Annotated in this window: 102 protein-coding genes, 1 tRNA gene and 1 riboswitch (2 of these 104 cut by a window edge); of the genes, 50 read left to right on the top strand and 53 right to left on the bottom strand. The window is 58.8% G+C overall.

Annotated features, from left to right (window positions below; all coding sequences use genetic code 11):
- A protein-coding gene (gyrB, locus tag AC0TNJ_RS14770) for a DNA topoisomerase (ATP-hydrolyzing) subunit B (protein ID WP_473771506.1) crosses the window boundary here: on the bottom strand, nt 1-839 show its 5' portion. It extends 1,603 nt beyond the left edge of the window; the window shows 839 of its 2,442 coding nt (coding positions 1-839); it begins with the start codon at nt 837-839; its stop codon lies beyond the left edge, outside the window.
- A 302-nt stretch (nt 840-1,141) separates the two neighbouring features.
- On the opposite strand from gyrB, the gene AC0TNJ_RS14775 reads away from it, so the two are divergent.
- Nucleotides 1,142-2,518 (top strand): cytochrome P450, encoded by a 1,377-nt coding sequence (locus AC0TNJ_RS14775; RefSeq protein ID WP_473771507.1) that lies wholly within the window; start codon nt 1,142-1,144, stop codon nt 2,516-2,518.
- Here AC0TNJ_RS14775 and fghA read toward each other — a convergent pair whose 3' ends face one another.
- From fghA to AC0TNJ_RS14805, 6 genes are read right to left on the bottom strand one after another with little or no spacing between them, the layout of a single operon-like run.
- A complete protein-coding gene (gene fghA / locus AC0TNJ_RS14780) occupies nt 2,519-3,355 on the bottom strand; it encodes an S-formylglutathione hydrolase (protein WP_473771508.1) in 837 nt (278 codons plus the stop codon).
- A 20-nt stretch (nt 3,356-3,375) separates the two neighbouring features.
- A complete protein-coding gene (locus AC0TNJ_RS14785; RefSeq protein WP_473771509.1) occupies nt 3,376-4,032 on the bottom strand; it encodes a DUF1345 domain-containing protein in 657 nt (218 codons plus the stop codon).
- Entirely contained in the window at nt 4,032-4,505 is a 474-nt protein-coding gene (locus AC0TNJ_RS14790; protein ID WP_473771510.1) for a GNAT family N-acetyltransferase, read from the bottom strand. Before AC0TNJ_RS14790 ends, AC0TNJ_RS14785 begins: the two co-directional genes overlap by 1 nt.
- Entirely contained in the window at nt 4,505-5,617 is a 1,113-nt protein-coding gene (locus AC0TNJ_RS14795) for an S-(hydroxymethyl)glutathione dehydrogenase/class III alcohol dehydrogenase (protein WP_122003039.1), read from the bottom strand. The genes AC0TNJ_RS14790 and AC0TNJ_RS14795 overlap by 1 nt, the downstream gene beginning before the upstream one ends.
- A gap of 34 nt (nt 5,618-5,651) precedes the next feature.
- On the bottom strand, nt 5,652-5,939 hold the full coding sequence (locus AC0TNJ_RS14800; protein WP_122003040.1) for a metal/formaldehyde-sensitive transcriptional repressor: 288 nt from the start codon (nt 5,937-5,939) through the stop codon (nt 5,652-5,654).
- 46 nt (nt 5,940-5,985) lie between these two features.
- Nucleotides 5,986-6,429, bottom strand: a complete 444-nt coding sequence (locus tag AC0TNJ_RS14805) for an acetyltransferase (protein WP_473771511.1) — start codon at nt 6,427-6,429, stop codon at nt 5,986-5,988.
- Nucleotides 6,430-6,485: 56 nt separating this feature from the next.
- Here AC0TNJ_RS14805 and hrpB point away from each other — a divergent pair, with 56 nt between their 5' ends.
- The 3 genes from hrpB (at nt 6,486) to regA (ending at nt 11,192) form a co-directional block, all read left to right on the top strand.
- A complete protein-coding gene (gene hrpB / locus AC0TNJ_RS14810) occupies nt 6,486-8,942 on the top strand; it encodes an ATP-dependent helicase HrpB (RefSeq protein WP_473771512.1) in 2,457 nt (818 codons plus the stop codon).
- Nucleotides 8,943-9,139: 197 nt separating this feature from the next.
- Nucleotides 9,140-10,432 carry an ActS/PrrB/RegB family redox-sensitive histidine kinase gene (locus AC0TNJ_RS14815; RefSeq protein ID WP_122003043.1) on the top strand — a complete coding sequence of 431 codons (1,293 nt, stop codon included), beginning with the start codon at nt 9,140-9,142 and terminating at the stop codon, nt 10,430-10,432.
- 196 nt (nt 10,433-10,628) lie between these two features.
- On the top strand, nt 10,629-11,192 hold the full coding sequence (gene regA, locus AC0TNJ_RS14820; protein WP_122003044.1) for a global response regulator transcription factor RegA: 564 nt from the start codon (nt 10,629-10,631) through the stop codon (nt 11,190-11,192).
- Nucleotides 11,193-11,198: 6 nt separating this feature from the next.
- Here regA and AC0TNJ_RS14825 read toward each other — a convergent pair whose 3' ends face one another.
- A complete protein-coding gene (locus AC0TNJ_RS14825) occupies nt 11,199-11,693 on the bottom strand; it encodes an MmcB family DNA repair protein (RefSeq protein WP_122003045.1) in 495 nt (164 codons plus the stop codon).
- A gap of 237 nt (nt 11,694-11,930) precedes the next feature.
- On the opposite strand from AC0TNJ_RS14825, the gene AC0TNJ_RS14830 reads away from it, so the two are divergent.
- Nucleotides 11,931-12,551, top strand: a complete 621-nt coding sequence (locus tag AC0TNJ_RS14830) for a L,D-transpeptidase (RefSeq protein WP_122003046.1) — start codon at nt 11,931-11,933, stop codon at nt 12,549-12,551.
- Between the two features lie 54 nt (nt 12,552-12,605).
- Here AC0TNJ_RS14830 and AC0TNJ_RS14835 read toward each other — a convergent pair whose 3' ends face one another.
- The 6 genes from AC0TNJ_RS14835 to AC0TNJ_RS14860 all read right to left on the bottom strand — a co-directional run bounded on the left by AC0TNJ_RS14835 (nt 12,606) and on the right by AC0TNJ_RS14860 (nt 21,859).
- Nucleotides 12,606-13,178, bottom strand: a complete 573-nt coding sequence (locus AC0TNJ_RS14835) for a NifU family protein (protein WP_122003047.1) — start codon at nt 13,176-13,178, stop codon at nt 12,606-12,608.
- 110 nt (nt 13,179-13,288) lie between these two features.
- A complete protein-coding gene (locus AC0TNJ_RS14840; RefSeq protein WP_122003048.1) occupies nt 13,289-13,777 on the bottom strand; it encodes a universal stress protein in 489 nt (162 codons plus the stop codon).
- An 88-nt stretch (nt 13,778-13,865) separates the two neighbouring features.
- Nucleotides 13,866-14,933 (bottom strand): tryptophan--tRNA ligase, encoded by a 1,068-nt coding sequence (trpS, locus tag AC0TNJ_RS14845; protein ID WP_473771513.1) that lies wholly within the window; start codon nt 14,931-14,933, stop codon nt 13,866-13,868.
- A gap of 94 nt (nt 14,934-15,027) precedes the next feature.
- Nucleotides 15,028-16,617: a murein biosynthesis integral membrane protein MurJ gene (gene murJ, locus AC0TNJ_RS14850; protein WP_473771514.1), complete on the bottom strand. Its 1,590-nt coding sequence runs from the start codon at nt 16,615-16,617 to the stop codon at nt 15,028-15,030.
- 12 nt (nt 16,618-16,629) lie between these two features.
- The gene (locus tag AC0TNJ_RS14855) at nt 16,630-19,434 is read right to left on the bottom strand and encodes a [protein-PII] uridylyltransferase (protein WP_473771515.1); all 2,805 of its coding nucleotides are present in this window, start codon (nt 19,432-19,434) and stop codon (nt 16,630-16,632) included.
- A gap of 130 nt (nt 19,435-19,564) precedes the next feature.
- Nucleotides 19,565-21,859, bottom strand: coding sequence for an NADP-dependent malic enzyme (locus AC0TNJ_RS14860; protein WP_122003052.1), 2,295 nt, complete (start codon nt 21,857-21,859; stop codon nt 19,565-19,567).
- A 155-nt stretch (nt 21,860-22,014) separates the two neighbouring features.
- Between AC0TNJ_RS14860 and mutS the strand changes: the two genes are divergently transcribed.
- Nucleotides 22,015-24,744, top strand: coding sequence for a DNA mismatch repair protein MutS (mutS, locus tag AC0TNJ_RS14865; RefSeq protein WP_473771516.1), 2,730 nt, complete (start codon nt 22,015-22,017; stop codon nt 24,742-24,744).
- Nucleotides 24,745-24,907: 163 nt separating this feature from the next.
- Here mutS and olsB read toward each other — a convergent pair whose 3' ends face one another.
- The 7 genes from olsB to sppA all read right to left on the bottom strand — a co-directional run bounded on the left by olsB (nt 24,908) and on the right by sppA (nt 30,362).
- On the bottom strand, nt 24,908-25,801 hold the full coding sequence (gene olsB / locus AC0TNJ_RS14870; protein WP_473768913.1) for a l-ornithine N(alpha)-acyltransferase: 894 nt from the start codon (nt 25,799-25,801) through the stop codon (nt 24,908-24,910).
- A 287-nt stretch (nt 25,802-26,088) separates the two neighbouring features.
- A complete protein-coding gene (gene lspA, locus AC0TNJ_RS14875) occupies nt 26,089-26,571 on the bottom strand; it encodes a signal peptidase II (protein WP_473768912.1) in 483 nt (160 codons plus the stop codon).
- A gap of 2 nt (nt 26,572-26,573) precedes the next feature.
- The gene (locus AC0TNJ_RS14880) at nt 26,574-27,434 is read right to left on the bottom strand and encodes a TrmH family RNA methyltransferase (RefSeq protein WP_122003055.1); all 861 of its coding nucleotides are present in this window, start codon (nt 27,432-27,434) and stop codon (nt 26,574-26,576) included.
- Nucleotides 27,431-28,555 (bottom strand): RsmD family RNA methyltransferase, encoded by a 1,125-nt coding sequence (locus AC0TNJ_RS14885; protein WP_473771517.1) that lies wholly within the window; start codon nt 28,553-28,555, stop codon nt 27,431-27,433. The genes AC0TNJ_RS14880 and AC0TNJ_RS14885 overlap by 4 nt, the downstream gene beginning before the upstream one ends.
- Before the next feature lie 146 nt (nt 28,556-28,701).
- Complete coding sequence (locus AC0TNJ_RS14890) at nt 28,702-29,025, bottom strand: LapA family protein (protein ID WP_122003057.1); 324 nt, start codon at nt 29,023-29,025, stop codon at nt 28,702-28,704.
- Nucleotides 29,026-29,033: 8 nt separating this feature from the next.
- A complete protein-coding gene (locus tag AC0TNJ_RS14895) occupies nt 29,034-29,318 on the bottom strand; it encodes an integration host factor subunit beta (RefSeq protein ID WP_004687882.1) in 285 nt (94 codons plus the stop codon).
- 72 nt (nt 29,319-29,390) lie between these two features.
- Nucleotides 29,391-30,362: a signal peptide peptidase SppA gene (sppA, locus tag AC0TNJ_RS14900; RefSeq protein WP_473771518.1), complete on the bottom strand. Its 972-nt coding sequence runs from the start codon at nt 30,360-30,362 to the stop codon at nt 29,391-29,393.
- 478 nt (nt 30,363-30,840) lie between these two features.
- On the opposite strand from sppA, the gene lptC reads away from it, so the two are divergent.
- The 6 genes from lptC (at nt 30,841) to ptsN (ending at nt 37,086) form a co-directional block, all read left to right on the top strand.
- Nucleotides 30,841-31,554, top strand: coding sequence for an LPS export ABC transporter periplasmic protein LptC (gene lptC / locus AC0TNJ_RS14905; protein WP_473768909.1), 714 nt, complete (start codon nt 30,841-30,843; stop codon nt 31,552-31,554).
- A 278-nt stretch (nt 31,555-31,832) separates the two neighbouring features.
- Complete coding sequence (locus tag AC0TNJ_RS14910; protein ID WP_122003060.1) at nt 31,833-32,483, top strand: LptA/OstA family protein; 651 nt, start codon at nt 31,833-31,835, stop codon at nt 32,481-32,483.
- Nucleotides 32,484-32,494: 11 nt separating this feature from the next.
- Nucleotides 32,495-33,334, top strand: coding sequence for an LPS export ABC transporter ATP-binding protein (lptB, locus tag AC0TNJ_RS14915; RefSeq protein ID WP_122003061.1), 840 nt, complete (start codon nt 32,495-32,497; stop codon nt 33,332-33,334).
- A 249-nt stretch (nt 33,335-33,583) separates the two neighbouring features.
- Nucleotides 33,584-35,125, top strand: a complete 1,542-nt coding sequence (gene rpoN / locus AC0TNJ_RS14920) for an RNA polymerase factor sigma-54 (RefSeq protein WP_473771519.1) — start codon at nt 33,584-33,586, stop codon at nt 35,123-35,125.
- A gap of 803 nt (nt 35,126-35,928) precedes the next feature.
- Nucleotides 35,929-36,522, top strand: a complete 594-nt coding sequence (gene hpf, locus AC0TNJ_RS14925) for a ribosome hibernation-promoting factor, HPF/YfiA family (protein WP_105540902.1) — start codon at nt 35,929-35,931, stop codon at nt 36,520-36,522.
- A gap of 99 nt (nt 36,523-36,621) precedes the next feature.
- Complete coding sequence (ptsN, locus tag AC0TNJ_RS14930; RefSeq protein WP_006465889.1) at nt 36,622-37,086, top strand: PTS IIA-like nitrogen regulatory protein PtsN; 465 nt, start codon at nt 36,622-36,624, stop codon at nt 37,084-37,086.
- Between the two features lie 248 nt (nt 37,087-37,334).
- Here the strand turns inward: ptsN and AC0TNJ_RS14935 are convergent, their stop codons facing one another.
- The 3 genes from AC0TNJ_RS14935 to AC0TNJ_RS14945 all read right to left on the bottom strand — a co-directional run bounded on the left by AC0TNJ_RS14935 (nt 37,335) and on the right by AC0TNJ_RS14945 (nt 38,855).
- Nucleotides 37,335-37,580, bottom strand: coding sequence for a BQ00720 family protein (locus AC0TNJ_RS14935; protein WP_010658006.1), 246 nt, complete (start codon nt 37,578-37,580; stop codon nt 37,335-37,337).
- 103 nt (nt 37,581-37,683) lie between these two features.
- Nucleotides 37,684-38,106 (bottom strand): Hsp20 family protein, encoded by a 423-nt coding sequence (locus AC0TNJ_RS14940; RefSeq protein ID WP_006470903.1) that lies wholly within the window; start codon nt 38,104-38,106, stop codon nt 37,684-37,686.
- Nucleotides 38,107-38,357: 251 nt separating this feature from the next.
- Nucleotides 38,358-38,855, bottom strand: a complete 498-nt coding sequence (locus tag AC0TNJ_RS14945; protein WP_473771520.1) for a DUF2244 domain-containing protein — start codon at nt 38,853-38,855, stop codon at nt 38,358-38,360.
- 87 nt (nt 38,856-38,942) lie between these two features.
- On the opposite strand from AC0TNJ_RS14945, the gene nth reads away from it, so the two are divergent.
- Nucleotides 38,943-39,692: an endonuclease III gene (gene nth, locus AC0TNJ_RS14950; RefSeq protein ID WP_473768905.1), complete on the top strand. Its 750-nt coding sequence runs from the start codon at nt 38,943-38,945 to the stop codon at nt 39,690-39,692.
- Here the strand turns inward: nth and AC0TNJ_RS14955 are convergent.
- Nucleotides 39,667-40,395, bottom strand: a complete 729-nt coding sequence (locus AC0TNJ_RS14955) for a sulfate transporter family protein (RefSeq protein ID WP_473771521.1) — start codon at nt 40,393-40,395, stop codon at nt 39,667-39,669. The two genes, nth and AC0TNJ_RS14955, sit on opposite strands and share 26 nt — an antisense overlap.
- A gap of 230 nt (nt 40,396-40,625) precedes the next feature.
- Here AC0TNJ_RS14955 and AC0TNJ_RS14960 point away from each other — a divergent pair, with 230 nt between their 5' ends.
- The gene (locus AC0TNJ_RS14960; RefSeq protein ID WP_473771522.1) at nt 40,626-41,621 is read left to right on the top strand and encodes an adenosine kinase; all 996 of its coding nucleotides are present in this window, start codon (nt 40,626-40,628) and stop codon (nt 41,619-41,621) included.
- Nucleotides 41,622-41,623: 2 nt separating this feature from the next.
- Here AC0TNJ_RS14960 and AC0TNJ_RS14965 read toward each other — a convergent pair whose 3' ends face one another.
- The 3 genes from AC0TNJ_RS14965 to hrcA form a co-directional block, all read right to left on the bottom strand.
- Entirely contained in the window at nt 41,624-42,280 is a 657-nt protein-coding gene (locus AC0TNJ_RS14965) for a trimeric intracellular cation channel family protein (RefSeq protein WP_122003067.1), read from the bottom strand.
- A 257-nt stretch (nt 42,281-42,537) separates the two neighbouring features.
- Nucleotides 42,538-43,230: a nucleotide exchange factor GrpE gene (gene grpE / locus AC0TNJ_RS14970; RefSeq protein ID WP_122003133.1), complete on the bottom strand. Its 693-nt coding sequence runs from the start codon at nt 43,228-43,230 to the stop codon at nt 42,538-42,540.
- A 106-nt stretch (nt 43,231-43,336) separates the two neighbouring features.
- Complete coding sequence (gene hrcA / locus AC0TNJ_RS14975) at nt 43,337-44,407, bottom strand: heat-inducible transcriptional repressor HrcA (protein ID WP_122003068.1); 1,071 nt, start codon at nt 44,405-44,407, stop codon at nt 43,337-43,339.
- 189 nt (nt 44,408-44,596) lie between these two features.
- Here hrcA and rph point away from each other — a divergent pair, with 189 nt between their 5' ends.
- The 12 genes from rph to AC0TNJ_RS15035 all read left to right on the top strand — a co-directional run bounded on the left by rph (nt 44,597) and on the right by AC0TNJ_RS15035 (nt 54,383).
- Nucleotides 44,597-45,313, top strand: a complete 717-nt coding sequence (gene rph, locus AC0TNJ_RS14980; protein WP_122003069.1) for a ribonuclease PH — start codon at nt 44,597-44,599, stop codon at nt 45,311-45,313.
- Nucleotides 45,314-45,397: 84 nt separating this feature from the next.
- A complete protein-coding gene (locus tag AC0TNJ_RS14985; RefSeq protein WP_473771523.1) occupies nt 45,398-45,808 on the top strand; it encodes a VOC family protein in 411 nt (136 codons plus the stop codon).
- A gap of 61 nt (nt 45,809-45,869) precedes the next feature.
- On the top strand, nt 45,870-46,532 hold the full coding sequence (gene rdgB / locus AC0TNJ_RS14990; protein ID WP_473771524.1) for an RdgB/HAM1 family non-canonical purine NTP pyrophosphatase: 663 nt from the start codon (nt 45,870-45,872) through the stop codon (nt 46,530-46,532).
- Entirely contained in the window at nt 46,529-47,743 is a 1,215-nt protein-coding gene (hemW, locus tag AC0TNJ_RS14995; protein ID WP_473771525.1) for a radical SAM family heme chaperone HemW, read from the top strand. Before rdgB ends, hemW begins: the two co-directional genes overlap by 4 nt.
- Before the next feature lie 10 nt (nt 47,744-47,753).
- Entirely contained in the window at nt 47,754-48,665 is a 912-nt protein-coding gene (rsmI, locus tag AC0TNJ_RS15000) for a 16S rRNA (cytidine(1402)-2'-O)-methyltransferase (RefSeq protein WP_473768901.1), read from the top strand.
- Entirely contained in the window at nt 48,662-49,042 is a 381-nt protein-coding gene (locus tag AC0TNJ_RS15005; RefSeq protein WP_473768900.1) for a YraN family protein, read from the top strand. The genes rsmI and AC0TNJ_RS15005 overlap by 4 nt, the downstream gene beginning before the upstream one ends.
- A gap of 170 nt (nt 49,043-49,212) precedes the next feature.
- Nucleotides 49,213-50,649, top strand: coding sequence for a siroheme synthase CysG (cysG, locus tag AC0TNJ_RS15010; RefSeq protein WP_473771526.1), 1,437 nt, complete (start codon nt 49,213-49,215; stop codon nt 50,647-50,649).
- Between the two features lie 38 nt (nt 50,650-50,687).
- Entirely contained in the window at nt 50,688-51,005 is a 318-nt protein-coding gene (locus AC0TNJ_RS15015; RefSeq protein ID WP_473771527.1) for a DUF2849 domain-containing protein, read from the top strand.
- A gap of 75 nt (nt 51,006-51,080) precedes the next feature.
- Nucleotides 51,081-52,751, top strand: coding sequence for a nitrite/sulfite reductase (locus tag AC0TNJ_RS15020; RefSeq protein ID WP_122003076.1), 1,671 nt, complete (start codon nt 51,081-51,083; stop codon nt 52,749-52,751).
- Nucleotides 52,726-53,490, top strand: coding sequence for a phosphoadenylyl-sulfate reductase (locus AC0TNJ_RS15025; protein WP_473768898.1), 765 nt, complete (start codon nt 52,726-52,728; stop codon nt 53,488-53,490). The genes AC0TNJ_RS15020 and AC0TNJ_RS15025 overlap by 26 nt, the downstream gene beginning before the upstream one ends.
- A complete protein-coding gene (locus tag AC0TNJ_RS15030; RefSeq protein WP_473768897.1) occupies nt 53,487-54,011 on the top strand; it encodes a DUF934 domain-containing protein in 525 nt (174 codons plus the stop codon). The genes AC0TNJ_RS15025 and AC0TNJ_RS15030 overlap by 4 nt, the downstream gene beginning before the upstream one ends.
- A 78-nt stretch (nt 54,012-54,089) precedes the next feature.
- Nucleotides 54,090-54,383, top strand: coding sequence for a Dabb family protein (locus AC0TNJ_RS15035; RefSeq protein ID WP_122003079.1), 294 nt, complete (start codon nt 54,090-54,092; stop codon nt 54,381-54,383).
- Here AC0TNJ_RS15035 and AC0TNJ_RS15040 read toward each other — a convergent pair whose 3' ends face one another.
- Nucleotides 54,384-54,962: a methylated-DNA--[protein]-cysteine S-methyltransferase gene (locus tag AC0TNJ_RS15040; RefSeq protein ID WP_122003080.1), complete on the bottom strand. Its 579-nt coding sequence runs from the start codon at nt 54,960-54,962 to the stop codon at nt 54,384-54,386.
- 232 nt (nt 54,963-55,194) lie between these two features.
- Here AC0TNJ_RS15040 and AC0TNJ_RS15045 point away from each other — a divergent pair, with 232 nt between their 5' ends.
- Nucleotides 55,195-55,440 carry a hypothetical protein gene (locus tag AC0TNJ_RS15045; protein WP_010658028.1) on the top strand — a complete coding sequence of 82 codons (246 nt, stop codon included), beginning with the start codon at nt 55,195-55,197 and terminating at the stop codon, nt 55,438-55,440.
- A gap of 54 nt (nt 55,441-55,494) precedes the next feature.
- Here AC0TNJ_RS15045 and AC0TNJ_RS15050 read toward each other — a convergent pair whose 3' ends face one another.
- Entirely contained in the window at nt 55,495-55,914 is a 420-nt protein-coding gene (locus AC0TNJ_RS15050; RefSeq protein ID WP_473771528.1) for a BA14K family protein, read from the bottom strand.
- 323 nt (nt 55,915-56,237) lie between these two features.
- Here AC0TNJ_RS15050 and metH point away from each other — a divergent pair, with 323 nt between their 5' ends.
- The 7 genes from metH (at nt 56,238) to AC0TNJ_RS15085 (ending at nt 66,944) form a co-directional block, all read left to right on the top strand.
- Entirely contained in the window at nt 56,238-60,032 is a 3,795-nt protein-coding gene (metH, locus tag AC0TNJ_RS15055; protein WP_473771529.1) for a methionine synthase, read from the top strand.
- Nucleotides 60,033-60,525: 493 nt separating this feature from the next.
- Nucleotides 60,526-61,233, top strand: coding sequence for a LuxR family transcriptional regulator (locus tag AC0TNJ_RS15060; RefSeq protein WP_122003083.1), 708 nt, complete (start codon nt 60,526-60,528; stop codon nt 61,231-61,233).
- A 115-nt stretch (nt 61,234-61,348) separates the two neighbouring features.
- A complete protein-coding gene (locus AC0TNJ_RS15065; protein WP_473771530.1) occupies nt 61,349-62,734 on the top strand; it encodes an aspartate aminotransferase family protein in 1,386 nt (461 codons plus the stop codon).
- Nucleotides 62,735-63,054: 320 nt separating this feature from the next.
- Complete coding sequence (gene cysD, locus AC0TNJ_RS15070) at nt 63,055-63,975, top strand: sulfate adenylyltransferase subunit CysD (RefSeq protein ID WP_473768892.1); 921 nt, start codon at nt 63,055-63,057, stop codon at nt 63,973-63,975.
- Nucleotides 63,975-65,909 carry a sulfate adenylyltransferase subunit CysN gene (gene cysN, locus AC0TNJ_RS15075; RefSeq protein WP_473771531.1) on the top strand — a complete coding sequence of 645 codons (1,935 nt, stop codon included), beginning with the start codon at nt 63,975-63,977 and terminating at the stop codon, nt 65,907-65,909. The genes cysD and cysN overlap by 1 nt, the downstream gene beginning before the upstream one ends.
- A 3-nt stretch (nt 65,910-65,912) precedes the next feature.
- Nucleotides 65,913-66,758: a 3'(2'),5'-bisphosphate nucleotidase CysQ gene (gene cysQ, locus AC0TNJ_RS15080; RefSeq protein ID WP_473771532.1), complete on the top strand. Its 846-nt coding sequence runs from the start codon at nt 65,913-65,915 to the stop codon at nt 66,756-66,758.
- Nucleotides 66,759-66,867: 109 nt separating this feature from the next.
- Nucleotides 66,868-66,944 (top strand) — tRNA-Pro (locus AC0TNJ_RS15085).
- 20 nt (nt 66,945-66,964) lie between these two features.
- Here the strand turns inward: AC0TNJ_RS15085 and AC0TNJ_RS15090 are convergent.
- Entirely contained in the window at nt 66,965-67,726 is a 762-nt protein-coding gene (locus tag AC0TNJ_RS15090) for a Crp/Fnr family transcriptional regulator (protein ID WP_473768889.1), read from the bottom strand.
- A 458-nt stretch (nt 67,727-68,184) separates the two neighbouring features.
- Here AC0TNJ_RS15090 and AC0TNJ_RS15095 point away from each other — a divergent pair, with 458 nt between their 5' ends.
- The 5 genes from AC0TNJ_RS15095 to adh all read left to right on the top strand — a co-directional run bounded on the left by AC0TNJ_RS15095 (nt 68,185) and on the right by adh (nt 74,285).
- Nucleotides 68,185-68,907 (top strand): LuxR C-terminal-related transcriptional regulator, encoded by a 723-nt coding sequence (locus tag AC0TNJ_RS15095; protein ID WP_473771533.1) that lies wholly within the window; start codon nt 68,185-68,187, stop codon nt 68,905-68,907.
- Nucleotides 68,908-69,164: 257 nt separating this feature from the next.
- Entirely contained in the window at nt 69,165-69,956 is a 792-nt protein-coding gene (locus AC0TNJ_RS15100) for a DeoR/GlpR family DNA-binding transcription regulator (protein ID WP_473771534.1), read from the top strand.
- A gap of 82 nt (nt 69,957-70,038) precedes the next feature.
- Nucleotides 70,039-71,550, top strand: a complete 1,512-nt coding sequence (gene glpD / locus AC0TNJ_RS15105) for a glycerol-3-phosphate dehydrogenase (RefSeq protein WP_473771535.1) — start codon at nt 70,039-70,041, stop codon at nt 71,548-71,550.
- A gap of 94 nt (nt 71,551-71,644) precedes the next feature.
- Nucleotides 71,645-72,616, top strand: a complete 972-nt coding sequence (locus AC0TNJ_RS15110) for a GAF domain-containing protein (protein ID WP_473771536.1) — start codon at nt 71,645-71,647, stop codon at nt 72,614-72,616.
- A gap of 151 nt (nt 72,617-72,767) precedes the next feature.
- Nucleotides 72,768-74,285, top strand: coding sequence for an aldehyde dehydrogenase (gene adh, locus AC0TNJ_RS15115; RefSeq protein WP_122003093.1), 1,518 nt, complete (start codon nt 72,768-72,770; stop codon nt 74,283-74,285).
- A gap of 298 nt (nt 74,286-74,583) precedes the next feature.
- On the opposite strand, the gene AC0TNJ_RS15120 is transcribed toward adh, so the two are convergent.
- A complete protein-coding gene (locus AC0TNJ_RS15120; protein WP_473771537.1) occupies nt 74,584-75,429 on the bottom strand; it encodes a heme-binding protein in 846 nt (281 codons plus the stop codon).
- Nucleotides 75,430-75,552: 123 nt separating this feature from the next.
- On the opposite strand from AC0TNJ_RS15120, the gene AC0TNJ_RS15125 reads away from it, so the two are divergent.
- The gene (locus AC0TNJ_RS15125) at nt 75,553-75,942 is read left to right on the top strand and encodes a DUF779 domain-containing protein (protein ID WP_473771538.1); all 390 of its coding nucleotides are present in this window, start codon (nt 75,553-75,555) and stop codon (nt 75,940-75,942) included.
- Between the two features lie 121 nt (nt 75,943-76,063).
- Entirely contained in the window at nt 76,064-77,086 is a 1,023-nt protein-coding gene (locus AC0TNJ_RS15130) for a LacI family DNA-binding transcriptional regulator (protein ID WP_473771539.1), read from the top strand.
- Here the strand turns inward: AC0TNJ_RS15130 and AC0TNJ_RS15135 are convergent.
- Together AC0TNJ_RS15135 and AC0TNJ_RS15140 are read right to left on the bottom strand one after the other, a co-directional pair.
- Complete coding sequence (locus tag AC0TNJ_RS15135) at nt 77,083-78,993, bottom strand: LTA synthase family protein (RefSeq protein ID WP_473771540.1); 1,911 nt, start codon at nt 78,991-78,993, stop codon at nt 77,083-77,085. The genes AC0TNJ_RS15130 and AC0TNJ_RS15135 overlap by 4 nt on opposite strands.
- Before the next feature lie 258 nt (nt 78,994-79,251).
- Nucleotides 79,252-81,057: an ABC transporter ATP-binding protein gene (locus AC0TNJ_RS15140; RefSeq protein ID WP_473771541.1), complete on the bottom strand. Its 1,806-nt coding sequence runs from the start codon at nt 81,055-81,057 to the stop codon at nt 79,252-79,254.
- A gap of 524 nt (nt 81,058-81,581) precedes the next feature.
- On the opposite strand from AC0TNJ_RS15140, the gene AC0TNJ_RS15145 reads away from it, so the two are divergent.
- Nucleotides 81,582-83,015 (top strand): aldehyde dehydrogenase family protein, encoded by a 1,434-nt coding sequence (locus tag AC0TNJ_RS15145; RefSeq protein ID WP_473771542.1) that lies wholly within the window; start codon nt 81,582-81,584, stop codon nt 83,013-83,015.
- A gap of 86 nt (nt 83,016-83,101) precedes the next feature.
- Here the strand turns inward: AC0TNJ_RS15145 and AC0TNJ_RS15150 are convergent, their stop codons facing one another.
- From AC0TNJ_RS15150 to thiD, 8 genes are read right to left on the bottom strand one after another with little or no spacing between them, the layout of a single operon-like run.
- Nucleotides 83,102-83,875, bottom strand: a complete 774-nt coding sequence (locus tag AC0TNJ_RS15150) for an ABC transporter permease (protein ID WP_473771543.1) — start codon at nt 83,873-83,875, stop codon at nt 83,102-83,104.
- Complete coding sequence (gene tenA / locus AC0TNJ_RS15155; RefSeq protein ID WP_473771544.1) at nt 83,872-84,567, bottom strand: thiaminase II; 696 nt, start codon at nt 84,565-84,567, stop codon at nt 83,872-83,874. Before tenA ends, AC0TNJ_RS15150 begins: the two co-directional genes overlap by 4 nt.
- Nucleotides 84,564-85,544 (bottom strand): ABC transporter substrate-binding protein, encoded by a 981-nt coding sequence (locus AC0TNJ_RS15160; protein ID WP_473771545.1) that lies wholly within the window; start codon nt 85,542-85,544, stop codon nt 84,564-84,566. The genes tenA and AC0TNJ_RS15160 overlap by 4 nt, the downstream gene beginning before the upstream one ends.
- A gap of 15 nt (nt 85,545-85,559) precedes the next feature.
- The gene (locus AC0TNJ_RS15165) at nt 85,560-86,168 is read right to left on the bottom strand and encodes a thiamine phosphate synthase (RefSeq protein WP_122003103.1); all 609 of its coding nucleotides are present in this window, start codon (nt 86,166-86,168) and stop codon (nt 85,560-85,562) included.
- Complete coding sequence (locus AC0TNJ_RS15170; RefSeq protein WP_473771546.1) at nt 86,168-86,938, bottom strand: thiazole synthase; 771 nt, start codon at nt 86,936-86,938, stop codon at nt 86,168-86,170. Before AC0TNJ_RS15170 ends, AC0TNJ_RS15165 begins: the two co-directional genes overlap by 1 nt.
- A 1-nt stretch (nt 86,939) precedes the next feature.
- Complete coding sequence (thiS, locus tag AC0TNJ_RS15175) at nt 86,940-87,137, bottom strand: sulfur carrier protein ThiS (protein WP_122003105.1); 198 nt, start codon at nt 87,135-87,137, stop codon at nt 86,940-86,942.
- Entirely contained in the window at nt 87,134-88,126 is a 993-nt protein-coding gene (locus AC0TNJ_RS15180) for an FAD-dependent oxidoreductase (protein WP_473771547.1), read from the bottom strand. The genes thiS and AC0TNJ_RS15180 overlap by 4 nt, the downstream gene beginning before the upstream one ends.
- Nucleotides 88,126-89,001, bottom strand: coding sequence for a bifunctional hydroxymethylpyrimidine kinase/phosphomethylpyrimidine kinase (gene thiD / locus AC0TNJ_RS15185; protein WP_473771625.1), 876 nt, complete (start codon nt 88,999-89,001; stop codon nt 88,126-88,128). The genes AC0TNJ_RS15180 and thiD overlap by 1 nt, the downstream gene beginning before the upstream one ends.
- A gap of 86 nt (nt 89,002-89,087) precedes the next feature.
- A riboswitch (TPP riboswitch) is annotated at nt 89,088-89,244 on the bottom strand.
- A gap of 234 nt (nt 89,245-89,478) precedes the next feature.
- Between thiD and AC0TNJ_RS15190 the strand changes: the two genes are divergently transcribed.
- Nucleotides 89,479-91,602, top strand: coding sequence for a bifunctional diguanylate cyclase/phosphodiesterase (locus AC0TNJ_RS15190; RefSeq protein ID WP_122000726.1), 2,124 nt, complete (start codon nt 89,479-89,481; stop codon nt 91,600-91,602).
- A 145-nt stretch (nt 91,603-91,747) separates the two neighbouring features.
- Complete coding sequence (locus AC0TNJ_RS15195) at nt 91,748-94,231, top strand: heavy metal translocating P-type ATPase (protein WP_473771548.1); 2,484 nt, start codon at nt 91,748-91,750, stop codon at nt 94,229-94,231.
- Between the two features lie 100 nt (nt 94,232-94,331).
- On the opposite strand, the gene AC0TNJ_RS15200 is transcribed toward AC0TNJ_RS15195, so the two are convergent.
- From AC0TNJ_RS15200 to AC0TNJ_RS15220, 5 genes are all read right to left on the bottom strand, one after another.
- The gene (locus AC0TNJ_RS15200) at nt 94,332-95,618 is read right to left on the bottom strand and encodes a D-tagatose-bisphosphate aldolase, class II, non-catalytic subunit (RefSeq protein WP_473771549.1); all 1,287 of its coding nucleotides are present in this window, start codon (nt 95,616-95,618) and stop codon (nt 94,332-94,334) included.
- Nucleotides 95,615-96,562, bottom strand: coding sequence for a tagatose kinase (locus tag AC0TNJ_RS15205; protein ID WP_473771550.1), 948 nt, complete (start codon nt 96,560-96,562; stop codon nt 95,615-95,617). Before AC0TNJ_RS15205 ends, AC0TNJ_RS15200 begins: the two co-directional genes overlap by 4 nt.
- Nucleotides 96,563-96,576: 14 nt before the next feature.
- Nucleotides 96,577-97,569: an ABC transporter permease subunit gene (locus tag AC0TNJ_RS15210; protein WP_162997281.1), complete on the bottom strand. Its 993-nt coding sequence runs from the start codon at nt 97,567-97,569 to the stop codon at nt 96,577-96,579.
- The gene (locus AC0TNJ_RS15215; protein WP_473771551.1) at nt 97,566-99,125 is read right to left on the bottom strand and encodes a sugar ABC transporter ATP-binding protein; all 1,560 of its coding nucleotides are present in this window, start codon (nt 99,123-99,125) and stop codon (nt 97,566-97,568) included. The genes AC0TNJ_RS15210 and AC0TNJ_RS15215 overlap by 4 nt, the downstream gene beginning before the upstream one ends.
- A 150-nt stretch (nt 99,126-99,275) precedes the next feature.
- Nucleotides 99,276-100,178: a substrate-binding domain-containing protein gene (locus AC0TNJ_RS15220; RefSeq protein ID WP_025089726.1), complete on the bottom strand. Its 903-nt coding sequence runs from the start codon at nt 100,176-100,178 to the stop codon at nt 99,276-99,278.
- Nucleotides 100,179-100,553: 375 nt separating this feature from the next.
- On the opposite strand from AC0TNJ_RS15220, the gene AC0TNJ_RS15225 reads away from it, so the two are divergent.
- Together AC0TNJ_RS15225 and AC0TNJ_RS15230 are read left to right on the top strand one after the other, a co-directional pair.
- On the top strand, nt 100,554-101,585 hold the full coding sequence (locus tag AC0TNJ_RS15225; RefSeq protein ID WP_122000721.1) for a LacI family DNA-binding transcriptional regulator: 1,032 nt from the start codon (nt 100,554-100,556) through the stop codon (nt 101,583-101,585).
- Nucleotides 101,586-101,987: 402 nt separating this feature from the next.
- The gene (locus AC0TNJ_RS15230; RefSeq protein ID WP_473771552.1) at nt 101,988-104,297 is read left to right on the top strand and encodes a glucose/quinate/shikimate family membrane-bound PQQ-dependent dehydrogenase; all 2,310 of its coding nucleotides are present in this window, start codon (nt 101,988-101,990) and stop codon (nt 104,295-104,297) included.
- A 40-nt stretch (nt 104,298-104,337) separates the two neighbouring features.
- Here the strand turns inward: AC0TNJ_RS15230 and cueR are convergent, their stop codons facing one another.
- The 6 genes from cueR to AC0TNJ_RS15260 all read right to left on the bottom strand — a co-directional run bounded on the left by cueR (nt 104,338) and on the right by AC0TNJ_RS15260 (nt 110,086).
- Nucleotides 104,338-104,787, bottom strand: coding sequence for a Cu(I)-responsive transcriptional regulator (cueR, locus tag AC0TNJ_RS15235; RefSeq protein ID WP_473771553.1), 450 nt, complete (start codon nt 104,785-104,787; stop codon nt 104,338-104,340).
- An 87-nt stretch (nt 104,788-104,874) separates the two neighbouring features.
- Nucleotides 104,875-105,621, bottom strand: coding sequence for an ABC transporter permease (locus AC0TNJ_RS15240; RefSeq protein ID WP_473771554.1), 747 nt, complete (start codon nt 105,619-105,621; stop codon nt 104,875-104,877).
- On the bottom strand, nt 105,618-106,556 hold the full coding sequence (locus AC0TNJ_RS15245) for an ABC transporter ATP-binding protein (protein ID WP_122000717.1): 939 nt from the start codon (nt 106,554-106,556) through the stop codon (nt 105,618-105,620). The genes AC0TNJ_RS15240 and AC0TNJ_RS15245 overlap by 4 nt, the downstream gene beginning before the upstream one ends.
- The gene (locus AC0TNJ_RS15250; RefSeq protein ID WP_473771555.1) at nt 106,553-107,749 is read right to left on the bottom strand and encodes an ABC transporter permease; all 1,197 of its coding nucleotides are present in this window, start codon (nt 107,747-107,749) and stop codon (nt 106,553-106,555) included. Before AC0TNJ_RS15250 ends, AC0TNJ_RS15245 begins: the two co-directional genes overlap by 4 nt.
- Nucleotides 107,750-107,762: 13 nt before the next feature.
- Nucleotides 107,763-108,692: a glycine betaine ABC transporter substrate-binding protein OsmF gene (gene osmF / locus AC0TNJ_RS15255; protein WP_473771556.1), complete on the bottom strand. Its 930-nt coding sequence runs from the start codon at nt 108,690-108,692 to the stop codon at nt 107,763-107,765.
- 128 nt (nt 108,693-108,820) lie between these two features.
- Entirely contained in the window at nt 108,821-110,086 is a 1,266-nt protein-coding gene (locus AC0TNJ_RS15260; protein ID WP_473771557.1) for a Glu/Leu/Phe/Val family dehydrogenase, read from the bottom strand.
- A 329-nt stretch (nt 110,087-110,415) separates the two neighbouring features.
- On the opposite strand from AC0TNJ_RS15260, the gene AC0TNJ_RS15265 reads away from it, so the two are divergent.
- The 4 genes from AC0TNJ_RS15265 to AC0TNJ_RS15280 form a co-directional block, all read left to right on the top strand.
- Complete coding sequence (locus tag AC0TNJ_RS15265) at nt 110,416-111,669, top strand: sarcosine oxidase subunit beta family protein (RefSeq protein WP_006465958.1); 1,254 nt, start codon at nt 110,416-110,418, stop codon at nt 111,667-111,669.
- Between the two features lie 70 nt (nt 111,670-111,739).
- Nucleotides 111,740-112,045 carry a sarcosine oxidase subunit delta gene (locus tag AC0TNJ_RS15270; protein WP_025089722.1) on the top strand — a complete coding sequence of 102 codons (306 nt, stop codon included), beginning with the start codon at nt 111,740-111,742 and terminating at the stop codon, nt 112,043-112,045.
- Nucleotides 112,045-115,050: a sarcosine oxidase subunit alpha gene (locus AC0TNJ_RS15275; protein WP_473771558.1), complete on the top strand. Its 3,006-nt coding sequence runs from the start codon at nt 112,045-112,047 to the stop codon at nt 115,048-115,050. The genes AC0TNJ_RS15270 and AC0TNJ_RS15275 overlap by 1 nt, the downstream gene beginning before the upstream one ends.
- A gap of 10 nt (nt 115,051-115,060) precedes the next feature.
- Nucleotides 115,061-115,343, top strand: the 5' portion of a protein-coding gene (locus AC0TNJ_RS15280; RefSeq protein WP_473771559.1) for a sarcosine oxidase subunit gamma. 272 nt of this gene lie beyond the right edge of the window; 283 of the gene's 555 nt are visible here — the first part of the coding sequence; its start codon is at nt 115,061-115,063; its stop codon lies off the right edge, out of view.

Raw genomic sequence — 115,343 nt, forward strand, 5'->3', positions numbered from 1 at the left:
CACAGCACCTTTTCGTGGTAGGAATCGTTCCACCACATGGCGACTTCCACCGTCATGCCGTCTTTTTCATTGCGGATATAGATCGGCTCTTCCAGAAGCGACTTCTTGCTCTGGTCGATATATTTCACGAATTCGATCAGGCCGCCGTCATAGTGCAGCTCATGTTCCTTGACGTCGGCATGGCGGCGGTCGGCAAGCTTGATGCGGACGCCGGAATTGAGGAAGGCAAGCTCACGCAGACGGCGCTCCAGCGTATCGAAATCGAACTCGACCATGGAGAAGGTCTCAGGTGAAGGCAGGAAGCTCACTTCCGTCCCGGTTTCACCGCCCGCATCACCGGTCACCACGAGCGGAGCATCGGCAACGCCATGGGTGAAGCTCATTTCATGAATCTTGCCAGCGCGGCGGATCTTCAGCCTCAGCCAGATCGACAGCGCATTCACCACCGACACGCCGACGCCGTGCAGACCGCCGGAGACCTTATAGGAATTCTGGTCGAATTTGCCGCCAGCGTGGAGCTGCGTCATGATGACTTCGGCAGCCGAAACGCCTTCTTCCTTATGGATATCGGTCGGAATACCGCGACCATTGTCGGTCACGGTGCAGGACCCGTCCGGGTTGAGGGTGACGGTGACAAGCGTGGCATGTCCTGCCAGCGCTTCATCGATCGCATTGTCCACGACCTCGTAGACCATATGATGCAGGCCGGAGCCGTCATCCGTGTCACCGATATACATGCCGGGCCGCTTGCGAACGGCGTCCAGACCTTTCAGAACACGAATGGAATCCGCGCCATATTCGGCGGGGGCTTCGGAATTCATCTCGGGCATCTCGCTCATGAAAATCTTTCGAAAAACGCGCTGCGAATGCAGCTTCAAAGATATGTCGAATCACGCGACAAACATGGCTTTAATATAGGTGCTAACGGCCATTTTTCCAAATTTTGGCGGTAAATTTGCCGGGGATTCCGGCAGTCTGTCCATATCAGGGTGATCCCGGCGCCGTGCGGCTTCTGGAACCGCCACAATTGACGCTTATATCCGATTTGGCGGGGGCGTTCGTGACCTGTTTGGAGCATGATCCAATCAGATTGATACGCGCTCTATGACGAAAGGAACGCTTGATGGAAACTGCGAACGTCATGAGCGAAAGACCGGGTCCATTCGTGCCGCCTGCGCCGCGACCGCGCGAAAAGCCGGTGGGGCGTTTCGAGATGATGCGGGTCGTCTACAGGAACCCGCTCGAGCTTTGGGGCGAGCCTTCCTATAACGAGCGCTGGATTTCCGTCAGCTGGTTCGGCATGAAAACCATCATCGCCAACGATCCGGGGTTGATCCGCCATGTGCTGGTCGACAATGCCGCCAATTATCCGATGTCCGCCATTCGCCAGCGCGTGTTGCGTCCGCTGTTGCGTGATGGTCTGCTGACGGCTGAGGGGCAGGTGTGGAAGCGGTCGCGAAAGGCCATGGCTCCGGTTTTCACGCCGCGTCATATCGGCGGTTTTGCCGAGACCATGCGCGACCGGTCGCTTCGCTTCGCCGAGCGATACAAGACCCCCGGCACGATTACCGATGTCGCCCATGACATGACGCTCCTGACCTACGATATTCTTGCCGAAACCTTGTTTTCGGGCGAGATTGCGGGCGATCCAAACGATTTTGCCCATCAGATCGACAGGCTGTTCGAAACAATGGGGCGGGTCGATCCGTTTGATCTTCTGGGGCTGCCTGACTGGCTTCCACGCTTCACGCGCCTGCGTGGACAGCAATCGCTGGGTTTCTTCCGCGAGCTCGTTTCAAACACCATAGCGCTCCGCAAAGCCCGCATGGACAGGGGCGAAGACGTGCCGAGCGACTTCCTTACCCTGCTTTTGCGCGCCGAAGGGCCGGACGGCCTGAGCCGCTCCGAGATCGAAGACAACATCATCACCTTCATCGGCGCAGGGCATGAGACCACCGCCCGCGCTCTTGGCTGGACGCTCTATCTGCTCGCCAAGGCGCCCCGCGAGCGCGAACGCATCGAAACAGAAATCGACAGCTTTTTTGCACGGGGCGGGCGCGATCTGCCGCCGCAGGACTGGCTGGCGTCGCTACCTTTCACGCGGGCGGCCTTCGAGGAGGCGATGCGGCTTTATCCGCCAGCGCCCTCGATCAATCGCGAGGCTGCGACCGACGATACATATGACGAGCTGAAAATCCCGAAGGGCGCTACCGTGCTGGTCATGCCGTGGGTCATTCATCGCCATAGGCTCTACTGGGATCAGCCGGATGCTTTCATGCCGGAACGCTTCTGGCCCGAAAACCGGGACAAGCTCGACCGCTTTCAATATCTGCCCTTCGGTGCGGGACCGCGCGTCTGCATAGGCGCAAGCTTTGCCTTGCAGGAGGCGGTCATTGCGCTGGCAACCTTGCTTGATGGCCACCGTTTCGAGGCCCTCGAAACCACGAAGCCCTGGCCCGTGCAGAAACTTACCACCCAGCCGCAAGGCGGTCTGCCGATGAAGGTTCTGATGCGTTGATCAGCGCTTCAGGCGCTCTGCATGCCAGCGCAGATGATCGCCCATGAAGGTCGAAATGAAGAAATAGGAATGGTCATAGCCGTCGCGCATATTGAGCGTGAGCGGAATGCCGGCCTTCTTGCATGCCTCTTCCAGCAGCCAGGGCCGGAGGCCATCGTCGAGAAAACCGTCGGCGGTGCCCTGATCCACCAGAAACTCCGGGAACCGGTAGCCGTCCTCGATCAGAAGGGTAGCATCATAGGCACGCCAAGCCCGCTCTTCCGGTCCGAGATATTTTTCGAGAGCCGGTCTGGACCATCCCGCCGTTGATGGCTGAACGATGGGAGCGAAAGCCGAGGCTGACTTGAAGCGGTCCGGGTTTTTGAGCGCTATCGTCAGCGCGCCGTGCCCGCCCATGGAATGGCCGGTTATTGCCTGACGCGACATGTCGAGCGGAAAGTTTTCCGCCACCAGATCGGTCAGCTCTTCCGTGATGTAGCTATACATCCGGTAGTTCCTGGCAAAGGGTTCCTGCGTCGCATCGACATAGAACCCGGCACCCTTGCCGAACTGCCAGTTGTCCGGTTCATCAGGAATGTCGTCCCCGCGTGGGCTGGTATCGGGGCAAATGACGGCAATTCCCAATTCTGCAGCCATTTGCCGATATTCGCCCTTGTCCATCACGTTCTGATGTGTGCAGGTGAGACCGGAGAGATACCACAATACCGGCACCGGACCGTTCGCGGCCTGTGGCGGCAGGAAGACGGCAAAGGTCATGTCGCACTGGTTTGTCGCGCTCTTGTGGCGATAAACGCCTTGCGCTCCATCAAAACATTTTGCAGTCGAAATGGTTTCCATCAAGAAATTCCCGGTTTGATTCAGCTTCCGAGCGCCACCGCGACATTGACGGAAGCGGCGACCAGCACGGTGTTGAAGAAGAAGGACACGATGCTATGCAGCAGCGTGATCTTGCGCATGGCAGGCGTCGTGACGCTGGTGTCGGACGTCTGCGCCGTCATGCCGATGACATAGGCGAAATAGGCGAAATCCCATCCGGAAGGTTCCGGTGTGCCGGGAAACTCGAAGCCGCCGCGGTGGCGGTTGGCATGGCTGCTGTCGTTGCCAGCAGGTTGGCCCGGTTGCCAATAGACATGGGCATAATGCAGCGCCGTCATCATGTGAATGGTGAACCAGCCAAGCGGCACCGATGCCAGTGTCACCACCAGGGCAAAGGCATCGGCCTGCGGTTGCCGGTTGATGAGGATGAACAGGGAAGCCACCGCCACTAGGACGGTAGCGAAGGTCACAAGGAAGATAATCCAGACCGGCTCATCGGCGCTGGCCGCGTGCTTCTTCAAATGCGCAGCCGTAAGCTTTGGCAGCGCAAAGAGCGTCAGCGCGAGATAGAACACGAAGAAGCAGTTGGCTCCGATGACGGGTGCGAGTTCCCGGTCAACCAGCCAGGCAATGATATATGCTGCCACGCCGCCAAAGGCGCCAAGATAGAAGGACATATGGCGGCGCAGCAAAAACATCAGGCAACCGTTTCCCTTGGTTCCAATCGCATGTCGACATGCGGAATGCCGTCCTCAAGATACTCGTCAGAAATCGCCATGAAGCCAAACGAGCCATAGAATTTCTGCAGATGGCTTTGTCCGCCGAGTTCGATCGCCATGCCCGGAAAACGCGCCTGAGCAAATTCGATGGCCTCTTTCATCAGCCGCTGGCCGAGCTTGTAGCCGCGATAATCCGGCGCAACGACGACACGTCCGATCTTGACCGGCTTTCCACCCTGTTCCGGTGGAAGAACTCGCAGGCTCGCTGCAAGTTCCTCACCATCGAGAATGCGCAGGTGAAACGCCTCGAAATCCTTGCCGTCGATCTCCGGATAAGGACATTTCTGTTCGACAACGAAGACGTCCACGCGCAGTTTCAGCATCGCATAAAGCGCGCGCGGGGGCAGGGCGTCGATTTCATCCCAGCGGGAAACGAGAAGCTTTTCAGCCATCAGTAAACAATCACCGAACGGATGGACTTGCCTTCATGCATCAAATCGAAGGCAGTGTTGATTTCATCAAGCGGCATGGTGTGGGTGATAAGATCATCGATATTGATCTTGCCTTCCATGTACCAGTCCACGATCTTCGGCACGTCGGTGCGACCGCGCGCGCCACCAAAGGCGGTGCCTTTCCAGACGCGTCCCGTAACCAGCTGGAACGGACGCGTGGCGATTTCCTTGCCCGCTTCCGCAACGCCAATGATGATCGATTCACCCCAGCCGCGATGGCAGCATTCCAGCGCCTGCCGCATGACATCGGTATTGCCGGTGGCATCGAAGGAATAGTCCGCGCCGCCGTCGGTCAGATCCTGAATGGCCTGCACCACTTTGTCATTGCCGATCTCTCGCGGGTTGATGAAGTCGGTCATGCCGAACTTTTTCGCCATTTCGACCTTGGCCGGATTGATGTCTACGCCGATGATCTTGTCCGCGCCCACCATGCGGGCACCCTGAATGACATTGAGGCCGATTCCGCCGAGACCGAACACCACGACATTGGAGCCGGGGCGAACCTTTGCCGTATAGATCACCGCGCCGATGCCGGTGGTGACGCCGCAGCCGATATAGCAGATCTTGTCGAAAGGCGCGTCTTCGCGCACTTTCGCCACCGCGATTTCCGGCAGAACCGTGAAGTTGGAGAAGGTGGAGCAGCCCATATAGTGGAAGACTTCGCCGCCATCGCAGGAAAAGCGCGTGGTGCGGTCGGGCATCAGGCCCTGGCCTTGCGTGGCGCGGATCGAGGTGCACAGGTTCGAGCGCTGCGACAGGCAGGTTTTGCACTGGCGGCATTCCGGCGTGTAGAGCGGAATGACATGGTCGCCCGGCTTGACGGAGGTCACGCCTGCGCCCACTTCGCGCACGATGCCCGCCCCTTCATGGCCGAGGATGGCCGGGAACTTGCCTTCGGAATCGAGGCCCGACAGCGTGTAGGCATCGGTATGGCAAACGCCCGTCGCCATGATTTCGACCAGCACTTCGCCAGCCTTCGGGCCGCCGATCTCGACGGTTTCGATGGTGAGCGGCTTTTTTGCCTCCCAGGCAACGGCTGCGCGTGACTTCATGGCGATGTTTTCCTTCCAGTTGTGTGTTGCGCGCCTATTTCAGATAGGTGCGCAAAATCCGCATGATTTCGTCAATTTGCGTATCGGAGTCCGCCTTGGCTTCCTGACCGCCTCCGGTTTCCTGTGCAAACGTCTCGCGAAAATGACTTTCCAGCACTTCCGCCATCAGCCCGTTGGCCGCGCCTCGCAACGCCGCGATCTGCTGCAGCAGTGCCGCGCATTCCGTGCCAGCCTCGACCGCGCGCTCCAGCGCTTCCGCCTGACCGCGAATGCGGCGCAGGCGCGTCAGGGCGCGCTTCTTGTCTTCCGGCGAATGTGGCATGGAATCTCCCGATTTCGATGAAATCTATATACTCCGGGGGAGTACGTCAATCACCGAACACCAGCCGCAGGTGCAGAAGTGGATAGGGGCGTCCCTGGTCGTCTGTTTCCGAACGTCCGGTTTCGACAAATCCCATATGCCGGTAAAAGCCGACGCCTTGCAGGTTCTGCTCGTTCACATCGACGGTCAGAGGACTGCCGACAGCTTTTGCATGGGCTATCATCAGCTTGCCGATGCCTTTGCCGCGCTGGTCGGGGGCGATGAACAGGCTGTCGATATGATGATCGCTCATGCCCATGAAGCCGACCGGCTTGCCAGCGTCTTCAATAAGCCAGACTTCGACATTGGGCAGATATTGCTCGGCCACCAGCTTTTCGATTTCCAGAAAATCGTCGCGGCTGAGGAAGTCATGCGTGGCGAGAACGCTGGCGCGCCAGATTTCGGTCAGAGCGCGCGCATCTGCCTTGCTCGATTTTCGAATATGGATCATGTGGGTTTCCTGTGTGATAAGCACCAAAGCGAAGGCCTTATCTGACGGAAACTACTTTGACGAGCCTGCCTGATCTTCCTGTGACACGAATTCTGCCTCAGCTGGACGAGGCATTGGCGCATCATGCAAGCGCAGTCCTCGTCGCGCCGCCCGGTGCAGGCAAGACGACACTGGTGCCTATACACATGCTGGATGCCGCTTGGCGCGAGGACGGCATGATCGTGCTGCTTGAGCCACGCCGTCTGGCGGCACGCGCTGCCGCCCGCCGCATGGCGCAGCTTCTGGGCGAGGAGCCGGGCGAAACCGTCGGCTACCGGATGCGCCTTGAAAGCAAGGTATCGGGCAAAACCAGAATCCTTGTCGTCACGGAGGGCGTTTTTGCGCGCATGATCCTGGACGATCCTGACCTGAAGGGTGTTGCAGCGGTTCTCTTCGACGAATTCCACGAACGCAGTCTCGATGCGGATTTTGGACTTGCTCTGGCGCTTGATGTACAGGCTGCATTGCGCGACGATCTCAAGATTCTTGTCATGTCGGCAACGCTTGATGGCGCGCGTGTGGCATCGCTTCTCGGTGACGCGCCGGTGATCGAGAGCGAGGGACGCGCTTTTCCTGTCGATATCCGCTATCGCGACCGCAAGGCCGATGAACGGATCGAAGATGCGATGGCGCGGGCGATCCGCGACGCCCTGGCTGACGAAACGGGCAGTATCCTGGCTTTCCTGCCGGGGCAGGGCGAGATTGAACGCACAGCGCGGCTTCTGGAAGGCCGTCTGCCGCCCGATGTGCTGCTCGCTCCGCTTTATGGCGCAATGGAAGGCCGCGATCAGGATGCGGCGATCAAGCCCGCACCGGCTGGGTATCGCAAGGTTGTTCTGGCGACCTCGATTGCCGAAACCTCCATCACGATAGACGGCGTGCGCGTGGTCATCGATAGCGGCCTTGCCCGCCTGCCGAAATATGAACCCGCTACAGGCCTGACCCGCCTCGAAACCGTGCGTACTTCGCGCGCGAGTGCCGATCAGCGCGCGGGCCGTGCCGGTCGTACCGAGCCGGGCATTGCTATCCGCCTCTGGCATCAGGGGCAAACGGCATCGCTTCCCGCTTTCTCGCCCCCGGAAATTCTGGAAGCCGATCTTTCCGGCCTTGTGCTTGATGCCGCCGCATGGGGCGTGACTGATCCAGCAACCTTGTCGCTGCTCGACAAGCCGCCATTGCCTGCGCTCAAAGAGGCCAAGGCACTGCTTAGCCGGCTTGGTGCGCTTGATGATGCTGGACGCTTGACCGCAGATGGTGAGGCTATGCGCTCGCTCGCCCTGCCTGCACGCCTTGCGCATATGGTGGCGGAAGCGGGCAAACGCGGCGAGGCTCTGCGGGCGGCGGAGCTTGCTGTTCTTCTGACCGAGCGCGGCCTTGGCGGCAATGAAACCGACCTCGATACGCGGATGGCGCGGTTCCGCAATGATCGTTCTGATCGCGCCCAGCGTGCCAAAGGCTTGGCGAAACGGTTGGCTGCAAATGTGTCCAACAAAGGCGAACCAGCCGGTTCAAGCGTTGGCCGCATGCTCATTGACGCCTATCCAGACCGTGTCGCCAAAGCGCGTGGGGCAACGGGACAATTCCTGCTCGCCAATGGACGCGGAGGCGAGGTCGATCCTGCCATCAGTTTGAGCCGCGCATCGTGGCTGGTGGTTGCCGATATGACGGGCAAGGCAGGACGAGCGCGTGTTCTTTCTGCCGCGGAAGTCAGCGAAACAGAAATCCGCGCTGCCTTGGGCGGCAAAATCGAGAGTGGACGACAAGTTGTCTACGATCCGGAAAAGAATGCCTTGCGGGCGCGCGAAGCCGTGCGCATTGGCGCTATCGCTCTCTCTGAAAAGCCGCTCGCTGCTCCTTCGGGAAGTGCTGCCGACGAAGGTGTGATTGCCGCGGTGCGTGAACATGGGCTTTCCATCCTGCCGTGGGGCAAGGAGGCGGACACCCTGCGCCGACGGCTTGGCTGGCTTCATCGCGGTCTGGGCGATCCTTGGCCGTCGATGGATGAGGAAGCGCTTCTGGAAAGGCTTGAAGACTGGCTGCTGCCCTTCCTGACGGGGGAAGCCCAACTCGACCGCATTCCAGCGCATGCGCTGAAAAACGGTCTGATAAGCCTCGTACCCTTCGATATCCAGCGCAGTGTCGACCAGCTTGCGCCGACACATTTCGAAGTGCCCACCGGATCGAATATTCCGATCCGATACGATGCCGAAGAGCCGGTGATCGCGGTGCGCGTGCAGGAACTGTTCGGCCTTGGCGCGCATCCTTCCATCGCCAATGGCAAGGTGCCGCTTTTGCTGGAGCTTCTCTCTCCGGCTCACCGTCCCATCCAGATAACTCGCGATCTTCCGGGTTTCTGGAAAGGCTCATGGGCCGATGTGCGTTCCGATATGCGTGGCCGTTATCCGAAACATGTCTGGCCGGAAGACCCGGCCAATGCGCAAGCAACGCGCCGCGCCAAGCCGCGTGGTACCTAGGTGTTTGATCTCAGCAGTTCATCTCTTGGTTTTCGTTTGAAGATTTCGGACTTTGTGTTGCCGGGTTGCAGGATGGCCTCGCACCATTTCCATCAAATTAGTAGGTCCTGACCCTAATCCCGCCCTGCGACCGGATAACGCAGTTTCGCTTGCTTTCTGGTCCGGGCTTGCCTCATAAGGGCCTGACGAGGGACCTCATGCACGCAGAATTCGAGAATCGCGCTTCCAATCTTTCGCGCCGCCCGCGCCTGACCACGTTGATACGGGTGCGCTGGCTGGCCATTGCCGGACAGACGGCGGCGGTCATGTTCGTGGCGCTCTATCTGCAATTCCCTTTTGCCGTCGGCATCTGTTTTGCGCTGATCGCCTGTTCGGCCTGGCTCAATCTCTATCTGGCTTTTCGCTTTCCGACCAACCACCGGCTCAATCCTGCCGCCGCAAGTCTGGTGCTGGCCTTCGACATTCTGCAACTGGCAGGGCTTCTTTATCTGACCGGCGGGCTGCAAAACCCGTTCATCGTCTTGATGATCGTGCCCGTCATCATCTCGGCGACGTCGCTTTCGGCGCGACATACACTGGTGCTTGCCCTGCTGGTGGTTGCCTGTACTTCCGTGTTGACCATCCGGCACGAGCCGCTGCCCTGGTATCCGGGCGAAACACTGGACCTGCCATTCCTGTTCGTGATCGGCATCTGGTGCGCCATCATTTCGGCGCTCGGCTTCACCGGCGTGTACGCCTATCGCATCGCCGAGGAAGCGCGGCAGCTTGGTGACGCATTGAGCGCCGCCGAACTTATTCTCCAGCGCGAACAGCATTTGTCGGCGCTGGACGGGCTTGCTGCGGCCGCAGCGCATGAACTGGGCACGCCACTGGCGACGATTGCGCTGGTGGTGAAGGAAATGCAGCGCGCCCGCACCACCGATCCGGGCCTTGCCGAAGACATTGCCCTGCTTCACTCCCAGACCCAGCGCTGCCGTGAAATTCTTCAGCGGCTGACCAGCCTATCGTCCGAAGGCGAAGAACATATGTCGCGCCTGCCGCTTTCCTCATTGATCGAAGAAGTGATCGCGCCGCACCGCAACTTCGGCATCACCATCGACGTGCAAAAAACGGAAGGTCCGAAACCGGAACCCGTCACCCGGCGCAATCCGGGCCTGCTTTATGGGCTCGGTAATCTGGTGGAAAATGCTGTCGATTTTGCCCGCGACACGGTCAATGTCACCTGGGGCTGGACCGAAGGGCATGTGAGTGTGACTATTCAGGACGATGGCGATGGTTTCAAACCGGAAATCCTCGACCGCATCGGCGAGCCCTATATGACGAGCCGCGACAATACCCGAAATGGCGGCGGCCTCGGCCTTGGCCTGTTCATCGCTAAAACCTTGCTGGAGCGCTCGGGCGCGCATATCACCTTCCGCAATCGCAACAATCCGGGGCAGGGCGCGGAGGTAAAGGTGGTCTGGCCGCGTTCCGCATTTACGTCCGCCTGAAGCGGGCTTGCGGCGCCAACGCTATTTTCCCATCAAATCTTCGTGGTCATTTTTTAAAAAGCGATGCAAATACAATTGGTTATGATGTTCTTGCAAATGGCCTGATGTTGAAATTGCTTCAACAATTCAGTGGCTATTTGACTTTTTGACGCAGGGGTATCAATAAGGAAAGAAAAATACAGGCAGGAAGCACCCGATGGACGACTTGAAGCAGGAAGACACCGAAGCCATAGGCAACGATCCGACCCTCCTTCTGGTTGATGACGACAAGCCCTTCTTGCAGCGCCTTGCCCGCGCCATGGAGAGCCGGGGTTTTCAGGTCACGACTGCGGAATCGGTTGAAGAAGGCATTGCCGCCGCCAAGGTGGCCGCGCCAGCCTATGCAGTCGTGGATATGCGGCTCGGCGATGGCAACGGTCTCGACGTCATCGAGGCTATTCGTTCGCGCCGTGCCGATACACGCGCCATCGTCCTCACCGGATACGGCAATATCGCTACCGCTGTGAATGCCGTTAAGCTGGGCGCCATCGACTATCTGTCGAAGCCCGCCGATGCGGATGAAGTCTTTGCGGCATTGACCCGCCGTCCGGGTGAAAAGGTTGCGCCGCCGGAAAATCCGATGTCTGCCGACCGGGTACGCTGGGAACATATCCAGCGCGTCTACGAAATGTGCGAACGCAACGTTTCCGAGACCGCACGCCGGCTCAACATGCACCGCCGCACATTGCAGCGCATTCTGGCAAAGCGCGCCCCGCGTTAAGTCAGGTCAGTCCATTTCGGTCTCGGGCATATCGAGACCGGCAAGTTCGGCAATTGTCAGGCGCGCAGCGCCTGCGCGTGCAAAGCGCAACATCAACGCTTTTCGGGTAGCGCCGGGCAATTTATGTTCCGGCGCGTCGCGCAGAATTTCCGCTCCATATCCGTCCGACAGGATGAAGCCGCATTCTTGCGGAAATATTTCGCTCGGCACCGCTGGATGGGTGGCGAAGAACAGCCGGTCGCAATAAGCGCGATATTCAGGCCACTTGCGGTCCGCCTTCCAGTCCTCGATCGACGACTTGATTTCCACAATCCAGATTTCACCCTTGCGGCTGACCGCGATCAGGTCGGCGCGCCTGCCGGACGCCAGCGAAAGCTCAGGCAATGTCGCAAGCCCCATTTCCAGAAAAAGACGCTGCACGCCGCGCCGAACCAGCATGGCGTTCTCCGACTGCCGACCGTCGGAAAGTGGATGGGACTGATTGGGAATCACAATGGGCATGGGCGCATTTTGTGCCGGGGTTTCCGTCGAAACAATCGGAAATAAGGGATTGCCTGCACGAAGGTCGGGCCAGGATGGCAAAACATGGCCAAAAAATGTCAATTTCAAGGAATTTTCAATTTACGGTTAACGCACGGTTAACAATACTGTCTCATCTTCAGCAGGAACTGAGCGATTCGCTTCTATCTCCGACCGATCGCGGTCCCATTGACGGAATGAACCAATCTGGGGGAATGCATGAATTCTCGCGTCTTCAACTTGACGACTGCTCTTTTTCTGGCAGGTGCATTGGCAGGCTGCTCGACCGTAGGCGGCACTTTCTACACCGCTTCCTATTCTTCTGTCACTGACGCTGGCTATGTCGTCCCGGCCATCCCAAACGAAAAGATACCGGCGCAATATCGCCGCCAGATCGTTAAATATCCGACGGATGAAAAGCCGGGCACCATCATCGTCGATACGCGGGAAAGGTTCCTTTATCTCGTCATGCCGGAAGGCAAGGCCATGCGTTATGGCATTGGTGTGGGTCGAGAAGGTTTCGGCTGGTCCGGCACGGCGCGCGTCGCCATGAAGCGGGAATGGCCGACCTGGACGCCACCTTCGGCCATGATCAAGCGTCAGCCGGAGCTGGCAAAATACCGCAATGGTATGGACCCGGGCTTGCGCAATCCGCTCGGCGCGCGCGCCTTGTATCTCTTCAACAAGGGTGGTGACACAGGCTATCGTCTGCACGGCACGCCGGAATGGTGGTCCATCGGCAAGGCAATGTCTTCCGGCTGCATCCGCCTCATGAACCAGGACATCATGGATCTTTATGATCGCACCGAACAGGGCGCCAAGGTGATCGTGAAGCAATAAAAGATACGAAAAAGGCCGCTTCGAGCGGCCTTTTTCATGACAATCAAATAGAAATCAGATTTGTTCGACCTGCTGCACTTCCGGCACGAAATGGCGCAGAAGATTCTGGATACCGTGCTTCAGCGTTGCCGTCGATGATGGGCAGCCGGAGCACGCGCCCTTCATGTTCAGGAATACGGTGCCATTTTCAAAACCACGGAACGTGATATCGCCCCCATCCTGCGCCACTGCCGGGCGAACGCGGGTTTCGATCAGTTCCTTGATGATTTCGACGGTTTCGGCGTCGGCTTCATCGAAAAATTCTTCCTCGCCATGCGCGGCGGCGGCATCGGCATTGCTGTTGCCGGCCATTGCAGGCGCGCCGGACATGAAATGTTCCATGATCGTGCCAAGGATAGCAGGCTTCAGATGCTGCCATTCGCCATCGTCCTTGGTGACGGTGATGAAGTCATAGCCGAAGAAAACACCCGTTACGCCCGGAACCGAAAAGAGCTTGGCCGCAAGCGGCGAGGTGTTGCCAGCGGTGGAGGCATCGCGGAAATCGGCGGTGCCTTCCGGCATGACCACCTTGCCGGGAAGAAACTTCAGGGTCGCCGGGTTGGGCGTGGTTTCAGTCTGGATGAACATGCCGGTTGTCCCGCTTTCAGATTTTGGAACGATTTTCGTAAGCGCAGATCCGCATGGACGCAAGCGCTGTCCCGATCTCGCGCGTATCAGTTGTCATCAATATAGGGTGATTACGTCACCGCATCAATGTCGTCGTCGCTCATACCCGCCGGAATGACCGTCACCGGGATCGGGAACTGCGCGCGACCGGCCAGCGATTGCACGAGGGGGCCGGGGCCTTCCTTGCCTGAACCGGCAGCCAGAACAAGAATGGCGATGTCCTGATCTTCCTCGATGAGGCAAATGAGTTCTTCGGCGGTTTCGCCTTCGCGGATGCTGATTTCAGGCTCGATCCCGTGATCGGCACGCACGGTCGCAGCAAATTTTTCGAGCGCTGCCCGCGCCCGATCCTGTGCTTCCGAGCGCATGATTTCGCCCACGCCCAGAATTTGCTGGAAATCCGAATCATCGATCACGAAAAGCAGGATGAGCGAGCCGCCCGTGTTTTTTGCACGGCGCGCCGCATAGGCAACGGCGCGCCCGCATTCGGGCGTTTCGTCGATGACAGCAAGAAACTTGCGGCGGTGACCGGCTTCCCGGCTAAGTCGTTTTGATACCATGGCCGCAATTTGCCATCGGGATTGATCGTCTGCAAGCTGGCATTTGGCAGGGCGCGATGATCGAAACGCGCCCTGCTGATCAAGAAATTCAGTTCTGCAACCAGCCAACAATGTCGCGGACATGGCGCATGGTCTGTTCGGCGATCACGCCAGCCCGCTCGCCGCCATCGCGCAGAACGCTGTCGATGTAGGCCGGATCGGCGATCAGTCGGCGCATCTCGTGGGTGATCGGCGAAAGCTTCGCGACCGCCAGTTCGGCAAGCGATGCCTTGAATTCGGAGAACTGGCGTCCGCCGAATTCCTTCAGCACATCTTCCTTCGACTGGGAGGAAAGCGCCGCATAGATGCCAACCAGATTATCGGCTTCCGGACGACCGGCGAGGCCATCGAGTTCCGTGGGCAGGCCGTCGGAATCGGTCTTTGCCTTGCGGATTTTCTTGGTGATGGTCTCTTCGTCATCAATCAGGTTGATGCGCGACAGGTCCGATGGATCGGACTTCGACATCTTCTTGGTGCCGTCGCGCAGCGACATGATCCGCATTGCCGGGCCGGAAATAACTGGCTCGGTGAGCGGGAAGAAGCCCGATACCTGCTCGTCACCAACCTGCATATCCACACCGATGCCGAGCGAGGCGATACGGTCGGAATAGTCATTGTTGAACTTCTGGGCGATATCGCGGGTCAGTTCCAGATGCTGCTTCTGGTCCTCGCCGACCGGTACGGCGGTGGCGCGATAAAGCAGGATGTCGGCGGCCATCAGGCTCGGATAGGCAAACAGGCCGAGCGAAGCATTTTCGCGGTCCTTGCCTGCCTTGTCCTTGAACTGGGTCATGCGGCTCATCCAGCCAATACGCGCGACGCAGTTGAACACCCATGCAAGTTCCGCATGCTGCATGACGCGGCTCTGGTTGAAGACGATGCTCTTCTTCGGATCGATGCCAGCGGCGAGGAAAGCTGCGGTGACTTCGCGGGTCGACTGCATCAGTTCAGCCGGATCGGGCGAAACGGTCAGGGCGTGCATGTCCACGACGCAATAGATACAGTCGTTGGTGTTCTGCATGTCCACCCACCGCTTGATCGCCCCGAGATAATTGCCGAGGTGAAGGTTTCCGGTCGGCTGGACGCCGGAGAAAACAAGCGGTTTGAACGTGCTCATGATCGGTTCCTAAAAAAGTTAGCCCCGCCGGTGGAGAGCGGGGATTTTGAATGCTGGTCTTTTCGCAGAGACGCAGCCGCCTTTCAAGCGCGAATTATTGCTCGCTTTCAGGGGCTTTCTTTGCCGCGCCACGCTTGATGTTGCGGCGGATCATCCCGGTATTCGCCCCGCCGAGACCGAAGGCAAAACCGAAATAAACCACCATTGCGGCGACCACGATTGCGGTCACGGTTCCCGCCCGTACAACGAGCGGCGCTGCCGAGGAAAGCTCATGGGCGAAGTAGCCGATGGCAAAATGGATGCCGGCAGCCATGATCGCGGCAGCGACGAGGAGGCGCGGAATGCGGGTGAGGAGTGGAATATCCTGCCCCCAATGGCCGCGCTTCACCAGTGTCGCGAAAAGCAGCACGGCGTTGACCCAGCCCGCGACGATTTCAGCGGTGGCGATGCCGGTCGGTCCGAAATGCGGAAAAAGCGTGATGGCAAGCGAGACGTTTACCGCCACCGAAATGGCGGCAAAGATCATCGGCGTGCGGGTATCCTCGCGGGCGAAGAAGCCCGGAATGAACGCCTTTATCAGCACGAAAGCAGGAAGGCCGAGGCCATAGATCGCCAGAATATTGGAGACGACGAGCGTGGAGTCCGGGCTGAACTTGCCGCGTTCGAATAGAAGACGGACGATGGGTTCCGACATGACGAGCAGGGCCGCTGCCGCTGGCAACGTCAGAAACAATGTGAACTCGACCGAGCGGTTCTGCAGGTTCGACGCTTCTTTCATATGCCCGCCGCGCAGCGCGCGCGCCAGTTCCGGCAGCAGCACGGTCGCCACCGCGATGCCGACGACGCCGAGCGGAAGCTGATAGATGCGGTCTGCATAAACGAGCGAGGAAACCGCGCCTTCCATGCCTGAGGCGATGTTGGTGTTGATCAGCAGGTTTATCTGCGTGATGCCGCCGGTGATGGCGGCGGGAAGCGCCAGAACCAGCAACCGTTTGACATTGGAGGTGAGGCGCGGGCGGCGAAAACCGATCTTGATGCCTGCATTGCGCACGGCAATCCAGACGATGGCAAGCTGAACCAGGCCCGCAGCCATGACGCCCCAGGAAAGGCCGTAGCCGACCGAAAGCGCGTCATAGCCGCGCCACCAGGCCACGGCCAGAACGCCGATCAGGATGATGTTGAGGAAAACCGGCGCAATGGCCGCGGCGAAATAGCGGTGCAGCGAATTGAGCATCCCGCCCATCATCGCAGCAAGCGACATACAGGCGAGATAAGGAAACATGATGACGGCGAGACGCACCGTATTGTCGAATTTTACCGGATCGTCGGTGAAACCCGGAGCGATGACCGTGCGCACGATGAAGGGCATGGAAAGTTCCATCGCAATGGTCAGGAACAGAAGCACGGTGAAAAGCACGCCGAACACTTCTTCGGAAAAACGGCGTGCGCCGTCCATGCCGTTCTTTTCGATCTCCTTGGCAAAAAGCGGCACGAAGGCTGAATTGAACGCGCCTTCGGCAAAGAGCCTGCGGAATGTGTTTGGGAAACGGAAGGCAGCATTGAATGCATCGGCCACTGGACCGGTGCCAAGTGCCGCCGCCATGAACATCTCGCGCGTGAAGCCGAAAATGCGGCTCATCAGCGTGCCGGACGCGACTGTGGCGAACTTTTTGACCAAACTCATTTACTGAAAAACCTATGCTGCGGCCTGCGACGAGCGGCCGTTTGTCTTGCTGCCATTTTCCGCGCCCAGCACACCAAGCAGCTTGCGCCTGATATTGCCCTGGCGGGTGGCGTTTGAAATCTTGTGGCCCACTAGGTCGGTTACGTAAAAACTGTCAATCACCTTCTCGCCAAACGTGGTGATATGGGCAGAAGCAATATCCAGTGAAAGGTCCGAAATAAGGCCGGTCAGTTCCGAAAGCAGGCCGGGTCGATCCAGTCCTTCCACCTCGATGACGGTGAACTTGTTGGAGAGCGTGTTATTGATCTCGACCCGCGGCTCCACCTTGAAAGCCTTGGCAGCCTTTTTCGGCTTGGTGCGCTTGGCCAGCACGTCGGGCAGATGCGCCTTGCCGGACAGGACATCCTCGATGACCTTGCCGACGCGTTCAGCGCGGCGGCGCTCGTCATCGTCGGTATCGAATTCGCGGCTGATGAGAATAGTGTCCAGCGCGCGCCCGTCGCCGGTCGTGAAAATCTGCGCGTCCACGATATTGCCGCCTGCCGCGGCACAAGCGCCGGTGATGATCGACAACAGGCGCGGATGGTCGGGCGCCAGCACCGTGATTTCGGTCACGGCCTCGAATGTATGCGGCTTGGCCATGGTGGCCAGCGCCCGCTGGTTGCGGTCGGCTTCGCGAATGAAATGGGCGTGCCGGACCTGATCCTCAAGGCTGACTGTAAAGAGGTAGTTTTGATAATGCAGGTCGAGATAGGCTTCGCGCTCAGCCGACGGCCAGTCGGCCAGTTTTCCGGCAAGCGCCTGCCGTGCCTGCCGGTCGCGGTCGGCGCGGGACAGTTCCGAAAAGCCGCCGGTTAAAACCAGTTCGGTTTCATAGAAGAGCGTGCGCAGAAGTTGGCCCTTCCAGCCATTCCACACGCCGGGGCCGACCGCCTTGATGTCGCAGACCGTCAGGATCAGGAGAAGCTTCAACCGCTCCATGGTCTGTACCATGTCGGCAAAGTCGATGATGGTCTTGCGATCATTGAGATCACGAGACTGCGCCACCATGCTCATGGTCAGATGTTCACGCACAAGCCATTCGACGGTTTCGGTTTCGGCGGGGGTAAGGCCGAAGCGCGGTCCAAGCCTGCGGGCAATGCGCGCACCGGCAACCGAGTGGTCCTCCGGGCGCCCCTTGGCGATGTCGTGCAGGAGCAGCGCTACATAAAGCAGGTTGCGGTCACGCTTGACGGTGGTGATGAGGTGGTTTGAAAGCGGATGTTCGTTTTCAAGCTCGCCATGCTCGATTTCCGACAGCACGGCGATGCAGCGCAGCAGATGCTCATCCACCGTATAATGGTGGTACATGTTGAATTGCATCATGGCGACGATCTTGCCGAAATCCGGAATGAATTTCCCAAGCACGCCGGATTCGTTCATGCGGCGCAAAATGAGTTCGGGATTGCGCGGCGAGGCGAGGACTTCCAGGAAAAGCCTGTTGGCTTCGGGATTTTCACGCAGATCGGCATTGATGAGCTTCAGCGAGCGGGTGAGCTGCTGCATCGCTTCGGGATGAAATTCCAGCCCGTGCTTGTCCGCCAGATGGAAGAGACGGATGATATTGACCGGATCTTCCTTGAAAACCTCCGGCCGCGCGATGTTGATGCGGTGATTTTCCGAAACGAAATCGCCGTCTGCGGAAAGCTTGCGCTTGCGTCGCGAGAAAGTGAGGAAGATGCGGTTGAAGCCCGGAACGTGCTTGGCTTGCTGTTCCTCCAGCGCGGCACAGATGATGCGGGTGAGGTCGCCCACATCCTTCGCCACCAGAAAGTAATGCTTCATGAAGCGTTCGACATAGTTCTGGCCGGGGTGCGCCGTATAGCCAAGGCGTTCGGCGATTTCCGGCTGTATATCGAAGGAAAGGCGCTCTTCTGCCTTCAGTGTCGCAAAATGCATGTGGCAGCGCACGGCCCAGAGAAAATCCTCGGCCTTGTTGAACAGCTTCAGCTCGGCGCGTGACAGAACGCCGAGCTTGACCAGTTCTTCCTTGGTCTTGACGCGATAAAAATATTTGGTGATCCAGAACAGCGTGTGCAGGTCGCGCTGGCCGCCCTTGCCTTCCTTGACGTTCGGCTCGACCAGATAACGGGTTTCGCCCGCCTTGCGGTGGCGCTGGTCGCGCTCGGCAAGCTTGGCCTGAATGAATTCGGGGCCGGTATCCTTGACGATTTCCTCATCGAAGCGGGCGACAAGCGTCTTGAAAAGGTCCTTGTTGCCGGAGAGCAAGCGTGCGTCGAGGATCGCCGTGCGGATCGTCATGTCCTCGCGCGCCAGACGGATGCACTCATCGATATTGCGTGTGGAATGGCCGACTTTCAGCCCCATGTCCCACAGCATGTAGAGCATGTATTCGACCACCTGCTCGCCCCAGGGGGTCTGCTTGTAGGGCAGCAGAAACAGGAGATCGATATCCGATCCCGGCGCAAGCCCGCCCCGCCCGTAGCCGCCGACTGCGACGATAGCCATATTCTCGGCCTTCGACGGATTGACCATCGGATAGGCCTTGGTGGTGGCGAATTCGAACAGCACCTCGATCAGCGTATCCATGAGAAAGGAAAGGCGTTTGGCGCAGAGCGTGCCGCCGCCATCCTTCATCAGCATGCCTTCCGCATTGGCGCGCCCGCGCACCAGAGCATCCTTCAGAGCCTGAAGCACCACTTTGCGCACGGTCGGGCTGGTATAGTTTTCGTCCGTGGAATCCGCCAGTTCGTTGAGCTTGCGGCGCAGCGTTTCGGGATTGACGATCTCTTCCAGCTTAAGGTCGTGTGCGCTCATGCGGCATGTAGATCCGGTTTGCGGAGAAAGGACAGCGGGCAACCTATCCTATAGCCGCTTTTATCGACGATGAATATCCAAAAGCAAAGGCCGGGTTTCCCCGGCCTTTGCATCGCTATTCGCTGATTTTTCAGTTCGTCGCATTATAGGCGGTGATTGCCGCCATGTTGACGATGTCGGAATCCTTCGCGCCGATAGTGACGATCTGCGCGGGCTTGTCGAGGCCGACGAGCAACGGGCCGATGATCGTTGCGCCGCCCAGTTCCTGCAGCATGTCGGCGGCAATCGAGGCCGAGTGATTGTCCGGCGTGACGATCACATTGGCCGGACCCGACAGTCGGATGAACGGATATTGTTCCATTAGCTTCGGGTTCAGCGCCACATCGGCACTCATTTCGCCATCGAATTCGAAATCGACATGGCGTGTCGCCAGAATGCGGACGGCTTCCTGGATACGTGCGGAGCGTTCACCGCCCATATGGCCAAAAGTCGAGAAGGCGGTCAGCGCCACTCGCGGCACATAACCCATGCGGCGCGCCATGCCTGCTGCTTCCACCGCAATATCGGCAAGTTCGTCTGCGGTTGGCATTTCATGGACGGCGGTATCGGCGATGAACACCGTGCGTCCGCGGCAAAGCGCGATGGAAACACCGACCATGCGGTGGCCGGGCTTGGAATCGATCACGCGGCGCACGTCGTCAAGGCCCGTCGCGTAGTTGCGGGTCACGCCCGTCACCATGCCATCGGCATCGCCAAGCGCCACCATGCAGGCCGCAAAATGATTGCGGTCATTGTTGATGAGGCGGTGGCAATCGCGTGTCAGATAGCCCTTGCGCTGGAGTTTCTCGTAGAGATAGTCAGCATAGGCGGCATTGCGGCTCGACAGGCGCGCATTGATGATCTCGATGCCGGGACGGTCGAGATCAAGACCGGCAGCCTTGGCCGTGTCCTGCACCCGTTCCTCGCGGCCCACCAGAATTGCGGTGCCAAGGCCCTGATTGACGTAGGAAACGGCGGCACGCATCACCTGTTCTTCTTCGCCTTCGGCAAAGACGATGCGCTTCGGCTGGCGGCGCACGCGTTCATAGATGCCGCGAAGGGTCGAGGCGATCGGATCGCGGCGCGCCGACAGTTCGCGCTTGTAGCCTTCAATGTCGGCAATGGCGCGTCCGGCAACGCCGGTTTCCATCGCAGCCTTGGCAACGGCAGCCGAGACGGATGCAAGGAGGCGCGGATCGAACGGCACCGGAATGATGTAGTTCTGGCCGAAGCGCGGACGGCTGCCCTGATAGGCGGCAACCACGTCGTCCGGCACGTCCTCACGGGCGAGTTCGGCCAGCGCGTTGACGGCGGCGATTTTCATCGCGTCGTTGATGGTCGTCGCGCGCACGTCGAGCGCGCCGCGGAAGATGTAGGGGAAGCCAAGCACATTGTTGACCTGGTTCGGATAATCCGAACGGCCGGTGGCAACGATGGCGTCGTCACGGATGCGCGCCACTTCTTCAGGCGTCACTTCCGGGTCGGGATTGGCCATGGCGAAGATGATCGGGTTCGGCGCCATGGAGCGGACCATGTCTTCCGTGAACGCGCCTTTGGCCGAAAGGCCGAACACCACGTCTGCGCCATTCAGGGCATCGGCGAGCGACCGCTTGTCGGTCTTCACCGCGTGCGCCGATTTCCACTGGTTCATGCCCTCTTCGCGGCCCTGATAGACGACGCCCTTGGTGTCGCATAGGATGACGTTTTCCGGGGCAAAACCCATCGCCTTGATAAGCTCGATACAGGCGATGCCCGCCGAGCCCGCGCCATTGCAGACGAGCTTTGTCGTCTTCATGTCGCGGCCGGTCAGGTGCAGCGCATTGATGAGGCCGGCGGCGGCGATGATGGCCGTTCCGTGCTGGTCGTCGTGGAAAACCGGAATATCCATCAATTCGCGCAGGCGCTGCTCGATGATGAAGCAGTCGGGCGCCTTGATATCTTCCAGATTGATGCCGCCAAACGACGGGCCGAGATAGCGCACCGCATTGATGAAAGCGTCGATATCGGTGGTATCGACCTCAAGATCGATGGAATCGACATCGGCAAAGCGCTTGAACAGCACGGCCTTGCCTTCCATGACCGGCTTGGATGCGAGCGCGCCCAGATTGCCGAGGCCGAGAATGGCGGTGCCGTTGGAGATGACGGCGACCAGATTGCCCTTGGCCGTGTAATCATAGGCGAGAGCGGCGTCTTCGGCGATTGCCTTCACCGGCACGGCGACGCCCGGCGAATAGGCGAGCGACAGGTCGCGCTGCGTTGTCATGGGCTTGGTGGGGTTGATCTCCAGCTTGCCCGGACGACCCTGCGCGTGAAAGTCCAGCGCTTCCTTCTCACTGGCTGTGGGTGCGCGTTCTGATGTGTTGCCCTTCGGCGTCGAGGCTGGCATGTTCCCTCCGGTTTTCTCTGCGGGAAAACCTCGATAGCGCCAGTCTTGCATTGTGTAAACAGCGCTTACGGGAATAGATATTCATCCAAAAGCGATGGAATACGAAATTTTATGACTTTGGCGTTGTTCGCCAAGCAATAAATGAAGGTTTGCCAATGGAAGCGAAGGCGAGTGAACATATGTTGGATGCGGAAGAAAATGCCGCCGAGGCACCCGTTCGCCTGACGCCGATGATGGAACAATATATCGAGATCAAGGCAGCCAATGTCGATTCGCTGCTCTTTTATCGCATGGGCGATTTCTACGAGCTGTTCTTCGATGACGCGGTGGAGGCATCTGCGGCGCTCGGCATCACGCTTACCAAGCGCGGCAAGCATCTGGGCGAGGACATTCCCATGTGCGGCGTGCCGGTCCATGCCGCCGACGACTATCTGCAAAAGCTGATCGCCAAAGGCTACCGGGTTGCAGTCTGCGAACAGGTGGAAGATCCGGCGGAGGCGAAGAAGCGCGGCTCCAAATCGGTGGTGAAGCGCGACGTGATCCGCCTCGTCACGCCTGGAACGCTGACCGAAGAAAAGCTGCTGGACCCATCAGAAGCCAATTTCCTGATGGCCATGGGGCGCACGCGCGGCGATGGGGCGCTGGCGCTCGCCTGGATCGATATTTCGACTGGAACTTTTCGCGTGGCGGAAACCACGTCGGACCGGCTTTTCGCCGATGTGATGCGCGTGGACCCGCGTGAACTGGTCGTGGCCGACAGCGCCTTCCACGATGAGGAATTGCGCCCCGTCTTCGATCTGGTCGGCAAGGCAGTGACGCCGCAACCGGCGACCCTCTTCGATAGTGCTGCTGCGGAAGCGCGCATCCAGCGCTATTTCAACGTTGCGACGCTCGATGGTTTCGGCCAGTTCAGTCGCTCCGAGCTTTCGGCCATTTCCGGTGCGATTGCCTATATCGAAAAGACGCAGATTTCCGAGCGCCCGCCGCTGATGCGGCCCGAGCGCGAGCATGAAGGCGGCACGATTTTCATCGATCCGGCCACGCGCGCCAGTCTGGAACTGGTGCGCACCATGTCGGGCAGTCGCGATGGCAGTCTTCTCAAGTCCATTGACCGCACCGTTACCGGAGGCGGCGCGCGGCTTCTCGCCGAACGTCTGACCGCGCCACTGACCAATCCGAAGGAAATCGCGCTGCGGCTCGATTCTGTTTCCTGGTTCCTGAGCGAACCGGGCCTCTGCGAAGCCATGAGGGCTGAACTGAAAGGCGTGCCGGATATGCCGCGTGCGCTTTCGCGCCTTGCCGTCGGGCGCGGCGGGCCGCGCGATCTGGGTGCGCTTGCGCGAGGCTTCGAGGCTGCGCACACCATTGCAGGCCTGCTGGAAAGTGCTTTGCTGCCCGACGAGCTGGCCCATGCCCGTGATGCGGTCAGCGCCGTGCCTGCCCTCTTTACAGCGCATCTCGACCGGGCTTTGGCTGATGAATTGCCGCTCCTGAAACGCGACGGCGGTTTCGTGCGCGCAGGCTATAATGCCGAACTCGATGAAATGCGGGCCTTGCGCGACCAGTCGCGCCGGGTGATCGCCGGATTGCAAGCCGACTATATCGAAGAGACCGGCATCAAGTCGTTGAAGATCAAGCATAACAATGTGCTTGGCTATTTCATTGAGGTGACGGCCAACAATGCCGGGGCGATGACGGATACGGATGAAGCCAAGGGCCGTTTCATCCATCGCCAGACCATGGCCAATGCCATGCGCTTTACCACGACCGAACTGGCGGAACTGGAAAGCAAGATCGCCAATGCCGCCGACCGCGCCTTGTCCATCGAGCTTGCCGTGTTTGAGGAACTGACTGCGGAAGCCGTTTCTCATGCCGACAGCATCCGCGCGGCAGCATCGGCGCTTGCGGTTTTCGACGTTTCGGCAGCGCTTGCTGTGCTGGCGGAAGAGCAGGGCTATTGCCGCCCGCAGGTCGATGACAGCCTGTCCTTCAACATTGTTGCCGGTCGTCACCCGGTTGTCGAGCAGGCTTTGCGGCGGCAGGCGGCCAATCCGTTTGTTGCCAATGACTGCGATCTCTCTCCGCAAAAGGATTGCGGGAACGGTGCGATCTGGCTTCTCACCGGCCCGAACATGGGCGGTAAGTCGACCTTCCTGCGCCAGAATGCGCTGATTGCCATTCTTGCGCAGATGGGCTCCTTCGTCCCTGCCGGGTCTGCGCAGATTGGTGTCGTGGATCGATTGTTCAGCCGTGTCGGTGCTTCGGACGATCTGGCACGCGGGCGCTCCACCTTCATGGTCGAAATGGTGGAAACGGCAGCGATCCTCAATCAGGCAGGCGAGCGCTCGCTGGTGATTCTTGATGAGATCGGCCGCGGTACGGCGACTTTCGACGGACTTTCCATTGCCTGGGCCGCGGTCGAATATTTGCATGAGAAGAACCGCTGCCGGGCGCTGTTTGCTACCCATTTCCATGAAATGACGGCGCTTTCAGAAAAACTGGAGCGGCTTTCCAATGTCACCATGCGGGTCAAGGAATGGGACAATGATGTCGTCTTCCTGCACGAAGTGGCGAAGGGTGCTGCCGACCGTTCCTACGGCGTACAGGTGGCGCGTCTCGCCGGACTGCCCGAAGCGGTCGTCAACCGTGCGCGTGACGTGCTGCACCAGCTCGAAGCCGGTGAAACATCCGGCAAGGCCGACAAGCTGATTGATGACCTGCCGCTGTTCTCGGTCGTCTTGCAGCAGGAAAAGCCGAAGCCGCAGGTTCAGGCCAAGGACAGCGAACTGGCGAAGGCGGTTGCCGCCATCAGCCCCGACGAACTGACCCCGCGCGAAGCGCTGGACCTGATCTACAAATTGAAGGAACTGGCCGGAAAGGCGTGAGGTTTCTGGAACCTCGCCCTTCGATCCTTCGACAGGCTCAGGATGAGGCTATGCTCCGCCCCTCGGGATAAGGGCGCGGTAGTCTGTTTGAGATTCTGGGTATGACGTGCCGAAAATGGTGATGTTTGCGAACCGGAGCGGAGTGAACCGGAATATCTACAGACTACACAAAACGGTTCGCTTCCGCGCCGTAATACGTAATGTAACGGCTGGAGATGCGCTCAATCGGCAGGATGATGAACACATCCGTGGTGCCGAATGCTTCGTCGATCACGGCGCCATCCCCGATCATCGCACCGAGGCGCAGATATCCCTTCACCAGAGGCGGCATGGAAAACAGTGCAACCTTGTTGTTGATGGCTTCCTTCGGCATCAGGTCCATGGCCTGGTAGCGATTGGGCAAGGCGCGAACGTCCCAGTCATCGGTGGCACGGCAATTGTGATGAAGGAAGGACAGGCCGAGTGCGTGCGCGGCAGGTACAGCGCCGTGGAACGACGCGCAGCCGAACATCACATCGATGGAATGGCGGCGGCAATAGGCCCAGGCACCTTGCCACAGAAGCTCGACGGTACGCTTGGAACGGTATTCCGCCTTCACGCAGGAGCGACCGAGTTCAAGCAGACGAAGATTCGGGCGCGAAAGGGCCAGGCGCTGCACGTCATATTCGTCGGCAGAATAGAAGCCGAGCGCCTTTTCCGCCTGATCGCTGCGCATCAGGCGATAGGTGCCGACAATCTGCTGGTGTTCCGGCACGGGAAGGGCGGTATCGTAAACGAGAAGGTGATCGCAAATGGCGTCAAAGCGGTCGGCATCGCGAAGCTCCACGGCTTCGATGCTCTCCCGGCGCGCACCCATTTCGTCGAAGAAGACGCGAAAGCGCAATTCCTGCGCGGCTTCCACGGCCTCGCGTGAATTGGCAAGCCGTACTTCCAGCGATCCGATGCGCCCCAGAACAATGGGGTCGCCGCCGGACGCGAACAGCGCCTGTTGTGCTTCTAAGCCTGACATGACCGTATCATCAATGATTTGCTGGTCCATTCCAAGCAGTACTGTCATGATGATGGCTCCTGATTTGCCTATTCCCGTATTCCTGAATGGCTTTCCCACTGATATTTCAGCGAGAGCCGCCAATTCCAGCCTTCGTCCGCCCTGATTGAAAGGACGGGCGTCCAGTTCGGCCGAAGCATTACAGATTCAGTGCTACGCGAGGATGACAGAAGCATGTCACCAATGTGTCAATTCGAGTGGCCGGACCTTATCCCCTTCAAAAAGCTTTTAATTTCACGCGATCAAATTATGCGAAAGGCAGAAACTGTTCAAGCCGTCCCGTCAGCGTGTGGCCGTCAGCGGGTGGCCCGCTCGCGCCGCCAGCCGAGAAATTCTTCCAGAATGATAAGCCCAGCGCCGATGGTTATGAACGTATCGGCGAGGTTGAAAACAGCGAATGACCATGTCGGCAGATGGAACAGGATATAATCGACCACATAGCCATGCATCACACGGTCGATGAGATTGCCGATTGCACCGCCAACGACCAGCGCGAAACCGTAGCGCGCGAAAATGCGGTCCGGCGCGTTGGTCCACCACAGGTAAAGCACGAACAGGATAACTGCGGCGGTGATTGCCACCAGTCCCCAATCATGCAGCCAGGCGAGCATGGAAAAGGCGATGCCCTCATTGTGCGTCCGAAACAATGCGAGGAATGGCAGCAGGTCGATTTGTTGACCGTAGCCCATCCGTGTTTCCACCAGATGCTTGACGCCCTGATCGATCAGCACCGTGAGGATGACGACAAAAAGCGAGGACCAGACCGCGTGCCGCTTCATCCCTAAGCCCTTTCATCGAGCGTGAGCGCGTCGCGACGAATTTCGTACAGCATGACGCCGGTGGCAATTGCGAGATTAAGAGAATCTGCACGTCCTGCCTGGGGAATGCGGGCTAGCTTGTCGCACGTATCGGCAAGGCTGTCCGGCAGGCCCTGCTGTTCGTTGCCCATCATCAAGACCACGGGTTTGTTGGCATAGGGAATGGTGCGGTAGTCGACGGCGCCTTTCAGATGGGTGCCGACGACAAGGCCGGAAACGCCTTTGCGCCAGTTGAGAAAATCGGCTTCGCTCACCTTGTAGAGCGGCATGGAAAAGACCGAGCCCATGGTGGCGCGCACGGTTTCCAGCGAATAGGGATCGGTGGTGTCGCCAATCAGAATAACGCCCTTGGCGCCAACCGCATCCGCGGTACGGATGACGGTGCCAAGATTGCCGGGGTCGCGCACGCGGTCGAGCGCGATATAAACGTCGTTGCCTTTCGGCTTGAGGCTTGCAAGCGGGCGATATTGCTGCTCGAAGACGCCAACCACCATTTGCGGATTGTCGCGCCGCGTAATGGCGGCCATGATCTTTTCGGTCACTTCCAGCACCAGTCCGCCCTTGGCGAATGTGCGGGCGGCGACCTGCTCGACCATTTTGTTGCCCTTGCCGGATTTGGCGAAGACCAGCGTCTTGATGCGCCAGTCTTGTTCCAGCGCGTCGATGACAAGCTTCAGCCCTTCGGCCAGGAACACGCCCTGCTGGTCACGGAATTTTTTCAGCGCCAGCGAGCGAAGGTCCTTCACAATGGGATTGGTAAGGCTGGTAACTTCCTTGACCTGACCCACCCGGGGGCTTTTGGAAAAATCGTCGTCACGGCTCATTTGGCTACCCAGCGGCTGAACATGGAAGTGGAAAGTGCGCGTCCTGCCGCCCGTTCACGCAGGATAAGTTCACCCGATTCGACTGTCCCGCCAAGACCGGTGAAACGGTCGCGCATCAGCTCGTGAATGGCGAAGAAGGATGCGCGGATGGAATAGGCTGTCAGGATGACGGCGAGCGGCTTTGGCGTCAGGATCGACCGGCATGTATCCACCATGGCAGGCAGATGCTCGAACAATTGCCAGACCTCGCCGCTCGGGCCGCGCCCATAGGCAGGCGGGTCAAGCAGGATGATGTCATAGAAGCTGCCGCGCCGCTCCTCGCGCTGCACGAATTTCATCGCGTCTTCGCAAATCCAGCGGACCGGCTTGTCGGAAAGCCCGGCCATTTCCTGATTTTCACGCGCCCATAAGATGGCTTTCTTGGATGCGTCCACATGGGTCACTTCCGCGCCGGCCCGTGCAGCCACCAGCGAGGCCACGCCCGTATAGCCAAAAAGATTGAGCACCTTCACGCTTCGTCCGGACTTTACACCTTCGCGGATAAGCCCGTCCATGAATGACCAGTGCGCGGCCTGCTCGGGGAACACGCCGACATGGCGGAATGAGGTGAACCGGCCATGAAAGGAAATACCGTCGTGCTGCATTGGCCATGTTTCACCGAGCGGCACTTTCGGGAACGCCCAGCGCCCCATGCCTTCCTCGTCGGTGTTGCCGGTGAAGACGGCGTCCGCCTGATCCCACTCTTTTTGCGGCAGGCTCGGCAGCCAGATCGCCTGACCTTCCGGGCGCACGATGCGATAGGGGCCATATTGCTCGAGCTTCAACCCGTTGCCGCTGTCGAGCAGCGCATAATCGGGCGAAGGTTCCGTTTCGAGAATGAGCGGCAGTCTTTCCCCCGGACGCGCACCGGCATAAGGCTTGATTTCGCGAAGCGGGGTAACGGGCTTGTCGTCTACGGGCTTGGGTGCAGCCTTGGCGAATTGCGGGCGCGGCTTTTTGAAGGACGAACCTTTATTATCAAACTTACCTTCAGGACGCGGCGCATCGTGTCTCGCGCGCTCAAAACTGCGTTCCTGCTTGCCGCCCGACGGCTTTTTGCCTTTTCCCTTTGGCGCTTTCACCCGAAACTCCAATCATCGTGATTGGGTCTAGGTAGGATAAACAGCGCCGGTGCGAAAGGGGAAAACGTCGTCCAATCGCGCACAAAAGGCTTTTCAAGGCACGAAACCCGGAAGTTTTGCTTCCGGGTTCGAGAATAAAGGCCGTTTCAGGAATTCACGACCGATATATTGCGCTTTTCGGCGGCTGTGCTGCGCTCAAGCAGGCGAGCCGCCTCCTGCTTGTACATCCGCTCCTTGCGTCGATGCTTGCCCTGCGTGAGCCACGTCACCAGAGAACCAATGACAACGCCAAGAAGGAGCGCACCAAAAAGCCACAGGAACAGAGGCGCATTATAGGATAGCGCCGGATTGCCCGGATTGAACGGATCGACCGTGAATTGCACCGACGCGCGATTGGCAACCGACAACGCAATCAGAACAACGGCGAGCGGTACAAGAACGATGATGGCGATGATGCGTTTTGCCGCCATAGCGTCTATCAGACTGCGCCGTTGAGACGGTCGCGCAGTTCCTTGCCGGTCTTGAAGAAGGGAACCCACTTTTCTTCCACGTCCACCGTTTCACCGGTACGCGGATTGCGGCCGCTGCGGGCAGGGCGGTTTTTCACCGAAAAGGCGCCAAAGCCACGCAGCTCAACGCGATTGCCTTCGGCAAGTGCATTGGTGATCTCGTCGAATACCGCGCCCACGATGTTTTCGACATCGCGCTGAAAGAGATGCGGATTGCGGCTGGCGATAATCTGAACGAGTTCCGATTTGATCACGGCTTTAAACCCCTGTTCTTCTGTTTGTTTCATCCGGCAGCTACCGGATATTGTTCGTGTGCCCGGTTGGCGTCAATTCGCTTCAGGCGTACCGTCAACGTGCCAAACCGAAAGAAGTCCGTCAAGAAAGATGCGCTCCCTGGCGATCTGCTTCAACATGCCATCGGCTTCCTGCGGCACGCCGATAAGGCGCGCACCGGCGTGAATGATGAGATCGCGCAGGGAAAAACCGGTTTCACCGCTGACCGGTTTCCATTCCAGGCGAGGCAGATCCTTCGACAGCCCCTTGCCTGCAAGCCAGGCCACGGCTTCCTCTTCACCGCCCAGCCCGTCGATCAGCTTTTTGTCCAGCGCCTGCCGTCCGGTAAAAACCGCACCATTGGCAAGTGCGAGTGCCTGTTCATGCGTGAAAGAACGGCGTTTTTCGACAATATCGACGAACCACGCATAGGAATCCATGATCATGTTGCTGATCATGCCCTTGGCCTCTTCGCTGGCCGGGCTGAAATAATTGGGTTCCGCCTTGAGCGGCGAAGACTTGATGGTTTCAACCTTCACGCCGATCGTATCGAGCAGCTTCGAGACGTCCGGATATTGAAACAGAACCCCGATGGAGCCGACGATGGATGTCTGTCGCGCGATGATGTGATCGGATGCACTGGCAATCATGTAACCGGCGGAGGCAGCGAGCGTGCCCACCTGTGTCACGACCGGCTTTTTCTCGGCAATCTTGCGCACGGCTTCGAAAATGGCTTCGCCGCCAACCGTCGTTCCGCCCGGCGAATCGAGAACCAGAATCACGCCTTTGACGGCATCGTCCTTGGCGATCTTGTCGAGGCGCTTCAGCAACTCCTCATTCTCGAAGATGGTGCCCTCGATGCGAACCTTGGCGATATGCGGCTGGCTGAAATTCGCGCCGCGCATGGACCATGAAGCGAAGACGGCAATCACGGCTGCGATCAGAAGAAGGAAGGCTGCACGCCAGACGGTCAGCTTTCTGCGCAGTTTGCGGCGTTCGATGATTGCTTCGGCGTCTTGAGCCATTCCCGTCCATCCATTGGTTCAAATAGCGTGGTTTGCGCTTGGCATTCACCTTTTGCCTCGAATGAGGACACGCGGCAAGTATCTTCGAAAAATGGGACTGACCGGAAATCGTTCGTGTTTCGCGAAATGCTCCGTTATCTGGATGTATATTGTAATGACGCTGCGCGCGATTCCCGGTTTGTTGTCAGCTCAGCTTTCATGGTGGCATCACGCCCGGCTGTAATTCGGTCCGGATTTGTGATATCAAAGAGTTGATTAGCATTCCATCAGGGATCGATGGAGTGAAAATTGGGCTGAATTATCAAAGGCATAATCCGCTCCTGCTCTTTATTTCCGAGGCGGGTGTGGTGTTTTGCGCGGTATAAAGCTATTGAGCAACCGACTATTTCACCCCAAATAAACCTTATTGAAATGAAAAAGCGCGACACGGACGCGCCGCTTATTGAATTCTACGAGCCGTCAAGGAACTGAACGCCGCATGACTGTCGATACCACAAATAGCCATGCGCCGCATAGCGCGACCGCTCAAGGTCGCGGCATAGGCAGTGTGCGTTTTGGTGCGTCGGAGAAGGCCGAGACGCTTTTTCATGCCGCGCAGCGCCATTCGGTTCGTGTCCGTGTCTTGAAGACCGCTCTTCCGGTCGCCGCTATTATCGTGGCGGCTGTATTCTCATGGTACACGTTTCTGGCCACGCCGAACACGCCCATTAAGGTGGAAGTGAATAATGGCGGCGAAAGCGGCAAGCTCGTCATGACGAGTCCGCATCTGAACGGATACACCAAGGATAATCGCCCTTATTCGATGACTGCTGCCAAGGCGACGCAGGATGCGAAGAACAGCGGAGCGATTTCGCTTGAAGGCATTTCCGCCGAGCTGCCGGTTGGCGAAAAGGGCATGGCAAAGGTCGAGGCAACGTCGGGCGTTTACGACAACGCCAATGGACGTTTGCAACTTGATAAGGACTTTACTGTTACGACAGATGACGGTTTGCGTGCAGTGATGCATTCCGCGGACGTCAATCTCAAGAGCGGGCAGATCACGACCGACAAGCCCGTCGATATCCGCAGCGGCAGCACGCATATTCTGGCCGACAGCATGCAGGTCAAGGACAACGGCAAGGTTCTTATTTTCGAGAACAAGGTTCGAATGACTGTTGACGGCAGCGTTGTTTCGCCCAACAAGGCTCCCTGAAAAGGGCGCTGATTTGAGGATAGGGAAGCGTTCGGGCCGATTTTTATCTGTGCGGACGCTTGAGTGCATTCTGAAGCCGGTTTTTGGACCGAAATGTGCTCGAAAACAAATTGTTAGAGCGTGATTCTGATGCAATCGGAATGCTACAGGCTCTAAACCGCTTTTTTGATCGCATTTTGCGATGCCGAATGTTCCCATTTGGACGCAAAGTGCTTAAGGTTGCGTCTGACCGCATATCGGCTGAGGGATGGTCGAATGCTTCGGGGAGCTGAAGATATATGGAACGCGAGACGGGCAAGATGAACAAGGGTACAATGGCCCGCACTTTGCGGATGGGATTTGCAGTTCTGGCGCTCGGGCTTGTCGCGGCTCCGGCAGCTTCTCTGGCACAGGAAGGCGCGGCCGTGAACGGCCTGAAGCTTTCCAACAGCAAGGCCCCCGTCAAGATCGACGCTGACAAGCTGGAAATGCGCGACAAGGAAGGCGTTGCCGTCTTCACTGGCAATGTTGCCGTTTCGCAGGGCGATGCCTTGCTGAAGGCGGGCCAGATGACGGTCTACTACAACAAGGCCAAGAAAGACGGCGAGGCGCAGGCGCCTGAACCGGCAAGTGCTGGCGTCGGTGGCCTTGATTCGTCGAGCATCGATCACATCGACATTTCGGGAAAAGTTTATCTCAAGTCGGGCACGCAGGTCGCAACCGGCGATACGGGCCGTTATGACGCCAAGAACCAGGTGATGGTTCTTCAGGGACAGAAAGTGGTCCTGACCGATGGCGATAATGTCGTGACCGGCTGCAAGCTGACGGCGCATCTTGATACGGGTCGCGCCAATGTCGAGAGCTGCAAGGGACAGTCCAAGGGTCGCGTGTCGATCATCATGGCTCCGAAAGATCAACAGCAGGGCGGCGCTGCGCCCAAGCAGAACTGACCGGAGCAGGCGTGGGATTGTTCTGGAACAAGAAAGCCGACGGGCCGCAAGCCGCATCGCAGAATGTGAACGCACCATCCGATGTCGCGGGCGCCATGCCCGGCCAGCCGGGTAAGTCGGCGCGTCTCAAGGGAACGCTGGTGGCGCGCGGTCTTTGCAAGAGCTATCGTGGACGGCAGGTCGTCAATGGCGTGTCGTTCGGCGTGCGTGCGGGCGAGGCAGTCGGCATTCTGGGTCCGAACGGTGCAGGCAAGACCACCTGTTTCTATATGGTGACCGGCCTTGTTCCGGCTGATGCAGGCTCCATCGAGATCGACGGTTTCGATGTCACATCGATGCCGATGTATCGCCGTTCCCGTCTTGGCATCGGCTATCTGCCGCAGGAAGCCTCCATTTTTCGCGGTCTCTCGGTGGAAAACAACATCAAGGCCGTGCTGGAAGTGGTGGAAAAGGATCGTTCCAAACGCGCCTCCGAGCTGGATGCGCTTCTGGAAGAGTTTCACATCGCTCATTTGCGCAAGGCACCCGCCATTTCGCTTTCCGGCGGTGAGCGCCGCCGTCTCGAAATTGCGCGCGCGCTTGCATCGCGCCCGAACTTCATGCTGCTCGATGAGCCTTTTGCTGGCGTCGATCCGATTGCCGTTTCGGATATCCAGCAGCTTGTCCGTCATCTGACGAGCCGCGGCATCGGCGTGTTGATTACCGACCATAATGTGCGTGAAACGCTCGGCCTTATCGACCGCGCCTACATTATTCACGCCGGTCAGGTGCTGACGCATGGCCGTCCCGCTGAAATCGTTGCCAACCCGGATGTGCGCAGGCTCTATCTCGGCGACCAGTTCACTCTTTAAAGCGCCATTGATCTGAATGAATTCAGATCCCCTGCTCCAGATTCCCCCGTTGTAAGCATCATTGGCGGGCGCGAAATAGGCGTGCGTGCCGTAATTCGCGCCGCTTCTACCGCGACTAATTTCCCTTTTGCTCGGAAAGCGCGCATTCTGAATTGACAAGCAAGGTTCATACCAGTTTTCATTCAGCCTGGCTGGAACATGTGGTTCTTGGCGGTGGGCAAGGGTGAAACAGGGGAGATAACGCGTTCCATGGCTTTGTCGCCCAAGCTCGATTTTCGTCAATCTCAATCGCTGGTCATGACCCCCCAGCTAATGCAGTCGATCAAGCTGCTGCAGATGACGCATGTTGAGCTTGAACAGTTTCTCGACGGTGAAATCGAAAGAAATCCGCTGCTGGACCGAATTGAGGCAGCAAATGATGATTTTTCGAGCGCGGACCCTGTGCCGGAAGGTGCCGAAACTGGCGGAGACGAGCTTGCATCCGACGACATGTCTGACGGCGACTGGTTCAAAACGGATGCTTCGGACGACGCCGAAAATCTCGCATCCACTTTCGACAGTTCGCTTGAGAACATCTTCCCCGACGATCCGGGACGTTTTGACGAAGTCGGCCCCGATCTGGCTGCGCAATGGAAATCGTCAACCGGCGACGGATATGTTGCGGGCGGCGGTTATGACATTGATCAGGTCACGGCAAGCCGGGTTTCATTGAGCGAGCACGTGGCGGAACAGATCGCGCTGACTTTTTCCGGTGTGACAGACCGGTTCATCGCGACAGCGCTTGCCGACGCGCTGGATGAGAGCGGCTATCTGCGTGTCGATATTGTCGGGCTCGCCCAGAATCTGGGCGTGGAAACGGCAGAGGTCGAACATATTCTTGGTATCGTGCAAACCTTTGATCCGCCCGGTCTTTTTGCCCGCGATCTGCGGGAGTGCCTGGCAATCCAGCTGCGCCTCAAGGACCGTTTCGATCCGGCCATGGAAGCTTTGATCGACAATCTCGATCTTCTGGCGCGGCGGGATTTCGCGACGCTCAAGAAACTGTGCGGCGTCGATCAGGCCGATATTCTCGATATGCTGACCGAAATCCGCATGCTTGATCCGAAGCCGGGTGCCTTGTTTGAAATTTCCGTCGCCGATGCCATCGTGCCGGATGCACTGGTGACGCCCTCGCGTGACGGTGGCTGGGCTATCGAACTCAACCCAGCCGCGATGCCCCGTCTCATCGTCAACAATGAATATTATGCGGAGGTAAGCGCTTCCGTAAAGGCCGAGGAAAAAGCGTTTCTCTCGGATTGCATGCAGACGGCGAACTGGCTCATGCGCAGCCTCGACCAGCGCGCGCGTACAATCCTCAAGGTTACGCAGGAAATCGTCCGGCAGCAGGACGCCTTTCTGCGCCACGGGGTGACCCATTTGAAGCCGCTCAATCTGCGCATTGTCGCCGATGCTGTCGGCATGCATGAATCGACCATCAGCCGCGTGACCGCGAACAAGTTCATGGCCACGCCGCGCGGCGTGTTTGAACTGCGTTATTTCTTTACCGCCTCCATCGCTTCGTCGGAGGGCGGCGACGCCCATTCGTCTGAAAGCGTGCGCCATCGTATCCGCCAGATGATTGACGCCGAAGCGCCAGAAGACGTCCTTTCTGATGACGCCATCGTGGATGCGCTGAAGAAGGACGGTGTGGATATCGCGCGAAGAACCGTCGCAAAATATAGGGAATCGATGAATATTGCTTCATCAGTCCAGCGCAGGCGTGAAAAGAAGGCGAGATTGTCAGCTTCCTGAATGTGAAAGCCAGAGCGCTTCCGCTGATTGCGGCATGAAGAGATTGTTATAAATCACAGATTGTAACTTCGGGGTTTTGTTCCCGTATTCCAATAGGGCGATGGCTCTAAAATTTTGGATTTGCAGCTTCCTTGTTTCAGAAAAATTCGACGTCGATTTCTGAGAAGAACCGCATAGCAGGATGATCAGCTGGCAGGAGGAGCAATTGACAAGCGCCAATTCACCCAATAGAAGCCCCGCTCGCGCGGCGAGCCTGGTCGGGGACACTTTGTTTTCCGGGTTTCGCAACAAGCCGTCAGCGCGGGCGTGCGGGCGGTAAAACTATTGCGTTTTACGACGCAAGCCGCGTCGAGGCAGAATTGAAGCATGGTTCCCAATAGCGAAACCGATTGGGAGGAAGGCGTGGATTTGGTGTTTCCAGCAGATGCTTTTTTGCAGGAAACATCTGATAATCCGTAATTTCTGGAAGAAATTGCGGTTGTGCATATGTTTGAAGAAAGGCAGCGTGACGTGCCGGGAAAATCCAGGCAACAGACCGGCTGGTGGCGCGTTACGTAAAAGAGCGGTGTGCGGCAACCATCCCGGTGAGGGGCTATCGATTGGCGCAGCTACGACTTCCAAGGCTTTTCGGAAGGTGTTTCAACACCTCGCCGGAAAGTGCGCCTGAGAAGGGAGCTTGCTCCGTGAATCTGATTGGAAAAACGCACAGGACGAAAAGCATCTTTGATGCTGGTTCGCTTTGCGCTTCGCTCGCCTTGTGATTAGACTGAGTCCTGTGGTGTAACGCAAATGAGGTGTGCCAAATGACTCTGCGTGTATCTGGAAAGCATATGGACGTCGGTGAAGCTTTCACAACCCGGATCGTTGATCGGGTGAACGAAGCTGTCGGCAAATATTTCGATCATGGCTTTTCCGGACAGGTTACGGTCACCAAGTCCGGTTCGCGTTACAGTGCAGATTGCACCTTGCACCTCGATAGCGGTGCAACCTTGCAAAGCACTGGCGACGCACAGGATCCACAGCTGGCTTTTGAAGCGGCTGCGGACAAGATCGAAACCCGCCTTCGCCGCTATAAGCGCCGTCTGAAGTCGCGCCCGGCTACACAGCCAGATGCGATCTATGATGACGTTGCATATCGTGTTATGGCACCCCTGTCGGAGGAAGAGGAGGATCTTCCGGCGGATTATGCGCCGACTATCGTTGCGGAATCGTCCGTCGCCCTGCGCACAATGTCGGTGGCGTCGGCGGTCGTGGAGCTGGATCTGATCGAGAATCCGGTTCTGGTATTCCGCAATGCCGGCAATGATGAAGTTAACATCGTCTACCGTCGCGCGGACGGCAACATCGGCTGGGTCGATCCATCAATGGTCACCCGCCAGGCCGCGCCACGCGCCTGACGGCAAACCTGAAGCGCACGCAGCGGATCGCGATTAGGCGGCCGCGTGCGCTTCCCAAAACCGGGCCGTGACGGCCTGATTGAAGAAGGAACGGAGAGAATGGATCTTAGTGATCTGATTCAGCCAGGGGCGATTATCCCTGCGCTGAAAGCCAGCTCCAAAAAGCAGCTTTTGCAGATTCTGTCTGAAAAGGCTGCGGAACTGACCGGTCTCCCTGAGCGTGAAGTTTTCGAAACAATTCTCCAGCGTGAGCGCCTCGGTTCCACCGGGGTAGGGAACGGCGTCGCCATTCCGCACGGCAAGCTGGCGAACATCAACAAAATAGCCGGAATCTTCGCCCGTCTGGAAACCCCGGTCGATTTCGAGGCTCTGGACGATCAACCCGTCGATCTTGTTTTTCTGCTTCTCGCGCCGGAAAATGCCGGCGCGGATCATCTGAAGGCTCTTTCGCGCATAGCCCGCATGCTGCGCGATGCCGACACCGTTGCCAAATTGCGCGGTACGCATGACGCGCAGGCACTTTATTCATTCCTGACTGCTCAGCCCGCTTCCAACGCAGCCTGAGTTCGATAGAGCATTTCCAGCAAAGGTGCGAAGCGGTTTTGCATCGGAAAATGCGTAACAGATAGATAGTGCGGTTCAGGCGTTTCATTTAAACAGGGACCGCTCTCCTTTATCAAAAAAACCGCCGTTCAGCTCGAACGGCGGTTTTTCTTGTTCGCTTGCGGAAACAATTTGCGCAAGGAAGGGAATACTCCAAGCAGAACCATGCGGAGAGGCGATACCGGAGATGGCCGATATCGCATCAAACCTTAGTGCAGCATCACCGTGCGCAGTTCGTGGTCTTGCGCGCCCTGCAGCGCGGTGGCGCGAACATCGGAAAGCACGATCGGTTCGCCGCTGGCGCCGAAGAGCGCCCAGAGTTCGAGGCCCGGCTCGATCGGTGGGAGGGCAGGGAAGCTGCGGGCAAGGTCATCTGAACGGATCTTGCGCACATAGGCAACTTCACCTTCGCCGAGATGGGCGAATTCGTTTTCGGTGAATATGTGTCTGTTCATGGTCTTAGCCTCCATTTTGTCGGCATGTCATTTGCGACCATGCCGCATCAGAGCTTCACATTTTCAATATAGCGCTGTTGTGCTGAACAAAAACTGAACAGGTTCAGTCTTTCACCGCTATGTTGATTCGCTTGATCAGCCGCTCGGGTTCCGGACGGTCGAGATCGATGGCCAGAAGGCCGTTTTTCAGATCGCAACCGAGAACCCGCATGCCGTCTGCCAGAACGAAAACGCGCTGGAATTGTCGGGCAGCGATGCCGCGATGCAGAAATTCGCGCTCGGTATCATCGGTCTGGCGTCCGCGGATGACGAGCTGGTTGTCTTCCGTCATGACTTCGAGGTCATCGCTGGAGAAGCCGGCTACCGCCAAGGTGATGCGCAGGCGTTCGGAGCCCGTCTCGCCGCGCAGGCGTTCAATATTGTAGGGCGGATAACCGTCGCCGGATTTCGCGATCCGTTCCAGCGTCTTTTCCATCGTGTCGAATCCGAGCAGCAGAGGGCTCGAAAACGGTGTCATTCTTGTCATTGCATCAGTCCTTGATGAGAAGCGACCGTTATGAAGAGAACCCTTACGGCGTTTCTCTTCGCTCTCTGATATGGCTTGTGAAAAGCCCGACTTCAAGGGCCAATCCGGATTCCTTCGCTTCAGGGTAAAACGAAGTCCAGCTGCAAGATACCCGGCAATATTAAGGTGCTGCTAAAGCGCATCCCGAAAAGATGTCCGTAAAAAACAAACGGTTGGAGCGCCGATATGGTTCAATCAGATCGAAGCGCGCTTTATCGACGAGCTTCTGAAAGCGCTGCGCCAAAAGCTGTTGCGAAGCTTTCACGATCATCGGGATTGAGGAACTTGCCGATGGCGACGCTCTTTTCGCGGCTTTCGACGCTCATGCCGGTGATCCCTATGTCCGGTTTGCGCGCTACCTTGAACCTTGTCCAGAACGGATTGAAGCGATGGGCGGTCATCTTGCCGGATGCCGCATATTTGCGAATATGCAGGGCTGAGCGCGACACGGATATTTCCTCGCGGGCGCGGGCGGCGTGGTAATTCCAGCGAAAAGCCAGATAAATCAGCAGGACATCAAGGCCGAAAAAACCGAAGATCGGCCAGGCACCGATGGACCAGAAGAGAATACCGACGAACATCCAGCAACCAATCAGGGCGCCCATCAGGACGGTAAAGCCCGTCCGCCCCAGCGACCGATAGGGGGTGAGCAGGGCTTCGAAAATGGGTTTGTCGAACCGGTCGGGTTCTGCGCCGTCTGGATGGTGCATCGTTTTCAGATCATCTCGCAATCCCGCAATGGGCCTGCGTCAAGCTGCTGATTGTTTTGTCGATCAAGAAGCCATTATAGAGACGGAATGGAAAAGGCCAAAATCAAATCGCCCGTGAACGCTTCTCCTGCCGCACCGCGCCAGCGTCGTGTGCGGGGCACGCTTTATACGGCAGACGAGATTCACGAGATATTTCGCCGCTTCTCCATCCAGAGGCCGGAGCCGAAGGGCGAGCTTGAGCACGTGAATGCCTTTACGCTTCTCGTCGCCGTCGTTTTGTCGGCACAGGCCACCGATGCGGGTGTCAACAAGGCGACGCGCGGCCTCTTTGCCGTCGCCGATACGCCGCAGAAAATGCTGGCGCTCGGCGAGGAGAAGGTCGGCGATTATATCCGCACCATCGGCCTTTGGCGCAACAAGGCGAAGAACGTCATCCTCTTGTCGGAAGCGTTGATCCGCGATCATGGCGGTGAAGTTCCCGGCGACCGGGACGAACTGGTGAAGCTGCCGGGCGTGGGCCGCAAGACGGCCAATGTGGTGCTGAACATGGCTTTTGGCCAGCCGACCATGGCGGTGGACACGCATATTCTGCGCATCGGCAACCGGATCGGTCTTGCGCCTGGAAAAACCCCGGAAGCCGTCGAAGCCATTCTGGTGCGGGTCATTCCGGCGGAATACATGCTGCACGCGCATCACTGGCTGATCCTGCACGGGCGCTATACCTGCAAGGCGCGCAAGCCGGAATGCGAGAAATGCGTGATTGCCGATATCTGCAAATATCCGGCGAAAACCTGCGACGTGCCTGCGCCGCTTATCCCCTTGCCGCCGCAGGAGTAAGTCGGGCTTCGCGCTGCGAGATGGCTTTATGCAGATGGACCATCATCGTGGCCGCGAAAAGCGGCGTCAGAAGGTTGACGATGGGGATCGCCATGAAGCCTGCAATCAGCAATCCGGCCAGAAAGACCGTCACGCCATAATGTGATCTGAGCGCCTTCGCCTCCGCTTCGGATCGATAGCGCATGGCCGCAAACTCGAAAAATTCCCGTCCGAGCAGATAGGCGTTGATGACGAAGAATGCGATCAGGTTGACGCCGGGTATGAACAGCATCAGCAAGGCAACAATATTGCCGAGGATGACGACGCCCAGAAATTTCAGCGAAACGATGATGGAACGGCCGGTTGGCAAGGGCGTGCCGGGAGGATCGTTTGGATAGTCTTCGCGCTCGACCACTTCTGCGACATCATCGAGAAAGAGACCTGCCACAAGTGCGGTGACGGGTGCAATCATCAATGCCAGCACAAGCGCCAGGCCAAGCCCCGCGACAATGGCCGCGACAATGCCGAGCCAACCGGCCCAATCCGGCATGCCGGGCAATATCTGCGCCATCCACGGCCAGGCAAGGGTAAAAAAGATTTGACGGATCGCCGCCCAGAGGCCGACCAGCAGCAAAAGCGTCAATCCGAGCGTCTTCCAGAAAGCCGCGCGCAATTCCGGCGTGGTTAGGCGTTTCAGGGCTTTCAGAGCAGCTTCCAAGATCATTTTCGACCCAATTCCGACTGTGGACGAAGATGCAAATAAGTACGGCTTCGCCCCGGTACAAGCTGCACTACCCACAATGCGGAAGCGTGGCAGGGTAGCCAAAGGGGTTGCAAACGGCTAAACCCGCACGCACATGACTGCCGCATATCGGCCTGAAGCATGTCGCGGAAAGTGATGGCGATCTGCTTCTGGCGACAGGAGACTAATCAGAAGGGGAGCTTCTCGCGCTCATGGCCACATTCGACGTTCTTTGCATCGGCAACGCCATTGTCGATATTCTTTCACGCACCGATGACGCATTTCTGGAAACGAATGGTATCGTCAAAGGCGCGATGAACCTGATCGATGCGGAGCGTGCGGAACTGCTCTATAACCGGATCGCGGGGCCGGCGACGGAAATGTCCGGCGGCAGCGCCGGAAATACGGCAGCAGGCGTGGCGAGCCTCGGCGGACGCTCTGCCTATTTCGGCAAGGTCGCGACTGATCATCTGGGTCGTGTTTTCGCACATGATATCCGCGCACAGGGCGTTGCCTTCGATACGCGCCCGTTGGAAAACGGATCGCCGACGGCGCGCTCGATGATTTTCGTGACGCCGGACGGCGAGCGCTCGATGAACACCTATCTCGGCGCTTGCGTGGAACTGGGGCCGGAAGACGTTGAAACCTCCAAGGTGTCCGATGCGAAGGTGACCTATTTCGAAGGCTATCTGTGGGACCCGCCGCGTGCCAAGGAAGCCATCGTCATGGCCTCGAAGATCGCGCATGACAAAAATCGCCAGATGGCGATGACGCTTTCCGATCCATTCTGTGTCGACCGGTATCGCGAGGAATTTCTGCAGCTTATGCGCACGCGCACGGTCGATATCGTCTTTGCCAATGAGGATGAGGCCAAGTCGCTCTATAAGACGAAGTCGCTTGAAACGGCGATTGCCTCCATGCGCATGGATTGCGCGCTTTCAATCATCACCCGTTCGGAAAAAGGCGCCGTCGTGGTTACGCCTGACCAGACCTTGACGGTTCCCGCCATCGAAATCGATGCCTTGGTCGACACGACCGGGGCAGGCGATCTTTACGCCGCCGGTTTCCTTTACGGCTATACGAACGACCGCTCGCTTGAAGATTGCGCGCGCCTCGGCTCACTGGCGGCAGGTCTTATCATCCAGCAGATGGGGCCGCGCCCGCAGCTCAGCCTGCAGGCGGCTGCAAGCCAGGCAGGGCTTGTATAAAACTATTCAGGCCTGATGATCCGGTCGCGCTGAAGCTCTTCTTCGGTGCGTCCGGGGCGGCTTTTATAGACCGGCAGTGTCCAGCCGAAATAAAGGGCGCCGCCGCGAATGACAAAGGCGGTCAATGCGGCTGCGATTGCACATATGGCTGGCTCGACATGCAGCCCGGCAAGCAGAACATAAAGACATGCGCCCGCGAGCGAAGCCGTGACATAGATTTCACGGCGCATCAGCACGGAAGGCTCGCCAGCCACCATATCGCGCAAGATTCCGCCGAGCGTAGCCGTGGAAATGCCGGTCACGATGGCGACGGAGGGTCCGAAGCCGAGCGCCATCCCCTTGGCCGCACCCAATACCGTGTAGGCCGCCATGCCGATGGCGTCGAGCCAGAGCAGGACGCGATAACGCGATTCGACCATATGCGCGGTGAAATAGACAAAAATCGCCGCCAGCGTGCCAGCCAGCAGATAAGAGGGTTCGACAACCCAGAAAACCGGGGCGCCGAGCACGAGATCGCGCAATGTTCCGCCGCCAATGCCGGTGATATTGGCGAGGAAAAGAAAGCCGATAATGTCGAGCTGGCGACGCGAAGCGGCAAGAGCACCAGTCGCAGCGAAAACGAAAACGCCCGCGAAGTTCAAAAACTCAGGAATCGTCACGCTGCGGGTCTCCTCCAGATATACGGTGATAATTTTTCACCGGTGCGCCCCAATAGCAATATGCAAGTTATTCCAAGGCGCTGAGACGCTCTATTTCCTTGTTTTACGCATTATCCTGCGCAAAACCGCTTCGCACTTTTGGCATTCTGGTCAGTCGCCGCACCGGCTGAACTTGGCATCACCGCAAACCGGATGGCCGATATGAAAAGAGCGGCAGACAAAGCCGCCGCTCTCGTTTCATCGGTTAGTGATTGAAATCAGGCATCGCTCTCGGGAGCGGCAGCGCCATTATCGGCTGTTGCCTTCGGGCCGCCCTTCGAAACACCAACCATGGCCGGGCGCAGAACCCGGTCGCCAATGGCATAACCATCCTGCACGACCTGAACGACGGTGTTGTTCGGCAGGTCCGGATTCGGCACTTCAAACATGGCCTGATGGAAATTCGGGTCGAACTTCTGGCCTTCTGGCTCCAGTTTCTTGACGCCGTGACGCTCCAGGGCGAGCAGCATGGCGCGTTTGGTCATTTCGACGCCGTCGGCGAGCGACTTCAGGCTGGCATCGGTTTCGAGAGCATCGGCAGGGATAGCCTCAAGTGCGCGGCCCAGATTGTCGGAAACCGAAAGCATGTCGCGGGCAAAATTGGTCACGGCATAGGTGCGCGCGTCCTGCACATCCCGCTGGGTGCGCTTGCGCAGGTTTTCCATTTCGGCGGCAGCGCGCAAAAGCTGGTCCTTCAGCTCGCCATTATCCGCTTCGAGCATGGCAATCCGGTTGGCGGTTTCATCCACTTCCGCTTCGGCTTCATCCTCGGCAGCTTCCGCGCGGGCTTCGGCTTTGCGCGCCTTCAGAAAATCGTCGGCGGCACGGCTCAGCGCCTCGCGATCCCGGGGATTGTTGATATCGCGCTGCTCAAGATCGGGGTTCTGGGATTTGTTTTTTTCGTCAGCCATCATGCTACTTCCGTCTTGAATATCTTCTGGGGCGGATATCGAGTTTCATGTCGATAAAATCAAGGTCTATTTTCAGGGCCTTGGTTTGTCCCGGCACGTCTGACAGTTACCGCAACAGCCGGGATACGATTTGGGCGGTATAGTCCACCATCGGGACGATCCGCGCATAATTGAGCCGTGTGGGGCCGATTACCCCCAGGGCACCAATAACCCTTTGCTCGCTGTCGCGATAGGGGGCGACCACCAGCGATGAGCCGGAAAGCGAGAAAAGCTTGTTCTCCGAGCCGATAAAGATGCGCACCCCTGATCCGGCCTCGGCAAGATCGAGAAGCTGGACCATGCCGTCCTTGGTCTCCAGATCATCGAACAGATGGCGCAGGCGCTCTATGTCTTCCTGCGCATGGATGTTTTCCAGAAGGTTGGCGCGCCCGCGCACAATCAGCCGTGCCGGTTGATCGGTTCCAGCGCCGCTCCACACCGCCAGCCCCTGGGCGACCAGTTCCTGCGACAGCTGGTCGAGTTCCTGCCGCGTTTCTTCCGTCAGCTTTTTCAGCTCCGCCTTGGCTTCGGAAAGCGTGTGACCGTGAATATGCGCATTGAGAAAATTCGACGCTTCGACAAGCTGCGAGTTGCTGATGCCGGCGGGCAGGCTGACGACACGGTTTTCGACATCGCCATTCTGCATGACCAGCACCGCAAGCGCCCGGGTCGGCTCCAGGCGAACAAATTCGATATGTTTCAGCGCACCTTCCGCCTTGGTGGCCAGCACGAGGCCAGCGCCGCGCGACAGGCCGGAAAGAACCTGACTTGCTTCGGTAAGCACGCTTTCGACCGAATTGTTTGTGCCAGCGGAACGAACTTGCGCTTCAATGGAGGAGCGTTCCTCCGGCGGCAGGTCGCCCACTTCCAGAAATGCATCGACAAAAAAGCGCAGTCCGATCTGCGTCGGCAGGCGTCCGGCTGAGACATGCGGCGCATAGATCAGGCCCAGATGCTCCAGATCGCTCATGACATTGCGGATGGTCGCAGGCGAAAGCGTGTGCGGCAGCAATCGCGACAGGTTGCGAGAGCCGAGCGGATCGCCATCGTTCAGATAGGTTTCCACAATCAGCCTGAAAATATCGCGCGAACGCTGGTCGAGCGAACTCAAAAGCTGGTGTTCCGGCGTTTTCATCATAATATGGTCGCGAACTCTAGAAATAGGACACGACAAATATAAGGGCGCAAGCCAAAGCGTCAAAGGCTTTAGCTCCATCCTGACAGGCATCTCAACATCTGTGTCGGTTTTTCGGGGCAGATGGCTTTCTATTTGTGAGCGGGGGGCCTAAAAAGTCGCACCGGAAAAATTGAATCGAGGAATTCCCTAATGCGTCCATCCAAGCGTGCAGCCGACGAAATGCGCGCCGTCTCCTTCGAGCGCGGCATCTCCAAACATGCGGAAGGCTCCTGCCTCGTCAAGTTTGGCGACACGCACGTCTTGTGCACGGCGAGCCTTGAGGAAAAGGTGCCGGGCTGGATGCGCAATACGGGCAAGGGCTGGGTCACGGCGGAATATGGCATGCTGCCGCGTTCGACCGGCGACCGCATGCGCCGCGAAGCCGCCGCTGGCAAGCAGGGCGGGCGCACGCAGGAAATCCAGCGCCTGATCGGACGAAGCCTCCGCGCCGTTGTCGATATGCAGGCGCTCGGCGAAGTGCAGATCACGGTCGACTGCGACGTTATTCAGGCCGATGGCGGCACCCGCACGGCGGCAATCACCGGCGGTTGGGTGGCGCTTCATGAATGCCTGCGCTGGATGGAAGCGCGCCAGATGGTGCGTGTCGAAAAGGTCCTGAAAGACCATATCGCTGCTATTTCGTGCGGTATCTACGAGGGCGTGCCTGTGCTCGATCTGGACTATGCCGAAGATTCCGTCGCCGAAACCGACAGCAATTTCGTGATGACCGGCAAGGGCGGGATCGTTGAAATTCAGGGAACGGCGGAAGGCGCGCCTTTTTCGGAAGAAGAGTTCGCCAGCCTGATGAAGCTTGCACGCGGCGGCATCGATCGTCTTGTGTCCTTGCAGAAAATGGCGGTGGCTTAAGCTATTTGCAGCCGAACAGGACGACTTTTGGAACAGGCTCTGATAGGACAGTGCCTGCTCCATCTCAATGAGGAGACCTGATCCATGCGTGCCGCCCGCATTCTTGAAACCGCGCTCTATGTCCGCGATATCGCCGAGGCGATAGAGTTCTATCGGGGAACGATGGGGCTGGAGCCGGTTGGGAAAGTCAGCGACCGCAACGCTTTCTTCCGCTGCGGCGATGGCATATTGCTTCTCTTCAAGGCGGAAGAAACCTTGAAGCCGCCATTGCCCGGTCATCTGCCCGTGCCAACGCATGGCACGACGGGGCCGGGTCATGTATGTTTTGCCGCAAGCCGCGCCGAGATCGACGGCTGGCGGAAACATCTGGAACAACATGGCGTCGCCATTGAGGCCGAGTTCGATTGGCCCAACGGCGCGCATTCGATTTATTTCCGTGATCCATCCGGCAATTCGCTGGAGATCGCTGAACCGAAATTATGGGCTAGAGCATGATCCCGAAAAGTGGGAACCGGTTTTCGGAAAAGATTATGCGATGTTAAAACAGGTCATGAAAATGAGAACGCTGGAAAAGGGCAAGCTGATCGTTGCCTCGCACAATGCAGGCAAGCTCAAGGAATTTGACGGGCTGATCGGCCCGTTCGGTTTCGAGGTCAGCTCGGTTGCCGCTCTCGGTCTTCCTGAACCCGATGAAACGGGCACGACATTCGAGGAAAACGCCTATATCAAGGCGCTTGCTGCGGCAGAAGCCACCGGCCTGCCCGCCTTGTCCGACGATTCCGGCATGATGGTCGATGCGCTTGACGGCGATCCCGGCGTCTACACCGCAAACTGGGCCGAGACCGAGGACGGTACGCGCGATTTCGACATGGCGATGCAGAAGGTCGAGAACCTGCTGCAGGAAAAGGGCGCCGTCGAACCGCAGCAACGCAAGGCACGGTTTGTATCGGTCATCTGCCTTGCCTGGCCGGATGGCGAGGCGGAGTATTTCCGTGGCGAGGTCGAAGGCACGATGGTCTGGCCGCCGCGCGGCACGACCGGCTTCGGTTTCGATCCGATTTTCCTGCCTGATGGCTATGAAAAGACCTTTGGCGAAATGACCGCCGATGAAAAGCATGGCTGGAAACCGGGCGACGCTTCGGCCCTGTCGCACCGTGCGCGTGCCTTCAAGCTTTTTGCCGAAAAAGCGCTCGACGTGGAGCAGGCCTCCGCAAAATGAACAAGCTGTTTCCCCCTTTGCAGGAAAAAAATGCTGCCAGCGCGATCCCTATCGCGCGGGTAAACGGGGAAAATGCATTTGGCGTTTATGTGCATTGGCCGTTCTGCCTGGCCAAATGCCCTTATTGCGACTTCAACAGCCATGTCCGTCACAAGCCGGTGGATCAGGCGCGTTTTTCCGAAGCGTTCCGGCGCGAAATGGAAACGCTGCGCGAACGCACCGGGCCGCGCACCGTCACCAGCATTTTTCTGGGCGGCGGCACGCCATCGCTGATGCAGCCCGAAACGGTGGGCGCGCTGCTCGACAGCATTGCCTCGCATTGGTCTGTTGCGAAGGACATCGAAGTGACGCTTGAGGCCAACCCGACCAGCGTGGAGGCCGACCGTTTTCGCGGCTATCGCGCGGCGGGCGTCAACCGCGTGTCGCTCGGCATTCAGGCGCTTAATGATCCCGATCTGCGTCGTCTCGGGCGCATGCATTCGGTGGAAGAGGCAAAAGCGGCCATTCGCCTGGCGCGCGAGATTTTCCCGCGCCTGTCCTTCGATCTGATTTATGCGCGCCCGAACCAAACCATTGAGGCTTGGCGCGAGGAGTTGAAGGAAGCAATCGGGCTCGCCGCCGATCATCTGTCGCTCTATCAGCTGACGATCGAGGAAGGCACGCAGTTCTATAATCTCTGGAAGGCGGGCAAGCTGACGACGCCTGAGCCGGATCACGCCGCAGCGCTTTATGAGGAAACGCAAAGGGTGACGGCGGAGCATGGTCTCCCCGCCTATGAGATTTCCAACCATGCCGTGCCGGGGCGCGAGTCGCAGCACAATCTGGTCTATTGGCGCTATGGGCAATATGTCGGCATCGGTCCGGGCGCGCACGGGCGCTTCGTGGAAAACGATGTACGCACCGTGACCATGACCGAAAAACACCCGGAAACCTGGCTGGACAAGGTTGAACGCAGTGGCCACGGCATTATCGAGGAAGAATATCTCGATGGCGGGCAGGAAGGCGACGAGTTCCTGATGATGGGGCTGCGCTTGCGCGAAGGTATCGATCTTGCCCGTTATGAGCGGCTTTCCGGCCATGCGATAGACGAGAAGCGACTGGCGAAATTGATTGCCGAAGGCATGATCGAGCCGATGGGCGGCAGCATCATTCGCGCAACGCCGGACGGTGCGCTGGTGCTGGATGCGCTGGTCGCTGATCTCGCGGCATAAAGGACAAGCAATGACTGATGATACGGGCGAGGGGCGGCGGGAATATGTGGTGGGCGGCACGACGATGCGCGCCCGGCCGCTGGAGCCCGCACTTTACATCGTCTCTACGCCGATCGGCAATCTTGGCGACATGACGTTGCGCGGGATCGAAACGCTGGCTTCCGTCGATATTCTGGCCTGTGAAGATACGCGTGTGACCCGTGTTCTTCTCGACCGTTATGGCATTTCTCGCCGTCCGATCAGCTATCACGAACACAACGCCGCCGAGGCTGGAGAAAAGCTGATTGCGGCGCTGACGGCGGGAAAAAGCGTTGCGCTGGTGTCCGATGCGGGGACGCCACTCGTTTCCGATCCGGGCTTTCGTCTGGTGGGCGAAGCGCGCGAGGCGGGTATTCGCGTTGTCCCCATTCCAGGCGCTTCCGCCGTTCTGGCAGCCCTTGCCGCTTCAGGCCTGCCGACCGACGCCTTCATGTTCTGCGGTTTCCTGCCGTCCAAACATGGCCAACGGCTGTCGAAGCTTGAAAGCTTGAAAGCAATAGATGCCACGCTGGTATTCTACGAGTCGCCCAACCGTACCGCTGCAACACTGGCCGACATGGCTGCTGCTTTTGGAGCGGAGCGGGCAGGCGCGCTCTGCCGTGAATTGACCAAAGCCTATGAAACCGTTGTCACGGCATCGCTTGGTGAACTTGCGGCCCGGTTCGACGGTGAGGATCGTATTCGCGGTGAGGTCGTGCTGCTGGTCGGCCCGCCAGCCGGCGATGCTGTTCCGCAAAGCGAGGAAGATATCGATAGGCTGCTTCTGTCGCTTGCCGCTGAACTGCCGCCATCCAAGGCCGCAGGCGAGGCGGCGCGCATGACCGGCGGTCAGAAATCGGTTCTCTATCAGCGTCTCATGCAACTGAAATCGGAGCAGCGATGACCGATCTCCGCGAGAAAAAGCGAACGGCTTTCTTTCGCGGACACAGCGCCGAACGCATGGCCGCTCTGGTGCTTCTTCTGAAAGGTTTTCGCATTGTCGCGCGGCGCTATCGGACACGGCTCGGCGAAATCGATCTGATCGCCCGGCGCGGCAATCTGGTGCTCATCGTCGAGGTCAAGGCGCGGCGCAGTCTGGAAGCCGCGCACCTCGCCGTCACGCCTGAGGCCATGCACCGCATCGAAGCCGCCGCCGATCTCTGGCTGCAACGCCAGCCCGATCATGCCCGCCTGTCGCTGCGTTTCGATCTGATTGCAGTATTGCCGCGACGATGGCCGAAGCATGTTCCTGCATTCTTCACGAGCGGCAATTACTTATAAGTCTATGTAAATCCTATAAAAATTGTAGGGTATATTTACCCTGCTTCCGGGAATGAAAATCCTGCAATTGCCTGATTTGAGAAAAAGTGATGCGCGGCGAGATTTTCGCACGCAAGCCCGTTTCTTATAAAATTACGCCGCTCAAAGGATAATGGCGCCATCTTAAAAGGATGGTGCTCATGTCTTTTTCGCAAAAGCGTCCGCTGGCTGATTTTCCTGCCTTCTTCCGGGTGTCGGAAGAGGTGGTGGTCGTCGTCGGCGGCGGCGAGGAAGCACTCAACAAGGCGCGCCTTGTGGCGCAGACGTCCGCACGCCTTCGCATCGTGGCCGAAGAAACGGAACATCATCTGGCCGAGTTCATCGCAAGCCATGATGTGGAGCATGTCGCAGCACCTTTTGCATCGGAACATGTTGAAGGCGCAAAGCTTGTTTTCGTGGCAACCGGCGATGAAGCGCAGGATCGCGCCGTTGCCGCCGTGGTGAAGGCCGAGAGGGTTCCGGTCAATGTCGTTGACCGTCCGGCACTTTGCGATTTCCTGACGCCAGCCATCGTCAACCGTGCGCCACTGACGATTGCAATCGGTTCAGAAGGCACGGCCCCGGTCCTGGCGCAGATGGTGCGAGCACGTATCGACGCCGCCTTTTCGCCGCGTCTTGGCGAGCTTGCGCATTTTGCCGAAAGCTGGCGTCCACTGGTCGAGCGCGCATTGCCCAAGGGGCTGGCGCGCCGCAGCTTCTGGCGCGGGTTCTTTTCAGGTCGTGTTGCCAGCGCCATTGAAAACGGTGATCGCGCCGAAGCTTATAAGGCCGCAAGCGACCTGATCGAGCAGCGCGACAATGCCGCCGGTTATGTCTGGCTGGTCGGCGCCGGTCCGGGTGCGGAAGACCTGCTGACGCTTCGCGCGCACCGCGCGTTGATGGAAGCCGATGTTATCGTGCATGACGCTCTGGTGCCGGAAGGCATTATTGCCATGGGACGCCGCGATGCCGAGCGCCTTGCCGTTGGCAAGCGCAAGGGCTGCCATTCCAAGAGCCAGGAAGAGATCAACCGCCTGCTGGTTTCACTCGGGCGGCAGGGCAAGCGCGTTGTGCGGCTGAAATCTGGCGATCCGCTGGTGTTCGGACGCGCAGGCGAGGAAATGGCGGCATTGCGTGCCGCCGGTATCGGGTTCGAAATCGTGCCCGGCATCACCTCGGCCTTTGCCGCCGCTGCCGATATGGAGCTGCCGCTGACGCTGCGGGGTGTCGCGTCGTCGCTGGTGTTCACGACCGGCCATGACATGACGGGCGACGTGCTGCCGGGCTGGGCAAAGCTCGCCGTCTCCGGCGCGACCATCGCCGTGTATATGGGCTCGACCGTCGCCGCATCGGTAGCCGCACGCCTGATTGGTGCGGGACTGCATGAAGATACCGCCGTGGCTGTGGTGGAAAATGCGAGCCGGCAGGACAAGCGCCTGTTTCACGGCACGCTCAAGGATTTGCCGGATCTGGAAAGCCGCAAGGAGCTTTCCGGCCCGGTCATGGTGATCATTGGCGACGCGGTCGCCGGTGCCGCAATCGACAAAGCCGAAGCGCTGGCCCTCAAGCCGGTTTCCGTCGCAGCCTGAACCCGTGGATGCGGGTAACAAAAGTTTGGAGTTTGGAAATGATCGTAAAAGTTCTCACTGCGAACCGGCTGATCGACGGACAGGCTGTGTGGCTTGGCGCCGATGGCTCCTGGCAGGAAACCATCGACGGCGCGCTGGTGGCCCGTCACGCGGAGGCCGTCGAGGCTCTTGAAGATGCGGGCAAGGTGGCTGCGAAAGCCAATCTGGTCGTCGATGTGAATGTGATTGATGTCGAGGAGCGTGCGGAGGGGCTTTATCCCATCCGCCTTCGCGAGCGCATCCGCCTTTCCGGCCCGACCATCGTGACCTTCGGCGATTTGCCCGTCGACAAGCCTGAATTGAAGCGCGCCTCGTAATATCTGTTGACGCATTTCCGGACGCAAAACCGGTTCCCACTTTTGCTGGAAATGCTCTGAAACCGGACCTAGCCTATGTATCGTTATGATGAATTCGACCGCGATTTCGTTGCGGCCCGTGTTGCCCAGTTCAAGGATCAGGTCGAGCGCCGACTGTCGGGCGAACTGACGGAAGAACAGTTCCGTCCGCTGCGCCTGATGAATGGCCTTTATCTGCAATTGCATGCCTATATGCTGCGGGTGGCTGTCCCTTATGGCACGCTGTCGAGCCGCCAGTTGCGCAAGCTTGGCCACATTGCGCGCGTCTACGACCGCGGCTTCGGCCATTTCACCACGCGCCAGAACATCCAGTATAACTGGCCTGCATTGAAGGATGTCCCGCGCATTCTGGAAGAGCTGGCGGAAGTCGAGATGCATGCCATCCAGACCTCCGGCAATTGCATTCGCAACGTGACCGCCGACCATTTCGCAGGCGCAGCCAGCGACGAAGTGGCCGATCCGCGCCCCTTCGCGGAAATCCTGCGGCAATGGTCTTCGCTACATCCGGAATTTTCCTATCTGCCGCGCAAGTTCAAGATCGCCATTGTCGGTTCGGAGCATGATCGTGCCGCCATTCAGGTGCATGACATCGGCTTGCAGCTGAAGAAGAACGAGGCAGGCGATCTGGGTCTTGCTGTCTATATCGGCGGCGGTCAGGGCCGCACGCCGATGGTGGCCAAGAAAATCCGCGACTTCCTGCCGATCGAGGACATGCTGACCTATGTGACGGCGATTGTCCGCGTCTATAATCTGCATGGCCGCCGCGACAACAAGTATAAGGCACGCATCAAGATCCTCGTCCATGAAACCGGTGTCGAGGAACTGACCCGCGAGATCGATGCCGAGTGGGAAGAAATCCGTCATGGCGAGCTGAAGCTGCCGCAGCGCGATATCGACGCCATCGAAAGCTATTTCCGCATGCCGAACCTGCCGCAACGGCCGGAAGGCTGGGAAGTGCTGGCGGTGACTCAGAAGGCCGATCCGCAATTTGCAAGCTGGGTGGCGCGCAATGTCACGCCGCACAAGCACCCGGATTATGCCGTCGTCACCATTTCACTCAAACCCATTGGCGGCATTCCGGGCGATGCCAGCGCGGAACAGATGGAGCTGGTGGCCGATATTGCGGCAACCTATTCCTTCGATGAAATCCGCGTCAGCCACGAGCAGAATCTGGTTCTGCCGCATGTGGCCAAGGCTGATCTCGCCGCCGTCTACGATCTCTTGCAATCGGATGGTCTGGTGACGCCGAATGCCGGTCTCATCACCGACATCATCGCTTGCCCCGGCCTCGACTATTGCGCCCTTGCCAATGCGCGCTCCATCCCGGTGGCGCAGCGCATTTCCGAACGTTTTGGCGACCAGCAGCGCCAGCTTGAAATCGGCGATCTCAAGATCAAGATTTCCGGCTGCATCAATGCCTGCGGCCACCATCATGTCGGCCATATCGGCATTCTGGGCGTCGAGAAGAAGGGTGAGGAACTCTATCAGATCACGCTTGGCGGCTCGGCGGATGAACAGTCGGCCATTGGCGAAATCACCGGTCGCGGCTTCTCGTCGGAAGATGTGGTGGATGCCATTGAAACGGTGGTCGACACCTATCTCGCCTTGCGCGAAAGCCCGGATGAGACCTTCCTCGCCGCCTATCGCCGCGTCGGCATGGAGCCGTTCAAACGCGCGCTTTATGGAGAAATCAGCCGTGCAGCTTGATGCTGAACAAAGCGCTGCCGCCGAAGCCCGCCTTCTGGAGGTGAGCCACGGCGCATCTACCCCGCAGGAAGTGATCGCGCTCGCCACGCGTGAACTCTACGGGGGGCAGATCGCGGTTGTGTCTTCCTTCGGCGCGGAATCGGCAGTGCTTCTGCACATGATTTCGGAAATCGATCCCGCGACCCCGGTTCTTTTCCTCGACACGGGCAAGCATTTCCGGGCAACGCTCGATTATCGTCACGATCTGGTGGACCGGCTGGGATTGACGGATGTGCAGGACATTCTGCCCGTTGAGGAAAGCCTTAAAAGCGAAGACCCGTTCGGCGCTTTGTCCATGACCGACAAGGATCGCTGCTGCTTCATCCGCAAGGTCGAGCCGATGGCGCGCGCCGTTGCGCCCTATCGCGCGTGGATGACGGGGCGCAAGCAGTTTCAGGCATCGACCCGCGAGAGCCTGCCGGTTTTTGAGGCCGTGGGGCCGCGTATCCGTATCAATCCGCTGGCGCGCTGGCAGGCGGCGGACCTCAAGGCCTATGCCGAAAAGTACGATCTGCCGCCGCATCCTCTGGTCGCGCAGGGCTATCGCTCCATTGGCTGCATGCCTTGCACGCGACCTGTAGGCGAGGGCGAAGATCAGCGGGCAGGCCGGTGGGCTGGATCGGAAAAGACAGAATGCGGCATCCACCTGTCGGGTCTGTCGGATAGCTTGAAGAATTTGGAAGCAGGGGACCGGAAATGAGCGATATCAACGAAACCAAACTCTGGTCTGCCGATGGCTTTCGCGAAGACGACTATGTCTTTGCCGACGATCTCGAGGCGGCGGGCGATGCGCCTGCGATCATCATTCCGCTGGCCATCTGGCTCGGTCTGGATGAGGAGCGCCGCCGCGTCTCCAACCGCCGCATTGGCGTGACGGTCGCGCCCGGCGAAGCCATCGATCCGCTTCTGGACGATCTGGGCAGCATTCCGTTGATCGCCTTGCAGTTTCCGGCTTTCAATGACGGTCGCTCTTATTCCAAGGCCGAGATTTTGCGCCGCGAAGGTTTTGCAGGCGAGTTGCGCGCCGTTGGCGATGTGCTGATCGATCAGGCCGCGCTAATGCTGCGCACCGGCTTTGACAGCCTTCAGGTGACGAACAAGGTTGCGCAGACGCGTCTTCATGAAAATCGTCTTGTCGATACACCCGGCTATTATCAGCCGGGACGCGGTTCTGTGCCGGAAGAAGGCGGTTTCGCCTGGCGGCGGGTGAAGGCCGGTTAAGCATTTCCCTTAAATTTGTCATTTGTCTACGCGCTTTGATGCGCTAAACACGCCTCACGAATTTAAGGGAGTTGCGGCGTGATCCGACATATTGTTTTCTTCAGCGTCAAGCAAGGTCAGGATATCGAGACGGTCAAAAAGGGGCTGGAACAGCTTGGCACCATACCCCATGCCGATCTTTTTGAAGTTTTGCCGAATTCCAAGGTCGATCCAATGTGCGACCGTATCGATCTGGTCGTTTATGCCGAATTCAAGGATGAGGAAGCGCTTTTTGCTTTCAAGAAGCATCCGACTTATGACGCGACAACGCAACTTGTGCGCCCGATGCGCGAACTGCGTTTTTCCGCAGATGTTGTGACGGACAAGTCCTGATTACCAGTCGGCCTGTGGTCTTTCCTGTAGCGGAAGGCCACCGAAAAGATCGGGTTCGCTGGACGTTCTCGCGCGCTCGATATTGAGAAGCTTGAGCTTGGTCGCAGTGCCGCCAGCCGCCGAAAACCCGCCAACCTTGCCATTGGAGCCCAGCACTCGATGGCAAGGCACGATAATCGGAAACGGGTTTTTGCCCAACGCATAGCCGACCGCCTGCGACAGGCTCACATCGCCGATCCGTCTGGCAATCGCGCCATAGGTCGTCGTCTCGCCCGCTCTCAGCTCCAGAATGATTTCATAGACCTGCCTGTTCAAATCGGGCTGGGTATCGAGCGCCAGCGGCGTGCCGGAAAAATCGACATCAGCACCCGTCAGAAGCGCGCGCACGCCTTCGATTGCATTGCTGACAAAAGCCGGAAGATTGATATCTTCCGCACCGGGAAAACGCTCGCCAAGCCGGTAGCGGGTTTCCTTTTCGTCAGCGTCTCCAATCTCGACGCCAACGATCTTCGGGCCGCGCCAGGCAATGCCGCACGGTCCGATTTCTGTTTCGAAAATGGTAATGCCTGACGATTCCATGGAAGTAATATTAGCATGGTTTCGGCTGGGACAAATGCCGGTTATCGGGCAACCATCGGAACGTTCACGTGAAAAAGTCGTAACAATTGCGGAAATTGGCGCAGCGAAACGGTTGAAGAACGGCACGAATAATGATTGTGTTGTGGCAACCGGCCAATGCCCTTAAATGGCCAAAACGATTGACGAGAGTTTCCGGCATCTGTCGCGGCGGGAGCGGAACCGAGGAATTTAAATGGACGATTACGAGCGATATGCCACAGGGTTGATGATCGTTTTTGGCGCGCTGATCATCGGCGGGCTCATGGCGGCGAACCTGTATCACGGCGACAAGCCGGGCTTTTTATTCGCACTGGGCGCTGCTGTGGTCAGCTGGTTCGCGGCCTTTGCCGTCCTGTTTGACAAGCCGCGCGTCTATGGCGTGATGATTGCCGTTGCGATCGGGCTGGTTGCAGCTTCGATCGGTGCCTATGTCACCTGATCGGCAGATCTTTCGATCATGGACAAAGCCCCGCATGAGCGGGGCTTTGTCGTTTCAGAGATAAGGCGAATAGCACTGGCGCCGCGGCCCGTAATTGGGCTGGAATGTGTTGTCGTAGGCTCGATAGGAGCGATAACGATTGTAGCACCAGCGCACATGCGGGTTGCCGCCGCGATAGACCGGGGCAGGGCGGTAGCGATAAACCGGGCCGGGGCCCCAATAACGGCGGTCATAGCGATAATAAGGCCGATAACGCGGACGATCATGCCGCCAGTGGCGATGGTGTTCGCGCCAATAGCCGCGGTCGCCGCGATAGTCGTAATATTGAACCTTCTGCACATTCGATGCCGGGGCCTGTGCAGACGGTGTCGCCATCGCAGATGGCTGCGCCGCATTGGCAGTCCCGGCAGCGGCGGATAGTCCCAAGCCGAGTGACAAACATGCGGCAAACAGGGAATAAGCAAACCTTTTCATTGGTCTCTCCTCACAGCGCATTCCCGAAAGTATGAACCGCTTCGGAAAATGCGCGCAAAAACAAACAACACATATTGTCCCTGCGATCATTTTTGCCCCCACATTGTGGCGGGGCGGTGGCTCTGCGCAGTCACGATTTCTTCCTTCGGGCAATAGACGGGTGATGCTCAATCCGGGGCGGAAAACATTTGTCCCGAATTGACATAAAGATATGTTTATGTCATTAAGCGAACTTCCCGATGTGCGTATGGCAGGCAATATCAGGTGGGCATGTCCCAAACAGCCCCTTGGCCTGGTAACAGATTGAATACAGGCGGTGTTTTATGGCCTCTCCCCTCGATGGTCTTTTTGGTGCAACGGCAGCGCAGCCGGACGGCTCCGAAGTGCTGGCAGCTCTCACCAAGGCAGCGCGTGAGCGCATCCTGATCCTCGATGGCGCGATGGGAACCCAGATCCAGGGGCTTGGCTTCCATGAGGAACATTTTCGCGGCGATCGTTTCGGCGCCTGCGACTGCCAGCTTCAGGGTAATAACGACCTTCTGACGCTGACCCAGCCCAAGGCAATCGAGGAAATTCATTACGCCTACGCGATTGCGGGCGCGGATATTCTCGAAACGAATACCTTCTCTTCCACGAGAATTGCACAGGCCGATTACGGCATGGAGGATCAGGTCTATGAGCTGAACCGCGATGGCGCGCGCCTTGCGCGCCGCGCCGCCTTGCGCGCCGAGCAGAAAGATGGCCGCCGCCGCTTCGTGGCGGGCGCTCTCGGGCCGACAAACCGCACCGCTTCGCTGTCGCCGGACGTTAACAATCCCGGTTTTCGCGCCGTCACCTTCGACGATCTGCGCCTGGCTTATGCTGAGCAGATCAGGGGGCTGATCGATGGCGGTTCCGATATCATCCTGATTGAAACCATCTTCGACACGCTGAATGCGAAGGCGGCTGTCTTCGCATCGGAAGAAGTGTTCGAGGAAAAGGGCATCCGTCTGCCGGTGATGATTTCCGGCACGATTACCGACCTGTCCGGCCGTACCCTGTCGGGCCAGACGCCGACGGCTTTCTGGCATTCGCTGCGTCACGCCAAGCCGTTCACCATCGGCCTCAACTGCGCGCTCGGCGCCAACGCCATGCGCGCGCATCTGGATGAATTGTCGACCATCGCCGATACATTCATCTGTGCCTATCCGAATGCCGGCCTGCCGAACGAGTTTGGCCAGTATGACGAAACGCCGGAAGCAATGGCTGCCCAGATTGAAGGCTTTGCCCGTGACGGACTGGTCAATGTGGTGGGCGGCTGCTGCGGTTCGACGCCGGAACATATCCGTGCCATCGCCGAGGCGGTTGCAAAACATCCGCCGCGCAAGCCCGCCGGGGTCGCGCCGCTAATGCGCTTGTCGGGCCTCGAACCTTTCACGCTGACGGAGGACATTCCCTTCGTCAATGTCGGCGAGCGTACCAATGTCACGGGCTCTGCCCGGTTCCGCAAGCTGGTCAAGGCCGGTGATTTTGCGGCTGCGCTTGATGTGGCGCGTGATCAGGTCGCCAATGGCGCCCAGATCATCGACATCAACATGGATGAAGGCCTGATCGATTCCGAAAAGGCGATGGTCGAGTTTCTCAACCTGATCGCCGCCGAACCGGATATCGCTCGCGTGCCGATCATGATCGACAGCTCCAAATGGGAGGTGATCGAGGCTGGCCTGAAATGCGTTCAGGGCAAGGCGGTGGTAAACTCCATTTCGATGAAGGAAGGCGAGGAAGCCTTTATCCATCATGCAAAGCTTGTCCGCGCTTATGGCGCGGCGGTGGTCGTCATGGCCTTCGATGAAACCGGGCAGGCCGATACCGAGGCGCGCAAGATCGAAATCTGTACGCGTGCCTACAGGATTCTGACCGAGCAGGTTGGCTTTCCGCCTGAAGATATCATCTTCGATCCGAACATCTTTGCGGTGGCGACCGGGATCGAGGAACACAATAATTACGGTGTCGACTTCATCGAAGCGACCCGGCAGATTATCGCCACCTTGCCCCATGTGCATGTGTCGGGCGGCGTGTCGAACCTGTCCTTCTCCTTCCGCGGCAATGAGCCGGTGCGTGAGGCGATGCATGCGGTGTTCCTCTACCACGCCATTCAGGCGGGCATGGATATGGGCATCGTCAATGCCGGCCAGCTTGCGGTTTACGATGCCATTGATCCAGAACTGCGCGAGGCCTGCGAGGATGTGGTGTTGAACCGCCGCTCCGATGCGACGGAACGCCTGCTGGAAATCGCCGAACGTTTCCGCGATTCCGGTTCAAGGGAAGCCAAGGCGCAGGATCTGACATGGCGCGAATGGCCGGTTGAAAAGCGCCTTGAACATGCGCTCGTCAACGGCATTACCGACTATATCGAAGCCGATACGGAAGAGGCGCGTCAGTCTGCCGAAAGGCCGCTGCATGTCATCGAAGGGCCGCTGATGGCGGGCATGAATGTGGTGGGCGATCTGTTTGGCGCAGGCAAGATGTTCCTGCCGCAAGTGGTCAAGTCAGCCCGCGTGATGAAGCAGGCGGTAGCGGTTCTCCTGCCTTATATGGAGGAGGAAAAGCGTCTGAACGCGGAAAACGGCATCGGTGACGGCGAGCGCCAGAGCGCTGGCAAGGTTCTGATGGCCACCGTAAAAGGCGATGTGCACGATATTGGCAAGAATATCGTTGGCGTCGTGCTGGCCTGCAACAATTACGAAATCATTGATCTGGGCGTCATGGTGCCATCGCAGAAAATCTTGCAGGTGGCGCGGGATGAGAAGGTGGACATTATCGGTCTTTCCGGGCTCATCACACCGTCGCTCGACGAGATGGCGCATGTGGCGGCGGAAATGGAGCGCGAAGGCTTTGAGATTCCGCTTCTGATCGGCGGCGCGACGACCAGCCGTGTTCATACGGCGGTGAAGATTCATCCGCGTTATGAGCGCGGGCAGGCGGTCTATGTCGTCGATGCCAGCCGCGCTGTCGGCGTGGTATCGGGCCTGCTGTCGCCGGAAGGCAAGCAGGATTACATTGACGGTGTTCGCGCCGAATATGCCAAGGTTGCAGCCGCCCATGCGCGCAACGAAGCCGAAAAGCAGCGCCTGCCGATTGCGCGCGCCCGCGCCAACGCGCATAAGCTCGACTGGGATAATTTTGCGCCGGTCAAGCCGGCATTCACCGGCACGAAGGTCTTTGACGATTACGATCTGGCCGAAATCGCGCGCTATATCGACTGGACGCCGTTCTTCCAGACCTGGGAATTGAAGGGCCGCTACCCGGCGATCCTCGAAGACGAGAAGCAGGGCGATGCTGCCCGGCAGCTTTGGGATGACGCGCAGGCGATGCTGGCAAAAATCATTGATGAAAAGTGGTTTGCGCCAAAGGCGGTCGTCGGCTTCTGGCCGGCCAATGCGGTGGGGGATGATATCCGCCTTTTCACCGATGAAAGCCGGAAGCAGGAACTTGCAACTTTCTTTACGCTGCGCCAGCAATTGAGCAAGCGCGATGGTCGTCCGAACGTGGCCATGTCCGATTTCGTGGCGCCTGCCGAGAGCGGAAAGCAGGATTATGTTGGTGGCTTTGTCGTGACCGCGGGTATTGGCGAAGTGGCGATAGCCGAACGTTTCGAACGGGCCAATGACGATTATTCCGCAATCTTGGTAAAAGCGCTGGCTGATCGCTTCGCGGAGGCCTTTGCCGAGTTGATGCACGAGCGTGTGCGCAAGGAGTTCTGGGCCTATGCTTCCGACGAAGCCTTTACGCCGGAAGAGCTGATCGGCGAGCCCTATAAGGGCATTCGTCCGGCTCCCGGCTATCCGGCGCAGCCCGATCATACCGAAAAGACGACACTTTTCCGTCTTTTGGATGCGACTGCCAATACTGGCGTGGAACTGACCGAAAGCTACGCCATGTGGCCTGGCTCCTCCGTGTCGGGTCTCTATATCGGCCATCCGGAAAGCTATTATTTCGGCGTGGCCAAGGTGGAGCGCGATCAGGTCGAGGATTATGCGGCGCGCAAGGGCATGACAGTCGAGGAAGTGGAGCGCTGGCTCAGCCCTATCCTCAACTATATGCCGGGCGCGGGAAAAGACGAGGATGCGGCGGCCTGACCGGCCGTCGCGAACCTTCCCTTTCCTGCTTCATCAACGCGCATCCGCCTGTCGACGTCTATTAATCATAACTTAAATACTCGTCATTCTGACAGGTTTGCTGAACCCGCCAGACGGTTCTAGTGTTTACAGGATGCAAATCGGTTTCGGTTCTGCGGCGCGTGAGCATTTCCAGCGAAATGTGGAACGGCTTTCTATTCGCAAGTGCTTACAAATATAGTTGAAGAAGGTGCAGCTGTTCTGGCAATGGAAAGCTCGCGTTGACATTTGTTTTCCAAGGCGGAATGTGAAGTATTTAATATTTAAGTACTTCATTAATTACTAATTATTGTAATAAAAATCTTCGGAAATTTTCAATTTGTGTTCGTTTGAGTGTGCTTTGCTATATAGTAAAAAACCGATGGTTGTGTTAGTCCTCGGCGGCGCAATCGTTTCGTGTGCTGGCGCTGTATTTTAATAAAATCAAAATTAGAACTTAATTGGGATGTCTGCAATGAAATGGGAACAAATTTATGAATCCATGCAATCTGCTGACGACGTCGAACAGCTCCTTGAATACATAAATACCTATGCCAAACAGTGCGGATTTGCACATACGGCTTATGTCATGCGCGTTCCCCTCCTGAACGGCGTAGTTAAATGGCTTAGCTTTGGCTCGTTGCCCCAGGAATGGACCGATCACTATGCTGACAGAAAATATGCGGATATAGACCCATTGGTTCGCAAGGCTTTGAACAGCATCGAGCCGTTGGTCTGGTCATCGAAGCTGTTTGCGGAGGCCCCGCAAATATGGACAGATGCCCAGCGCTTCGGCATCAAGGTCGGGATTTCCCAACCGTGCTGGGCGGCGCAAGGCGTGTTTGGCATGCTGTCTTTTGTGAGAAGTGGACCGGCCCTATCGTCTGGCGAAATTTCTATGTTGCGGCGCCAGATGCAGATCACGGCCAACCTGCTGCATCTGTCCATGTATGAACATCTCGACATTCCGACAATGAACTGCGTTTCCGAGGTGAACCTGACAACACGCGAGCGGGAAATCCTGCGCTGGACGAGTGAGGGGAAGACCGCCGAAATCATCGGCACGATCCTCAATATCTCGACGCGCACGGTGAATTTCCATATCAGCAACGTGCTGACCAAGCTCGTCGCGGTCAACAAGGTCCAGGCGGTCGCCAAGGCCCGTACCTTCGGACTTCTCTAACTCCCTTCCAGGTCCCTCGGCGGTTTGATCCGAAGGGCATCTTTCAGCGGCTTTCCGGTTTGCGCTTTTTCTGAAACGGGCTACACATTCATTATCATTCTCGGAGGATCAATGAATGACTGCCCAGCCGAACTCTCTTGAAGCCCGCGATATCCGCTACCATCTCCATTCCTATACTGATGCTGTCCGCCTCGAGGCGGAAGGTCCGCTTGTGATCGAGCGCGGCGACGGCATTTACGTCGAGGATGTAACCGGCAAGCGCTACATCGAAGCGATGTCGGGACTTTGGAGCGTCGGCGTGGGCTTTTCCGAGCCGCGTCTGGCGGAAGCTGCCGCACGGCAGATGAAGAAGCTGCCTTTCTACCATACGTTCTCGTACCGCTCGCATGGGCCCGTCATCGATCTGGCTGAAAAGCTTGTCTCGATGGCGCCCGTGCCGATGAGCAAGGCCTACTTCACCAATTCAGGCTCCGAGGCCAACGATACAGTTATCAAGCTGATCTGGTATCGCTCCAATGCGCTGGGCGAACCGGAGCGCAAGAAAATCATTTCGCGCAAGCGCGGCTACCACGGTGTCACGATTGCCTCCGCCAGCCTGACGGGCCTGCCCAACAATCACCGCTCCTTCGACCTGCCGATCGATCGCATCCTGCATACGGGTTGCCCGCACCATTATCGCGATGCGCTGCCGGGAGAAACCGAGGAACAGTTCGCAACGCGGCTGGCGGATGAGCTGGAACAGTTAATCCTCGCAGAAGGTCCGCACACCATTGCCGCTTTCATCGGCGAGCCGGTGATGGGTGCAGGCGGCGTGGTCGTTCCGCCCAAAACCTACTGGGAAAAGGTGCAAGCCGTTCTTAATCGCTACAATATTCTGCTGGTTGCCGACGAAGTCATCTGCGGTTTCGGACGGACAGGCAACCTGTTCGGCAGCCAGACATTCGATATGAAACCCGACATTCTGGTCATGTCAAAGCAGCTTTCGTCATCCTATCTGCCAATCTCGGCGTTCCTCATCAACGAACGCGTCTACGCGCCGATTGCCGAGGAAAGCCACAAGATCGGCACGCTTGGCACGGGCTTCACGGCATCGGGGCATCCGGTGGCGGCGGCTGTGGCATTGGAAAATCTCGCGATCATTGAAGAGCGCGATCTGGTTGCCAATGCGCGGGATCGCGGCGCCTATATGCAGAAGCGCCTGCGTGCGTTGCAGGATCATCCGCTGGTTGGCGAAGTGCGTGGCGTCGGTCTCATTGCCGGTGTCGAGCTTGTCATCGATAAACAGGCCAAGACAGGCCTTGAACAAGCGGGCGCGCTGGGCGCACAGGCAAATGCAGCGCTTCAGGAGCGCGGCGTGATTTCCCGTGCAATGGGCGACACGCTTGCCTTCTGCCCGCCGCTCATCATCAACGATCAGCAGATCGATACGATGGTGTCGGCGCTCGAAGCGGCGCTCAACGATGTTCAGGCGAACCTTGCCCAAGCATCACTCGCCAAGTAATAATTTGCTCTGGAGCCGTCCGAAAGACCGGCGGCTCCAGAGCGAAAACCTGTTTAATATCACAAAAATTGTATGATTTTCCGTAACTTGACGGGAAATCGGCTTTTCTAGGCGCGCGCAAGTTTGTTCCGGCCCGGCTTGCAAATACGGTAGTTTTTCGCGCAAGCCAGTTGCAATACGCGATAGGTTTCTTTCACTTTCCCGCATCATTTCACGACAATGCGCGCACTGTGGCTGTTGCCGCATCTGCGCCGGATGAAGGCTTATGCCAACCCTCCCGCCAGTATCGAGTCCTATCCGGTTGCCGGGAGTAAGTAGTCGTGCATCATGCATCCCTGACCAAGAACCTGACGCATCTGCAACGCCTTGAAGCAGAGGCGATTCATATTTTTCGCGAAGTTGCGGCAAGTTTTTCCAATCCGGTGATGCTCTACTCGGTCGGCAAGGATTCGTCAGTGATGCTGCATCTGGCGATGAAGGCATTCTATCCGGCTCCGCCACCCTTTCCCTTTCTGCATGTCGATACGACATGGAAATTCCGCGAGATGATCGAATTTCGCGATGCTGAGGCCCGTGAGAAGGGTTTTGAACTCCTCGTCCATATCAACGAGGATGGCGTGCGCGAGGGAATCGGACCTTTCAGCCACGGGTCGAACGTCCATACCCATGTGATGAAGACGGTCGCCTTGCGGCAGGCGCTCGACAAGTACAAGTTCGATGCTGCGTTCGGCGGTGCCCGCCGCGACGAAGAAAAATCGCGCGCCAAGGAGCGCATCTTTTCCTTCCGTAACGCACAGCATGGATGGGACCCGAAAAACCAGCGTCCCGAGATGTGGAAGATCTACAACACGCGCGTTTCCGCCGGAGAATCGATCCGCGTCTTCCCGCTGTCGAACTGGACCGAACTCGATATCTGGCAATATATCCTGCAAGAAAATATCCCCATCGTCCCGCTTTATTTTGCAGCGCATCGCCCGGTGGTCGAGCGCGACGGCATGCTGATCATGGTCGACGATGACCGCATGAAACTGCGCCCGGGCGAGCAGGTGGAAAACCGGCTGGTGCGGTTCCGCACACTCGGCTGCTATCCGCTGACGGGCGCGATTGAATCGAGTGCGGCCGACCTTTCCGACATTGTCGAAGAAATGTTGATCGCCCGTACATCCGAGCGGCAGGGCCGCGCCATCGACCGCGATGAAGCCGGTTCGATGGAGAAGAAGAAGCGCGAGGGCTATTTCTGATGAATGCGGTAATCAAGCCTGTTGCGACCAATGCCGCAGTCAGCGATTTTCTGGCCGATCAGGAGCGCAAGACCCTGCTGCGGTTTCTTACGTGCGGCTCCGTGGATGACGGCAAATCGACGCTGATCGGGCGGCTGCTCTACGACACGAAACTGATCTTCGAGGACCAGCTTGCTTCGTTGAAGAACGACAGCCGCAAGTTCGGAACGACCGATGATGATTTCGATTTTGCATTGCTGGTTGATGGTCTCGAAGCCGAGCGGGAGCAGGGCATCACCATCGATGTCGCCTATCGCTTCTTTTCGACGCCTCGCCGCAAATTCATCGTCGCGGACACGCCGGGCCATGCGCAATATACGCGCAACATGGCAACCGGCGCATCGACTGCCGATCTTGCCATCGTGCTGGTCGACGCCCGGCAGGGCGTGTTGACCCAGACCCGCCGACATTCCTTCATTGCCTCCGCACTTGGTATCCGTCACATCGTTCTGGCCGTGAACAAGATTGATCTGGTCGATTTTTCTCAAGAAGCCTTCGAGCGTATCGTTGCCGACTATATGAGCTTCGCCAAAGAGCTTGGCTTTGCCAGCATCCAGCCCATCCCGCTCTCGGCGCGTTTTGGCGACAATGTCACACTCCCATCGCCCCGCATGGACTGGTACGAGGGGCCGCATTTGCTCGAACATCTGGAAACCGTGCGCATCGACACGGAGGCGGCGGCAAAGCCCTTCCGCTTTCCTGTTCAATATGTGAACCGGCCCAATCTCGATTTTCGCGGTTTCTCCGGCACGGTGGCCTCCGGTTCGATCAGCGCCGGTGATGTGGTCGTGGTTGCCAAATCCGGCAAGACATCCCGCGTGAAGCGCATCGCCACCTATGACGGCGACCTGCCGCGCGCGTCCGAAGGCCAGGCTGTCACATTGGTGCTGGAGGATGAGGTCGAGGTTTCACGCGGCAATATGCTGGTGGGAACGGAAGCCCGGCCCGAAGTGGCGGATCGCTTCTCCGCCAATATCGTCTGGTTCGGTGAGGAAGCCTTGCATCCTGGCCGGTCCTATCTGCTGCGCACCGAGACGGATCAGACGCCGGTAACGATCAGCGAGATCGTCTACAGGACCGATGTCGACAGCTTCACCCGTCAGGAAGCATCCCGCCTCGACCTCAACGAGATTGGCCTTTGCCATCTCCAGACCGTGGATCAGATTGCATTCGACCCTTACGCCGACAATCGCGTAACGGGCGCCTTCGTCCTGATCGACCGGCTGACCAACGCGACTGTGGGCGCCGGAATGATCGATGGCGCGCTTCGTCAGGCGACGAATGTGCACCTGCAGTCCTTCGATCTCGACAAGCAGACGCGCGCTGCGCAGAAATTCCAGAAACCAGCCGTACTCTGGTTTACGGGTTTGTCCGGTTCCGGCAAATCCACCATTGCAAACAGGCTGGAGCAGCGGCTCCATGCGCTTGGCAAGCACACTTATCTGCTGGACGGCGACAATGTCCGCCACGGCCTCAACAGCGATCTCGGTTTTTCCGAGGAGGACAGGGCAGAAAATATTCGTCGTGTCGGTGAGGTTGCCCGTTTGATGACCGATGCGGGGCTGGTGGTGCTGGTTTCCTTCATCTCGCCGTTTCGGGCTGAGCGGGATCGCATTCGCTCCCGGCTGCCTGAGGGTGAATTTGTCGAGATATTCGTGGATACGCCGATAGAGGAATGCATCGCCCGTGACCCGAAAGGGCTTTATGCGCAGGCCTTGCGTGGCGAGATAAAGGCTTTTACCGGGATCGATTCTCCGTATGAGCCGCCGGTATCGCCAGAGCTTCGTCTGGACACGACGGGCCGGGACGTTGACGAACTCGTCGCGGAAGTAGAAAAGTATCTTGCCGAACGTGGTATCATCGGCAGTTATGGCAGCGATTCCTGGTCGATCTGAAGAATGAAGATTTCCGCCTCCCCGAAAGCCGATCCGAGCGGCGAAGCAATGCTTGCCGTGCTGCAGGAAGCCGCACTGGAGGCGGGTCGCGTCATCATGAAGCACTATGCCAATGGTTGCGCGGTTCACAGCAAGAAAGATTCTTCCCCGGTCACGGAAGCGGATCGTGATGCGGAGGCTATCATCCTTTCGGCGCTGGCTTCGGTCGCCCCGGATGTTCCGGTTGTGGCTGAAGAGGAAGTGGCGGCGGGGCGCCTGCCTGCGCAACTCGGGCGGCGATTTCTGCTGGTCGATCCCCTTGACGGAACACGCGAATTCCTGCTCCGCAACGGCGATTTCACCGTGAACATAGGCCTGATCGAAGATGGAGCTCCGGTTCTGGGCCTCGTTTATGCACCCGTTCGCAATCGCATGTTCATCGGTACCGGCAACGGTGCCGAAGAAATAACGACGACCGGGGATCATGCGATCGGATCGCGGCGCGGAATAGCGGTGCGTGTCCACGGGCCGGAGCGCCTCGCAGTATGCAGCCGCTCACACAATAATCCGGAAACGAAAAAATTCCTGAGCGACAACAGGATCAGCGACTGCGTTTCCGTCGGTTCGTCGCTGAAGTTTTGCCTGATTGCCAGCGGAGAAGCTGATATCTATCCGCGCTTTGGGCCGACCATGGAATGGGATACGGCGGCAGGCGATGCTGTTTTGCGCGCCGCGGGCGGCTTGACGACCACTTTTGACGGGATACCGCTCTCCTACGGCCAGCGTGCCAGCGAAGGTGTCGCCGGTTTTACCAATCCCAATTTTGTCGCTTTCGGAGGCGGATCACGGCCTGTTTTCGAGGCCGCTTGAATCTCTTTCCAGCTTTTCGGGTTCGGCATTCAAAAAAACGACAAGATGCTCTTGCGGCTTGAAATCTGGAGCGTTATAAGCCGCCTCAATGGTCAAGGCCACATGGTCACGGAGTGTAGCGCAGCCTGGTAGCGCACCTCGTTCGGGACGAGGGGGTCGGAGGTTCGAATCCTCTCACTCCGACCATTTTTCCCGATGTTTTCGCCTTATTCCTTGTTCCCGAAAACCGACATACGCATGAATTCTCCGTCGTACTGGGCAAGGGCGACCACGCGCTTGCGGTCCAGAATCTCCACCCTGTTTGAACGGAACAGGATCAGCCCTTCTTCCCGCAAGTCGCGCAGCATCCGATTGAGATGGATCGGCGTCAGCCCCAGCGCATCGGCAAGCTGATATTGTGTCAGCGGGCAATGGAAGGAGTTCGCATCGCCCATCCCGGAGGATTGCACGCGGTCGGAAAGCTCAAGAAACAGATGCGCGGTCCGGACGAAGGCAGCGCGACAGCCGATATTGGTAAGATGCTCGATCAGCATGGATCGCTGGCGCGCAAGAAGCTCTATGAAGATCAGGCTTAGGCGTGGCGCTCGCTCAAGCGAGGCTTCAAGCGAGACAATCGGAATTTCGAACACCGACATGGGGGTGACTGCCGTGATCGTATTGTAGCTATAACCATTGGCGGTTCGAAACCCGAGAAAATCGCTCCGCATGGGGAAGTCGATAATCTGTCTCTCGCCGCTGGCCAGATCACGATAGACACATCCCCAGCCGGAACGCACGAGATGGAGGCTTCTGATTTGTTCTCCCTGCCTGATGATCGCGGCATCGGCGGCAAAGTCGTTTTCGATAATGGTGAGGGAAGAAAGCGCGTCTGTTTCCCGCGCTCCAAGCTTGGCGCAAATTGGAGAGGCCTCCAATAAACCAATGAGCGCTTCAGTCGTTGGGTCTGTGGTCTGCCTGCCACTGTGCATTTTAAACCCGTTGGAGCGTATTCCGATATGTGTAAAACGGCCTTTCGGCAAGAATGCGCATTAAGACGAACAGTTAGGGCGCTGCTTCATCCAAGCAAATCGAAATGCGCTCCCTGTACGTCAGCAGCAATCAAATAGCGGTATTCCGTCTGGAAAAACCTGGAGCATTTCCAGCGTAAACGTCGCCTTCGCCTTCGCAATTTTCAGTAAAAGCAGAAGTCAGCTAAACGAAAGATATAGAGGATATATCTCCTGCCGTTCAAGTCTATCTTACAATTGGTCATAAATTTTATGTATTGCTAACATAAGTTAATGACACGATTATTTCCCGATAGCAATATTCACGTTGGGCATGGTTGGGGCGCTATCCATGCAAGCATTGGAAAAAACTCGTCTCTGACGAAAGTAATAGTAGGATGCATAAACATCGAGCAAGTTGAGTATGCCGGGAGCATCACATGTTGGAAGCAAGAGGGGATAGCATTTGGACTGCTTTGGAGCAGGGGGATAGGGGACATGCTGCGGGTATTGAAGCCGCAGGGGGGCGGCGCATGTTGCTCGTATGCAAGAGCAACCTTGAGCGGCAATGTCTTTATAACGGGCTTGTGCTGAACGGCCTCAAGCTGCCCGTGGAGACACAGGCGGCAATCGAGCTCGCGGACCCGACTGACGATATCGCAGTTGTTCTTATCAATATCGGCTCCAAGCGGCTGGCCGATCCGTTTTTCACGGAAAAATTGCAGGCCGTGATCGAGCTTTGGCGTCCGGTTCCAGTGGTCTTTCTTGCTGAACGCGAGGAGTGGTCCCAGGTCGTGCGCGCCATGGAAATCGGCGCTCGTGGTTATATCCCCACTTCAGTTGACATCAAGGTCTGCGTCGAGGCCATTCATCTGGCTACTGCCGGCGGCATGTATGTGCCAGCTTCCATGGTTTTCCAGAGCGCGCCGACTGACATCGATGATGACGTGCTGGGAGAATTGCTCACGGCGCGGGAAATCGAGGTCGTCCATGCCATCCGCATTGGCAAGTCGAACAAGATCATCGCTTTTGAACTCGGCATGAGCGAAGGCACCGTCAAGGCGCATGTGCACAATATCATGAAGAAGATCGGCGCCGCCAACCGCACGGAAGTAGCGTGCAAGCTGCACAGAATGTACGGCGAGAAATTCGACGTCGATTAGCGCATTTCGATCTGATTGGATCAGATCGGCTATATCTCTGTGGTTTAACGCGCATCTTTTCCGAAAACCGTTCCACACTTTTCGCGATGCGCTCTCAAATGCCGGCTTCACGCAGGCCCGCAATTCCGCTTGCGCTGGCGAAGAATCCTGAAAATTGAATTCCATTCCGGGACATTCGAGTTGAAGTGGTTGCTTTCTATTGAAAAACCGCGAAATTACCTGAATGCAATCCGAAGAAATCCAGCCTCAGGACAATTATGCAGCTCACGCCCCGTCACAATGCAATTCTAGAGCTCGCTCGCAAGCAAGGGCAGGTTCTGGTGGAGGATCTGGCTGCGGCTTTTGATGTAACGCCGCAGACCGTGCGCAAGGATCTGAACGATCTTTGCCGCGCCCGGATGCTGCGTCGTATCCATGGCGGCGCGCTCTATCCGTCCGGCGTGGAAAATATGGAATATGAAGCGCGACGCCGCATCGCCGCGCACGAAAAGGAATCGATCGGGCGTGCTGCCGCCGAAATCATTCCAGACGGCGCTTCCCTGTTCATCAATATCGGCACGACGACCGAAGCCGTCAGCCAGGCATTGGTCGATCACAGCAATCTGATGGTCATTACCAATAATATCAACGTTGCCAACACATTGCGCGTTCATCCCTCAATCGAGGTGGTGGTTGCGGGCGGCGTGGTGCGCCCGTCTGATGGCGGCATTGTCGGCGAAGCCGCTGTTGATTTCATCCGGCAATTCAAGGTCGATTATGCAATCATCGGCGCTTCTGCGATGGATGAGGATGGCGCGTTGCTCGATTTCGATTTTCGCGAAGTGAAGGTGGCGCAGGCCATTATCGCCAATGCCCGGCACGTGATTCTCGTCACCGATTCCACAAAACTGGAACGCACCGCGCCGGTGCGCATCGGTCACATATCGCAGATCGATACCTTCATCACCGATCACTGTCCGTCGAGCCAGCTGCGGGAATTGTGCCGCGAAAGCGAGGTCGAGCTGATCGAAACCCTTGGAGAAAGCCAGATTGAGGAAAAGCGAACCTAGTTTCGTTTCATTTTCGGTTTGCTTTCGTATTAAATGAATTATATTCGCTTTGGTTTTCGGAGAGCGGTCTTCGGGGTTCGCCATGGCGCAAGAGAAATTATTCGACATTTTTGTAATCGGCGGCGGCATCAACGGCTGCGGCATCGCGCGTGATGCGGTTGGCCGGGGATTTTCCGTTGGCCTTGCCGAGATGAACGATCTGGCAAGCGGCACCTCGTCGCGGGCAACCAAGCTCATTCACGGCGGTTTGCGCTATCTGGAGCACTACGAATTTCGTCTGGTGCGCGAGGCGCTGATGGAGCGCGAGGTGCTGTGGGCCAATGCGCCGCACATCATTCATCCGATGCGGTTCGTTCTGCCTTATCACAAGGGCGGGGTGCGCCCTGCATGGCTGCTGAGGCTGGGGCTGTTCCTTTATGACCATCTGGGCGGGCGCAAAAAGCTTGCCGCCACGCGCACGCTCGACATGCGTTCCGATCCGGCGGCAGCGCCCTTGAAGCCGCTTTTCACCAAGGCGTTCGAATATTCGGATTGCTGGGTTGACGATGCGCGCTTCGTTGCCTTGACCGCCCGCGATGCTGCGGATCGCGGCGCGATGATCCGCACCCGGACCAAAGTCGTGGCGGCCCGCCGCGACCGGGAATGCTGGACCATCACGCTGGAAGATACTGGCACGCACGAACGCGAGGACGTTCGCGCCCGCCTGCTGGTCAATGCCGCCGGTCCATGGGCTGACAGGATTTTGCGGGATGTCGAGGGAGATCGGCAGCTTCACAATGTCCGCCTTGTCCAGGGCAGCCATATCGTGGTGCGCAGGAAATTCTCCGATCCGCGCTCTTATTTCTTCCAGAACAATGACGGGCGCATCATATTCGCCATTCCTTATGAAGACGATTTCACCCTGATCGGCACGACCGATCAGGACTATCAGGGCGATCCGGCCAAGGTCGCGATCACTGACAGCGAAACCGATTATCTTTGCGCGGCAGCCAGCGAATATTTCAAGGAACCCGTCAGTCGCGGGGATATCGTCTGGACCTATTCCGGTGTCCGACCGCTTTATGATGACGGCGCCAGCAAGGCACAGGAAGCGACCCGCGACTATGTGCTGAAAGAGGATGCGCCCGATGGGCTTGCTCCGCTGATCAACGTGTTCGGCGGCAAGCTGACCACGGCGCGGCGGCTTGCCGAACATATGCTGGAGAAGATCGAGCACCGGCTGGGAAAAAAGGGCGCGCCATGGACCCACGCCGCACCGCTGCCGGGCGGGGATTTCGCGGATGTCGAGTTCGAGCGCGAGCTGCAAAAGGTGAATGCCGCCTATTCCTTCCTGACGCCTGCTCACGCGCGGCGGCTGTTCCGGCAATATGGAACGCGCATTCATGTCCTGCTTGGAGATGCCGCTTCGCTTGCCGATCTCGGGCAGCATTTCGGGGCCGATCTTTACGAAGCCGAAGTGCGCTATCTGCTTGAGAACGAATGGGCTGTCAGCGCCGAGGATGTTTTGTGGCGGCGCACGAAGCTTGGTCTTCGCCTCAATGCGTCGGATGTTTCCTCGCTTGAGGAGTATCTGAAGCCGGCGCGCGTCGCCTGAACCGGCTTTCGAGCTGTCGTCACACTTGCCAGTTGTGTTCTGAGCAGTCATTATTCTTCCAGACGGCGGGTTCCAGCCTTCCTGGGAGGAAAAGATGGGCACACCGCAAGACCGAACGCATGCTGACCGAATCCAGTCCGCGATCATGACGGCGGGTGGCGCTGCGCGGTCCGCTCTGGTCGCCTCATGGCGACGCTCGGCGGAACTGCACGGGCTCGACCCTGCCGAGCCGGGTGCCGTGCGCACGCTTTCCGAAGGGGAATTCCGGACCGCTCATCAGCGTATTGAACGCCTTGCCAGCATTGCGCAGGCCAGCATGGACCGCCTTTATCTGGCTGTCGGCGGCGTCGGCTGCTGCGTGCTGCTGGCCGATAGCGAGGGCGTGCCGGTCGAACGGCGCGGCGCACCCGGCGACGACGACACCTTCTACCGCTGGGGGCTGTGGACGGGCGCTGTCTGGAGCGAACAGAGCGAAGGCACGAACGGCATCGGCACCTGCATCGTCGAACAGCGCGCGCTGACGATCCATCGCGACCAGCATTTTCATACGCGCAATATCGGGCTTTCCTGCACCGTCGCCCCGATCCATGACCATCAGGGGCGGTTGATGGCGGCGCTCGATGTCTCCTCATGCCGCGCCGATCTGACGGAGGCTTTTGCGCAGCTTATATCGGTTGCCGTCATCGACGCGGCGCGGCGCATAGAGGCTGAAAATTTCCGTCAGGCTTTTCCTGATGCCCGTATCATGCTGGTTCCCAGCCCCGACCGTACCGGCGGCGCGCTGATCGCCGTGGACAAGGACGACCTCGTTGTCGGGGCGACCCGCGCCGCACGGCTTGCGCTGGAGCTTGACGATGACACACTGGCAGGCCCGTTGCCTGCCGCCGACCTTCTTGGCTGGCATGCCGACCCGCGTGAAGATATGGCGGAATCGGAGCGGAGCGTTATTCTGCGGGCTCTTGCGCGCGCCGAGGGGAATATTTCGGCTGCCGCCGGGCTTCTGGGCATCAGCCGCGCCACGCTTCATCGCAAGCTGAACCGTCTGAAGATCATTCGCGCCCATTGAGGAAGCCACGCTGAAATAGGCGGGCGCAACTGTCTCAATATTGCGACACATAACCTTGCCAGCTTGAATCTGCGGGATGACTCTTCCCCACCGCCGCGCGATCCTCAACCATGAAGCGCTGTAGGAGCAGCGTTGTTTCTGGGAGGATGTCATGAACAAGGTTGAATTCAGCCGGACAGTGAAGCCGGCCTTTGCAAAGCGCTATGGAAACTTCATCGGCGGCAAATGGGCAGAGCCCAAATCGGGCCGCTATTTCGACAACACATCGCCCGTCAATGGACAGGTGCTTTGCGAAATAGCCCGTTCCGATGCCGCCGATGTGGAAGCGGCGCTCGACGCAGCGCATGCCGCCAAGGATGCATGGGGCAGGACGAGTGCGGCTGAACGCGCGCTCATTCTCAATCGCATCGCCGACCGGATTGAGGAAAACCTGCCTGCGCTGGCGGCTGCCGAAACGTGGGACAACGGCAAGCCGATCCGTGAAACCACCAATGCCGACCTGCCGCTGGCGGTCGATCACTTCCGCTATTTCGCAGGCGTCATTCGCGCCCAGGAAGGCGGCATTTCGGAAATCGATCACGACACGGTCGCCTATCATTTTCATGAACCGCTCGGCGTCGTCGGTCAGATCATCCCTTGGAATTTCCCGATTCTCATGGCGACGTGGAAGCTTGCGCCCGCCCTTGCCGCAGGCAATTGCGTGGTGCTGAAGCCCGCCGAGCAGACACCGGCTTCCATCCTCGTTCTGATGGAACTGATCGGCGATCTGCTGCCGCCGGGCGTGGTCAATGTCGTCAACGGCTTCGGCCTTGAGGCAGGCAAACCGCTCGCGTCGAGCCCGCGCATCGCGAAAATCGCCTTCACCGGCGAAACGACGACGGGACGCCTGATCATGCAATATGCCAGCCAGAACCTCATTCCGGTCACGCTGGAACTGGGCGGCAAATCGCCCAACATCTTCTTCAAGGATGTTGCTGCCGAAGACGACGATTTTCTCGACAAGGCCATTGAAGGCTTCGTGATGTTCGCGCTCAATCAGGGCGAGGTGTGCACCTGCCCGAGCCGCGCTCTCATTCATGAATCGATCTATGACAGGTTCATGGAAAAGGCGCTGAAGCGTGTCGAAGCCATCGTGCAGGGCGATCCGCTCGATCCGGCCACGATGATCGGCGCGCAGGCCTCCAGCGAACAGTTGGAAAAAATCCTGAGCTATCTCGATATCGGCCGTCAGGAAGGCGCGGAAGTGCTGGCGGGCGGCGAGCGCAATGTCCTGCCGGGCGATCTGGCTGGCGGCTATTACGTCAAGCCGACCGTGTTCAAGGGCAACAACAAGATGCGCATTTTCCAGGAGGAAATTTTTGGGCCGGTCGTCTCGGTTGCGACCTTCAAGGACGATGCGGAAGCGCTGTCGATTGCCAACGACACGCTCTACGGTCTGGGCGCCGGCATATGGACGCGGGACGGAACGCGCGCCTATCGCTTCGGTCGCGCCATTCAGGCGGGCCGTGTCTGGACCAACTGCTACCATGCCTATCCGGCTCATGCGGCATTCGGCGGCTACAAGCAGTCGGGTATCGGTCGCGAAAATCACCTGAAGATGCTGGACCACTACCAGAACACCAAGAACATGCTGGTGAGCTATAGCCCGAAGAAGCTCGGCTTCTTTTGAGTGACTGTCTGCGCAGGGAACCAGCCCAGTGAGCTGTTTCCCTGCGCGGATTTTTTGCTGGAATAGGAGCGCCGTTGATCCTCAGAGCGCATTCCGAAAAGTGTGAAACGGTTTTCGGAAAAAATGCGCGGTAGAATAAATAGTTAGAGCGCCGACCTGTTCCAGTCAGATCGAAACTCTCGGTCATGATCCTAAATATAACGGATGAATGATGAAGCAACGGAAAGCGGATTAATATTCCGGTGGCAAATTTCAGGTCGTATGACTTGAACTGGATGATAGTATTTATAAGATTTATTTATCTTTTAGTTAGAGTAGCAACGGAAATATGAGGCCATATCATACCGCCAAATATAATATTTACAGTTTGCGTGTACTGCAATTGTAGAAATTTTACTCCATTCCGTGTTACCATTCGTTCAATATTGAATGTCGCCGTCGTGTCAATTGCTTCTGCATTGGTTCTGAGAAACGGAATGTTGGATATGCCGCCAAAGGGTATCGTGCTTACGCTAAGGGCAGTATTGGACTGGCACACCATTTTTTCTATATTGATCTGCTGGTGAAGCACATCTTTCAGCGGTTTGTTCAAATCGTCTGGATCATACCCACCGGGAAATGGTCCAGCACGATACGGGGCATTGTATCCGATTGTGAGGGGAGGTCCCCCCGGCACAGGACGCGCCAGGGGTGATGCTGAAGGGATATATGGCGCTTGATCATCGGTATATGACGTGCCCTGTGCAAGCAGGGTTGTACCGTGCGGTATGCTCGACTGACGTACGACGGATGGCGCCCCGGGAGGACTTGTGGTCGCCGGTATGTTCAGCCAGATGCCGGGTTCGATGTGGATGCGCTGTCCCGTGCTCTGATCGTTTATTGTTTGAAGGTAGGTCACGCCCGCCAGAGATATGTCATCCTGACTGTCTCCGCGATTTACAACAGTTTGTGTTGGCTGAAAGGTCAGTGTCTCGGAGGTGGCATTGATCAAAACACGAAAAGATTTCCGATCGTGGAAATCTGGAAGTCCTATCACATTGTAACCAAATCCGGTCCAGGTTCCGGGCAAGTCGGCAAGAGGTCCGAGGGGATCGTCTGCAGCGGCAAAAATTGGCGAAGCTTGTTCATGATGGAGTTCGTCCATTTTGCTTTCCTTTTAATTATAAATACATTTATTGTTTTATATTCTATTTTAAAAATTTATATACGACAGTATTTACAGGATTATATTGTTAATATATACAGTATAAATTATTCCTGATAAGTGATGCGAGTCAGCAACCTGACGGAGGAGGCTATGGCTGAGGATATTTCAGGGAATGCTAGGAGGCAGGTGAGCGCCACGCCAGCGGCGCTCGATCTTATCCGCGAGTTGCAGGCCGAATATGGGCCGATCATGTTCCACCAGTCGGGCGGTTGCTGCGACGGATCATCGCCGATGTGCTATCCGCAAGGCGAATTCATCGTCGGTGATACGGACGTGAAACTCGGAGAAGTCGGTGGCGCTCCGGTCTATATCAGCGGTCCGCAATATGAAGTCTGGAAGCACACCGAGCTCATCATCGATGTCGTTCCCGGACGCGGCGGCATGTTTTCCCTCGACAATGGGCGCGAAGTCCGGTTTCTGACGCGCTCGCGGGTCTGCTCAATTCCCTGATTTCTCTTTTCGTTTTGCGGCGAAGCGGTTAGAGCATTTCCAGCAAAAGTGCGAAGCGGTTTTGCGTCGGATAATGCGTGAAAACAGAAGGATAGATCGGCGGGGAGGGAGACGATCCGACATGGCCGCAGCAGGAAAACGAGCAACGATACATGATGTGGCGCGCCTTGCCGGCGTGTCGATCAAGACAGTTTCACGTGTCTATAATGACGAACCGAATGTGCGCGAGGCCATTCGCGAAAAGGTCCGGCAGGCCGGGAGCGAGCTGCGTTACCGTCCCAATGCCGCGGCCCGAAACCTTGTCGAACGCCGTTCTCACCTGATCGGTCTTTTCTTCGAAAATCCGAGCGCCAGCTATGTCACCGAATTGCAGATGGGGGCGCTGGAACGGCTGCGTGACACACGATACCGTCTGCTGATCTTCCCGGTCGAAAATCGCGATGATATTCGCGGCGCGCTGATCGAAACGGCGCATGCTTCCGGTCTCGACGGCATTATCGTGACCCCGCCCATGTCAGACGATCCCGAAATTCTCGCCGAATTGAGCGCCTCAGCAATGCCCTTCGCCCGCGTTGCAGGCGACGTGAATGTGCACCCGACCGACAGCGTTACCATCGATGACGAGGCCGCTGCCGCCGATCTGATGGAATATCTTCTGAAACTCGGCCACCGCCGGATCGCCATCGTCATTGGCGATCCGACGCACCGTTCGGCTGAATTGCGTCTGGCTGGCTATCGGCGCGCGCTGCAGGAGGCGGGGATCGAGCGCAATCCGGATTATGAGGTGCAGGGCGGCTTCAGTTTTGCAAGCGGGCTTGCGGCGGGAGAAAAGCTGCTGACGCTCGCAGAGCCGCCCACTGCCGTATTTGCGTCGAATGACGATATGGCGGCTGCCGTCATGCAGGTCGCCTATGACCGAAACATCGCGGTGCCGGACCAGCTGACGGTCGTGGGTTTCGATGACAGCGCGATTGCCAGCATGGTCTCGCCGCAGATCACCACCGTCCGCCAGCCGATTTTCGAGATGACCCGCGATGCGGCGGATATGCTTTTGAAGCAGATCGAAACCGGCCATGCATCAGCTTCGCGGCGGATCGACTACAAGCTCATCATCCGCCAGTCTTCCGGCAAGGCACCGATTTAGCTCTGCGCGGGATGCGCGGGGAAGAACCGCTCCCGCGCATAATTGCTGCCGAAGATCATGTCATATTGCAGCATCTGGTAATCGCGGAGCAGCGGCGGGAAGGGCGGCCGTTGCTGCCAGCCTTCCCCGGCGTTTTCCGACCGGTCGAAAACCGCATGATTATCGACAACCCGGTATTGCTCGTGCAACTGGCGCAGGAAGCCGGTGTAATAGGGATGCTGCATCCCGGCCATATCCAGAATATGCAGCGGCAGGAAGGCCGGGCTGATCGTGCCGGTGCCCCGCTCCGCGCCACGCTTGTTTGACCACAGGACAAGCGGCGTCTCGTGCTGCAACATCATGTCGGCGGCAGGCGCCGTGCGGCTTGCAACCCGGTTTGGCATGAATCCGGTCTCGACATAGACGGGGCCGAGCGGGGGCAGATGGTCGCCGAAGAAGACCAGAATGGTTTCGCGGTCACGCCTGGACGCCCATTCCATCAGCCGCGCAAGGCTTGCATCGGCATCCATCGCGCCTTGCGAATAGGAGCGGATCGACTGGCGCGTATGCTCGCTGGCGTCGGTCTGCACATCAAGTCTGGAATCCGGATAACGGTTGGTTTCGTAGGGGCCGTGTCCCTGAAGGGAAACCGCGAAGAAGAAGAACGGCGCGTCGGTGGCGTCAGCCTCCCGGATGATTTCGTCGGTCAGGGCCGCATCCGATGCCAGCGCGCCGCGCTTTTCCAGCGGCGGCATGTTCTCTTCCGACATGAACCGGTCGAAGCCCATGTTTTCATAGACGGGGCCGCGGTTCCAGAACCACTGCCGATAGGGGTGGATCGCCCGCGTCGCATAGCCCTGATCCTTGAAGAAGCTTGCCAGCGACGGCAGCGGGCGGCGAATATATTGCTGATAGGGAATGCTGCCGGAAGGCAGGAAAGCCTTGGAAAATCCGGTCAGCGCTTCGAACTCGACATTGGCGGTCATGCCGCCGAATTCCGGCGAGAAAACATGGCCGGACTGTTCCGCGCGCACTGTCGGGATCGGGTCGGCACTGAAAGCCACGCCCGGAAGGCGCGTCGGGTCCCAGAAGGATTCGCTCATCACCATGATGACGTCGGGCTTGCTGCTGTCGAAGGCGGCAGGGATCAGTTGTGCTGGCGGTTCGATGGCGGCGATTGTCTCGGGCGAATAGCCGTCAGGGGCGAAGACGGTTGCCATCGGCACATTCAGGATGAAGGCCATGGTGAAGCCGTTATGCGCGTAATTTTCCTTCTGGTCCCACATGATGGGCAGGATGCGCAGACGGTCCCGTGCCAGCGAAAAACTCGCATAGTCGGAAATGACCGCGAACCAGGCCAGCAGCGGCAGCGCGAAGGCAAGGCGCAGCATGCGCCCCTTCCACGGAATGGGATCGAAGCGCCGCCACCAGAACAGGGTAACGGACACCATCAGCGCCAGGCAGGCGATGAGCAGCAGGCCGATGCCCAGAGCGCTCCATGGCCGGTCGCGCACCAGAAGCGGCAGCAGGTCGACGATCTGCCGGGCATAGAGAAAGTCGCTCGGATAGAGCGGGTCGCCCAGATAGAGGCTCTTTTCGCGCGCCGTTGTGGCGGCAAGCAGCATCATGGGGCCGATGACGAAAAAGCCGTAATGAATACGCCCGAAAATGGCGTCGCTTGCGGTGAGCATGACGACGAAAAGCGCCACGGTCGTCCATGCGGGCTTGTGCGGCGTGCGAAAGAACTGCATCGTTTCGGTGAACGAGCCGCGCACGATCCATTCGACGGCAAAGACAAGCAGGGTTGAGAGAACGACGGACGCAAGTGCGATTGCGGCAAAGCGCAGGGGCCACGCCATGCGGGCGGGCCCGAAAATCGCCGCATCGCTCCAGCGACGCGTCTCTGCGTTTTCCATCACATCCGACATGTACTCGCAACTCCCGATAATTTCAAAAAGCGTGTCACATTTCCGTCATGGAAATGTCAACTCACGTTTGACCCGCGCTTGGGTCGCGAGTGATACGCGCCGTGATCTGAATGGATGATGAATGGAGCGTGTCTGCCGAAAACGGGCGCCGGTCAGGGGTAAAAACATGCGTAAAAACAAATGAATATGAAATGAAAACAGGGCCGGATTGCTCCGGCCCTGTCCATCGCCACATTGCGGGGCAACTAGCGGAGCGGATTACGAAATGACGTCTTCCAGCCCCTTGGTCAGTTCCAGCGCCTGCCGTTCGAACAGGCGGCGATAGATGCCGCCCGGCTTGCGGATAAGCGCGTCGTGATCGCCTTCTTCAAGGATCTTGCCCTTGTCGAAAACCAACAGCCGGTCGAGCGCGCGAACCGTCGAAAGCCGGTGTGCGATGACAAGCGTCGTGCGGCCAACCATCAGCCGTTCCATCGCCTGCTGGATCAGCACTTCCGATTCTGAATCAAGGCTCGATGTAGCCTCGTCCAGAATGAGGATCGGTGCATCCGCCAGAAACGCGCGCGCTATCGCCACACGCTGGCGCTCGCCACCCGACAGCTTCACGCCGCGTTCGCCGACAAGCGTTGCATAGCCCTTCGGCAGACAGCTGATGAAGTCGTGCGCGCTTGCGAGCTTTGCGGCTTCCTCGATCTCCGCCTGCGTCGCACCGGGGCGGGCATAGGCGATGTTCTCGGCCAGCGTCCGGTGAAACAGGATCGGCTCCTGCTGCACGATGGCGATCTGCGACCTGAGCGATGCCTGCGTGACATCGGCGATGTTCTGCCCGTCAATCCGGATCGCGCCGCCGCTGACATCGTAAAGCCGCTGGATCAGCTTGACGAAGGTCGTCTTGCCCGAACCCGAATGACCGACCAGACCGACACGCTCGCCAGCCTCGATCTTGACCGAGAAGTCGCGATAGAGAGCCGCATCGTGATTGCCGTAATGGAAGGTGACGTGATCGAAAGTGATCTCGCCATTTCCGATCTTTATCGCCGGTGCATTCGGCTTGTCGGCAATGCCGTAAGGCTGTGCTTCGATGTCGACCAGTTCCTCCATGTCGTTGACCGAGCGCTGCAGGTTGCGGATATGCATGCCCACATCGCGCAGATAGCCTTGCAGCATGAAGAAGGCGGTCAGGACGAAGGTGATGTCGCCCGCCGTCGCCTTGCCCTGGCTCCACAGATAGAGCGCAAAGGCAATGACCACGCCGCGCATCACCAGAAGGTTCGTACCCTGAATGAAGCCATTCAGCGTGCCGATCAGCCATGTGCGGCGTGTGCGGCCGCGCCACTTGGTCACGACCTTGGCAAGACGCACATCTTCGCGGGATTCCGCGCCGAATGCCTTGACGACGGCATTGCACGAAATCGCATCGGCCAAAGCACCGCCCATCCGCGTGTCCCAGCTATTGGCAAGCGTCGCGGCAGGCGCGACGAAGCCGAGCGAGATCACGATGGTGCAGACGATGAACAGCACCGAGCCGATGGCGACCAGCAAGCCCATCAGCGGCCAGTACCACGACAGAAGCGCGACCGAGCCGAGCAGCATCAGGATCGAAGGCAGGAGGGCGACGATCAGCGTATCGTTGAGCAGGTCGAGCGCCCACATGGCGCGCGAAACCTTGCGGACCGTCGATCCGGCAAAGGCATTGGCGTGCCAGTCGGTCGAAAACCGTTGCAGCTTGCGGAACGAGCTTGCCGCCATGTCGCTCATGATCTTCAAGGTGAAGTCCGTGATGACATAGAAGGTCAGCTGGCGCGTAATCAGCGCCAGCGCACCCAGCGCAAGCAGGACAATCAGCGCGTGAATGGCTGCATCCCATGCGCCGTCATTACCCAATGAAAGCGCATCGACCAGCCGGCCCGAATAGAGCGGGGTCAAGACATCTGCGGCTGTTGCGAGCAGCATGCCGATTATCATCAGCGTCAGCCGCAAGGGCTGACTTCGCCAGTGGCCGAATGTGTAGCCGAGGACGTTGCGGAAGGCAGGTCCCCGGAAGTCTATGCGAAACCGAGTCATATCTACAATACCAGGCCGCGTTTGGGCGGATTCTGGTTCCTTTAAAAGCATTTTCAGCAAAAGTGCGAAGCGGTTTGGCGTCGGACAATGCGTGAAAACAAAGACAAAACAAGCAGCCGGTAATGGCTGCGGCAAATTTGGAAGTTTTGGAATGTGCCCTTTTAGGGAGGGCGTTCAGGCCTTAGCCTGCATCGCGGGCCAAGGACTTAAAGCTTGGAAGCGCCCGCGCGAACACTGGGCACCATCGGGAATGGGTAATAGACACGCATCTCATACCTCTTGCCAGTGTTGCGGATGGGTGCACAATAAATGAGCAAAAAGATTTGCCAAGCCGCAAAATGACAATTTTTCCAACTGGTCATTGACTGTGACAAATTTGCAAGACGGCCCTTTCCGGGCCGGGCGGCGCCACTTATTTTCACTTTTTTCGTTACAGGACGGCTCCGGCCTTGCAATTCCGCCGCTCATGGGTGAAGGGTCGTTCTGAGATATATCAGAGCCTTGCGGCGCACAGGGAGAGTTCCATGACAGTACATCAAAATCTGATTGCGGGCGAATGGGTCGGCGGTGACGGGATCGCCAACATCAATCCTTCGGACACCAATGATGTTGTGGGAACCTATGCGCGGGCGACCGCCGACGACACCAAGACGGCGATCGCCGCCGCGAAAGCCGCTTTCCCGGCCTGGTCTCGTTCCGGCATTCTGGAGCGCCACGCTATCCTGCGCAAAACTGCCGATGAAATTCTCGCCCGCAAGGACGAGCTTGGCCGTCTCCTGTCGCGTGAGGAAGGCAAGACATTGGCTGAGGGTATTGGTGAAACCATCCGCGCCAGCCAGATTTTCGATTTCTTCGCAGGCGAGTGCCTTCGCCTTGCCGGTGAAGTTCTGCCGTCGGCGCGTCCGGGCATCGGCGTAGAGGTCACGCGGGAGCCGGTCGGCGTTGTCGGCATCATCACGCCATGGAATTTCCCGATCGCCATTCCGGCATGGAAAATCGCGCCAGCGCTTTGCTACGGCAACACCATCGTCTTCAAGCCGGCTGACCTCGTGCCGGGTTGCTCCTGGGCGATTGTCGATATCCTGCATCGCGCCGGTCTGCCAAAGGGCGTTCTCAATCTCGTCATGGGCAAGGGTTCGGTGGTCGGCCAGACCATTCTGGACAGCGCCGACGTCAATGCCGTCACCTTCACCGGCTCGACCGGCACGGGCAAGCGCGTTGCGGCGGCTTCCATCGAGCACAATCGCCGCTTCCAGCTTGAAATGGGCGGCAAGAACCCGGTTGTCGTTCTGGATGACGCCGATCTCAATGTCGCCGTGGAATCGGTCGTCAATTCGGCCTTCTTCTCCACCGGCCAGCGCTGCACGGCGTCCTCGCGCATCATCGTGACGGAAGGCATTCACGACAAGTTCGTCGCTGCGGCAATCGAAAAGCTGAAGACCGTGACGGTCGACAATGCGCTGAAGCAGGGCACGCATATCGGCCCGGTGGTCGATGAGAGCCAGCTCAAGCAGGACATGGATTATATCGAGATCGGCCGCAAGGAAGGCGCCAAGCTTGCCTTTGGCGGCGAGCGCCTCAACCGCGAAACGCCGGGCTTCTATCTCCAGCCTGCGCTGTTCACGGAAGCCACCAACCAGATGCGCATCAGCCGCGAGGAAATCTTCGGCCCCGTCGCCTCGGTCATCCGCGTCAAGGATTACGAAGAAGCGCTTGCCACCGCCAATGATACGAATTTCGGCCTGTCATCGGGCATCTGCACGACGAGCCTGAAATATGCGACCCATTTCAAGCGCAATTCGGAAGCGGGCATGGTGATGGTCAATCTGCCGACCGCAGGAGTCGATTTCCATGTTCCGTTTGGCGGGCGCAAGGGTTCGAGCTTTGGCCCGCGCGAGCAGGGTCGCTATGCGGCTGAGTTCTACACCACGGTCAAGACGGCCTATACGCTGGCCTGATGATTCTGGCCTAACGATTCTGGCCTGATGATTCTGGCCTGATGATCTCGATGAATGCGAAAACCGGCGGGCGACCGCCGGTTTTTTCACGCGGTTTTGCGGGGCCATGCGGCAAGCTTGCGCGCAAAATATGAAACCGTCGCATGTAAAAGCATGGTGAAGGCCGCGAGCACGAAAAGGCTTGCGAACATGAGGTCCACCTTGGCGCGGCCATTGGCAAGCAGCATCAGATAGCCAAGCCCTTTCGAAGCGCCGACCCATTCGCCGACCACGGCGCCAATCGGCGCATAGACGCTTGCGAGGCTAAGGCCCGAGGCGAGCGACGGGAACGCCGCAGGTATGCGCACGCTGAAAAGAATATGCATCCGCCCGGCCCCCAGATTTTCAGCGGCATCGATCAGGGTTCGGTCGGTGCGCTGCATTCCATCCAGAAAGGTGGAAACGACGGGAAAGAAGATCATCAGGACAGTAACGGCGATCTTCGATGCGGGGCCATAGCCGAGCCAGAGCGTAAGGATCGGCGCAAGCGCAAAGATCGGGATCGCCTGACTGAACACCATCACCGGCATGACAAGCCGCTGCGCCAGCGGCGACATCATCAGGCCGATGGCGGTCAGGACGCCAATCGCAGCGCCGAGCAACAGCCCGCCAAGCACTTCGCCGAATGTCACAATGGCATTGTCGGCGATCAGCTGCGCATTGGCGATGAGCGATTGCACGACATCGAGCGGACCGGGCAGGATGAAGCGCGGCATCTGCCAGACCGTCACCACCGCCTGCCACAGGCCAATCACGGCAACCGCCGACAGGAACCCGTCGGCGATGCGTTTTTTGCGAGAACGAAGAGGCGCGCTCGTCATGCAGCTTTTAGGCCCATGCTCCAGAAATCGGCTTCGAGCCTGCTTGCCGTCGCAAAGATCTGGCAGAGTTTTGGCCAGCGCGGGCTTTTCTCGAAATCGTCGCCGATGCGGTCCTTTGCAGCCTGATCGAAAAGCCGGCCGACCGTGTGGCACATCTCCTGATAATCAGCCCCGGCATAGGTATCGATCCACTCCTGATAGGGTGTTCCCGCCGTGGCCGTGGCGGCAAGGTTCAGCCCGATCTCGCCATAGCCGTGGGCGCAGGGCACAAGCGCGGTCAAGAGATCGAGGAAATCGCCCGCCTGTCCGCAGTCGAGCACATAGCGCGTATAGGCGAGGTTTTCCGGCTCTTCCTTTGTCGCGTAAAGGTCGTCCTCGCTGATGCCTTCCCGCGCACAGATACCGACATGAAGCGGCAGTTCCGTCACCGCCAGACCGTGCATGATCTGGGCGCAAAGCCGGGTTTCCTGCAATGTATTGGCCTTCACGACGCCAAGCGCGAAGGCGCGGGCATAATGGTGCAGATAGACATAGTCCTGCCGCAGATAATGCAGGAACGCCGATTTCGGCAATGTGCCGTCGCCAAGCCCGCGCACGAATTCATGATCGATATAGGGCTTCCAGTCGCCAAGCGTCGCGGCGCGCAGGCGGGTGAACAGTTCGGATGAATAATGCGGTTGCGGCATGGTCATGATTTGCTCCCTTCAGCGTTTACGTCAGTGGCGAATTTTTCAACGGGCAGGATCGAAGGCACGAGACCGTTTTCCTTGAGATAGGCCTCGTAGCGGCTCCAGCGCCCATGATCGACGCTGGCAGGCGAGCGCGAGAAACGGGCGACGGTGTCTTTCCAGGCGCGCTTGTTCAGCGCGTCATTCAGTTCCGAACTGTAGGACGCGAACACATCGAAGCTTTGTTCGGGGTGATTGACGATATATTGCGCCGCCCTTTCGGTCGCAGCGAGGAAGCGCGAAATCCGGTCTTTTTCGGCGGCGTCGAGCCTGGCGGAATTGGCGACATAGACCAGCTCGTCATAGACGGGCACGCCCTCTTCCTCGACGAAGAAGCATTTGCCCGGCACGCCTTCGACGGCCATCTGGTTCAGTTCGACATTGCGATAGGCACCCATCACCGCATCGACCTGTTTCGACATGAGCGACGGCGCGAGAGAGAAATTCACATTGATCAGCTCGACATCCGAGAGCTGGATATCGTGCTTCTTGAGGATCGTGCCGAGCACCGTTTCCTCGACGCCCGCAACCGAGAAGCCGATCTTCTTGCCCTTCAGATCGGCGATCGATTTCACCGAGCCGTCATCGCGGGTCATCAGGCAGTTGAGCGGGGAATCGATCAGAGTGCCGACCCGGATCAGCGGAATATCGGCATGGACATCGAGATGCACCTGCTGCTGATATGAGATCGCCAGATCCGCCTGTCCGGCGGCAACCATTTTGGGCGGCACCGACGCATCCGCCGGAGCCACGATATCGACATCGAGACCGGCATCCTTGAAGTAGCCGAGCTTGTCGGCGACGATGATCGGCCCGTGATCGGGATTCACATACCAGTCGAGGATGAGCTTGAATTTATCGTTCGCCTGCGCAGCCTGAGCTGAAATCAGAGCAAGCGAAGCCGTGGCGCTGAAGAGCGCTGCAAAAACCAGTTTTTTCAATGTTTCCTCCAGAAACTACATTACATGGGGCCGTGTAATTTCGATCCATTGCCGCACGCGGGCCTCCGGATCGGGGTTAAGGGTGATGTCGGTGACAACGGAAACGATATCGGCGCCTGCTTCGAACACGCCCGGCGCGCGGTCCACATTCATGCCGCCGATGCCGACAAGCGGGATATCGCCAAGTGCCGCTTTCCATTCGCGCACGCGATCCAGTCCCTGTTCGTGCCATTTCATCTTTTTCAAAATGGTCGGATAGACGGGACCGAGCGCGATATAATCAGGCTTCAGCGCCATTGCGCGGCCAAGTTCCGCCTCGTCATGGCTGGAAACGCCGAGCTTCAGGCCGCTTTCCCGGATCGCATCGAGATCGGCATCATCAAGGTCTTCCTGACCCAGATGGATGAAATCGCAGCCTTCCTCGATAGCCAGTTTCCAGTAGTCGTTGACGATAAGCTGGCAGTCATGGGCAAGGCATATGTCGCGAGCCGCACGGATTTCAGCGCGCAATTCAGCCTCGCCTTTGTCCTTGATGCGCAACTGCACCAGCTTGATGCCAAGCGGCACCAGGCGCTCGCACCAATTGGCGCTGTCAAAGATCGGGTAGAACGGATCGAGGGCCATTAGAGAAAAGCCTTTCCGATAAGGGGGGTGGAGGGAGAGGCCATGTCGCGGGCTTCAATCGGGTCGGCTTCATAGGCGATGCGACCGGCTTCGACGGCCAGCGCAAAAGCGCGAGCGATGGCGGCTGGATCGCCCGCCTTGGCGACGGCGGTGTTGATCAGCACGGCGTCAAAGCCGAGTTCCATGGCGGCGGCCGCATGGGACGGTACGCCGATGCCCGCATCCACCACCAGCGGAACATCGGGGAAATGCGCCCGCATGGTTTTCAGCGCATAAGGGTTGTTGAGGCCGCGGCCCGAGCCGATGGGTGCCCCCCACGGCATCAACACCTTGCAACCGGCTTCAAGAAGTTTCTCCGCCACGACCAGATCGTCATTCATATAGGGAAAGACTTCAAACCCGTCGTCGCAGAGAATGCGGGCGGCTTCCACCAGTCCGAACGGGTCAGGCTGCAATGTGTCGTGATCGCCGATCACTTCGAGCTTGATCCAGTTGGTGCCGAAGATTTCCCGCGCCATTTTGGCGGTGGTCACCGCTTCGCGCGGCGTGTGACAGCCTGCCGTATTGGGCAGGACGGATACGCCCATATCCTTGATCAGTGTCCAGAAATCCTGACCGGCACGCATGTTGCCGCTTTCGCGCCTGAGCGAAACCGTCACGATTTCGGTCTTTGAGGCGCGAACGCTATCCGCGAGGATAGAAGGCGAGGGATATTGCGCCGTGCCCAGAAGCAGGCGGCTTTCGAATTGTTTTCCATAAAATTCCAGCATCTCAGCCTCCCTGCATCGGGGCGAGCACTTCAATGCGGTCGCCTTCGCTGATCGGGGTTTCCCCGCGCTCGTCGCTCGCCACGAACTCGCCGTTCAGTGCAGTTGCAACGACCGCTTCATCCAGTTCGATTTCGGCGAGCAGCGCCGCCAGATTGGCGGCTTTCGTGGTGATGACTTCACCGTTCAGCACGATCGTCATGCATAATCCTCCACAAATTCGGGCATGGTTTCGGGCGCGGTCGCGGCCGCAACCGCCATGCGCGCAACCGCAGGCGAGAGCAGGAAGCCGTGGCGGTAAAGCCCGTTGACATAGATGGTTTCGCCTCGCCGGCGCACACGCGGCAGATTGTCGGGAAAGGCCGGGCGCGCATCGACGCCCACTTCCAGTATTTCCGCCTCGCCGAACGCCGGATGCAGCGCATAGGCAGCGCTCAAGAGTTCCAGCGTCGAGCGCACGCTGATGCCGCCCCGCTCATCGCTTTCGATCATGGTCGCGCCGATCATGTGCACGCCATCGCCGCGCGGCACGATGTAGAGCGGAATGCGCGGATGCAGCAGGCGCACGGGGCGCGAAAGGTTGATGTCACGCGAGCGGACCACCAGCATTTCACCCTTGACGCCGCGCAGATCGGGAAGGGTATCGCGGGCGGCAAGACCGCGCGCATCGACGGTGATGTCCGCGTCGATTTGCACGTCTTTGGCGTCCTGCCCCAGATGAAAGATCACGCCTTTGCGCTGCAATCTTTCGGCAAGCTCGATCAATGTCTTGCGCGGATCGAGATGGCCTTCGCCCGCGAAGAACAGTCCCTGCCGGAAGCGCCCGGCGAGATCGGGTTCCAGCGCATCGATGCGGCCCTGATCGATTGTGTCGAAGGCTTCCGTCCGGCGGGCGAAGCGGCGCAGTTCGCTCATGTCGCGATCATGCGTCAGAACCAGTGTGCCTTCGCGCCTGACGCCGCTGACATGCTTTCCCCACCAGCCGATTGCTTCCTGCCCGAGCCGCACCACCGGCTCCTCGGCGCTTTCGCCCTCGCACCATGGCGCCAGCATGCCGCCCGCAAGCCACGAACAGCAATCGGCGCCGATCTGTGGGCTGCGGGCAACCACGGTCACGGCATGGCCTTGGTCGTTGAATTCGGCAGCGCAGGCGAGGCCCGCAACACCGGCGCCAATGATGGTGACGCGCATCACATCGCCTCCTCTTTTGCCGCATTCCAGAGGTCATGGAAATGATGCACCGGCCCATGGCCGTGGCCGATCTTCAGGCTGTCGGCAGCGCGGATTGCGCCTTGCAGATAGGCATGGGCCGAAAGCACCGCCTTTTCCAGCGGCAGGTTCTTGGCAAGCTCTGCGGCTATAGCCGAGGAAAGCGTGCAGCCGGTGCCGTGGGTGTTGGCGGTCAGCACCCGCGGCGCTTCGATCCGCAGGGTCGGGCGGTCGCGGCGCACCAGCAGATCGACGCAGACCTCGCCCTCCGCATGCCCGCCTTTCATCAGAACGGCTTTCGCCCCGCGCGCCAGCAGGGCACGGCCCTGTTCCTCCGCCTGGCCGTCGTCGCGCGCGGTCTCCGTGTCGAGAAGGCAGGCGGCTTCGGGTCGGTTGGGTGTCAGCAGTGTGGCCAGCGGAATGAGTTTCTGGCGCAGAAGCGCAATGGAATTTTCGCTCAAAAGCCGGTCGCCGGATTTTGCCACCATCACCGGATCGACAACCACGGGGCCGGAAAAGTGCGCAAGGCCGCGCGCGATGGCGTCGATGGTTTCAGGCACGGAAACCATGCCGATCTTCACCGCGGCAACATCAAGATCGCTGAAAACGGCATCGATCTGCCCGGCGACGATGGCGGGCGGGATGTCGTGCACGGCGCTCACCGTGCAGGTGTTCTGCACGGTTACGGCGGCAATGACGCTCGCGCCATAAACACCAAGCGCCGAAAACGTCTTGAGGTCGGCCTGTATGCCCGCGCCGCCGCCGCTGTCGGAACCGGCAATGGTCACGCAGATGGGTACGGATCGCGACGGATCGCTCGTTGATTTGGTTCGGGAGAAACTGTTCTTTTGGTCCATCATGCCGTCTCTCATTCCGAACGGAAGATGAGACGTCATGAACCTGATCGGAGCCGAGACTCCATCTGGGGCCTTGCCCCGTCCGCGACGCGCCAAACTCCGTTCCCTACGCAGGTATTACCCGGATCAGGTTCAATGGGTTGACGCGATCAGCGCCTCTCAGCCTCTTGTGTCGCAAGATCGGACGGAAAACCGCTCAGCGCTTTTCCTGATCCTGCTTCGAAGGCACCCCAACGAATTTTGCACCTGTAGGCATAGGACGGAAGTTAAAGCCGGTCAAGCGATGGAAAAAGTCTCGTTTTAAAGAAAATCCTTAAATCGACCCGCAATTTGTATATCGTTTATTAAAATTCTCAGCTTTAATCTAGGCTCGGGGTGCATCTGAATCGGGTTGCTCATAGTGCTAACAAACGAGACGGTCTGCTCGTGGAGTGGATCTGTATAAACCTGTAGGATCAGTAGGATGAGGGGTATGCGATGAAGAAGCGGGGGGGCGCTTCGGCTTCGGCGGAAGGTACGATGGCGCGCACGTCCGAACAGGACTTCCGCATTCTTTTCACGACGCATCCGACACCCATGTGGGTCTATGACCCGCAGACGCTGCGCTTCATCGTGATGAATGACGCCGCATACCGGCTGTACGGTTATACAGCCGACGAAATCCCGGCCATGACCGTGCTCGATATTCGTCCGCAAACCGAGCGGGACCGGATGCTTGCCGCCATTCGCGACCGCAGCGACCTTGAACGGCCTGAGCGCTGGCAGCATCTGCGCGCCAATGGCGAGATTATTGAGGTTCTCACTTACGGGCGCCAGGTGCTGTTCGACGGCAAGGAAGCGATTCTCGCCATTGTCCAGGACAGGACGGAACTCGCGGAAGCCAACCGTCAGGCCAGCCACGCACAGACCTTGCTGGACAGCCTCGTCAACAATTTGCCGCTCGGCGTGTTCGTCAAGGACATGCACGACGATGGCCGCTACGTGCTCTACAATCAGGCCGCATCGGCGGCGAGCGGCCAGCCGATAGACGAAGCCATCGGTTCCACCGACCTCGATCTTTTCCCCGAGGGGGAGGCCGCTATCATCAGGCAGCAGGATCGCACGACGATGCGCCGCCGGGACGTATTGAACGTCGAGCGCAAGATTTTGCGCAAGGACGGCACTTCCCGCACGATGCGTATCATAAAATGCTCGATCCCGCCGATCGAGGGCAATGAACCCCGCTATCTGATCGGCCTTCTGGAAGACATAACCGAGCGGCGCGAGATCGAGGAACGCATGGCGCATATAGCCATGCATGACAGCCTCACCGGCCTGCCGAACCGGGCCTATTTTGCCCATCATGTCGAAAACATGCTGAAAAAGGGCGGGGATTGCGAGCCTTTCGCACTGTTCTATCTCGACATCGATCATTTCAAGAACATTAACGACAGTATCGGCCATCAGGCGGGCGACCAGCTTTTGCAGGAAGTGGGGCGTCGCCTGAAACGGATCACGACTTCGGACGAGTTCATCGCCCGGCTGGGTGGCGACGAGTTTGCCATCGTTTATCGTAGCGGCACGCTGGGGCAGGTCGCCATGTTTGCCGACCGCGTTCTTTCGGCTTTTCAGGACCCGTTCAAACTGGTCGGCAATTCGGAATTTGTCACCTGCAGCATGGGCATTGCTCAAGCGCCGCTACACGGCGATACGCCCGATGCGCTGATGCGTAACGCCGATCTCGCGCTTTACGCATCGAAATCCGGCGGACGCCGCACATTCCGTTTTTATCAGCACTCGCTGCGTCTGGCAGCCGAGAAGCGTCACGTCATGACCGGCGAGCTTCGGCAGGCGCTGCTGGATGGACAGTTCGAGCTTCACTATCAGCCGATATTCAACCTTGAAAGCGGCAGGATTTCCGGCTTCGAGGCGCTGATCCGCTGGCGTCATCCGGATCGCGGCATGGTTTCTCCCGCCGAATTCATCCCCTTGGCGGAAGAAACCGGGCTGATCGGGCCGATCGGCGATTGGGTCTTGAGGGCGGCATGCCGGGAAGCGGTCCTGTGGCCGGAGGACATCAAGGTCTCCGTCAATCTCTCGCCGGTCCAGTTCAGCCAGACCACGCTCCTGCAATCGGTCAAGGACGCGCTGGAAGCGGCGCGCCTGTCGCCAGACAGGCTTGAGCTTGAAATCACGGAATCGGTCTTCCTGTCGAACAGCAAGAACAATATCGAGCTGCTGTTCGAACTGCGTCGGCTGGGCGTGCGTATTGCGATGGATGATTTCGGAACCGGTTATTCGTCGCTGAGCTATCTGCGTTCATTCCCGTTCGACAAGATCAAGATCGATCGCAGTTTCGTTTCGGGAATTGAGGTCGATACGCGCGATCTGGCCATCATTCAGGCGGTCGCGACGCTTGGTGCGGGTTTCAACATTGTCACCACGGCAGAAGGCGTGGAAACCGCGCAACAGCTTGAGCGCCTGAAGACCGAACGTTTCGGCGAGGTGCAAGGTTTCCTCACGGGCCGTCCGATGCCCGCCGGCGACGTGCAGTCCTTTATCGCCAATCGCAGCAATGCAGGGCTGGGACTGGTCGCGGCGCATAACACATTGCCGATTTAGAGCCGTCTGCCCAACCCGCGTGAGCGGACGCCGTAATATATAGCGGACCTTGTTTCGAAAAGGGCTTGACCTTCCAACGGTGGGAAGGACTATTTAAGGAGCAACTCTCGAATTGTGCCCTTCACGGGCAGTGAAAGGGATTGCCATGAACAAGCCAGTTAATCACGAAACCATCAGTTTTCCCGTGCCGGTCGAAGGGATGACCTGCGCATCATGCGTGTCATCCGTGGAAAAGGCTGTGGCAAAAGTTCCGGGTGTGGACAAGGTTTCCGTCAATCTCGCCACGGAGCGCGCCGACGTGACTTTCAAGGGCGCGCCGGATTTGCCATCGGTGGTCGAGGCCATCCGCAAGGCGGGCTACGATGTCCCGGCGGGCAGCATCGATCTTGCCATCGAAGGCATGAGCTGCGCTTCCTGCGTCAGCAAGGTGGAAAAAGCCCTCAACGCCGTGCCGGGCGTGACGCGGGCCAGCGTCAACCTCGCAACCGAACGCGCCCATGTGGAACTGGCGGGCCCGGTCCAGACTTCCGATCTCGTCAAGGCGGTTGAGCAGGCGGGCTATGAAGCACGCTCGCTCACTGACGCCGCATCCGATGCAAAGCCCGAGACGCAGGCCGAAAAGCGGGATGCGGAAGCGGCAGAGCTGAAGAAAAGCGTCATCCTTGCGGCTGTGCTGACCCTGCCGGTGTTTGTCATGGAAATGGGGTCACACCTCATCCCGGCCATTCATATGTTCGTCGCCGACCGCATCGGGATGCAGAACAGCTGGTATCTGCAATTCGTGCTGACCACGCTCGTCCTGTTCGGCCCCGGCTTGCGCTTTTTCAAAAAGGGCGTCCCGACCTTGTTGCGCGGCACGCCGGACATGAATTCGCTGGTCGTTGTCGGCACGCTGGCCGCCTGGGGATTTTCCATCGTCGCCACCTTCTTTCCCGGCTTCCTGCCGGAAGGAACTGTCAATGTCTATTTCGAGGCGGCGGCGGTGATCGTGACGCTCATCCTGATAGGCCGCTATCTGGAAGCGCGCGCCAAGGGGCGCACCAGCGCGGCAATCAGCCGTCTCGTCGGCTTGCAGGCAAAGTCTGCCCGGGTCGTTCGTGATGGAGAAGCCACTGACGTGCCGCTCGAAGAGGTTCGCGCAGGCGATATCGTGCAGGTGCGTCCCGGCGAGAAAGTGCCGGTCGATGGCGAAGTGATTGAAGGTTCCTCCTATGTCGATGAATCGATGATCACCGGCGAGCCTGTGCCGGTTGTCAAGGAGAAGGGCGCGGAAGTGGTCGGCGGCACGATCAACAAGACCGGCGCCTTCACCTTCCGCGCCACCAAGGTTGGCCGCGACATGGTGATCTCGCAGATCATCCGCATGGTCGAAGACGCGCAGGCCGACAAGCTGCCCATTCAGGCCATGGTCGACAAGGTGACCGGCTGGTTCGTGCCTGCGGTGATGGCCGCCGCCGCTTTGACCTTTGCGTTGTGGCTGGCGATTGGCGGCACGGGCATGCTGGGTTACGCGCTGGTGAACGCCATTGCGGTTCTCATCATCGCCTGCCCGTGCGCCATGGGCCTTGCCACGCCGACCTCGATCATGGTCGGCACCGGTCGCGCAGCCGAGTTCGGCGTCCTGTTCCGTCGCGGTGACGCCTTGCAAACCTTGCGCGATGCTTCCGTCATTGCCGTCGACAAGACCGGAACGCTGACACAGGGAAAGCCTGCACTGGCGCACTTTGCAACCGTCGAGGGTTTCGACAAGGACGAGCTTCTGGCGCTGGTCGCCGCTGTGGAAGCCCGTTCCGAACACCCGATTGCCGACGCGATTGTGGAAGCGGCAAAGGCGAAGGGATTGAAGTTCGCGGAGGTTTCCGCTTTCGAGGCCGTGCCCGGTTTCGGCTTGAAGGCGCAGGTTTCCGGCCATGAGGTTGCCATCGGTGCCGACCGTTACATGGCAAAGCTCGGACACGATGTGACTGTGTTCGCTCACGATGCGAAGCGTCTTGGCGATGAAGGACAGTCTCCGCTTTACGCGGCCATTGACGGCAAGCTGGCGGCAATCCTGACGGTCGCCGACCCGATGAAGGAAACCACGCCAGCGGCGATTGCGGCCCTTCACGAGCAGGGGCTGAAGGTTGCGATGATCACCGGCGACAATCGCCGCACGGCTGAGGCCATTGCAAAACGCCTGGGCATTGATGAAGTGGTTGCGGAAGTGCTGCCGGACGGCAAGGTCGAGGCGTTGAAGCGTCTTTCGGCGGGCGGCAAGCGGATTGCCTTTGTCGGCGACGGCATCAACGATGCGCCCGCACTCGCTGCCGCCGATGTCGGTATCGCCATTGGCACCGGAACGGATATTGCGATTGAAAGTGCGGATGTGGTGCTGATGTCGGGCGACCTGCGCGGCGTGGTCAATGCCATCGCCATATCCAAGGCGACGATCCGCAATATCGGTGAAAACCTGTTCTGGGCCTTCGCCTATAACGTGGCGCTGATCCCGGTCGCAGCCGGTGTCCTCTATCCCTTCACCGGCACGCTGTTGTCGCCGGTTCTGGCGGCGGGCGCCATGGCATTCTCAAGCATTTTTGTTCTGAGCAATGCCTTGCGGCTCAAGGCTTTCAAAAGCCCGATAGAGGTCTGAGCAAAAGAAAGGCGCGGTTCCGGCCGCGCCTTTCTGTTTCAGAGCATTTCCAGCAAAAGTGCGAAACGGTTTTGCGTAGGATAATGCGTACAAACAAAGACTAATGAGTGCCGACAGCCTTGCCGTAAGTCCGCACGACATTGCGGACGGCCTCCACCATCAAGGCGTGGGGCGTTGCTTCCACCGCACCTGAGGCCACAGCCGGATAGAGCGTGCCGAGATACTGGCTGATCAGCGTTTCCGGTATCTTGCGGCCTTCGAGACGCTTCAAAAGCGCATCGACAGCAGCCGTTGCGACTGGGTGCGGCCAGTAATAGCGAATGCGGTCGCTATAGGAGAAATGGCGTTGCAGGCGCAGTTCTTCCGCGTCGCCGTGGTAATATTTTTCCCAGTTCTTCGGCTCGGCCAGAAGCAGCGCTTCCATCTTGCCGCGCAGGGTTTCCTCTTCCGGCAGCTTGTCGAGGAAGGCGGCAATCTGGTCGAGACCATAGAGCGCCTCGCGCAGCGCGAAAGTCAGGCCCGGGCCGACTTTCAAAATGGCGAAACCATCGTGCACCAGATCGGAAAGCGCTTCCACTGGCTGATAGTCGGTCGAATGCGCCTCGAACACGAATTGCGGCATTTCGCTCAGAACGCCGCTCAATGCGGTTGCCTTGTCGCTGTTGTAGAAGACCACGTTCTCGTTGCCAAACTCGACGCCCGGCTGCACCACGACGCCGATGGCGCGGGCAAAGGCGTCTTCCAGTCCCAGCGCCGCGAAAGCCTTGCGGTGAATGGCGACGGTTTCAACCGCCGCATCCGGCCTGGTCAGTTCCAGTTCCTCGATCTCTTCCATCGCGCCGCCGGGGATCGGCACTTCGGTGCCGATGATATAGACCGGCAGGTCATATCCGGCTTCACGGGCCGCCGCTTCCGAAACCTTGGCAAGACGCGCCGCGCGCTCGGCGGTCACGGCATCGGGCAGCGCGACCGGCTCGCCGGCGCAACCCATCGACGTATCGAGATGGATCTTGGTGAAGCCTGCGCGCACGAAGGCGTCAATCATCACGTCCGATTTCGCAAGGGCTTCCTCGGCGGGCAGGTGCTTCCACGGGTTCGGACCAAGATGGTCGCCGCCCAGAATGAGCCGTCTGGTGTCGAAGCCGACCCGCGCCGCGATTTCTTCCACGAAACGGCGGAAATCGGCAGGCGTCATGCCCGTATAGCCGCCATCCTGATTGACCTGATTGCAGGTGGCCTCGATCAGAACGTCCGTATTGGTCGCAACGCCTTCCAGAAGGGCGGCTTCAATGACCAGAGGATGCGCGGAGCAGATCGAGGTGATGCCGCCGCGAACGCCGCTGGCGTAACGTGCGGGAAGTGCGCTCAGAACTTTCGTGCTGCTCATGCTGGAACTCCGTCTTTCTGAAGGAAGGCTGCGATTTCGGCCATGGTCGAGGTGCCCTCCATCGGTCCCTTGACGCCGACGGCGCGCGCGCCGGTGGCATTGGCGATGGTCAGAGCGTCCTTCGGCGCCATGCCGCGCAGCCAGCAGGTGACGAATGCCGCGCCAAAACTGTCGCCTGCGCCGGTCGGGTCGATTTCCTCCACCTTGAAGGCAGGCGCGAAAACTTCGCCGGATTGGTCGAAATAGCTGGCGCCTTCCGCGCCGCGCTTGACCACCACGGCCTTGATGCCGCGCGCCAGAAGTTCTTCCACGGCTGGTTTTTCCTCGGTCGCCTTGGTGAAGAGAAAGATTTCCGGGCCGCTCGGCATGAACAGGTCAGTGTTCTCCAGCGCATGGGCCAATGCCTGGCGCATGCCCGGCAGTTCCAGCATTTCCTTGCGGATATTGGGGTCGAAGGACACGGTGCCGCCCTTCGCCTTGATGCGGATCGTCGCCTCGTGGATCGCCGAAACAATGCCGTCGGAGAACAGCGCCGAACCCATGATATGCAGGTGATCGGCGGTCTCGATCAGCTTTTCGGCTTCCGGCGTCAGGCCGATGGCGCTGCATGCGCTGTGCTTGATGTTGAAGATGAAATCGCGGTTGCCGTCCGGGCGATAGCGCACGAAGGCGCTGCCGGTGGCGGCTGTCGGATGCACGCCGATGGCCGAAACATCCACGCCGTCTCTTTGCAGGCGCTCGACATTGAGCGCGCCGAAATCGTCATTGCCGACCGCGCTGACCATGCCGCAAGGCTGGCCCATCTTGGCCGCCTGATCGATGAAGATCGCAGGCGCGCCGGAAGCGAACGGACCGATCAACGGGATGGCGGACTTGAAGCCGTTGCCGGTTTCCACGGCCATGATTTCGACGACGATCTCGCCGATGGTGATGATCTTTTTCATGTTTGGGACCGCGATTACGTGCGCATGGATTTCGAGCGCACGTCGAGCCAGACGGCGACCAGAATGACCACGCCCTTGACGATGAGCTGATAGAAATAGGGCACCGACAGCATGTTCATGCCGTTGTTGATGACGCCGATGATGAGCGCGCCCAGAATGGTGCCGACCATGGTGCCGACGCCGCCGGCAAGCGAGGTGCCACCAAGCACCACCGCCGCAATGGCGTCGAGTTCATAGCCCATGCCCGCATTGGTCTGCGCGGATGACAGGCGCGAGGAAAGCAGGATGCCGCTGATCGCCGCCATCACGCCGGAAAGCATGAAGACGATGATCTTGATGCGGTCGACGCGGATGCCGGAATAGATCGCTGCTTCCTTGTTGCCGCCCGACAGATAGATGCGGCGGCCGAAGACCGTCTTCGACAGAAGGATATAGTTGAAGATGAACAGGACGCCGACGATCCAGATGATGATCGGCAGGCCGAGCCAGCTTTCCGAGCCGATGGCAAGCCATGCATCGTTTTCGATGATTTCGGGCGCGCCATTGGTCGGCAGGCTGACCATGCCGCGATAGATGCCCATGGTCGCGACCGTGACGATGAAGGAGGGCAGCATCAGTTTTGCCGAAAGCACGCCGTTCAGCCCCCCCATGATCGCGCCCGCCGCAAGGGTGAAAACGACCGTCGGCACAAAGCCGAAGCCCATGGCGAAGGCTTGCGCCGCCACCATGCCGGAAACGGCGATGATGGAGCCGATGGAAAGATCGATTTCGCCGAGCAGGATCACATAGGTCATGCCATAGGCGGCGACGGCAATCACCGCCACCTGCTGCATGATGTTCATGAAGTTGTTGAAGGCGAGAAAGCGCGGGTTCAGCACCGCGAAGACCACGCAGAGCACGGCCAGCGAAATGATGATGCCGCCATATTGGCGCACCAGCGGGGAGGAGAAAAGCGAACGGCGGACTTCGGCGTCCACGGCTTTCTTCTGAATATCTGCGTTGCTCATTGATGCATTCCTGCTGCGTAGCTCATGACGGTTTCGGGCGTGAGGCCATCGGCATCGACAATGGCGGCGACATGCTTGTTATGCATGATTGCCACGCGGTCGCTGAGACCCAGCACTTCCGGCAGTTCGGAGGAAACCATCAGGATCGCCGCGCCATTGGCGGCGAGTTCACGGATGATGCGGTAGATTTCGAATTTCGCGCCCACATCGACGCCGCGTGTCGGCTCATCGAGAATGAGGATGCGCGGCTTTGTCTGCAGCCACTTTGCCAGCACGATCTTCTGCTGGTTGCCGCCGCTGAGCGACCCGGCAACCGTGTCGAGCGACGCTGTCTTGATGGCAAGTCGCAGCACTTCCGCCTTGGCGGCGGAACGCTCCGCCCTCGACCGCATGAGCCCGAGCGGGCCTGCGAGCTGGCCGAGCCCGACCATATTGATGTTGCGTTCCACGCTGTGCGGCAGAACGAGGCCTTCTTCCTTGCGGTTCTCGGTCACGAAGGCAATGCCGTTGCGAATGGCGTCGGTCGGCGAGGAGAGCGTGACAGGCTTTCCGTCGAGCCGGATTTCACCCGTTGGCCGCAGCATCCCGAACAGCGCCTTCATGACGTCCGAACGGCCAGAGCCGACGAGCCCGAAAAGGCCCAGAACCTCACCGGGTTTCACCCCGATGGAAACCTCGTGAAATTTGCCCGGAACGGACAGGTTCTTCGTTTCGAGAATTGGCGCAACTGTGTCCGCAGGGCGCGGTGCTTCGCGCGGCGGATAGATGTCGTTCATTTCGCGGCCAACCATCAGGGCGATCAGCCGTTCGATGGTGGTCTCGCCCTTTTCCGTGGTGGTGACATATTCGCCGTCACGCACGACCGTAATGTCGTCGGAAAGCCGCATGATTTCTTCCATGCGATGCGAGATGTAGATGACCGCCGTGCCGCGTGCTTTCAGGCGCTCGATGATCGAGAACAGGATTTCCGCTTCGCTGTCGGAAAGCGATGAGGTCGGCTCGTCCAGAATAACCACGTCGGCAGGCTGGCTCAGGCCCTTGGCGATTTCGACGAGCTGGCGCTGGGCAATCGACAGGTCGCCGACCTTGGCGCGCGCATCGACCGGCAGGCCAAGCTCGCCGATCAGCTTGTCGGCAGCGGCGTTCAGCTCGCGCTCCCGGATGAAGCCGAAACGGCTCGGCTCATGATTGGCGAAGATGTTTTCGGCAACGCTGAGATTGCGCGACAGGCTCAGTTCCTGAAAGACGATGGCAATGCCGTTGGCGCGTGCATCGCGCGGGTCTTTCGGCGCATAGGTCGCGCCTTTCAGCAGGATGGTGCCGGAGGTCGGCTTGAAAACGCCAGCCAGGATCTTCATCAGCGTGGATTTGCCAGCGCCGTTTTCGCCAAGCAGCGTATGCACGCGGCCGCGACGCACGGTCAGGTTCATGCGCTTCAGCGCGACCACCGGGCCGAAGGATTTTGCCACGTCGCGAATGTCGAGAACGGTGTCCGAAGCGGCTTTTCGTTCGGATTTGGCGGCTGTCACAGTATCTGTCACTCTTGAGGCCTCCATTCTCCGTTGTTCAGTCTATCGGCAGGACTTCGCTCGAACGAAATCCGCGATCGAAAGGGATGCGGCGGCGGCAGGCGCGTGGTGTTCGCCGGGCCGCCGCACGCAGAAAGGAAACAGCGACTGGGAGGAGTGTCGCTGTTTCACGCGGTCTTACTTGGTTTCACCGTCCTTGGTGACGACGCCCGGAACGATCGGCTGCTTGGCCGGGACTTCCTCGCCCTTGATGACCTTAGCCGCGGTTTCAACCGCAACCTTGCCCATCTGGTCCGGATACTGGGCGATAACGCCGACCATGACCGGATCGTTCTTCACGGCGTTGCGGGCTTCTTCCATGCCGTCGAAGCCGATGACCTTGACCTGGCTTTCAAGCTTGGCCGACTTCACCGCCGAGGCAGCGGCCAGTGCGGCGTCGTCGCCGAAGCCGAAGATGCCGACGATATCCGGGTTGGCCTGCAGGATGTTCTGTGCAGCCGAAAGCGCTTCCGGACGGGTGATGCCCGGCTGGATCGCCACGATCTTGATATCCGGATACTTTGCAATGCCCTTCTTGAAGCCTTCGATGCGATCCACGACCGACTGAACCGTCGGGTAATCGATGACGGCGACATTGCCCTTTTCACCGATGGACTTCGCCATCAGTTCGGCGGCCTTTTCGCCGCCCGCGAAATTGTCCGTGCCGACGAAGGAGGTCACATCGACATTGTTGGCCGGAACATCGACGGTGATGACCTTGATGCCTGCCTTCTGGGCCTTGTTGATGGCCGAGCGAACGCCCTTGCTGTCAACCGGCGAGATGACGATGACGTCGACGCCCTTGGTGATGAAATCTTCCACATCGGCGAGCTGCTTGCTCAGGTCCTGATTGGCGATGGCGATTTCCAGCGGCACATTCTCTGCCTGCGCTTCCTTCTTCATCGCGTCTGCGAGCGAGATGTAGAACGGATGCTGCTGGGTAAGAAGCGAGGCGCCGATGCCTTCGGCAGATGCCGCGCCTGCCATCATGGCGAGCGCAACGCCGGAAAAGAGAATGCGGCTGAGCGATTTGCGAAACATGATTTCCTCCGAATGACCGGCGCTCGCCGGGGCGTCCTTCTATAGGGACATGAACAATGGTTTTTCCTGCAGGTTCATCCGTTGTCGCCAACTTCAAACCTCCCGAAGGGCAGGGCCTTCAGCTCTGATCGAGCTTCCCTAGACATGCTAGAGCTCGTTCAATGTGTCAACATAAAATTTTTCACGTGTAAAAATTATAACGATTGAATTTGGGCGTGATGCGACCAGATGCGCTGGCACGGAAATAGGAAGGCGTGGATCGTCCACCGACAACCCGCTGAAATTTGTTGCGTCAGGGCGGAAAAAAATTTACGCATGGAAAGAAAAGTGAATAGCGCTGTAAAATCGCTATGATACCCGAGGGAAAACGAGGGCATGACCGAACAGAAGATCAGGACGATGGAAGAGTTCGCCGCCGCAAGCGGATTGTCCCGTCCCACGGTCTCGAAATATTTCGACAATCCTGAAAGCGTAAAGCCCTCGACGCGCCTTCGTATCGAGAAGGCGCTGAAGGATTACAACTATCAGCCCAACATCTTCGCCGTCAGCCTCAACCGCAAGAAGCCGAAGAATATCGGCGTCATCGTCCCCCATATCTCCGATCCGTTCTATGCGGAAATCATCCGCCAGATCGAAATGCGCTGTCTGGCGGAAGGCTACTGGCCAATCGTTCTGTCATCGCATGGCGAGAGAAAACTTGAGGCGCGGGCGATGCGCACGCTCATGTCTCTCAAGATCGCTGGCGTCCTGATGGCTCCGCTCGGTTTCGAGACGGATGCGAAGCTGCTTTCCAGCCTGTCGAATTCGACGCCTGCGGTTTTCCTCGACAGCCGTATCGGTGACGATCAGCCTTTTGTCGGCACCGATAATCGCCAGAGCATCGGCAACATTACCGAGTATCTTTATCGAACGGGCGAACATCCGTGCTTCCTCGAAATGCCGGCTGTAAACCAGAATGCGCTGGAACGGCGCTCGGCCTATATCGAAACCATGGAGCGGCTGGGGGTTGAACCCATCGTCCTGCCGATTGCTGCAAAGAACTGGAATTTCGAGGAGCTGGGCTATCAGGAGGCAGGCCGGATTCTGGATCGCGGCGGGTTTCCGACGCGCACGGTTCTCTGCGCCAATGATCGCTTGGCCTTCGGTGTTATTTCCGCGGCCTTCGAACGGCGGCGGCATGTCGGGCGCGAGGAAGGCTGCGATCTTCGCGTCGCCGGTCATGACGACCATCCGCTCAGCCGCTTCACCTGTCCGCCGCTGACGACGGTTGCGCAGGACTATCGGCAAATCGCGCAACTGGGTCTCGACATGCTTTTCTCGCGGATCAATGCGCAGGAAAGTGGAGCAGCAGTCGAGAAGGAAATCCGTCGTCTGGATAGCCATCTCATCATGCGCGGCTCCGCCTGATATCCTGAAAAAGCCGCCTGAAAGACACAAGATACACAGTTTCGCCATTCCTTCGCCACAATTGAACGGCGAAAATTTGCGTATTCGCGTAGCGTTTTGCGTGGTTTAAGCACTGAAAACCCCTCTGCCTTGATTTTGCCTTGATTAAGGGCGGCGCCCGGGCCCTCGATCCCTTCGGCCCGAAAGAAACACCTTTCCGCTCTCTGGATTTTTTCCATGCTCGCCTATGTGGATAGGCAGGCAGCAGGGAGTTGTGCGGCAAACGGAATGCTGCGAGACTTGCGATCATATCAGGCCCAATCAGGCCAAATCAGGAATGCCTCGAAATTGGTGAGCGGTTGGTCCGCACGATTTTCCCGCATGTGAGCGGGGAGAACGGTTGTACTGGAAGGGGGTAGTGTCTTGCTTATCTGGTTAACTTCTCTCGTACTTCTTTTGATCGGGCTGGCGCTCGGCGCGGGCGGCATCTGGCTCGCCGTGCTGGGCGGAAGCTGGTATTACATACTCGCGGCGGTTGGCTTTCTGCTCACCGCCGTTTTGCTTTTCCGGCGCAACGCCGCCGCGCTTTGGGTTTACGCTCTCGTCATTCTCGGCTCGCTTGGCTGGGCCGTTTATGAAGTCGGCTTCGACTGGTGGCAGCTTGGCGCGCGCGGCGGTCTCATAGTGCTGCTCGGGTTCTGGCTGCTGGCCCCATGGATCAGGAAGCCGCTCAATGGCGGCGCAGGCGGAGGCGGCTTGCCGCTGGGCGTGGCATCGCTGGTCGCGCTTGTGGTCGCGGGCTATTCCATGACGCAGGACCCCTACAATATCGCAGGCGACCTGCCGACGGAAAAAGTCGCCGCAACGCCCGATCTCGGCGGCAATGTTCCCGATGGCGAATGGCATCAATATGGCCGCACGCCTTACGGCCAGCGCTATTCGCCGCTGACGCAGGTAACGCCGGAAAACGTCGCCAAACTGCAAGTCGTCTGGCAATATCAGACCGGCGATGTGAAGCAGCCGCAGGATGTGGGCGAAACCACCTATCAGGTGACGCCGCTCAAGATCGGCGATTCGCTCTATCTGTGCACGCCGCATAACTGGGCGATTGCGCTCGATGCGGCGACCGGCAAGGAAAAGTGGAAGTTCGACCCCAAGGTCGGCTTCAACACCGACCGCCAGCACCAGACTTGCCGCGGCGTCAGCTACTGGAAGGATGCGACCGCCACCGCAGGCGCGAAATGCGCCGAGCGCGTCTATCTGCCAACCTCCGATGCGCGCCTGATCGCGCTCGACACGGCGACCGGGGAAATCTGCACGGATTTCGCCAATGGCGGCACGCTCGATCTCGGCCACGGCATGAAATACAACCCCGCCGGCTACTATTACTCGACCTCGCCCCCGGCGGTGGTCGGCGACAAGATCATTGTCGGCGGTGCGGTCAACGACAATTACTCGACCGAAGAACAGTCGGGCGTCATCCGCGCCTTCGATATCCGTACCGGGCAATTGTTGTGGAACTGGGATTCCGGCAATCCGGACGTGACCACGCCGCTGCCGGAGGGCGAACACTATACAACGAACTCGCCCAATAGCTGGTCGGTTTCCAGCGTCGATGAAAAACTGGGTCTCATCTTCGTGCCGCTCGGCAACAAGGTGCCGGACCAGCTTGGCATGGATCGCAGCGAGAATGTGGAGAAATATTCCTCGTCCATCGTGGCGCTCGACGTGAATAGCGGACAGGTCCGCTGGGTGCGCCAGACGGTGCACCACGACCTGTGGGACATGGACGTCCCGGCCCAGCCGGTCCTGCTGGATATCAACGGGGTTCCGGCGCTCGTCGGCCCGACCAAACAGGGCGATCTCTACGTTCTCGACCGGCGCACGGGCGAGCCGATCATTCCGGTCAAGGAAATCCCGGCGCCGACCGGCACCATACCGGAAGACCATTCCTCGCCGACGCAGCCGATCTCCGATCTGACCTTCAGCCCGCCGCCCCTGCGCGAAAGCGACATGTGGGGCGTGACGATGTTCGATCAGCTTGCCTGCCGCATCAAGTTCCACCAGCTGTTTTACGAAGGCCGCTACACGCCGCCCTCGCTGCGCGGAACCATTGTCTATCCGGGCAATTTCGGTGTGTTCAACTGGGGCAGCGTGGCGGTCGATCCGGTCCGGCAGGTCATGTTCGGCATGCCGACCTATCTCGCCTTCACCTCGCGCCTCGTGCCGCGCGCCGATATTCCGCCGCGCGGACAGGATGAGAAGGGCAGCGAACAGGGACTGAACCGCAATGACGGCGCGCCTTACGGCGTCTTCATGGGGCCGTTCCTCGGGCCGCTCGGCATTCCCTGCCAGACGCCGCCATGGGGCTATGTGGCGGGCGTGGACCTGCGCACTGGCAAGATCGCCTACAAGCATCGCAACGGCACGATCCGCGACATGGCGCCGGTCCCGCTTCCGTTGAAGGTGGGCGTTCCGGGCATCGGCGGGCCGATGATCACGGCTGGCGGCGTCGCCTTCCTTGGCGCGGCTGTTGACGACTATCTGCGCGCCTATGACCTGACTTCGGGCAAGCAGCTTTGGGAGGCCCGGCTTCCGGCAGGCGGTCAGTCGACGCCGATGACCTATACGGTCGGCGACCAGCAATTCGTGCTGATGGTTGCGGGCGGGCATGGTTCGGTCGGAACCAAACCGGGCGATTATGTAATCGCCTATACGCTGCCGAAGAGCTGAAACTCATGAAAACGCCGGGAGAAATCCCGGCGTTCCTTTTTCATATCTTGCCGTGCAGCAATTCGCCCTTGCGGGCTTGCGGACGCTTGCGCGTCTCCAGTTTCGGCTCGGCAAGCTGATGGATGATGGGGCAATCGGGCCGGTTGTCGCCATGGCAGTTTTGGGCGAGATGACGCAGCGTATCGGCCATTTCCTGCAACTGGCGCATCTTGGCCTCCAGTTCCTCGACATGGCCGAGCGCCACTTTCTTCACATCGGCGGAAGCGCGGTTGCGGTCGCGCCACAGCGCCAGAAGTTCCCTGATCTGATCGACCTGAAAACCGAGATCGCGGCTGCGGCGGATGAAGCGCAGCGTCTCCACATCCTTCTGCGTGTAGACGCGATAGCCCGAGCCGGTTCGTTCGGCAGCCTCGATGAGCCCGATGGTTTCATAATGGCGGATCATCTTTGCCGATATGCCCGATGCGGCGGCGGCCTGCCCGATATTCATCCCGTTCCTCACTGGCCCGTTTCTCACTGGCTTGTTCCTGCAAGGATATAGGCATGTTCAGGCGTATTTCAAAGAGGACTTGAGGTTTCAGATGGCGCGTCCGGACCGTTTCAGGAGATAATGCTCGATTGCCTGAAATCCATCGAAGATGAGTATGGCAAGTGCGGCGACAACGAGGCCTCCCTGCAAAACGAAGGCGAGGTTGTTGGAGATCAGTCCGGCAATGATGACTTCCCCGAGCGTTCTGGCCGCGACGGTTGAACCGATGGTGGCAGTGGCAAGGCTGATCACGGCGGAAAGCCTGATACCTGCCAGAATGACCGGCATGGCCAGCGGAACCTCGATTTTCACAAGCCGTTGCGCGCTGGTCATCCCCATGCCGCGCGCGGCTTCGACGACCGGCGGGGGCAATGTCGTCAGTCCCGTCAGCGTGTTCTCGAAAATCGGAAGCAGTCCATAGAGGAAAAGGGCGATCAGCGTCGGCTTGTCCCCGAAACCGAAGATGGGAACGGCCAGCGCCAGCACCGCGACGGGAGGAAAAGTCTGGCCTATATTCACGAGGCTGCGCGAGAGCGGCAGGAATTCCGCGCCCTGCCTGCGCGTGACGAAGATCGCCATGGCGACGGCAAGCAGCGTTGAACAGAAGGTGGCCAGCGCCACCAGTCCCAGATGCTGCAAGGTCAGCGTCATCAGGTTCGCGCGGTCATAGATGACCGGGGCTCCCGCATCGACGAGCGGGCGGAAAACCGGCTCGAAAAGATGGGGCCGCGCCAGAAACAGGAGCAGCACCGCCAGAAGCACAGCGCGCGGAACGAGAGACATGAGCAATTTCATGCCGGGCGCTCTGCCTGATGAAGCAGCTTTTCCAGCGTCACCCGGCCAAGCGGCCTTCCTTCGCCGTCAAGCACGGGAAGCGCCTTGCGCCCCGACCATAAAAGTGCGGCGAGCGCATCGCGCTGCGAGGCGGTGACGGGCAGCGCCTCGCCGCTGGCGTCCCCCGGTTGCAGCACGGTTTTCAGATCGGTGAGCGACAGAAGACGGAACGGCCTTTCCCCGGTTCCCACCAGCCGTTCGACGAATTCGGTCGCGGGGCGGGCCAGAATTTCGGCGGGCGGGCCGAATTGCAGAAGCTTGCCGTCATCCATCACGGCGATGCGGTCGCCGAGCGAGATCGCTTCTTCCATGTCGTGCGTGACGAGCAGGATGGTTGTGCCGAGCCGCTTCTGGATCGTTTTCAGGTCTTCCTGCGCCTTGGCGCGGATCACCGGATCGAGCGCGCCGAAAGGTTCATCCATCAAAAGGATGTTCGGCCCGGCGGCAAGCGCCCGCGCCACGCCGACGCGCTGCTGCTGCCCGCCGGAAAGCTCGTTCGGATAGCGGTCGCGATAATCCGCGGGTTCGAGCTGGAACAGGTCGAGCAATTCGTCCACCCGCTTGTCGATGCGCTGTTTGGGCCAGTGCAGAAGCACCGGCACCGTGGCGATGTTTTCCGCCACCGTGCGATGCGGAAACAGCCCATGCTGCTGGATCACATAGCCGATCCGCCGCCGCAACTGATGGCCAGGTTCGCTGAGCACGCTCTGCCCGTCAATGCGGATTTCGCCTTCCGTCGGTTCGACAAGGCGGTTCACCATCCGCAGCAGCGTCGTCTTGCCCGAACCGGACGTGCCGACGATTGCCGCGATGCTGTGCGGCTCGACCGTGAAGCTTACCGCATCGACAGCCGCGCGCCCGTTGTAGCGCTTAGTGATCCGGTCGAACTCGATCATGCGGTTTTCCTTCCTTCGGCGATTTCGATTGCCCCATCGAGGATGACGGCGGCGGCAAAGGCCAGAAGCACGGTCGGCAGCGCGCCAAGCAGCACGAGGTCCATCGCTGTCTGGCCGATGCCCTGAAAGACGAATGTGCCAAACCCGCCGCCGCCGATCAGCGCGGCGATGGTCGTCAGGCCGATATTCTGCACCATGACGATGCGTATGCCGGTGAGGATAACCGGGAAGGCCAGCGGAAACTCGGTCCTGAAAAGCCGTTGCAGCCGCGTCATGCCCATGCCGCGCGCGGCGTCGGTCACGGGTTCGGGCACCTGTGCCAGCCCGGCCACCGTGTTGGCGACGATTGGCAGCAGCGAATAGAGAAACAGCGCAACGAAGGCAGGCGCCGCGCCGATGCCGCGTATGCCAAGGCTCGCCGCCCACGGAAATTGCGCCGCAAGCCAGCCGAGCGGCGCGATCAACAGGCCGAACAGCGCCATGGACGGAATGGTCTGCACGATGTTGAGGCTGTTCAGCACGAAGGCGCGCAACCCGGCCAAGCGATGGCAGACAAGACCGAGCGGAATGCCCGCTGCCGTGGCCGCCAGCAGCGACCCGAGGGCCAGCGCTATATGCCGTTCTGCTTCATTCCAGAAGCTGTCCGCGCGGCTTTGATATTCCTTCATGAAGGAAATGTCGTCCCAGAGGCCGGAGGAAAGCAGCACGGCGAGCAGCACGCCTGCCATGACCAGCAGGCCGACACGCAGGAGCGGACCGGCCTGCAATCGGACCAGCCCATCGGCGACATAGAGGGCGCTGGCGAAGAACAGGAGCCAGAAACCGGACGCTGGAGAGACGCGCGCATAATTGTTTCCCTCCGGCGACAGGAACGACGCGGCCACGCCGATCGCCACCATGACGGATGCGAGGCAGACCAGAGCAGCCCCGAGCCGCAACAGGCTGTTGCTGCGGACAAAGCCGATCAGCAGCCCCGCAGCCACGATTGCCGCAAGCGCCAGCGCCAGTTCGCCGGGCAGGGCATCGAACAGGTAACGAGGCTCGCCCTGAACGATGCGGTTGGCCCGAAAATTCGCAAAAGGCAGAAGCAATCCCGATAGGCCGATTGCCGCAATAACCAGTCCGAGCTTGTCGATACAGGCAAACAGGCCCTTCGCGCCATTTGCCCGGATCGTCTCCTGTGCTGCGCTCATGCCCGGCAAAAACCTATTTCAGAAAGCCGTTGGCTTTAAGAAAATCCTCGGCGACCGCCTTTGCCGGTTCACCGCCGAGCTGCACGCGGCCATTGAGGTCCTGCAAGGTGGTGAGGTCGAGCTTGGCGAAAACCGGCTTCAGCAATTCCTCGATTTTCGGGTTCTTCTTCAGAACCTCTTCACGGATGATCGGGGCGGGCTGGTAAACCGGCTGCACATGCTTGTCGTCTTCAAGCACGACAAGCCCGGAGGGCGCGATGCCGCCATCGGTGCCGTAGACCATGGCCGCATTGGCGCCGTTGGTCTGGTTGGCTGCGGCGGCAATTGTCGCCGCCGTATCGCCGCCTGAAAGCGTGATGAGCTGGTCGGGTTTCAGGGTGAAGCCATAGGCGGTCTGGAAGGCGGGCAGGGCTGCGGCAGAATTCACGAACTCGGACGAAGCCGCCAGAACCACCTTGCCGCCGCCTGCAACATATTTGCCGAAATCGCTGAGGCTTGCGAGCTTGCTTTCGTCGGCCACGTCCTTGCGCACCGCGATGCCCCATGTGTTGTTGGCGGGAGAGGGGGCGAGCCACACGATCTTGTTGGCATCGTAATCAAGCTGTTTTGCCGTTTCGAACGCCTTGGCGGCATCTTTCCACAGCGGGTCGTCGGCCTTGTTGAAGAAGAAGGCCGCATTGCCGGTATATTCGGGATAGATGTCGATCTCGCCGACGGTGATTGCCTTGCGCACCACAGGCGTTGCGCCAAGCTGGATGCGGTCCGTGGTCTGGATGCCATTCGCATTGAGAACGGCCAGAATGATATTGCCAAGGACGCCGCCCTCGGTGTCGATCTTGGAAGAAACGACCACTTGCGCCTGGGCAGTGTTGGAAAACTGGATTGCGCCCGCAAGAAGGGCAAGTGCGACGGCACTTCCCTTGAACAAGTTCCTGTATGACATGCTTTTCATCCCGTCACGCTGGTTGTGCCTTGTGACGGTAAACTATAGCGCAGGCGGAAAAAGGAAACCGCCGTTCGCCACCCCTCCTGACAGCAGGCTGGCAGGAGGGGTGATGTCAAAGGGCCGGATCAGGCCGTGAAATCGCTCTGCGTGCCGTGTGCTTCAATGGCTTGTGCAAGGCGCTGCAACGCATGGACATAGGCCGCCGACCGGACCGTCACATTATGCTGCTTGGCATGGTTCCAGATGGCGCGGCCTTCGCGTTCCATGATGGTTTTCAGGCGCTCATGGATTTCTTCCAGCGTCCAGTAATAGCCCTGACGGTTCTGCACCCATTCGAAATAGGAAACCGTCACGCCGCCGGCATTGGCCAGAATATCCGGCAGAACGACGATGCCCTTTTCTTCCAGTATCTTGTCGGCTTCCGGCGTAACGGGACCGTTTGCAAGCTCGACAATCAGCTTCGCCTTGATGGATGCGGCATTGTCCTCATGGATCATGTTTTCCATGGCGCTCGGCACCAGAACATCGCATTCGGCGGCAAGCAGCTCGTCGGCGGTGATCGCTTCATGGCCGTTGGTGCCAGCGGTCGAGACGACCGACTTGTTCTGTGCCTTCGCTTCCAGAAGCGCGTCGAGATCAAGACCGTTGGCGCAGTAAACCGCGCCTGCCGAATCCGACACGGCAACGATCTTGTGACCATCGCTTGCCATCAGCTTGGCGATGAACTGACCGGCATTGCCGAAACCCTGAACCGTGACGCGAAGCTGCGAAGCAAGGCCCAGATCCTGCGACAGATGGCGCACGAGATAGAAGCCGCCGCGCGCCGTCGCATCGTTGCGACCGAGCGAACCGCCGAGCGCCAGCGGCTTGCCGGTGATGACGGCGGGCGACGACTGGCCGACGATCTGCGAATATTCATCCGCCATCCAGCCCATGATCATGGAATTGGTGTAGACATCCGGTGCCGGAATGTCGCGGTCCGGGCCGATAATGCCGGAGAAAGCCTGGATATAGGCGCGCGAAAGGCGCTCCAGTTCGGCCTTGGAAAGCTGGCGCGGGTCGACCTGGATGGCGCCCTTGCCGCCGCCATAAGGCAGGTTCATCACGGCGCATTTGAAGGTCATCCAGAAGGCCAGCGTCTCGACTTCCTCCGCCGTTGATTCGGGATGGTAGCGAATGCCGCCCTTGGTCGGTCCGCGCGTGTCGTCATAGCGGCAGCGCCATGCAAGAAAGGATTTGCGCGAGCCATCGTCCATGCGAATCATCAGTCGCACTTTCATGGTCTCACGTGCATATTTCAGCTTCTCGATGACATCCGCATCGATGTTGATGTGGCTTGCCGCCTCGTCCAGACGAACGAGGGCGCTTTCGAGTAGATTCTCCTTAGTCACGGAATCACCTTTCTTGCGTTTCTTTTATTTTGGACGCGATTTTACGAAAGAATGCGTAGACCTTTGCGCAACAAAAGAAAAGGAAAAAGGACAATAATGTTGTCCTATTTTACAGGGGGCATTTTTGAAACTGCTTTGCCGTCCGGTTGCAGGCGAGGACAGGCCCGTCCGCATCGGGCGGCATGTCGCGAAATGGTGGCCATGTCGTATTTGTGGCGTCTTTTGACGCAAGCCTGCTGTCGGGCTTGAAACGGAAACAATAGAAATATCATCAAAGGCTTCGCTTGTGCCGGAAGGGCGCTTGCGGCCCGCGAAACTGGTGGTTGTCCATGTCCCGTTTTTCTGCAGCTTCGATTATCAAGAATGCGCTTTCCGGCAACAAGAACTGGAAGCCGCAATGGCCGAATGCCGAACCCAAGGCCGAATATGACGTCATCATCGTCGGCGCTGGCGGGCATGGCCTGGGTGCCGCCTATTATCTGGCCAAGGAGCACGGCATCACCAATGTCGCGGTCATCGAAAAGGGCTGGCTCGGCGGCGGCAATACGGGCCGCAACACGACCATCATCCGCTCCAACTATCTCTATGACGAGAGCGCGCATCTCTACGAACATGCGATGAAGCTGTGGGAGGGGCTGAGTCAGGACCTGAACTACAACGTCATGTTCTCGCAGCGCGGCGTCATGATGCTGGCGCATACGGTGCATGACGTGCAGAGCTTCAAGCGGCACATCCACGCCAACCGCCTCAACGGCATCGACAATGAATGGCTGACGAAGGAGCAGGCGAAGGAATATTGCCCGCCGCTCGATATTTCGCCCAATGCGCGTTATCCGGTTGTGGGCGCCACCTTGCAGCGGCGCGGCGGCGTGGCCCGTCACGACGCGGTTGCCTGGGGCTATGCGCGCGGCGCGACCGAGCGCGGCGTCGATATCATCCAGAACTGCCCGGTTACGGCCATCCGCCGCGACGCATCGGGCCGCGTCACCGGCGTTGATACGCCACGCGGTTTCATCAAGGCGAAGAAAGTGGCGGTATCGGCTGCTGGCAGCACGTCGATTGTCATGGATACGGCAGGCGTACGCATGCCGCTTGAAAGCTTCCCGCTGCAGGCGCTGGTGTCCGAGCCGGTCAAGCCGATCTTCCCCTGCGTGGTCATGTCCAACACGGTGCATGCCTATATCAGCCAGTCCGACAAGGGCGAGCTGGTGATCGGCTCCGGCACCGACCAATATGTGTCCTATAGCCAGCGCGGCGGCCTGCCTCTGATCGAGCATACGCTTGCCGCCATCTGCGAAGTCTTCCCGATTTTCACCCGCATGCGCATGCTGCGCAAATGGGGCGGCATCGTCGACGTTACGCCGGATCGTTCGCCGATCATCGGCAAGACGCCGGTGCCGGGGCTTTATGTCAATTGCGGCTGGGGCACGGGCGGCTTCAAGGCGACGCCGGGTTCGGCGCATGTCTTCGCGCATACGATTGCCCGCGATGAACCGCACTGGATCAATGCGCCATTCACGCTGGAACGCTTCACCACCGGTCGCCTGATCGATGAAGCGGCTGCTGCTGCAGTCGCGCATTAAAAGCATTTCCAGGAAAAGTGGAAACCGGTTTTCCGTTCGGAAATGCGTTGAAAAAATAAGAGAAACACACATGCTTCTTATCCGTTGCCCTTATTGCGAGATGGAACGTCCGGAACTGGAATTTGCCTATGCAGGCGAAGCGCATATTGCGCGCCCTGCCGATCCGTCGACGCTTTCCGATGATGAATGGCGCGATTTCCTGTTCACGCGCTCCAATCCACGCGGCACCCATTTTGAGCGCTGGCGGCATATCAATGGCTGCGGCCGCTTCTTCAATGCGGTGCGCGACACGGTGAGCGACAAGTTCGCGATGACCTACAAGGCCGGTGAACCCCGTCCTGCTTTGGCAGAAACTCCGGCTGCGGAGACGAAATAATGACCGATATGCGCATCCATAACAAAGGCCGCGTCAACAAGGCCAAGCCCGTTCGCTTCACCTTCAACGGCAAGGCCTATTCCGGCTTTGAGGGCGATACGCTGGCTTCCGCAATGCTCAGCCATGGCGAGCATCTGGCCGGTCGTTCGTTCAAATATCACCGTCCGCGCGGCATTCTTTCCGCCGGTTCCGAAGAGCCGAATGCGCTGATGGGCGTTTCACGCGGGCCGGGCCGTTTCGAGCCCAACACCCGCGCCACGGTGCTGGAACTCTATGACGGCCTGAAAGCCGAAACCCAGAACCACTGGCCGTCGCTGAAGCACGATGTCGGCGCGATCAACGACGCCTTCTACATGTTCTTCTCGGCGGGCTTTTACTACAAGACCTTCATGTGGCCAAAGAGCTTCTGGAACAAGGTCTATGAGCCTTTCATCCGTGGCGCCGCCGGTCTTGGCAAATCGCCCTCCGAGCCAGATCCGGACACTTATGCCAGCCGCTATGCCTACTGCGACGTGCTGGTTGCCGGTGGCGGGCCTGCCGGTCTTGCCGCAGCACTTGAGGCCGCGAAAAGCGGTGCGAAGGTAATCATCTGCGACGAACAGGCGGAAATGGGCGGCTCGCTTCTGTCCGAGCCGGAGCCGGTCATCAATGGCCGTGCAAGCTGGGACTGGCTCAGCGAAACCATTGCCGCGCTCAAGGCCAATCCGAATGTCACGCTTTTGCCGCGCACCACGGCCATCGGCTATTACCATCAGAACATGGTCGGCCTTTGCGAGCGCCTGACCGACCATCAGGCCAAGCCCGCCTCCAATGCGCCGCGTGAACGCATGTGGCGCGTGCGCGCCAAGCAGGTGGTGCTGGCGCAGGGCGCGATTGAAAAGCCGCTGGTCTTTGCAGGCAATGACCGTCCGGGCGTGATGCTGGCCTCCGCCGCGCGCACCTATCTCAATCGCTATGGGGTCAAGGTCGGCAATCAGGCCGTCGTCGTCACCTCGCATGACAGCGCCTGGCTTGCCGCTTTCGATCTCGCGGTCGCAGGCGTCAAGATTCCGGCCATCATCGATGTGCGTTCCAGCGTTGCCGACAGCCTCGTCAACCGCGCAAAAATGCTCGGCATCGAAACGCTCACCGGCTGGACTGTGACGGACACAGGCGGACGCCATCGCGTTTCATCCGTGCGCGCCAACCCGGTTTCGAATGGCAAGGTTGGTGCCGCGCGCACGATTGCCTGCGATGTACTGCTGATGTCCGGCGGCTGGAATCCGAGCGTGCACCTGTTCTCGCATACCAAGGGTTCGCTGGTCTGGGATGAGACCCGCCAGATTTATCTGCCGGGCGAACGCACCGAGGAAAGCCGTTGCGCCGGTGCGGGCAATGGCAATTTCGACCTTGCTTCCGCGCTTCGCGAAGGCGCCGAGGCGGGTGCCGCCGCCGCCCGCGATGCGGGCCACAAGGCGAAGGCCGCCGATTATGCGGTTGCCGGGGATTTCATCTGCGATGGCATAAGCTGTCGCGAACTGCCGACGGATCGCGATCCGGGCAAGGCCAAGGCTTTCATCGATTTCCAGAACGATGTGACCGCCAAGGATATTCGTCTGGCCGTGCGTGAGGGCTTCCACTCCATCGAGCACGTCAAGCGCTATACCACAAACGGCATGGCGACCGATCAGGGCAAGACATCCAACATCAACGGCCTGGCCGTTGCCGCCGATGCGCTCAAGCGCCCGACGCCGCAGGTTGGCCTCACCACCTTCCGCCCGCCTTATACGCCGACGACCTTCGGCGCGTTCTGCGGCTATAATCGCGGAAAACTGTTCGATGTGACCCGCAAGACGCCAATCGACGCCTGGGCCGAACAGCACGGCGCTGCTTTCGAGCCGGTCTCGCTGTGGCGGCGCGCCTGGTACTTCCCGAAAGCCGGTGAAGACATGCATCAGGCCGTGGCGCGCGAATGCAAGGCGACCCGCCAGTCGCTCGGCATGTTCGACGCTTCCACCCTTGGCAAGATCGAAGTGGTTGGCCCGGATGCGGCGGAATTCATGAACCGCATGTACACCAATCCATGGACGAAGCTTGGCGTTGGGCGCTGCCGCTATGGCCTGCTGCTTGGCGAAGACGGCTTCATCCGCGATGACGGTGTTGTCGGGCGTCTGACGCAGGACCGCTTCCATGTGACGACAACGACCGGCGGTGCCGCTCGCGTTCTCAACATGATGGAAGACTATCTCCAGACCGAATGGCCGGAGCTGAAAGTCTCGCTCACCTCCACCACCGAACAGTGGGCGGTGGTGGCGATCAACGGCCCGAATGCGCGCAAGCTCATCGAGCCGATGGTCGAGGGCTTGGACATTTCGGACGAAGCCTTCCCGCATATGTCGGTCGCCGAATGCACATTTTTGGGCGTGCCTGCGCGTCTGTTCCGCATGAGTTTTACGGGCGAGCTGGGCTATGAAATCAACGTGCCTGCCCGTTATGGCCTGTCGCTGTGGAAGGCGCTTTATGAGGCCGGCCAGCAATATGACATCACGCCTTATGGCACCGAAACCATGCACGTTCTGCGCGCCGAAAAAGGCTATATCATTGTCGGTCAGGACACGGATGGCACCGTGACGCCGGATGATGCAAGCCTTGGCTGGGCCATCGGCAAGCAGAAGCCGGATTTCGTCGGCAAGCGCTCGCTGTCGCGCCCCGACATGCTGAAAAAGGACCGCAAGCATCTGGTTGGTCTGATGACCAGAAACCCGAAGCTGGTGCTGGAAGAAGGCGCGCAGATTGTCGCCGATCCGAAACAGCCGCTGCCCATGACCATGCTCGGTCATGTCACCTCGTCCTATTGGAGCGAAACGCTTGGCCGGTCCATCGCCATGGCGCTGGTGTCGGGCGGCAAGGATCGCATGGGTGAAACGCTTTATATGCCGATGCCGGATGGCAGCGTGCACGAGGCCACCGTGTCGGGCATGGTCTTCTATGATCCCGAAGGCAAGAAGTTGAATGGCAACGGATAAGGATCGAACCATGCTCGTTGAAACAAAACCTTATTCGAACCGCAAGGTCGTCATTCCCGGCCGTCTGGAAATCCACGCAGCCGATGACGCGGCTCGCTTCATCCTGCGCATTGCCCCGGCAAAACTGCCGCTGGCTGAAAAGGCGCTGGGTGCAAAAATCCCCGCCAGGATCGGCGATCTTGTCCGCACCGGCGATATTGCCGTTGCCTGTATCGGACCGGACGAATGGTATATCTGGGCGGATGAAAGCAAGGGGACGGCCATTGTTGCGGTTTTCGCCAAGCTTTACGAAA

The sequence above is a fragment of the Ochrobactrum sp. PL_is483 genome (genome assembly GCF_055816855.1).

Coding starts and splice junctions, on each gene's coding strand:
- AC0TNJ_RS14775 (WP_473771507.1), top strand. CDS start 1,142: ATGAGCGAAAGACCGGGTCCATTCGTGCCGCCTGCGCCGCGACCGCGC.
- fghA (WP_473771508.1), bottom strand. CDS start 3,355: ATGGAAACCATTTCGACTGCAAAATGTTTTGATGGAGCGCAAGGCGTT.
- AC0TNJ_RS14785 (WP_473771509.1), bottom strand. CDS start 4,032: ATGTTTTTGCTGCGCCGCCATATGTCCTTCTATCTTGGCGCCTTTGGC.
- AC0TNJ_RS14790 (WP_473771510.1), bottom strand. CDS start 4,505: ATGGCTGAAAAGCTTCTCGTTTCCCGCTGGGATGAAATCGACGCCCTG.
- AC0TNJ_RS14795 (WP_122003039.1), bottom strand. CDS start 5,617: ATGAAGTCACGCGCAGCCGTTGCCTGGGAGGCAAAAAAGCCGCTCACC.
- AC0TNJ_RS14800 (WP_122003040.1), bottom strand. CDS start 5,939: ATGCCACATTCGCCGGAAGACAAGAAGCGCGCCCTGACGCGCCTGCGC.
- AC0TNJ_RS14805 (WP_473771511.1), bottom strand. CDS start 6,429: ATGATCCATATTCGAAAATCGAGCAAGGCAGATGCGCGCGCTCTGACC.
- AC0TNJ_RS14815 (WP_122003043.1), top strand. CDS start 9,140: ATGCACGCAGAATTCGAGAATCGCGCTTCCAATCTTTCGCGCCGCCCG.
- regA (WP_122003044.1), top strand. CDS start 10,629: ATGGACGACTTGAAGCAGGAAGACACCGAAGCCATAGGCAACGATCCG.
- AC0TNJ_RS14825 (WP_122003045.1), bottom strand. CDS start 11,693: ATGCCCATTGTGATTCCCAATCAGTCCCATCCACTTTCCGACGGTCGG.
- AC0TNJ_RS14830 (WP_122003046.1), top strand. CDS start 11,931: ATGAATTCTCGCGTCTTCAACTTGACGACTGCTCTTTTTCTGGCAGGT.
- AC0TNJ_RS14835 (WP_122003047.1), bottom strand. CDS start 13,178: ATGTTCATCCAGACTGAAACCACGCCCAACCCGGCGACCCTGAAGTTT.
- AC0TNJ_RS14840 (WP_122003048.1), bottom strand. CDS start 13,777: ATGGTATCAAAACGACTTAGCCGGGAAGCCGGTCACCGCCGCAAGTTT.
- trpS (WP_473771513.1), bottom strand. CDS start 14,933: ATGAGCACGTTCAAACCGCTTGTTTTCTCCGGCGTCCAGCCGACCGGA.
- murJ (WP_473771514.1), bottom strand. CDS start 16,617: ATGAGTTTGGTCAAAAAGTTCGCCACAGTCGCGTCCGGCACGCTGATG.
- AC0TNJ_RS14855 (WP_473771515.1), bottom strand. CDS start 19,434: ATGAGCGCACACGACCTTAAGCTGGAAGAGATCGTCAATCCCGAAACG.
- AC0TNJ_RS14860 (WP_122003052.1), bottom strand. CDS start 21,859: ATGCCAGCCTCGACGCCGAAGGGCAACACATCAGAACGCGCACCCACA.
- mutS (WP_473771516.1), top strand. CDS start 22,015: ATGGAAGCGAAGGCGAGTGAACATATGTTGGATGCGGAAGAAAATGCC.
- olsB (WP_473768913.1), bottom strand. CDS start 25,801: ATGACAGTACTGCTTGGAATGGACCAGCAAATCATTGATGATACGGTC.
- lspA (WP_473768912.1), bottom strand. CDS start 26,571: ATGAAGCGGCACGCGGTCTGGTCCTCGCTTTTTGTCGTCATCCTCACG.
- AC0TNJ_RS14880 (WP_122003055.1), bottom strand. CDS start 27,434: ATGAGCCGTGACGACGATTTTTCCAAAAGCCCCCGGGTGGGTCAGGTC.
- AC0TNJ_RS14890 (WP_122003057.1), bottom strand. CDS start 29,025: ATGGCGGCAAAACGCATCATCGCCATCATCGTTCTTGTACCGCTCGCC.
- sppA (WP_473771518.1), bottom strand. CDS start 30,362: ATGGCTCAAGACGCCGAAGCAATCATCGAACGCCGCAAACTGCGCAGA.
- lptC (WP_473768909.1), top strand. CDS start 30,841: ATGACTGTCGATACCACAAATAGCCATGCGCCGCATAGCGCGACCGCT.
- AC0TNJ_RS14910 (WP_122003060.1), top strand. CDS start 31,833: ATGGAACGCGAGACGGGCAAGATGAACAAGGGTACAATGGCCCGCACT.
- rpoN (WP_473771519.1), top strand. CDS start 33,584: ATGGCTTTGTCGCCCAAGCTCGATTTTCGTCAATCTCAATCGCTGGTC.
- hpf (WP_105540902.1), top strand. CDS start 35,929: ATGACTCTGCGTGTATCTGGAAAGCATATGGACGTCGGTGAAGCTTTC.
- ptsN (WP_006465889.1), top strand. CDS start 36,622: ATGGATCTTAGTGATCTGATTCAGCCAGGGGCGATTATCCCTGCGCTG.
- AC0TNJ_RS14935 (WP_010658006.1), bottom strand. CDS start 37,580: ATGAACAGACACATATTCACCGAAAACGAATTCGCCCATCTCGGCGAA.
- AC0TNJ_RS14940 (WP_006470903.1), bottom strand. CDS start 38,106: ATGACAAGAATGACACCGTTTTCGAGCCCTCTGCTGCTCGGATTCGAC.
- AC0TNJ_RS14945 (WP_473771520.1), bottom strand. CDS start 38,855: ATGCACCATCCAGACGGCGCAGAACCCGACCGGTTCGACAAACCCATT.
- nth (WP_473768905.1), top strand. CDS start 38,943: ATGGAAAAGGCCAAAATCAAATCGCCCGTGAACGCTTCTCCTGCCGCA.
- AC0TNJ_RS14955 (WP_473771521.1), bottom strand. CDS start 40,395: ATGATCTTGGAAGCTGCTCTGAAAGCCCTGAAACGCCTAACCACGCCG.
- AC0TNJ_RS14960 (WP_473771522.1), top strand. CDS start 40,626: ATGGCCACATTCGACGTTCTTTGCATCGGCAACGCCATTGTCGATATT.
- grpE (WP_122003133.1), bottom strand. CDS start 43,230: ATGGCTGACGAAAAAAACAAATCCCAGAACCCCGATCTTGAGCAGCGC.
- hrcA (WP_122003068.1), bottom strand. CDS start 44,407: ATGATGAAAACGCCGGAACACCAGCTTTTGAGTTCGCTCGACCAGCGT.
- rph (WP_122003069.1), top strand. CDS start 44,597: ATGCGTCCATCCAAGCGTGCAGCCGACGAAATGCGCGCCGTCTCCTTC.
- AC0TNJ_RS14985 (WP_473771523.1), top strand. CDS start 45,398: ATGCGTGCCGCCCGCATTCTTGAAACCGCGCTCTATGTCCGCGATATC.
- rdgB (WP_473771524.1), top strand. CDS start 45,870: ATGAGAACGCTGGAAAAGGGCAAGCTGATCGTTGCCTCGCACAATGCA.
- hemW (WP_473771525.1), top strand. CDS start 46,529: ATGAACAAGCTGTTTCCCCCTTTGCAGGAAAAAAATGCTGCCAGCGCG.
- rsmI (WP_473768901.1), top strand. CDS start 47,754: ATGACTGATGATACGGGCGAGGGGCGGCGGGAATATGTGGTGGGCGGC.
- AC0TNJ_RS15005 (WP_473768900.1), top strand. CDS start 48,662: ATGACCGATCTCCGCGAGAAAAAGCGAACGGCTTTCTTTCGCGGACAC.
- cysG (WP_473771526.1), top strand. CDS start 49,213: ATGGTGCTCATGTCTTTTTCGCAAAAGCGTCCGCTGGCTGATTTTCCT.
- AC0TNJ_RS15015 (WP_473771527.1), top strand. CDS start 50,688: ATGATCGTAAAAGTTCTCACTGCGAACCGGCTGATCGACGGACAGGCT.
- AC0TNJ_RS15020 (WP_122003076.1), top strand. CDS start 51,081: ATGTATCGTTATGATGAATTCGACCGCGATTTCGTTGCGGCCCGTGTT.
- AC0TNJ_RS15025 (WP_473768898.1), top strand. CDS start 52,726: ATGGAGAAATCAGCCGTGCAGCTTGATGCTGAACAAAGCGCTGCCGCC.
- AC0TNJ_RS15030 (WP_473768897.1), top strand. CDS start 53,487: ATGAGCGATATCAACGAAACCAAACTCTGGTCTGCCGATGGCTTTCGC.
- AC0TNJ_RS15040 (WP_122003080.1), bottom strand. CDS start 54,962: ATGGAATCGTCAGGCATTACCATTTTCGAAACAGAAATCGGACCGTGC.
- AC0TNJ_RS15045 (WP_010658028.1), top strand. CDS start 55,195: ATGGACGATTACGAGCGATATGCCACAGGGTTGATGATCGTTTTTGGC.
- AC0TNJ_RS15050 (WP_473771528.1), bottom strand. CDS start 55,914: ATGAAAAGGTTTGCTTATTCCCTGTTTGCCGCATGTTTGTCACTCGGC.
- metH (WP_473771529.1), top strand. CDS start 56,238: ATGGCCTCTCCCCTCGATGGTCTTTTTGGTGCAACGGCAGCGCAGCCG.
- AC0TNJ_RS15060 (WP_122003083.1), top strand. CDS start 60,526: ATGAAATGGGAACAAATTTATGAATCCATGCAATCTGCTGACGACGTC.
- AC0TNJ_RS15065 (WP_473771530.1), top strand. CDS start 61,349: ATGACTGCCCAGCCGAACTCTCTTGAAGCCCGCGATATCCGCTACCAT.
- cysN (WP_473771531.1), top strand. CDS start 63,975: ATGAATGCGGTAATCAAGCCTGTTGCGACCAATGCCGCAGTCAGCGAT.
- cysQ (WP_473771532.1), top strand. CDS start 65,913: ATGAAGATTTCCGCCTCCCCGAAAGCCGATCCGAGCGGCGAAGCAATG.
- AC0TNJ_RS15090 (WP_473768889.1), bottom strand. CDS start 67,726: ATGCACAGTGGCAGGCAGACCACAGACCCAACGACTGAAGCGCTCATT.
- AC0TNJ_RS15095 (WP_473771533.1), top strand. CDS start 68,185: ATGTTGGAAGCAAGAGGGGATAGCATTTGGACTGCTTTGGAGCAGGGG.
- AC0TNJ_RS15100 (WP_473771534.1), top strand. CDS start 69,165: ATGCAGCTCACGCCCCGTCACAATGCAATTCTAGAGCTCGCTCGCAAG.
- glpD (WP_473771535.1), top strand. CDS start 70,039: ATGGCGCAAGAGAAATTATTCGACATTTTTGTAATCGGCGGCGGCATC.
- AC0TNJ_RS15110 (WP_473771536.1), top strand. CDS start 71,645: ATGGGCACACCGCAAGACCGAACGCATGCTGACCGAATCCAGTCCGCG.
- adh (WP_122003093.1), top strand. CDS start 72,768: ATGAACAAGGTTGAATTCAGCCGGACAGTGAAGCCGGCCTTTGCAAAG.
- AC0TNJ_RS15120 (WP_473771537.1), bottom strand. CDS start 75,429: ATGGACGAACTCCATCATGAACAAGCTTCGCCAATTTTTGCCGCTGCA.
- AC0TNJ_RS15125 (WP_473771538.1), top strand. CDS start 75,553: ATGCGAGTCAGCAACCTGACGGAGGAGGCTATGGCTGAGGATATTTCA.
- AC0TNJ_RS15130 (WP_473771539.1), top strand. CDS start 76,064: ATGGCCGCAGCAGGAAAACGAGCAACGATACATGATGTGGCGCGCCTT.
- AC0TNJ_RS15135 (WP_473771540.1), bottom strand. CDS start 78,993: ATGTCGGATGTGATGGAAAACGCAGAGACGCGTCGCTGGAGCGATGCG.
- AC0TNJ_RS15140 (WP_473771541.1), bottom strand. CDS start 81,057: ATGACTCGGTTTCGCATAGACTTCCGGGGACCTGCCTTCCGCAACGTC.
- AC0TNJ_RS15145 (WP_473771542.1), top strand. CDS start 81,582: ATGACAGTACATCAAAATCTGATTGCGGGCGAATGGGTCGGCGGTGAC.
- AC0TNJ_RS15150 (WP_473771543.1), bottom strand. CDS start 83,875: ATGACGAGCGCGCCTCTTCGTTCTCGCAAAAAACGCATCGCCGACGGG.
- tenA (WP_473771544.1), bottom strand. CDS start 84,567: ATGACCATGCCGCAACCGCATTATTCATCCGAACTGTTCACCCGCCTG.
- AC0TNJ_RS15165 (WP_122003103.1), bottom strand. CDS start 86,168: ATGGCCCTCGATCCGTTCTACCCGATCTTTGACAGCGCCAATTGGTGC.
- AC0TNJ_RS15170 (WP_473771546.1), bottom strand. CDS start 86,938: ATGCTGGAATTTTATGGAAAACAATTCGAAAGCCGCCTGCTTCTGGGC.
- thiS (WP_122003105.1), bottom strand. CDS start 87,137: ATGACGATCGTGCTGAACGGTGAAGTCATCACCACGAAAGCCGCCAAT.
- AC0TNJ_RS15180 (WP_473771547.1), bottom strand. CDS start 88,126: ATGCGCGTCACCATCATTGGCGCCGGTGTTGCGGGCCTCGCCTGCGCT.
- thiD (WP_473771625.1), bottom strand. CDS start 89,001: ATGGACCAAAAGAACAGTTTCTCCCGAACCAAATCAACGAGCGATCCG.
- AC0TNJ_RS15190 (WP_122000726.1), top strand. CDS start 89,479: ATGAAGAAGCGGGGGGGCGCTTCGGCTTCGGCGGAAGGTACGATGGCG.
- AC0TNJ_RS15195 (WP_473771548.1), top strand. CDS start 91,748: ATGAACAAGCCAGTTAATCACGAAACCATCAGTTTTCCCGTGCCGGTC.
- AC0TNJ_RS15200 (WP_473771549.1), bottom strand. CDS start 95,618: ATGAGCAGCACGAAAGTTCTGAGCGCACTTCCCGCACGTTACGCCAGC.
- AC0TNJ_RS15205 (WP_473771550.1), bottom strand. CDS start 96,562: ATGAAAAAGATCATCACCATCGGCGAGATCGTCGTCGAAATCATGGCC.
- AC0TNJ_RS15210 (WP_162997281.1), bottom strand. CDS start 97,569: ATGAGCAACGCAGATATTCAGAAGAAAGCCGTGGACGCCGAAGTCCGC.
- AC0TNJ_RS15215 (WP_473771551.1), bottom strand. CDS start 99,125: ATGGAGGCCTCAAGAGTGACAGATACTGTGACAGCCGCCAAATCCGAA.
- AC0TNJ_RS15220 (WP_025089726.1), bottom strand. CDS start 100,178: ATGTTTCGCAAATCGCTCAGCCGCATTCTCTTTTCCGGCGTTGCGCTC.
- AC0TNJ_RS15225 (WP_122000721.1), top strand. CDS start 100,554: ATGACCGAACAGAAGATCAGGACGATGGAAGAGTTCGCCGCCGCAAGC.
- cueR (WP_473771553.1), bottom strand. CDS start 104,787: ATGAATATCGGGCAGGCCGCCGCCGCATCGGGCATATCGGCAAAGATG.
- AC0TNJ_RS15240 (WP_473771554.1), bottom strand. CDS start 105,621: ATGAAATTGCTCATGTCTCTCGTTCCGCGCGCTGTGCTTCTGGCGGTG.
- AC0TNJ_RS15245 (WP_122000717.1), bottom strand. CDS start 106,556: ATGATCGAGTTCGACCGGATCACTAAGCGCTACAACGGGCGCGCGGCT.
- AC0TNJ_RS15250 (WP_473771555.1), bottom strand. CDS start 107,749: ATGAGCGCAGCACAGGAGACGATCCGGGCAAATGGCGCGAAGGGCCTG.
- osmF (WP_473771556.1), bottom strand. CDS start 108,692: ATGTCATACAGGAACTTGTTCAAGGGAAGTGCCGTCGCACTTGCCCTT.
- AC0TNJ_RS15265 (WP_006465958.1), top strand. CDS start 110,416: ATGTCCCGTTTTTCTGCAGCTTCGATTATCAAGAATGCGCTTTCCGGC.
- AC0TNJ_RS15270 (WP_025089722.1), top strand. CDS start 111,740: ATGCTTCTTATCCGTTGCCCTTATTGCGAGATGGAACGTCCGGAACTG.
- AC0TNJ_RS15275 (WP_473771558.1), top strand. CDS start 112,045: ATGACCGATATGCGCATCCATAACAAAGGCCGCGTCAACAAGGCCAAG.